The sequence below is a fragment of the Clostridium sp. BSD2780061688st1 H5 genome, from assembly GCF_005845155.1.
GTDB classification, from domain to species: domain Bacteria; phylum Bacillota; class Clostridia; order Lachnospirales; family Lachnospiraceae; genus Claveliimonas; species Claveliimonas intestinigallinarum.
Map to the genome: position 1 here is coordinate 1 of NZ_SPGT01000013.1, position 82276 is coordinate 82276.

The 82276-nt window shown below is 54.8% G+C and carries 72 protein-coding genes, 1 tRNA gene and 1 other RNA gene; 5 read left to right on the forward strand and 69 right to left on the reverse strand.

The features are described from left to right. Window positions 1-353: 353 nt before the first annotated feature. The 6 genes from radA to ald form a co-directional block, all read right to left on the reverse strand. Window positions 354-1712 carry a DNA repair protein RadA gene (gene radA / locus FGQ86_RS09580; protein ID WP_033126876.1) on the reverse strand — a complete coding sequence of 453 codons (1359 nt, stop codon included), beginning with the start codon at window positions 1710-1712 and terminating at the stop codon, window positions 354-356. Between the two features lie 115 nt (window positions 1713-1827). Then, the gene (locus FGQ86_RS09585; protein ID WP_033126875.1) at window positions 1828-2241 is read right to left on the reverse strand and encodes a hypothetical protein; all 414 of its coding nucleotides are present in this window, start codon (window positions 2239-2241) and stop codon (window positions 1828-1830) included. A 57-nt stretch (window positions 2242-2298) separates the two neighbouring features. Next, window positions 2299-4734 carry an ATP-dependent Clp protease ATP-binding subunit gene (locus FGQ86_RS09590; protein ID WP_033126874.1) on the reverse strand — a complete coding sequence of 812 codons (2436 nt, stop codon included), beginning with the start codon at window positions 4732-4734 and terminating at the stop codon, window positions 2299-2301. Window positions 4735-4810: 76 nt separating this feature from the next. Then, window positions 4811-5179 carry a GntR family transcriptional regulator gene (locus tag FGQ86_RS09595; RefSeq protein ID WP_033126873.1) on the reverse strand — a complete coding sequence of 123 codons (369 nt, stop codon included), beginning with the start codon at window positions 5177-5179 and terminating at the stop codon, window positions 4811-4813. Window positions 5180-5262: 83 nt separating this feature from the next. Continuing rightward, entirely contained in the window at window positions 5263-6054 is a 792-nt protein-coding gene (locus FGQ86_RS09600; RefSeq protein ID WP_033126872.1) for a nitroreductase family protein, read from the reverse strand. 194 nt (window positions 6055-6248) lie between these two features. Further along, the gene (gene ald / locus FGQ86_RS09605) at window positions 6249-7370 is read right to left on the reverse strand and encodes an alanine dehydrogenase (RefSeq protein WP_033126871.1); all 1122 of its coding nucleotides are present in this window, start codon (window positions 7368-7370) and stop codon (window positions 6249-6251) included. Between the two features lie 327 nt (window positions 7371-7697). On the opposite strand from ald, the gene FGQ86_RS09615 reads away from it, so the two are divergent. After that, window positions 7698-8555, forward strand: coding sequence for a MurR/RpiR family transcriptional regulator (locus FGQ86_RS09615; protein WP_033126870.1), 858 nt, complete (start codon window positions 7698-7700; stop codon window positions 8553-8555). 89 nt (window positions 8556-8644) lie between these two features. On the opposite strand, the gene FGQ86_RS09620 is transcribed toward FGQ86_RS09615, so the two are convergent. The 28 genes from FGQ86_RS09620 to FGQ86_RS09750 form a co-directional block, all read right to left on the reverse strand. Beyond that, on the reverse strand, window positions 8645-11356 hold the full coding sequence (locus FGQ86_RS09620; protein ID WP_033126869.1) for an ABC transporter permease: 2712 nt from the start codon (window positions 11354-11356) through the stop codon (window positions 8645-8647). Then, entirely contained in the window at window positions 11356-12048 is a 693-nt protein-coding gene (locus FGQ86_RS09625; protein WP_033126868.1) for an ABC transporter ATP-binding protein, read from the reverse strand. The genes FGQ86_RS09620 and FGQ86_RS09625 overlap by 1 nt, the downstream gene beginning before the upstream one ends. Before the next feature lie 118 nt (window positions 12049-12166). After that, window positions 12167-13189, reverse strand: coding sequence for a HAMP domain-containing sensor histidine kinase (locus FGQ86_RS09630; RefSeq protein WP_033126867.1), 1023 nt, complete (start codon window positions 13187-13189; stop codon window positions 12167-12169). A gap of 24 nt (window positions 13190-13213) precedes the next feature. After that, complete coding sequence (locus FGQ86_RS09635; protein ID WP_033126866.1) at window positions 13214-13888, reverse strand: response regulator transcription factor; 675 nt, start codon at window positions 13886-13888, stop codon at window positions 13214-13216. A 95-nt stretch (window positions 13889-13983) separates the two neighbouring features. Then, on the reverse strand, window positions 13984-15258 hold the full coding sequence (gene purD, locus FGQ86_RS09640; protein ID WP_033126865.1) for a phosphoribosylamine--glycine ligase: 1275 nt from the start codon (window positions 15256-15258) through the stop codon (window positions 13984-13986). Between the two features lie 25 nt (window positions 15259-15283). Beyond that, a complete protein-coding gene (gene purN, locus FGQ86_RS09645) occupies window positions 15284-15907 on the reverse strand; it encodes a phosphoribosylglycinamide formyltransferase (protein ID WP_033126864.1) in 624 nt (207 codons plus the stop codon). Then, on the reverse strand, window positions 15901-16926 hold the full coding sequence (gene purM, locus FGQ86_RS09650) for a phosphoribosylformylglycinamidine cyclo-ligase (protein ID WP_033126863.1): 1026 nt from the start codon (window positions 16924-16926) through the stop codon (window positions 15901-15903). The genes purN and purM overlap by 7 nt, the downstream gene beginning before the upstream one ends. 13 nt (window positions 16927-16939) lie before the next feature. Next, complete coding sequence (gene purE / locus FGQ86_RS09655) at window positions 16940-17452, reverse strand: 5-(carboxyamino)imidazole ribonucleotide mutase (protein WP_033126862.1); 513 nt, start codon at window positions 17450-17452, stop codon at window positions 16940-16942. A gap of 64 nt (window positions 17453-17516) precedes the next feature. After that, window positions 17517-19574: an aminopeptidase gene (locus tag FGQ86_RS09660; RefSeq protein WP_033126861.1), complete on the reverse strand. Its 2058-nt coding sequence runs from the start codon at window positions 19572-19574 to the stop codon at window positions 17517-17519. Next, window positions 19575-19973 (reverse strand): DUF6142 family protein, encoded by a 399-nt coding sequence (locus tag FGQ86_RS09665; protein WP_033126860.1) that lies wholly within the window; start codon window positions 19971-19973, stop codon window positions 19575-19577. It abuts the gene before it with no gap. Continuing rightward, window positions 19942-20421, reverse strand: a complete 480-nt coding sequence (locus FGQ86_RS09670) for a VanZ family protein (RefSeq protein ID WP_052084154.1) — start codon at window positions 20419-20421, stop codon at window positions 19942-19944. The genes FGQ86_RS09665 and FGQ86_RS09670 overlap by 32 nt, the downstream gene beginning before the upstream one ends. Before the next feature lie 48 nt (window positions 20422-20469). Next, window positions 20470-20622: a hypothetical protein gene (locus FGQ86_RS16245; RefSeq protein WP_033126858.1), complete on the reverse strand. Its 153-nt coding sequence runs from the start codon at window positions 20620-20622 to the stop codon at window positions 20470-20472. 12 nt (window positions 20623-20634) lie between these two features. Continuing rightward, complete coding sequence (pyrE, locus tag FGQ86_RS09675; protein ID WP_033126857.1) at window positions 20635-21315, reverse strand: orotate phosphoribosyltransferase; 681 nt, start codon at window positions 21313-21315, stop codon at window positions 20635-20637. 339 nt (window positions 21316-21654) lie between these two features. After that, complete coding sequence (locus FGQ86_RS09680; RefSeq protein ID WP_033126856.1) at window positions 21655-22557, reverse strand: dihydroorotate dehydrogenase; 903 nt, start codon at window positions 22555-22557, stop codon at window positions 21655-21657. After that, a complete protein-coding gene (locus FGQ86_RS09685) occupies window positions 22557-23339 on the reverse strand; it encodes a dihydroorotate dehydrogenase electron transfer subunit (RefSeq protein WP_138303721.1) in 783 nt (260 codons plus the stop codon). Before FGQ86_RS09685 ends, FGQ86_RS09680 begins: the two co-directional genes overlap by 1 nt. Window positions 23340-23403: 64 nt before the next feature. Next, complete coding sequence (gene pyrF, locus FGQ86_RS09690; RefSeq protein ID WP_033126854.1) at window positions 23404-24330, reverse strand: orotidine-5'-phosphate decarboxylase; 927 nt, start codon at window positions 24328-24330, stop codon at window positions 23404-23406. Then, window positions 24323-25615, reverse strand: a complete 1293-nt coding sequence (locus FGQ86_RS09695) for a dihydroorotase (protein ID WP_138303723.1) — start codon at window positions 25613-25615, stop codon at window positions 24323-24325. Before FGQ86_RS09695 ends, pyrF begins: the two co-directional genes overlap by 8 nt. Before the next feature lie 115 nt (window positions 25616-25730). Then, on the reverse strand, window positions 25731-26873 hold the full coding sequence (locus tag FGQ86_RS09700; protein WP_081958104.1) for a S41 family peptidase: 1143 nt from the start codon (window positions 26871-26873) through the stop codon (window positions 25731-25733). A 32-nt stretch (window positions 26874-26905) separates the two neighbouring features. Continuing rightward, window positions 26906-28051, reverse strand: a complete 1146-nt coding sequence (locus FGQ86_RS09705) for a M23 family metallopeptidase (protein ID WP_033126851.1) — start codon at window positions 28049-28051, stop codon at window positions 26906-26908. 96 nt (window positions 28052-28147) lie between these two features. Then, window positions 28148-29056 carry a permease-like cell division protein FtsX gene (ftsX, locus tag FGQ86_RS09710; protein WP_033126850.1) on the reverse strand — a complete coding sequence of 303 codons (909 nt, stop codon included), beginning with the start codon at window positions 29054-29056 and terminating at the stop codon, window positions 28148-28150. Beyond that, on the reverse strand, window positions 29046-29732 hold the full coding sequence (gene ftsE / locus FGQ86_RS09715) for a cell division ATP-binding protein FtsE (RefSeq protein ID WP_033126849.1): 687 nt from the start codon (window positions 29730-29732) through the stop codon (window positions 29046-29048). Before ftsE ends, ftsX begins: the two co-directional genes overlap by 11 nt. Before the next feature lie 16 nt (window positions 29733-29748). Then, window positions 29749-30837, reverse strand: a complete 1089-nt coding sequence (locus FGQ86_RS09720) for a helix-turn-helix domain-containing protein (RefSeq protein ID WP_033126848.1) — start codon at window positions 30835-30837, stop codon at window positions 29749-29751. 210 nt (window positions 30838-31047) lie between these two features. Then, a complete protein-coding gene (locus FGQ86_RS09725) occupies window positions 31048-31743 on the reverse strand; it encodes a WecB/TagA/CpsF family glycosyltransferase (RefSeq protein WP_033126847.1) in 696 nt (231 codons plus the stop codon). A gap of 108 nt (window positions 31744-31851) precedes the next feature. Continuing rightward, a complete protein-coding gene (locus FGQ86_RS09730; RefSeq protein WP_033126846.1) occupies window positions 31852-32046 on the reverse strand; it encodes a small, acid-soluble spore protein, alpha/beta type in 195 nt (64 codons plus the stop codon). 70 nt (window positions 32047-32116) lie between these two features. Then, window positions 32117-32311, reverse strand: coding sequence for a PspC domain-containing protein (locus FGQ86_RS09735; protein ID WP_033126845.1), 195 nt, complete (start codon window positions 32309-32311; stop codon window positions 32117-32119). A gap of 16 nt (window positions 32312-32327) precedes the next feature. Beyond that, window positions 32328-33167: a DUF4097 family beta strand repeat-containing protein gene (locus FGQ86_RS09740; RefSeq protein WP_033126844.1), complete on the reverse strand. Its 840-nt coding sequence runs from the start codon at window positions 33165-33167 to the stop codon at window positions 32328-32330. Next, window positions 33168-33929: a DUF1700 domain-containing protein gene (locus FGQ86_RS09745; RefSeq protein ID WP_033126843.1), complete on the reverse strand. Its 762-nt coding sequence runs from the start codon at window positions 33927-33929 to the stop codon at window positions 33168-33170. Further along, the gene (locus FGQ86_RS09750) at window positions 33926-34249 is read right to left on the reverse strand and encodes a PadR family transcriptional regulator (protein ID WP_033126842.1); all 324 of its coding nucleotides are present in this window, start codon (window positions 34247-34249) and stop codon (window positions 33926-33928) included. The genes FGQ86_RS09745 and FGQ86_RS09750 overlap by 4 nt, the downstream gene beginning before the upstream one ends. Before the next feature lie 450 nt (window positions 34250-34699). Here FGQ86_RS09750 and FGQ86_RS09755 point away from each other — a divergent pair, with 450 nt between their 5' ends. After that, window positions 34700-35737, forward strand: coding sequence for an Rpn family recombination-promoting nuclease/putative transposase (locus tag FGQ86_RS09755; protein ID WP_138303724.1), 1038 nt, complete (start codon window positions 34700-34702; stop codon window positions 35735-35737). A gap of 78 nt (window positions 35738-35815) precedes the next feature. On the opposite strand, the gene addA is transcribed toward FGQ86_RS09755, so the two are convergent. The 13 genes from addA to FGQ86_RS09820 form a co-directional block, all read right to left on the reverse strand. Next, the gene (gene addA / locus FGQ86_RS09760; RefSeq protein WP_138303726.1) at window positions 35816-39475 is read right to left on the reverse strand and encodes a helicase-exonuclease AddAB subunit AddA; all 3660 of its coding nucleotides are present in this window, start codon (window positions 39473-39475) and stop codon (window positions 35816-35818) included. Next, window positions 39472-42849 (reverse strand): PD-(D/E)XK nuclease family protein, encoded by a 3378-nt coding sequence (locus FGQ86_RS09765; RefSeq protein ID WP_138303728.1) that lies wholly within the window; start codon window positions 42847-42849, stop codon window positions 39472-39474. Before FGQ86_RS09765 ends, addA begins: the two co-directional genes overlap by 4 nt. Before the next feature lies 1 nt (window position 42850). Continuing rightward, window positions 42851-44110, reverse strand: coding sequence for a GTPase HflX (gene hflX, locus FGQ86_RS09770; protein WP_138303730.1), 1260 nt, complete (start codon window positions 44108-44110; stop codon window positions 42851-42853). Window positions 44111-44124: 14 nt separating this feature from the next. Then, on the reverse strand, window positions 44125-44652 hold the full coding sequence (locus FGQ86_RS09775; RefSeq protein ID WP_138303732.1) for a tetratricopeptide repeat protein: 528 nt from the start codon (window positions 44650-44652) through the stop codon (window positions 44125-44127). A 34-nt stretch (window positions 44653-44686) separates the two neighbouring features. Next, on the reverse strand, window positions 44687-46549 hold the full coding sequence (locus FGQ86_RS09780; RefSeq protein ID WP_138303734.1) for a heavy metal translocating P-type ATPase: 1863 nt from the start codon (window positions 46547-46549) through the stop codon (window positions 44687-44689). A 30-nt stretch (window positions 46550-46579) separates the two neighbouring features. Then, on the reverse strand, window positions 46580-46939 hold the full coding sequence (locus FGQ86_RS09785; protein WP_033126837.1) for a metalloregulator ArsR/SmtB family transcription factor: 360 nt from the start codon (window positions 46937-46939) through the stop codon (window positions 46580-46582). A gap of 122 nt (window positions 46940-47061) precedes the next feature. Continuing rightward, window positions 47062-49353, reverse strand: a complete 2292-nt coding sequence (locus FGQ86_RS09790; protein ID WP_138303737.1) for a heavy metal translocating P-type ATPase — start codon at window positions 49351-49353, stop codon at window positions 47062-47064. 155 nt (window positions 49354-49508) lie between these two features. Beyond that, window positions 49509-50945 carry a dihydrolipoyl dehydrogenase gene (gene lpdA / locus FGQ86_RS09795; protein WP_138303739.1) on the reverse strand — a complete coding sequence of 479 codons (1437 nt, stop codon included), beginning with the start codon at window positions 50943-50945 and terminating at the stop codon, window positions 49509-49511. A gap of 22 nt (window positions 50946-50967) precedes the next feature. Next, window positions 50968-51636 carry a uracil-DNA glycosylase gene (locus FGQ86_RS09800; RefSeq protein WP_138303741.1) on the reverse strand — a complete coding sequence of 223 codons (669 nt, stop codon included), beginning with the start codon at window positions 51634-51636 and terminating at the stop codon, window positions 50968-50970. 35 nt (window positions 51637-51671) lie between these two features. After that, a complete protein-coding gene (hisF, locus tag FGQ86_RS09805; protein ID WP_138303743.1) occupies window positions 51672-52433 on the reverse strand; it encodes an imidazole glycerol phosphate synthase subunit HisF in 762 nt (253 codons plus the stop codon). 16 nt (window positions 52434-52449) lie between these two features. Beyond that, window positions 52450-53055: an imidazole glycerol phosphate synthase subunit HisH gene (gene hisH, locus FGQ86_RS09810; protein WP_138303745.1), complete on the reverse strand. Its 606-nt coding sequence runs from the start codon at window positions 53053-53055 to the stop codon at window positions 52450-52452. Between the two features lie 64 nt (window positions 53056-53119). Then, window positions 53120-54577, reverse strand: coding sequence for a HAMP domain-containing sensor histidine kinase (locus FGQ86_RS09815; RefSeq protein WP_138303747.1), 1458 nt, complete (start codon window positions 54575-54577; stop codon window positions 53120-53122). Continuing rightward, a complete protein-coding gene (locus FGQ86_RS09820; protein ID WP_138303749.1) occupies window positions 54578-55255 on the reverse strand; it encodes a response regulator transcription factor in 678 nt (225 codons plus the stop codon). Window positions 55256-55429: 174 nt separating this feature from the next. Between FGQ86_RS09820 and FGQ86_RS09825 the strand changes: the two genes are divergently transcribed. Beyond that, complete coding sequence (locus FGQ86_RS09825) at window positions 55430-55717, forward strand: hypothetical protein (RefSeq protein WP_138303751.1); 288 nt, start codon at window positions 55430-55432, stop codon at window positions 55715-55717. Window positions 55718-55808: 91 nt separating this feature from the next. Beyond that, window positions 55809-55900, forward strand: a tRNA-Ser gene (locus FGQ86_RS09830). Window positions 55901-56054: 154 nt separating this feature from the next. Here FGQ86_RS09830 and ssrA read toward each other — a convergent pair. The 8 genes from ssrA to FGQ86_RS09870 all read right to left on the reverse strand — a co-directional run bounded on the left by ssrA (window position 56055) and on the right by FGQ86_RS09870 (window position 62589). After that, window positions 56055-56406: a transfer-messenger RNA gene (gene ssrA / locus FGQ86_RS09835) on the reverse strand. 100 nt (window positions 56407-56506) lie between these two features. Beyond that, window positions 56507-57688, reverse strand: a complete 1182-nt coding sequence (locus FGQ86_RS09840) for a pyridoxal phosphate-dependent aminotransferase (protein WP_138303753.1) — start codon at window positions 57686-57688, stop codon at window positions 56507-56509. An 85-nt stretch (window positions 57689-57773) separates the two neighbouring features. After that, the gene (locus tag FGQ86_RS09845) at window positions 57774-58286 is read right to left on the reverse strand and encodes a zinc ribbon domain-containing protein (RefSeq protein ID WP_138303755.1); all 513 of its coding nucleotides are present in this window, start codon (window positions 58284-58286) and stop codon (window positions 57774-57776) included. 1 nt (window position 58287) lies between these two features. Next, on the reverse strand, window positions 58288-58554 hold the full coding sequence (locus FGQ86_RS09850) for a hypothetical protein (protein ID WP_138303757.1): 267 nt from the start codon (window positions 58552-58554) through the stop codon (window positions 58288-58290). A gap of 13 nt (window positions 58555-58567) precedes the next feature. Then, entirely contained in the window at window positions 58568-59041 is a 474-nt protein-coding gene (smpB, locus tag FGQ86_RS09855) for an SsrA-binding protein SmpB (protein WP_138303759.1), read from the reverse strand. Beyond that, the gene (gene rnr, locus FGQ86_RS09860; RefSeq protein WP_138303761.1) at window positions 58998-61211 is read right to left on the reverse strand and encodes a ribonuclease R; all 2214 of its coding nucleotides are present in this window, start codon (window positions 61209-61211) and stop codon (window positions 58998-59000) included. Before rnr ends, smpB begins: the two co-directional genes overlap by 44 nt. 149 nt (window positions 61212-61360) lie before the next feature. Then, complete coding sequence (gene secG / locus FGQ86_RS09865; RefSeq protein WP_087173319.1) at window positions 61361-61603, reverse strand: preprotein translocase subunit SecG; 243 nt, start codon at window positions 61601-61603, stop codon at window positions 61361-61363. Between the two features lie 86 nt (window positions 61604-61689). After that, complete coding sequence (locus FGQ86_RS09870; RefSeq protein ID WP_138303763.1) at window positions 61690-62589, reverse strand: LysR family transcriptional regulator; 900 nt, start codon at window positions 62587-62589, stop codon at window positions 61690-61692. Window positions 62590-62777: 188 nt separating this feature from the next. Here FGQ86_RS09870 and FGQ86_RS09875 point away from each other — a divergent pair, with 188 nt between their 5' ends. Continuing rightward, window positions 62778-63812 carry a YeiH family protein gene (locus tag FGQ86_RS09875; RefSeq protein WP_138303765.1) on the forward strand — a complete coding sequence of 345 codons (1035 nt, stop codon included), beginning with the start codon at window positions 62778-62780 and terminating at the stop codon, window positions 63810-63812. A gap of 42 nt (window positions 63813-63854) precedes the next feature. On the opposite strand, the gene eno is transcribed toward FGQ86_RS09875, so the two are convergent. From eno to hcp, 14 genes are all read right to left on the reverse strand, one after another. After that, the gene (gene eno, locus FGQ86_RS09880) at window positions 63855-65147 is read right to left on the reverse strand and encodes a phosphopyruvate hydratase (RefSeq protein WP_138303767.1); all 1293 of its coding nucleotides are present in this window, start codon (window positions 65145-65147) and stop codon (window positions 63855-63857) included. 127 nt (window positions 65148-65274) lie between these two features. Then, window positions 65275-66624: a phosphoglucosamine mutase gene (gene glmM / locus FGQ86_RS09885; RefSeq protein ID WP_138303769.1), complete on the reverse strand. Its 1350-nt coding sequence runs from the start codon at window positions 66622-66624 to the stop codon at window positions 65275-65277. A gap of 129 nt (window positions 66625-66753) precedes the next feature. Then, the gene (locus FGQ86_RS09890) at window positions 66754-67932 is read right to left on the reverse strand and encodes a phosphoribosylaminoimidazolecarboxamide formyltransferase (protein WP_138303771.1); all 1179 of its coding nucleotides are present in this window, start codon (window positions 67930-67932) and stop codon (window positions 66754-66756) included. Window positions 67933-67957: 25 nt separating this feature from the next. After that, window positions 67958-68671 carry an IMP cyclohydrolase gene (locus tag FGQ86_RS09895; RefSeq protein ID WP_138303773.1) on the reverse strand — a complete coding sequence of 238 codons (714 nt, stop codon included), beginning with the start codon at window positions 68669-68671 and terminating at the stop codon, window positions 67958-67960. A gap of 142 nt (window positions 68672-68813) precedes the next feature. Further along, the gene (locus FGQ86_RS09900) at window positions 68814-69050 is read right to left on the reverse strand and encodes an HPr family phosphocarrier protein (RefSeq protein ID WP_087173325.1); all 237 of its coding nucleotides are present in this window, start codon (window positions 69048-69050) and stop codon (window positions 68814-68816) included. 147 nt (window positions 69051-69197) lie between these two features. Beyond that, entirely contained in the window at window positions 69198-70727 is a 1530-nt protein-coding gene (locus tag FGQ86_RS09905) for a response regulator (protein ID WP_171031537.1), read from the reverse strand. Further along, window positions 70639-72435, reverse strand: a complete 1797-nt coding sequence (locus FGQ86_RS09910) for a sensor histidine kinase (protein WP_138303778.1) — start codon at window positions 72433-72435, stop codon at window positions 70639-70641. The genes FGQ86_RS09905 and FGQ86_RS09910 overlap by 89 nt, the downstream gene beginning before the upstream one ends. Then, a complete protein-coding gene (locus tag FGQ86_RS09915) occupies window positions 72436-73167 on the reverse strand; it encodes an acetylglutamate kinase (RefSeq protein ID WP_138303780.1) in 732 nt (243 codons plus the stop codon). Window positions 73168-73192: 25 nt separating this feature from the next. Then, window positions 73193-73696 (reverse strand): transcription elongation factor GreA, encoded by a 504-nt coding sequence (greA, locus tag FGQ86_RS09920; RefSeq protein WP_138303782.1) that lies wholly within the window; start codon window positions 73694-73696, stop codon window positions 73193-73195. Between the two features lie 73 nt (window positions 73697-73769). Next, the gene (locus FGQ86_RS09925; protein ID WP_138303784.1) at window positions 73770-76469 is read right to left on the reverse strand and encodes a TetM/TetW/TetO/TetS family tetracycline resistance ribosomal protection protein; all 2700 of its coding nucleotides are present in this window, start codon (window positions 76467-76469) and stop codon (window positions 73770-73772) included. A 98-nt stretch (window positions 76470-76567) separates the two neighbouring features. After that, entirely contained in the window at window positions 76568-78049 is a 1482-nt protein-coding gene (locus FGQ86_RS09930) for an RNA-binding domain-containing protein (protein ID WP_138303787.1), read from the reverse strand. A 365-nt stretch (window positions 78050-78414) separates the two neighbouring features. After that, entirely contained in the window at window positions 78415-79167 is a 753-nt protein-coding gene (locus FGQ86_RS09935) for an alpha/beta hydrolase (RefSeq protein WP_138303789.1), read from the reverse strand. A gap of 63 nt (window positions 79168-79230) precedes the next feature. Beyond that, window positions 79231-80418: an MFS transporter gene (locus FGQ86_RS09940; RefSeq protein WP_171031538.1), complete on the reverse strand. Its 1188-nt coding sequence runs from the start codon at window positions 80416-80418 to the stop codon at window positions 79231-79233. A gap of 151 nt (window positions 80419-80569) precedes the next feature. Then, window positions 80570-82174, reverse strand: coding sequence for a hydroxylamine reductase (gene hcp, locus FGQ86_RS09945; RefSeq protein WP_171031539.1), 1605 nt, complete (start codon window positions 82172-82174; stop codon window positions 80570-80572). Between the last annotated feature and the right edge of the window lie 102 nt (window positions 82175-82276).

Consider the following 82276-nt stretch of genomic DNA (forward strand, 5'->3'; position numbering starts at 1 on the left):
GGTCTGATTTCCGTTCTGAATATTTCTCTTAGAAATTTTCAGGGTCGTTGTCTATTGTTCAGTTATCAAGGTTCTTTGTTTTCGCATCTCAGCGACAACTTCTATATCATATCATGTCGCTTCGTGTTTGTCAACAACTTTTTTATTTTTTTCTTTCTGTATCCTCCCGGATTGAAAGAAAATGTCTCGTTGTTGTCGCTGTCTCACGTGACAGCTTTGATATAATAGCACAGGAGAAGTTGAATTGTCAATGTTATTTTTATTTTTTATTTTATTTATACAATTTACACAATTCATCTTCCTCCCATCCTCTCCTACGAGGACATATTGACCATCCACCTTCTTTTATATAGTTATATAAAATCAATCGCCTCGTTGATGGATTTCACACCCAGAAGTTTGATCCCCTGAATGTTTTTCACAGCCCCCAGGGATACCGCCGGTAAAATACAAGTCTGAAATCCCAGCTTCTTCGCCTCAGAGACTCTCTGCTCCGGCATGTTGACCGCACGCACCTCACCGCTTAGTCCCACTTCGCCGAACACAAGCACATCTTCCGGTACAGGTCTGTTTTTATAGCTGGACACAAGAGCCAACACAATTCCCAGATCCACGGCAGGCTCATTGATGCGGATACCGCCCGCGATATTGACATAGGCGTCATAATTCGAGAGGGGAAGGCCCAACCTTTTTTCCAACACCGCCATCAGCAGATTCACACGGTTGTAGTCTGTTCCCGCGGCAGTTCTTCTTGGCATGCCAAAATTACTCCGGCATACAAGAGCCTGGATCTCCAGAAGAATCGGCCGGGTTCCCTCCATAGAACAGGCCACCACTGAACCGGAGGCACTTTCCGGTCTTCCGTTCAGCATAAATTCGGAAGGATTTTCTACCTCCCGGAGTCCATCCTGTCTCATCTCAAATACCCCGATCTCGTTAGTAGAGCCAAAACGGTTCTTTACCCCGCGCAGGATTCTGTAGGACGCATGGCGGTCCCCCTCGAAATACAAAACCGTATCTACCATGTGCTCCAGTACTCTGGGCCCGGCCACCGTCCCCTCCTTTGTTACATGTCCCACTATAAAGATAGAAATCCCCATCCCTTTAGCAATCTGCATGAATATGTTGGTAGCCTCCCTAACCTGCGAGACACTCCCGGGGGCAGAGGCCACTTCCTCGCTGTACATGGTCTGTATGGAGTCAATGACTACAAGGGAAGGGTCCTCCCTCTCAATCACACCGCGGATGGTCTCTATATTTGTCTCACACAGAAGCAGCAGATTATCTGTAAATGTTCCCATGCGGTCTGCCCGCAATTTGATCTGCTTCAGGGACTCCTCTCCCGAAATATACAGGAGCTTCTGTTCGCGCTCCGTCAATCTCTGGCACACCTGCAGAAGAAGGGTAGATTTCCCGATTCCCGGATCGCCGCCCACAAGCACAAGTGAGCCTGGCACAATTCCGCCTCCCAGCACGCGGTCCAACTCGCCGATACCAGTGCGAACCCGCTCCTCTATGTCCGTCCGCACACTGGAAAGAGCAACCACCTCAGCCTCTTTCAGACTTTTCATCTGCCCCCCGGCCTTTGCCGTAGTCACCTTCTCTTCCACAAATGTATTCCACTGTCTGCATACCGGGCACTGCCCCAGCCATTTACTCTCTTCATGCCCGCAATTCTGGCAGAAAAAAATACTTTTCTTTGCTTTCGCCACTGTTCTTCTCCTTTTTCTTCCACTTTCTCCATAGACATTTCTCATTAAAAGGAACGAGACGATCTGTCTGACACCAACAAAAACAAGCTGCAGGGGAAATCCCTGCAGCCCGGAATTATTTCTTTACAATTTTCACTTCTATGCTCTTTCCTTCTTCCAGCTCTGCACTGACGCTCAGCTTGCCGCTTAAGTTTGTCGTCATATCACCGATATTCATATCATCCAGATAGACAGTGTACTCACTGTCCGCCTCCAGCTCAAGTGTAAACTGTGCATCTTTTGGCGCAGATACTTTAAAGGAAACAACGCCGTCCCCAGTCTTAAAATTCTCCACCGCTGTCCCGGGAACGGACTCGTATACAAACATGCCGTTTTTCTCCAGTTTGGTGATCTCGGCAAACGTCTTTACCTTATAGATATCTCCCTGGAACTCAAAGCCCTCCAGCTTCGTCTTAGAGCCGAGTGTGTAATCTCCAAAACTCAGTGTCCCATCGTTTTCTGCCCGCAACAGCTCTTTTACTACTGCCATTTTATATGTCCTCCTAGTGGTTCTTCTTTTGTATCCACATTATATCTCAAAAAATTTTCAATTTGTAGTCTTTGGAATAAATTTTATTTCTTTTTTAGACATGCCGACCTCTACTGTCTGGCCTCTTTTTATGGTACCGTCCAGCACTGCCTCAGCCAGCTTATCTTCCAGCAGGTTCTGCACCGCGCGGCGCAGCGGGCGGGCTCCATATTTCTGATCCGTGCCCGTCTCCACAATATACTTTTTCACAGAATCCCGGACATGGAGCATGATGCCAAGCTGCTCTTTTGCCCGCGTACACACCTCTTTGCACATCATACCCACGATCTTCTTCATATTATCATGATTCAGAGCATGGAACACAATGATCTCATCAATACGATTCAAGAACTCCGGCCGGAAGAGCAACTTCACTTCATTCATCACATTGGACTTCATCCGCTTGTAGTTTCCGGCCTCGTCTTCTTTTGTCACAAATCCCAGCCGCTTCGGATCGATGATCGCCTGGGCGCCCGCATTGGATGTCATAATGATCACGGTGTTGCGGAAATCTACCTTCCTGCCCTGGGAGTCCGTAATATGGCCATCATCCAGCACCTGCAGAAGGATGTTAAACACATCCGGATGCGCCTTCTCGATCTCGTCAAACAGTACAACCGAGTAGGGGTGACGGCGCACCTGTTCACTAAGCTGTCCTCCGTCCTCGTGACCCACATATCCCGGAGGAGAACCGATCATCTTAGAGACGCTGTGCTTCTCCATGTACTCGGACATATCCACCCGGATCATAGAGTCCTCATTTCCAAAGAGCGCCTCTGCCAGTGCCTTTGAGAGCTCTGTCTTTCCCACACCAGTAGGACCGAGAAAGAGAAAAGAGCCGATGGGGCGGCCCGGGTCTTTCAAGCCCACTCTTCCACGACGCACCGCCTTCGCCACCGCAGTCACAGCCTCCTCCTGTCCTACTACTCTCTTGTGAAGAGTCTGCTCCAGCCTTTTCAACCTGGCGCTCTCAGACTCTGCCAGTTTCCGCACAGGAATCTTCGTCCACTCGGACACGACGCCTGCTATGTCATCGGCCGTGACACACACCTGGCGGCGGGCATTGTTTCTCTGGAAACGCTTTTTCTGCTGCTCCAGCTTTTTCTGAGCTTCCTGCTGCTCCTTGTGGAGAAGGGAGGCCTCCTTCATATCTCCGGAACGGATGGCATCCTCCTTGTCACGAGCCAGCTGTTCGATCACCTTCTCCAGCTCTTCCATATTTTCCGGCACTTTAAATCCCTTCAGGCTGACCTTGGCGCAGGCTTCATCCAGCACATCTATGGCTTTATCCGGCAGGAAGCGGTCGCTGATATAGCGCTCCGACAGGGAGACCGCAGCCTCCAGCGCCTCCTCCCGGACAGACACGCGGTGATGTTCCTCATATTTTTCCTGAAGTCCCTTCAGGATCTCCAGGCACTCCTCCCTGGTCGGTTCTTCCACTGTCACCGGCTGGAACCGGCGCTCCAGGGCCGCATCCTTTTCTATATATTTCCTGTACTCCACAATGGTGGTGGCTCCGATGAGCTGCAGCTCCCCTCTTGCCAGGGAAGGCTTCAGTATATTGGATGCGTCCATGGCGCCTTCCGCGCCGCCGGCGCCGATGATGGTGTGGACCTCATCCAGGAAGAGGATCACATTGCCGGCAGCCTTCACCTCCTGGATCAGCCGCTTCATCCTCTCCTCAAATTCGCCTCTGTACTTGGACCCGGCGATCATCCCCGCCAGATCCATAGTAACGATGCGCCGGTTTTTCATTGTCTCCGGCACCACGCCTCTGGCGATCCGCTGGGCAAGCCCCTCCAGCACCGCCGTCTTTCCGACGCCCGGCTCTCCTACAAGGCAGGGGTTGTTCTTCGTACGGCGGCTCAGGATCTGCATCAGCCGCTCGATCTCCTTCTCCCGGCCGATGACAGGGTCCAGTTTCCCCTCTGCGGCCTGAAGTGTCAGGTCTGTACCATACTGTTCCAGGACAGAATTTTTCCTCCGCCCGTCCTCCTGCATCTCCTCCATGTACTCTTTGGGGTCTGCGCCCACACTGACCAGGATATCCTGGCACAGCTTCTGAAGATTCACATTCAGCGTGAGCAGGATCCTGGCTGCCACACAGTCCACATCCCGCAGGATAGCAAGGAGCATATGCTCCGTCCCCGCCTCATCGGAGCGCAGGCGCAGCGCCTCCTCCTTGGACTCCTCCAGGATGTACGTAAGCCGGGGGCTCATCTGAGGACTGCCTGTGACCGTCGCTCCCTCCCCGGGGGATACCAGCTCATCTATGATCTTCCGGATATTCTCCTCACTGACACCGTTCAGGGCCAGCACCTGTCCGGCCACCCCGGTGTAAACTTTTTTCAGCCCGACAAGAAGATGCTCCGTCCCGATGTAGGGGTGCCGGAGCTCTCTTGCCACAGTCTTTGCAATTTTCAATACTTCCTTTGCCTGTTCGGTATAGTTCATGTCCTATCAGGGAAAAAGAATCTGCTCCTCTTCCCGCTCCTTTCTCCATTTTCCCGTCTCTGCCGGATCTTTCTTCCTAAGCGTACTCGTCGAAAATCTCATCCACAAGCTCATGCACTTCTTCCCTGGATATAGCCTTGCACCGGCCCTGAGCCAGCACGATCCGAAGCTGCTGCTTCATCTCCTCCACTGCCTTGATCTTGTCGATATCCAGTGCAACCACAGCGCCTTTGCGCCTGTCAAGCTGAATAAATCCTTCCTGCCTAAGCAGGCTGTAGGCCTTGTTCACTGTGTGCATATTGATCCCCACCGCCTGGGCCATCTGCCGGACCGAGGGGAGCGGGTCTCCCTCCCGGATCTCGGCGGTAGCGATCCCCAGGATGATCTGGTTGCGCACCTGCATGTAAATCGCTTCGTCACTGTTAAAATCAATTTCTATCAACATAGTATCCCCTTCTCACTAAGAGCCTTTTCTCTTGTTATATATACATTAGCACATATTACACAATTCCCGCAAGAAAAACAACTCTACCGGATCACGATATTGCCGGATTTCCGGGGCGCAGTCCTTTTATAGGATACAGCCGGGTACCCCATGAGCATGCAACAGACCACGGTGCGCTTCCCGATGCCCAGCCACTCCCTGAGCACATCGCTGTTCTCCACCACCGCTTTGGTGTAGCCGCTGAACAGCACGCCGGCTCCCTCAGCCACAGCCATGTTTTCAATATTGGCCGCCGCCAATCCTCCGTCCAGAGGATTTTTGGAGGTGATCACCAGGAAGGATGTGGCGTTAAAGAAAAAGGTATCGTCCTTTGGATCTTTTTTATATTTCTCATAGAACCCGCGGAAAACGCGCTCATACAGAGGCGCCTCCTCCTTCAGGACATCCAGGATGCCGGGCAGCTCCTTCCAGAAAAGATCTTTAAACGCTTTCATTTCGTCCCGCACCAGGACAAACCTGCATCCCTGGGTATTTTTCGCCGTGGGCGTGTACCGGCCTGCCGCCAGGATGCGCTCCAGCTTCTCCCGCTCTATGGGCGTGCTCTTGAAGTTCCGGATGCTCCTTCTGAATTTCACCGCGTGGAGAAAATGTTCCGGATCCACACAGAATGTGTCTTTATCGTACTCCTCCACCTCGTCCATGTCGTACTCCGGTATGGACACAGCTCCCGTGGGACAGACCGCCACACAGTGTCCGCACTGAATACATTTGCGCACATACTCCGCCTTTTTATCCTGGATCTGCAGCGCTTCTCCCGGACAGTCCCTGACGCAGGCGCCGCATCCCACACACAAATCTTTATTAATCTCAACCATGATCCGCACTCCTTATCCTTTAAATAATCCTTTAAAACTTTATAAGTTCTTCCGTATTTACATCTGATATATTACCACAGCTTCCGGTTTCTGCAAACTAAAAAGACGGAGGCATCCGCCGCCGGACTGTCTTTCTCTGCCCGTCGGGGATGCCTTCGTTTATAAAAGCTGTGAATTTTTATAGACTTTACAATTTATTTGCAGATTTCTCTTATGTCTGTGTACTCATAGCAGTCAAAGCTGTCTGCCACGTTCTTGCATGTCAGCTTGCCATCGTATGTGTTGATGGCTGAGTAGATCACCTCGTTGTCTGCGCATGCTTTCTCAAGTCCCTTGTTTGCGATCTGGAGACCGTAGGAGAGAGTTGCATTTGTCAGAGCGATGGTGGATGTTCTCGGAACAGCACCCGGCATATTTCCTACACAGTAGTGAACAACGCCATCCTCGATGAAGATCGGATCATCGTGGTATGTCACTTTTGTGGTCTCGCCGCAGCCGCCCTGGTCAACAGCAACGTCTACAAATACAGCGCCTGGTTTCATCTCTTTGAGATATTTCTTTTTGAAGATCTTTGGAGCAGCTTTTCCTGGGATCAGGACAGATCCGATCACAAGGTCTGCTTCTTTTACAGCTTTCTCAATGTTTGCATCATTGGATACAAGTGTCTGGATGCGGGCTCCAAAAATGTCGTCCAGATAAGCAAGTCTCGGAAGGCTGATATCCAGGATAGTTACATTTGCGCCCATTCCAACAGCAATCTTGCAGGCGTTTGTTCCTACATTTCCGCCTCCAAGGATTACGATGTTTGCCTTCGGTGTTCCCGGAACGCCTGCCAGGAGAACGCCCTCGCCGCCGAATGTCTGCTCCAGGTATTTAGCTCCTTCCTGGATACTTAAGCGTCCTGCGATCTGGCTCATAGGAGCAAGAAGGGGAAGTCCGCCCTGCTTCGGATCATACAGTGTCTCGTAGGCAACACCTTTAACTTTTCCATTTAAGAGAGCGTCTGTCTGCGGTTTGTCTGCCGCCAGATGAAGATATGTATAGAGGATCAGTCCTTCGTGGAACAGCGGATACTCTTCCGGAAGAGGCTCTTTTACCTTGATCATCATCTCTACTGTATCCCACACTTCTTTTGCAGTGTCGATCATCTTTGCGCCTGCTGCCTCGTACTCAGCATCCTGGAACCCGGATCCAACACCAGCGCCTTTCTCAATATACACCTCATGGCCTGCTGCCACATAGCTCTTTACGTTATCCGGTGTCATACCTACACGGAACTCATTGTTTTTGATTTCTTTTACGCATCCTACTTTCAACTTTCTTACCTCCTGTGTCAATATTTTTCCGGCTCTTCTGCCTTCTCTTATTTCGGGCTGCAGCCTGCTCCTGCACGGCCTGCAGATACCCGGCGAAAAATATTCTTCAAATTCTTATTTTTTTGAAGAATATTTTTCATTTGTTTCTAAAATCATAATAGCACACCACCCTTCAACATTCAATAAAAGTTATTTTTTTCACAAAACTTTTTATTTATCAACATTTCTTTCATTTGCATGTACAATTGACTTGAATATTTTCTCAATCCATGCTTAAATCTTATTGTAGAATACAAACATACTATTGCCAAACCCGGAGGGAAGAATATGAAAGAATTGAGGGACCTTATCAGTAAGACCCCGCTTACCAAGACACAGAAGATCATTGCAAAATATATACTGGACAACTCTGCCGACGCCTGTTTCATGACATCCACAGAAATCGCCCTGAAACTGGGCGTCAGCGAATCCTCTGTCATCCGCTTCAGCCGGTCACTGGGATTTGAAGGATTTATGGATTTTCAAAAAAACCTGCGAAAGGACTACCAGGACAAAGTGCTGAGCATTTCCAGTTCCATCACCATCCCATCTCAGAGGATCGCCAAACGGGCCCAGCTCACCAGCACATCCGACTACATCAACCGGCATTTCAAAAATGCCGCACAGAATCTGGAAAGCGCACTGACATCCAACAGCCCGGACTCCTTCGAGGAGGCAGCCAGCATTATCCTTGCAAGCAGACACAAGTACATCACCGCCTCCAGAGGCAACTCCTCCCTGGGGGACTATTTTCTCCTCTATCTGAAGCACATGGTCCCCAACGTGGAGACCACCAGCTCCTCGGCCATCAGTCCGGTGGACCACCTGTGCAACATTTCAAAGGATGACTGCCTGATCATGTTCAGCTTCCCTCGGTACTCCTCCGAGGATAAGATCTGCGCCCAGATGGCAAGGGAGTCCGGCGCAAAGATCATCGTTGTGACCGACAAACCAAGCGCCCTCCTGGCCGAGTACGCTACTGTCCTCTTCACAGTCCCAGTAGACAGCAACGCTTTCTTCAACTGCATGGTGGGTCCGCAGTTCATCGCAGAGGGCATTCTGGAGACACTGAGCCATAAGGCCAAAGGGATTGAGAAAAGGCTCAAGAAAATCGACAGATATCTCGGCGAATTGGGTAATTATTGATCGCGAAAAGTTAATTCCGGACGTAATACTTTTAAAAAGTATTACGTCCGGAATTAACATATCTGGTGCGTTATTGTGTATTTTGTATTCTACTCTTTGCGCAATTCATCGATGATGTTCATCCTGCGGATCTTGCCTATGCTGTACGCCATGGTGATGCCTACGATGAGGAGCACGCCTGCCACAGCCGCCGCAAACCAGGGCCAGGGGAAGATGAATTCATTCCCGCCTCCGGCCCGGGAAGTGAAATGCCAGAAGGCAAAGCTGATAAGCAGGGACAAAATGGTGCCGTACACAAGGGAGCGCAGGCCATAGATGACGCACTCGTATCCCAGCATAAGGCGGAAGGATCTGCCTGTCATCCCCACGGAACGGAGCATGGCAAACTCCCGTCGTCTCAGCATCAGGTTTGTGGACATGGTGTTGAACACATTTGTCAGTGCAATAAGGGAGATGAGAGTGATAAATCCATAGCACAGAACCTGGATGGCCGCCACCGCCTGCCTGTTCATCTCTGCATCCGCAGCCGGCGTATAGAAAATGCCGTCCCACTCTTCTTTTTCTTCCAGTTTCTCTTGCAGGTCTGCCCCTACCGTCCGGTAATCCGAAGCCCGGATGTTGAACTCTGCAAAATAGGACTCCCCTTCCGTCCCGTCACTCATCAGGCTCCTGTACTGTTCAAACTGTCTCTCCGACAGGATCATGATAGGATCCACTCTTCCCTGGGCGTCATATTTTTCGGGGAGCTGCATCGTCTCCTGATCAAACTCCACCTGGAGCTTTTCTTCAAACGTCATTTCCTGTCCACCGTCCGGCGTCTCCTCCGCCCGGTATATCCCAGCCGCCAGGGGCCTTTTCTTCACCTCGTCTGACAGAACCGGAACCTGACTGTAGGTCTCATTTTCTTCATCATACACCTGCATCTGGTCATAATAAACCGCCTTGAGAACTGTATCGTCTGTGCCGTCCGCGCCGTCTGCTGCAGCACCCGCATCCGGCTCTTCCAGCCCCCGCTCCTTAAGGAACTCCTGGTACTCATCATCTGACAGCACAATCGCGGGGCAGGTAAAGGGCACTTTCCCGTCCGGATGATCATCCCCGCTCCAGGAATTTACCCGGTTGTACTCCTCATTCAGCATGTTCTCTTCCACAGGAATGGAAAGATAGATGCTTTTATACATCCACACCTCTTCCACACCCGGCTCATTTTCCAGAAGTTTCCGGACATCCCCGGTGGTCTGCTCATCTTCCTGGCCGCCGGACAGGAACAGCGTGTACTTCAGTTCATACTTAGGCGGATCCAGGATCGTGCCGCCTGCACGGGTCAGATAAATGGTAAACAGCGCCGCTGTCATAAGCAGTACCATGCTGACCGTAAGGGAAACCACCGTGCTCTTATATTTCTTCCGGTCCCTCCTGTAATTCTTGGAGGCCAGCATCCCCGGAAGCCCCAGCATTTTCCCTGTCAGTCTCCCGCTTTTTACATCCCGGGGACGGATGCGGATGTCCTTTGTGGAACGGATGGCATCCATGGGAGAAATCTTCCGGATCCGCCGGGAGGGTATCCACACAGACACCAGCACAATAAGAAAGGCAAAAGCCGCCGCCAGAAGAAGCGCGGCCGGATAGATCTGCACCGGTATCTCTCCCTCATACCCGTACATAAATGCCGTCAGCCCGCCTCCGATAAAATGCAGCGTGACCGCGCTCCCGGCCACCCCGGCCAGAAGTCCCAGAGGGATCCCCGCGCCGCTTACAAGAAACGCCTCAAATCGCAGGGATTTTCTAAGCTGCTTCCGGGTGGCTCCCACAGAAGCAAGAAGCCCGAACTGAGCTGTCCGCTCCCGCAGGGAAATGGAAAATGAGTTGTAGATCAAAGAGACTGACCCCACCATGATCACCGCCAGCAGTGTCCCCAGCATTCCCACGATAAACTGGATATAGCGTTCACTGCGGAACACGCCCTGCCATCTGAGGAGACTGTCGTGCCGGGACCAGGACACCCCTTCCAGCCTGTTTCTGCCGTCGGAAGGATCCACCCAGTCCGCGATAAATCCGTCTGCCTGGCCCGGCTTTTTCATCTCCAGAAAAGCGCGGCAGTACAGCCCGTTTTCGTCCTGATCCGGGATATCCCGCCCCCCTGTCAGAAGCATGTACCCGGCGTCAAACCTGGCGCTGCCAAAATCCATCTCCGCCATCTCTTTGTAAACGCCTGTCACCGTAAAGCTCTGGGTCTGCCCTTCCACATACTGCCCAGCCCTGCCTGCCTCCTCGGAGGTTTCCCGGACGAGTTCCCAGGATTTCTGCGTCTCCCCGGTTTCCGAGACATATCTGCCCATGGGAATGGCAAGCACATCCCCCACGTGAGCTTCCCGCCCGGCGATCCAGATCCCGTCGTAGGGGATCAAGATCTCGTCTTCTGTTTCCGGCAGCCGCCCTGCGTCAAGTTCCACCGGCAGCTCCTCCCAGGCCGTCTCATCCCGGCTGGCCACCAGATGACAGATCCCGTCCTCTTCCCGGGCCGGGACATACCCCAGCTCATACAGCACAGAAGCCTTCTCCACCCGATCATCCGCCAGGACCTCGGCCAGCTCCTCCCTGGTCATCCCGCTTATATCCACATGCCACGCTCCTTCCGTGGCAATAGTATGCTGCACAAGAAAATGCTGCATGCTCCCTGCAAATACCGCCAGCGCCGTCACCATGGCCGTGGAGAGAATGACGCCGATGATGGTGACCACTGTGCGGGTCCGGTTCTGTCCCATGGTCCTTCTTGTGATCTCTGAAAAAATATTTCTCATTACCGGATCACCTCGTCTTTCACGATCCGCCCGTCCGCCAGGGCGATGACCCGGTCCGCCTGGAGAGCGATATCCTCGTCGTGGGTAATGACCACCATGGTCTGGTCGTAGGTTCGGTTGGAGTATTTCAGAAGCTCCACGATCTGCCGGCTGTTCTCCGAGTCCAGATTGCCGGTGGGCTCATCCGCCAGCACCACCGCCGGGGCGTTCATAAGCGCCCTGCCTATGGACACCCGCTGCTGCTGTCCGCCGGACAACTGCCCCGGCAGATGGGTACGCCGCTTTTCCATCTTCAGGATCTTCAGCAGATTTTCCATCCGCTCTTTATTCACCTTTCTCCCGTCCATGAGCACCGGCAGGGCAATATTCTCCTCCACCGTCAGCACCGGGATCAGATTGTAAAACTGGTAGATGAGCCCCACCTTTCTTCTGCGGAACACGGCCAGCTCCTCCTCCTTCTGGGCGTACACATCCACGCCGCCCACATAGACTTTCCCTGCCGTGGGCCGGTCCACCCCGCCCAGCAGATGGAGCAGGGTGGATTTGCCGGAGCCGGAGGCCCCCATCACCGCCACAAACTCTCCTTTCTGCACGGAGAAGGACACGCCGTCCAAAGCCCGCACGGCGTTTTCCCCCTCCCCGTATATTTTTGTCAGATTTTCAACACGAAGGATCTCCCCTGTCTTTTTCATGTCACTGTTCCTCCTGCATGGTTTTTCTTTCACTGTCAGTATAGCCCGCCCACATGACAGGACCGTGACAGAAAAATGACGGATCTGTCACTTTCAGACCCGTCATCCGCAAAATCCGTCACCTGTAAAACCGCATGGTAAACTGTCCGCCCCGGCCCTTGCTGTTCCCGGCCAGGATCACCCCGTTTTCTCCGGCCAGGATGGACCTGGCCAGCGCCAGGCCGATGCCAAAGTTCCCGGCAGCCGCGTTCTGCCCTCTGTAAAACCGCTCAAACACATGGGGCAGATCCTTATCCGCTATCCCCTCCCCGGAGTCGGTAATGACAATCTCCGCAAAAAGCGGGGTCTCCCGCAGGCTGATCCAGATGCAGCCCCCTTCCGGCGTGTGCTCCAGAGCATTTTTGATCACATTCTGCACCGCCTCCAGCGTCCAGGTATAGTCTCCCCGTATGGCAGGCTCCCCGGACAGGTCGAAGATGCACTCCTGCCCGTGGATCTCCATGGAAATCTCAAAGGGCTTAAGGGCCTCCCTTGCCAGCTCTCCGGCCGGAAATTCCTCTTTTCTCATCACCACTGTCCCTGCCTCCAGCTTTGACAGCTTAAGGAGCGTCTCCACCAGCCAGCCGATGCGTGACAGCATGCCCGTCATCTCCCGGAGCAGGGCCCGCCTTTCGTCCTCTGTAAGGGCGGAACTGCGGAGCCGCTCCGCCTGCAGATTAAGAGACGTAAGAGGCGTGCGGATCTGGTGGGAGATATCTGCCAGCGCTTCCGAGAGCTGACGCTTGTCCGCCATAAGAAGAGCCGACTGCCGGCTTAAGCGGACCAGCAGTTTCTCAATCTCATCCCGCAGCACTTCCAGATCCCCCTCCCGGAAATGCTGCATCTGCATGTCACCTCTGCCGGAGGAGGAGCCTTTTGTCTCCATGTGGAGAAAACCATCCAGCTCCTCTGCCAGGCACTGCACATCCCTGGTCCTCCTCCATGTAAACAAAAGGGAAATGGCCGCAAAAACTGCTCCTGTCAGAAAGACCGGAAGCGCCGCCTGCCGGGAGACAGAAAACGCCGCCCCGGTGGCCGCCAGAAGAACCACAGCAAAGAGCAGGCACTGCTGCCGGATATCCCTGTTTCTGAAAAACTCCATCTCTTTCCTCCTTCTCTCTTCCGGTTACTCCATGCGATAGCCCAGCCCCCGGACCGTCCGCAGGATGACAGGGTTCCCCGGATCCAGCTCTATCTTCTCCCGGAGCCGCTTGATATAGACCGTCAGCGTATTGTCATTGACAAACTCTCCCGAGATATCCCAGAGCTCCTCCATCAGCACATCCCGGCTTAAAATCTGTCCCCGGTGATTTAAAAACACAAGCAGCAGCCGGTATTCCAGCGCAGACAGGTACAGCTCCCGGCCCTCACGCAGGACCACGCCCCGATCTGTGTCCACCGTAAGATCCCCGATCACCGCCGCCCGCTCCGCCCGGCCGCTCCTTCGCAGCACATTTCTCATGCGGGACACAAGCTCCCGGGGCCGGAAAGGCTTGCTGATATAGTCGTCCGCACCCATGTCCAGGCCGGCCACCACCGAATACTCGTCGTCCATAGCTGTCAGAAAGATCACCGGGATCTGGTACTCCTCCTTGATCCTGGCGCAGACCGAAAACCCGTTTCCCTGGGCCAGGGTAATATCAAGAAGCACAAGATCCACCTTGTTCTCATCCAGTATATCCAGTGCCGCCTCCTGCCCCGACGCACTTTTCACCGCAAAACCTTCTCCTGCCAGAAATTCCGTCAGATGTTCCACGATGGAGGGATCGTCCTCCACAAGAAGCACTGCCGCTGTCTGCATGTTTCCCCATCCCCTTTCCTTAAAAGTCTGTCCCGGAAGTCAAAAAGCCCTCCCTGGAATTTCCCTCCAGAGAGAGCTTCTCTTTCGCTTTTTATTTATGCTTCGTCAATGGCTTTTCCAATGTCGTGGCGCATGTACTTGTTGTCAAACTGCACCCACTCTGTGGCCGCGTAGGCGTTGGCCCTGGCCTCCTTCAGATCTTTTCCCTTGGCCGTGATACCAAGAACGCGGCCGCCGTTTGTGACGATCTGTCCGTCCGCCTCTTTTGTCCCTGCGTGGAAGCAGTAGTAACCCTCGTGTTTCTTAAATTCATCCAGCCCTGTAATGGGAAGTCCCTTCTCGTAGGAGACAGGATACCCTTCCGATGCCAGCACCACGCAGACAGCCGCATTGTCCTCAAACTGCAGATCGATCTGATCCAGGGTGCCGTCGATGCAGGCCTCCGCCACGTCGATGATGTCGTTCTTCATCCGGGGCAGAACCACCTGGGCCTCCGGATCCCCGAAGCGGGCATTGTACTCCAGCACTTTCGGCCCTTCCTCTGTCAGCATCAGGCCGAAGAAGATCACGCCTTTGAAGGGGCGCCCCTCGGCTTTCATGGCGTCAACCGTGGGCTGGAAAATATATTTCTGGCAGAACGCATCCACCTCTTCTGTGTAGAACGGGCTCGGAGAAAATGTACCCATACCGCCTGTGTTAAGGCCAGTGTCTCCGTCCCCGGCCCGCTTGTGGTCCTGGGCGCTTGTCATGGTCTTTACAATATTGCCGTCCACAAAGGAGAGGACAGACACTTCCCTGCCGGTCATGAACTCCTCAATGACCATGGTGTTGCCGGAAGCTCCGAATTTCTTGTCCAGCATGATGGTCTTCACGCCTTCCTCCGCCTCCTCCAGGGTGTTGCAGATGAGAACTCCCTTTCCCAGAGCCAGGCCGTCCGCCTTGAGGACGATGGGGAATTTCGCCTCTGTCTTCAGATACTGGATGGCCTTGTCCGGATCGTCAAAATTCTCATAGGCCGCTGTGGGGATATGGTATTTTTTCATCAGATCTTTGGAAAATGCCTTGGAACCTTCCAGGATGGCTGCATTCTTCCTGGGGCCGAAGGTGCGGATGCCTGCCGCCTCCAGCTCATCCACCAGGCCGCCTACCAGAGGATCGTCCATGCCCACAATGACAAGGTCAATGTCTTTCTCCTTTGCAAAAGCCACGATCTTGTCAAACTCCATGGCGCCGATGGGCTCGCACTGTGCGTACTCAGCGATACCCGCATTGCCCGGTGTGCAGTATATCTTCTCCGCTTTGGGACTTTTCGCCACGCAGTACGCGATGGCGTGCTCCCTTCCGCCGCTTCCTACAATCAATACATTCATTGGTCTTCCTCCTGTCTTCCCGGCTTTACCGGATCCTGACTTTTCCGTCTTCCACTGTCACCCTGCCGCCTGCTATAAGGTTAATGGCCTGTGGCAGGATCTTCCACTCTGCCTGCTCCATCACGCGCCTCTGAAGGATCTCGGGGGTATCCCCCTCCTCCACTTCCACAGCTTTCTGTAAAATGATGGGGCCTGTGTCCGTACCTTCATCCACAAAGTGCACGGTAGCTCCCACCACTTTCACCCCTCTTTTAAGGGCCGCTTCATGAACTTTCAGCCCGTAGAAGCCTGTCCCGCAGAAAGCCGGGATGAGGGATGGATGGATGTTGATGATCCTGTTCCTGTATCTTGCGATCATCTCAGCCGGGATGACCACAAGAAATCCGGCCAGCACGATGAGGTCCGGCCCAATCTCGTCCACTGCCTCCAGGAATTTCTCATTAAATTCCTCTCTCGTGGCAAAATCCTTCGGTGAGATGCACTGAGCCGCTACCCCGTGCTCCCTGGCTCTTGTCAGGGCGTAGGCATTTTTATTGTTGCTGATCACCCCCACGATCTCTGTGTTGGTGATGCTCCCTTCGTCCACCGCATCCAGGATAGCCTGCAGGTTAGTGCCGCCCCCGGACACAAGAACCAGTACTCTTAGCATAATGTGACTCCTTTATCTCCGGCTTTGATATGGCCGATCACATAAGGCGTATCTCCTGCCGCTTTCATGGCTTCCATGGCTGCGTCCACATCCTTCGGATCCACTGCCACAACCATGCCGATACCCATGTTAAATGTGTTGTACATCATCTGCTCTTCCACATGGCCCTGCTTTGCCAGCATGTCAAAAATAGGCGGCACCGGATAGCTGTCTTTCTCGATCACTGCGTGGGTGCCTTCCTTCAGCATACGGGGCACGTTCTCGTAGAAGCCGCCCCCTGTGATGTGGCTGCAGGCCTTTACCTTGACTCCTGCGTTTTTCACGCTCTTGAGGGCTTTTACATAAATCCTCGTAGGGGCCAGGAGAGCCTCCCCCAGGGTCTTCCCAAGCTCATCATAATATGTATCCAGAGACTCCCTTGTCATCTCAAAGACTTTGCGCACCAGGGAAAATCCATTGCTGTGCACACCGGAAGAAGCCATGCCGATGAGCACATCTCCCTCTGCCAGGTTCTCCCCAGTGATCATATCTTTTCTGTCACAGACGCCCACTGCAAATCCGGCCAGATCATAATCATCTTCCGGCATAAGTCCGGGATGCTCCGCCGTCTCGCCGCCGATGAGAGCCGCCTCAGACTGGATGCAGCCTTCCGCCACTCCTTTTACAATGTCAGCGATCTTTTCCGGATAGTTCTTTCCGCAGGCTATGTAGTCCAGGAAGAACAGGGGCTCCCCGCCTGCGCAGGCAATGTCGTTGACACACATGGCCACCGCGTCGATACCGATGGTGTCATGCTTGTCCAGGATCATGGCCAGCTTCACTTTTGTGCCGCAGCCGTCTGTGCCGGACAGGAGGACCGGGTCCTCCATCTCCTTGATCTTGCTAAGTGAGAAGGCGCCGGAAAATCCGCCCAGCCCCCCCAGCACCTCGGGGCGCATGGTCTTCTTCACATGCTCCTTCATCAGTTCCACGGATCTGTAACCCGCCTCAATATCTACACCAGCATTCTTGTAATCCATACTTTTCTCCTCACTACATCTGTTTCATGTATTCTTTATAGCCAAGTTCGTCCAGCTTCGCCGCCTTTGCCTGCACGGTCTCTTTCATCTCCTGTGTGTAGGCCTTCAGTCTCTCAAGAAGAGCCGCGTCTGAGGTAGCCAGGATCTTCGCTGCCAGGATGGCCGCGTTCATGCCTCCGTCAATGGCAACTGTGGCAACCGGAATTCCGGGCGGCATCTGTACGATTGAAAAAAGCGCGTCCTCTCCGGCCAGGTTCTTTCCTGACATGGGCACGCCGATGACCGGCATGGGGAAAATGGCAGCGCACATACCCGGCAGATGGGCAGCCATGCCTGCTCCCGCGATGATCACCTTAAAGTCCTTCTCCTCCGCGCTCTTTGCATACTCAAAGAACACATCTGGCTCCCTGTGAGCGGAGATGATCGTCATCTCATACTCGATCCCCAGTTTTTCCAGCATATCGGCAGCCTTGCTCATGACCTTCATGTCAGAGTCACTGCCCATTACAATTCCTACTTTTGGCATAGTTTCCATCCTTTCCGCTTGTATGATTTCCGCTTATTTATAAGTTTTGCAGATAAATCATAGCTTATTTATTCGTATTTTTCAATGGTTCATTTAAAATCTCTGTGCCGGGAAGCACAAATTCTCCATTTTCGATGAGGGAAATCTCCCGTCCGTCCCCTGTCACCACCGCGATCCGGCCCAGCTCCTCATAGGGTATGGTGATGTCCGTATGACAGTGGAAGTAAGCCTTTGACACGTCCTCCCTGCGCAGCGCAGACACCGAGTTGTCCCTGGCCACGATCTCCTTGCCGTCCGGGTTATACACTTTGATGTCCTCCGCCCAGCTGTAGCAGGTGTCGCCCACCGCAAAGTGGGGGCCTGTCTTCTCAGCGATGAGAATGGGCATCTTGTCCCCGATGCCATATTTTCTGGCCGTCACATAGGCTGTGGTGTTGGTTCCGATGGCAAACTCTCCCAGAGGCAGAGTCTCGTGCCGGAAAAGGATGTTGTCATAGATATACTTCTTCCCCTCCTCCTCGTCCGCAAAGTTCCCGCACCGGTAGCCGGTGATCATGCCATCCTCAAAGGTCAGCTCCAGGTCTTTGAACTGCAGACCATTCAGGTACACATGGCTGACGTGGAGCGTACCCCGGGTGCCCTCCAGCACCGGGGAGGTAAAGACCTCCCCCACAGGGATGTTCACATCCGCCACGCAGTTTTCAAAGATGGTCTCCTTTGCAGGATCCTTAAGCCGGAAGAGCTGCACGGTCATGTCCGTCCTGTTGCCGCCTCTGCCGAGGATGCGCACATACTCTCCCTGGTCCAGGGCATTGATGAGCGTTTGCTGAACCTTTCCGTAGAGCTCTGCGTCCAGGGTATTGATCCGGATCACCTCGTCAAAAATCTCCGGATACTTCTCCCCAATCTCAGGAACCGGCCAGGCGATGATGGTGAAACTCCTCTCATCCCCCGGGATGTACTGGTTGGTCATCTGGGAGGAACGGCTGTCGTAGAGGAGCATCAGCTCCTCCTGCTTGGCCGTCAGCGCCACCGCCTCCTGCTTTGGCTCCGGCGCAAAGGGCTTCTCACCAAAGGTCTCCATGACGGCCGGCCCGGCAAGCCCCAGGGCCAGCTTTTTATTTCTCTCATAGAAGGTATGCATAACCTCCAGCTTTCTCTCCATAAAACGCTTGTTGAAGAAAAGGCCCTGGTCATTCCTGTGGTCGTAGTCGTACTGCATGTTGGGAATGCCGCCGTGGTAGCCCACACGCCCGGCTCCCCTCTTTGTCAGAGCGCTGGCTGCCGCCCTGTAGATCACCGGCGAAAGCCCCATCCGGGCGAAATTCTCCACCGCCATTTTCACCACCCGTTCAAATCCCAGGGTGTAGCGAATGTTGACTGTACTCTTCTTTGACAGATCCTTTCCCGTGTTGACAAAGCCCACCCGGTAGCCCTCTGTGTACACGTCCGCCATCCTGCGGATGGTCTCCTCCGGCAGGGAGGCCAGATACGCGGCCGTCCCCAGCTCATTTTCACTTACATATTCCCCGAAGAAATAGAGGTATCTGGGATCCCCAAGGTCACTGCCCTCTATGATGTCCAGGGCAAATGTCTTCTCCGGGTCGATCTGATCCAAGGTCCGGTCCGCCACGAACACATCGCAGTAGTCGCTGGCATACCAGTAGATGATGTCCCGCAGGGTGTGCACCGACGGCTCCTCTTCCTCCTCAAAGCAGTTGTAAATCTCAATGAAGAGCTCGTACAGAATATCCAGATACTCCGTCTTCTCCTCCGCCGCGTAGGGGATGCCGCCTCGTATCTCAGCGTAGAGAAAGCTTAATATCTGGCCGTACTCCTCCCCCAGCTGGTCCACTGCCCAGGCTGGATTTCCAAAGCTGGTCCCGTAATTTTCCGGCAAAATGTCCTCGTACAGCCGCCTATTCCACTCCTTCAGCTCCTCCAGAGAGGATCTCCGGTATTCCCCGGACCGGACGCATCGGTAAAATCTGTCCAATAAAAGAATAAATTCCGCAGTGCGCCGGAACCAGGGCCGGAACCTCTCTCCTGCCGCCCTCTCATCCGGGATCTGCGAAATTCTTTCTATTGCAAGTTCATATCTTTCTTCTGTCAGCTCTGCCATCTAAAACAGCCCCCTTAAAAATATTGCGATCAGCCCGAGAAGAAGAAGGCCGTTCAACGCCGCGCCCACCTTGCAGGTCACGTAGTTCTTCTCCCGCTCCTTAAAGCCCTGGACAGCGTCCTTCAGACCGACGATGGCCAGGACAAGGGCAAAGAGACCTACGACGCCGATCAGGAGCCCCACATCTCCTCTGGTTATGTATGATGCAGAAAAAGCCAGCACCAGAAGGAACAGGCAGCACACTGCCAGGAAAGTGGCTCTTATTCCCCTTCTGGAGTGCTTCAGCTGCGCCTGTCCGTATTTCCGGCTGCGCCTTTTCATCTTTTCTTTTTCAATTTTTTTCTTTTTTCTTCCCTCCGCCATCTCCTCAATGGCTTCTCTTATTCTTCTTAGAAGCATGGTGTCTCCTTATCGCTGCGCATATGATAAATATGATGTATCCTGCCGCTCCTCCTATGGTGTTCAGGAGCAGGTCGTCCACGTCAAAGCTGCCCACCTTCGTCAAGAGCTGAAAGGTCTCCACCATCAGGCTCAGCGAAAAGCTGTACAGCACGGCTGCGGCAAAGCTCCTGTACCGGCTCGCCATAGGCAGGAAAAACCCAAAAGGCATAAAGATCAGCACATTTCCAAAGAGATTGGAAAACACGGCATAGGTGCCAAGCTGATGCCTGTACGTCCAGAACCTCCTGATCTCCCGGAACAGGACCAGATTGTAGTGGTACTCGCTGGCCGGGCCAGTTCGCCCGTACAGATCAGAAAACAGCAGAAAATACACGATAAATGCCATATACAGGATAAAGAGGATCTTCCCCAGTATACGTATTCCCCTGCCTTTTTTATAACTCAAAATCTGTCTTCTACTCCTCCGTTCAGTCCGCCGCGCAGACTGCTTTCTCTAAAACATCAGGCCATTTTTCTCCTTCAGGAGTCTGGCCCCGCTTATGATGGCCAGGATGCCTGCCACTGTGCCCACCACGATCATCACAATGCCGATAGCTATATTTCCGGTTCCCGCAAACGCCATAGATCTGTATGCTTTCTCATTCATAGCAACTTCCTCCTATTTTGCTCCGTACTGTTCATAGTATGCGTCGATAGCCGCCTTTAATGTATCGTCGATGACAACCTTTCCATCACATTCTTTATTGTAGAGGCACTCCACCACCTCTGCCATGGTGACGATGGCCGCTGTGTCAAACCCGTACAGCTCCTTCACCTCGTCCAGGGCCTTCTTCACGCCACCCTTTCCGACCTCCATCCGGTCCAGGGACACCATGAGGCCCACAATGGTCACATCCGCCGCGCCTCTCACCTTGGGCACAGTCTCCTCCATGGATTTCCCGGAAGTAGTCACATCCTCGATCATGATAACCCGGTCGCCGTCCCTCAGACTGCTGCCGAGGAAGCTTCCCTTGTCCGCGCCGTGGTCCTTCTCCTCCTTGCGGTCTGAGCAGTAGCGGATCTCTTTTCCGTAGAGCTCACTGTAGGCGATGGCTGTCACCACTGCCAGGGGGATTCCCTTGTAGGCAGGCCCGAAGAGAACGTCAAAATCATCCCCGTACCTGTCGTGTATAGCCTTTGCGTAGTACTCTCCCAGCTTCTTTAACTGAGAGCCTGTCACGTAAGCGCCGGCGTTCATGAAAAATGGAGATTTTCTCCCGCTCTTCAAAGTAAAATCTCCAAATTTCAGCACATCGCTGTCCACCATAAAACGGATAAATTCCTGCTTGTATCCTTCCATATCTATAAAGCCTCCTGTGATCTGTGAGTATTTAACATGAATTTTTCTTTTCAATTTTAACATAGGTGGGATGTATTTTCAATCGGTCTGTTGGGGCAATATCTCTATCCTGTTTCTCAAACAAAAACAGCTCCGCAATATGCTCTCCCGATCATACGCATATTACGGAACTGTTTTTATTTTTTACACCGCGCTTGCTCTGCACTGCACATATTCTCAGAGGTCCGAAACAAGCTCCCCGTAATCCTTCTCTATCCTCTCCCGCAGCTCTGCGAATACAGGAATATATTTTTCCAGGATCACCTTTACCATCTGCCGGGCCGCCTCGCCGACTGCCTTCTATCTCACAGCTCCCACCATGTCCTTCACGGTCTCAAAGCCATACTTCTCCATATACTTCCCGATGCCGTCAATGACCTTCAAGGTCACGGCCGGGTCGTGGAAGTTGGCTGTCCCCACCGACACGGCGCTGGCCCCGGCCAGGATCATCTCGATGGCATCCTCCGCCGTGGCAATGCCTCCCATACCGATGATGGGGATGCGGACTGCCTGGGCCGCCTGGTACACCATGCGCACGGCAATGGGGTGGACTGCCGGGCCGGACACGCCGCCGGTCTTATTGGCCAGGGCGAATGTCCTGCGGTTGATGTCGATCTTCATACCGGTCAGTGTGTTGATAAGAGAGATGGCATCCGCGCCGCCCGCCTCCGCCGCCTTCGCAATCTCTGTGATATCCGTCACATTGGGAGTCAGCTTCATGATCACCGGCTGCTTTGCGATCTTTTTGATCTGCGCTGTCAGCTCCTCCACATGTCCCGCATCCTGCCCGAAGGCCAGAAATCCCGCGTTCACATTGGGGCAGGAGATGTTGATCTCCATCATGTCGATGGGCTCGTCCTGAAGCCGCTCCACCACTGCCAGGTACTCCTCCGGCGCGTGGCCGCACACATTCACGATGATCTTTGTATCAAACTGCTTCAGATAGGGGATATCCCTCTGGCAGAACAGCTCAATCCCCGGGTTCTGCAGGCCGATGGCGTTCATCATACCGCCGTACACTTCCGCCACACGGGGCGTCGGGTTGCCGCTCCAGGGCACGTTTGCCACGCCCTTTGTGGTCACAGCTCCCAGACGGTTCAGATCCACGAATTCTGAAAACTCTTCACCGGAACCAAAGGTGCCGGAAGCCACGGTCACCGGGTTCTTCCACTCTACACCCGCTATATTTACTCTCATGTCCATCAGATCTCCACCTCCGTCGCTAAAAAGACCGGTCCGTCCTTGCAGATCCTTTTATTGTTCACATTACTGTGGGCGTCCTTCTCCTTTGTCTGGCACACGCACCCGAGACAGGCGCCGATGCCGCAGGCCATCCTCTCCTCCAGGGAAATGTAACACTCGGTTCCCCTTTCCTGCGCGTACTGCTTGATCGCCCGGAGCATGGGTGTAGGGCCGCAGGCGTAGATGATATCCGCCTCCAGGCCGAGCTCCCGCACCGCGTCCAGCACGTTTCCCTTCACGCCCTCGCTTCCGTCCTCTGTGGAGATGTAGAGCTCTCCGCTCTTTTCAAATTCCTCCCGCAGGAAGGTCTGCGCGTCCCTGTACCCGGCAATGATCTGCTTTTTCCCACAGTCCAGCTCCTTTGCCAGCTCCAGGATGGGAGGCACGCCGATGCCGCCGCCCATGAGGAAGGCCTTTTTCCCTTTTGCCCTTTCCAGCGGGAAGCCGTTTCCAAGGGGGCCAACAATGAAGAGGTTATCCCCTGCCTTCATCCGGGAAAACTGCTCTGTCCCGGTATGTTCTCCTGTCACCCGGTACACCACCCGCAGCGCGCCGCCTTCTCTGTCGATCTCGCAGATGCTGATGGGTCGGGGCAGCAGCTTTGTCCCGTCATTTGTATACATGGATATAAACTGCCCGGGCTTTGCTGCCTTCGCCGCCTCCGTTTGTATCCACATGCTGAAGATCCCCTCCGCAAGCTGCTCCTGGGAGATGATCTGTACCTGTTCTTTCTTCCTTGTCATCTTTTTCCTTCTCCTGTTTTTCTGCTGTATCCGCCCTTCCGGCGGATACCTGCGCCGACTCTGCTTACCGGTTCTCCAGTGCGCCTCTGATGTCAGCGATCATGTCCTCCACCGCTGCCCTGGAGGCGTCGCCGAAGGCCTCCGCTCCAAAGGAAGCGTATTTTTCCTGCTTGTAGGCGGCAATGATGCCTCTGGAGGAGTTGACGATGGCTCCAAGCCCGTCCTCGTTGAAGAAGTGCACCAGGTCTTTTCCCTGGCCGCCCTGGGCGCCGTAGCCTGGCACAAGGATGTAGGCCTTGGGCATGATCTTGCGCAGCACCTTGCCCATCTCCGGATAGGTAGCGCCCACAACTGCGCCCACATAGCTGTAGGAGCAGCCCATGCACTCCTGGCCCCACTCATTAACCTTCTCGCCCACCAGCTCGTAGAGCGGACGCCCGTCGATGAGCTGATCCTGGAACTCCCCGCTGGAGGGGTTGGATGTCTTTACAAGAATGAAGAGGCCCTTCTGCTCTTTCTTGCACACATCGATAAAGGGCTTCACGCCGTCAGAGCCAAGATAGGGATTGACCGTCACAAAATCCTCGTCAAAGGGAGCAAAGGTGTTGCCGCCCACCTGCACCTTCCCGATGTGCCCTGTAGCGTAGGCGGCGGAGGTGGACCCGATGTCCCCTCTCTTGATATCGCCGATCACAACCAGCCCCTTTTCCTTGCAGTAGTCCACCGTCTTCTTGAAGGCTGTAAGTCCCGGGATGCCGAACTGCTCGTACATGGCAATCTGGGGCTTCACAGCCGGGATCAGGTCGTATGTCTTGTCCACGATCTCTTTGTTGAACTGCCAGATAGCCTCTGCGGCTCCCTCCAGCGTCTCTCCGAACTCGGCAAAAGCCTTCTTCTGCACCTGCTCCGGGATATAGCTGAGCATGGGATCCAGTCCCACCACAATGGGAGCCCCTGTCTTTTTGATATTGCTTACTAACTGATTAATCAATTGTCTTTCCTCCTTCGTATACGATCCGTCCGCCCACGATGGTGCAGCGCACTTCGCCTCTCACCTTCCTGCCGTGGAAGGGCGTGTTTTTCCCTTTAGATAAAAATGTGTTCTTGTCAATGACATACTCCTTCTGCGGGTCAAAGATCACCACATCCGCGATCTTGCCTGCGCTCACAGAGCCCTTGTCCGAAAGCCCCAGAATCCGTGCCGGATTATAGCTCATCTTCTCCGCCATCTGCATGGGGGTGAGAACGCCTTTTTCCACCAGCTCTGTGTAAGTCAGGGCCGCGGAGGTCTCCAGGCCCACGATGCCGAAGGCCGCCAGCTTCATGGAGCGGTTCTTCTCCGCCTCTGCGTGGGGCGCATGGTCTGTGGCAATGACGTCCACCACGTCATTTTTCAGGGCCTCTCTTAAGGCCTCCACATCCTCCCTGCTACGAAGGGGCGGGTTCATCTTAAAGTTGCCGTCGTCCTCCCTGATGTCGTCTGTGGAGAGGATGAAATGGTGGGGGCACACTTCCCCGGTCACGGGAAGCCCCTCCTCCTTTGCCAGCGCCAGCATCTTCACGCTGTCCGCTGTGGAGCAGTGGCACAGGTGGAGCTGCACACCGGTCTCCTTGGCCAGCAGGATATCCCTGGCCACGATCACATCCTCCACCGCGTTGGTGATGCCCGGAAGCCCCAGCTCCCTGGCCTTCTCATCTGCGTTCATGACACCGCCCTCCACCATGGTAATGTCCTCGCAGTGGGCGAACACGGCGATGCCTTCCTTTTTGGCCGCCTTCATGCCCTTTCTGTAGAGAGAAGCGTTCATGACGGATTTCCCGTCCTCGCTGATGGCATGGCAGCCGTTCTCCGCCATACCGTTAATGTCAGCCAGCTCCTCGCCCTTCTGTCCTCTCGTCACGGCCCCCAGCTGGATCACGTTGGTGAGGGACTCTCTCTTGGCCCTCTCCATGACCTCCCGCACCTTCACGCCGTTGTCAATGACCGGCTTTGTGTTGGGCATGGCGCACACTGTTGTGACGCCTCCCCGGACAGCCGCGCGGCCGCCTGTTGCCAGTGTCTCCTTGTACTCCAGTCCGGGATCCCGGAAGTGCACGTGGAGATCGGTAAAGCCCGGCATCACCCAGCATCCGCCGGCGTCGATGACCCGGTCGCTCTCTGTCTCAATGTTTTTTCCCACCTCTGTGATCCGGTCCCCGTCGATCAGCACGTCACATATATCATCCAGCCCTGTCCCAGGATCGAGCACATGTCCGTTTTTAATCAAGATCGTCATAGCCTGTATTCCTTTCTAAATCTCTTTTACATCTATCCTGGCAACATTTTATCATACCACTATAAGAAATGGAACGGGAAATTTCCCGTTCCACCTCTTTCGCAGGGACTGCCGCTCACTGCTGCGCCAGGACCTCCATGGCCCTGTCAAGCTGATTGTCAGCCTCCGGATCATTTTCATCATACTGGTATTCCACTTCCACGTCCGGGGTAATGCCCTCACCGTCGATGCTGCGGCCGTTGGGGGTGAAGTACTCTGCAATGGTCAGCTTCACGCTTGTGCCGTCCTGCAGGTCAAAGATGCTCTGCACAACGCCCTTCCCGTAGGACTGGGTCCCCACGATCTGCCCCAGGCCGTAGTCCTGGATAGCGCCTGCAAATATCTCCGAGGCGCTGGCGCTGTAGCCGTTCATCATGACCACTAGTGGTTTGTCAAACTGATGTTCCTCGTCAGATGTGTACTCCTCCCGCTCCCCATTCTTATCCTCGGTGTAGACGATCAGTCCCTCCGGCAGCATCAGATCCAGGATATCGCAGACAGTATCCAGGTTGCCGCCAGGATTGCTCCTGAGATCCACGATCAGCTTCTCCATGCCCTGGCTCTCCAGATCCTCCAGCGCCTCCTTGTACTGGTCATAGGTCACGGCGTCAAACTCCGCGATGCGGATGTAGCCCACATTGTCCTCCTTCATCTCGTGGGAGACCGTCTGGGCCTGGATGGTATCCCTTGTGATGGTCAGCTCTTCCTCCTCGCCTGTGTCCGCCCGGAGGACTGTGAGGGTCACCTGGGTGCCCTTCTCTCCCTTCACCTTGCTCACCACATCGGACAGGTCCTCCCCGATCACCTCTTCCCCCTCCACCTTGTAGAGGGTATCGCCGTCCCGCATGCCGGCCTCCTGTGCCGGGGAGCCGTCATACACCTGGAGCACCGTGATGACGCCAGAGTCCCTGTCCTGGCTCATGAGGGCGCCCACGCCCCCGAACTCGCCGGACAAACTCTCGTTCATCTGCTCTGTCTCCTCCTCGTCGTAGTAGACTGAGTAGGGATCTCCCAACCCCTCGATATAGCCCTTGTAGACTCCCTCAGACAGCTCCGCCTCATCCACATCGCCGATATAGTACTGGTCGATGAGGCTGTTCAGAAGATCCATCTTCCGTCCCTCTTCACTTTTCAAAATCCCGCAGGAGACAACTCCCCCTGCCAATAACACAACGAGGGCGCCAGCAAGCGCCCCCTTTAAAAAACTATGATTTTTCATATATGAAGTCCTGTTCTCCATCTATTCGTCTTCTACAGATATAATCTTGGGTCTACCGGTGTACCGCCCACCCACACTTCAAAGTGGAGATGAGGTCCGGTGGAATTACCCGTAGAACCGACTGCCGCAATATTAGCACCTGCCCCTACCGACTGTCCTACACTCACAAAAATAGCGCTGCAATGCTGATAGAGGGTGGAAATATCTCCATGGTTGATAATCACATAATTTCCCCTGGCGCCACTGTAGGATACGGTTGTAACTGTACCGGATGCCGCAGCATAGATCGGTGTGCCGGATGCCGCAGCATAGTCGCGTCCCTTGTGGTTTGTACTTCCGATGCCTCCCGGAGACTGACGTCCGCCGAACTCACTGCTGATGTAGGCCGCCGGGCAGGGGTTCTGCAGTCTCCCTGTTCCGCCGGAAGGCGTATAGGATGGCCCTGGTGTATAATCGTTATCATTACTATTGTTATTATTATTATTTGAATTCTGAGCTTCCCTCTGCAGTCTCGCCTGCTCTTCCGCAGCCGCCTGCAGCTCGGAGATCTTGGCGTTTGTAGCGCTCAGCTCGGACTGAAGACTGGCAATCTCGCTGCTCTTGCTGTCCACGAGAGACTGAAGCTCTGTCTGCTGACTCTGGAGACTGTTCTGCATCTCCTCCAGCTCTGCGTTCTCCTGCTCCAGCTCCTCCTGCTGCTTTTCCACCTTATCCACAACATTTTGGAACTCCACCAGCATGTTTCTGTCGTACTCAGAGATCTGCGTAATGTACTCCGCATTGCTGAGGAACTCGGCAATACTCTTGGACTCCAGCAGTGTCTCCAGGAACTGTCCGTTCCCGTTCTCATACATATACTGTATGCGGAGCTTCATGCTTTCATACTGATTATTCTCATCAATTTTAGCGGCGTCAAGTTCATCTGCCTTTTTGGCGATCTCCTCCTGCTTTGCCTCAATGTCGGCCTGGGTCTGCTCCATATCCGCCACAATGCCGTCAAGCTGAGCCACCAGCTCCTTCTTCTCCGCCTGTGCAGCGTCGATCTGGCTTTGCTGCTCGCTGGCCTTGTTCTTTGCGTCCTGCAGATCATCCGCCTTCACTGTCACATTCACCTGCAGCCCCATTCCTGCCACAAGCGCTCCCGCCAATAAAACACTGACTAACCTTTTCCTAACCATAGCTTTTTTCTCCCTTACTTTGTACCCCTTTGTTTCCCCTGTGTCTGTTTTCTGGTTCCGTAATCTATCACAGACAGGCGTCTCCGCGCCTGTTTGCTACACTTTCAGATGTTTGCGGATCGTGAAGAAGCTTCCCACAAATCCGATGCCCACACCGAGGGCAAGACCTACCGGAAGCAGAACCTTATAGACTGCTGTCACCGGAAGGAAATCCAGAATATTATTTAAAAGATTAAATCTCTGAAGGATGTATGAAACCGCCTTCCCATACATAAAATATAACAGGGCGAGCGGTATGATCGCTCCGATCAGTCCGATGACCACACCCTCTATGACGAAGGGCGCCCGGACAAACCCATCCTTGGCTCCTATATATTTCATGATGGCGATCTCCTCGCGCCGGACTGTGATACCCATGGTGACCGTGTTGCTGATCAGGAAGATGGACACAGCCAGCAGGATGGCGATGATCGCGATGGACACGTAGGTGATCAGTCTGTTGACGCTGCTGAGCGTATCCGCCACAACGTCCGACTTGTTGACCCTTCTGACGCCATCCAAGCTCTCTGCGAAGCTTACCACGCTCTCCTGCTTGGACACGTCCTCCATATAGACTGCGTAGTTGTCTGAGTTGGCAAGAGGGTTGTCATCCTTAAAGCCCTCCGCCAGACTGGAGTCCTCTCCGAAATACTCACTCTGGAAAGACTCCCACGCGTCGTCCGCCGATACATACTCCACATCCAGCACGCCGTCGCAGGATCTCAGCTCATCGCCGATCTCATCGATCCGGGACTGATCCAGCCCCTCGTCAAAGAAGACGGTGATGGCAACTCCCTCCTCGGCCTTCTGCACAATATAGTTAAAGTTCATGACAATTGCAAAGAACAGACCGAACACAAAAATACACGCCGCCATCGTCGCAATGGACGCAATGGAAAACAGCTTGTTACGGGCAATGTTCTTAAACCCCTGTTTTGTCGAATATCCGACTGTACTAATCTTCATTATTATACCCACCTTTTTGCTCGTCGCTGACAATGACTCCCTTTTTCATTGTCACTACTCGTTTTCTCATCTCGTTCACGATCTCCTGGTTGTGTGTCACGACCAGGACAGTCGTCCCCCTCTCATTGGCCTCCTCCAGGAGCTTCATGATCTCCCAGGAGTTAGTCGGATCCAGGTTACCTGTCGGCTCATCGGCCAGAAGGATGGCAGGCTCATTTACGATAGCCCGCGCGATGGCAACCCTCTGCTGCTCACCTCCGGACAGCTCCTTTGGATAAGACTTATATTTCTGGGCAAGACCAACCAGCGAAAGAGCCGCAGGCACTTTCTTCTTGATGATCCTGGGCGATGTCTCCACGACACGCTGGGCAAAGGCAATATTCTCATATATATTTCTGTCCTTCAGAAGACGGAAATCCTGGAACACGACACCCAGACCCCTGCGATACATAGGGATCTGTCTGTGTTTCAGCCTCTCCAGATTCTGTCCATTCACGACGATCGTACCGGAAGTCGGTTCCAGTTCCTTCATGATCAGACGGATCAGCGTGGATTTACCCGATCCGCTGTCTCCGACGATGAAGACAAACTCACCCTGCTCGATCTTCAGAGTCACACCGTTTAGCGCCGCGACTCCCTTCGAGTATTCCTTCGTTACTTCGTTCAGTTCAATCATATTTTCCTCCTAATTATCAATACTCCAGTGATTCCATGTATTTCATGTACTTCACTACCATCAGCGCGATCTTGAACGTGATGGCATCCTCAAACACACGGAGGTCAAGCCCCGTGCTCTTCTGCAGCTTATCCAGCCTGTAGACAAGCGTGTTGCGATGGATATAGAGCTGCCGCGATGTCTCGGACACGTTCAGACTGTTCTCAAAGAACTTGTTGATCGTCGTCAGTGTCTCCTCATCGAACTCATCCGGCGATTTCCCCTCAAAAATCTCACGGATAAACATCTTGCAGAGCGGAATGGGAAGCTGATAGATCAGACGCCCGATCCCCAGTGTACTGTAGGCAATGACCTTCCGGTCATCAAAAAAGATCTTCCCCACATCCAGGGCAAGCTTTGCCTCCTTGTAGGACTTCGACACTTCCTTGATGTCATTGATCACAGTTCCGTAAGCAATGCGGATATCGTCATCATCCTCCCCTTTCAGGAGTTCCAGTATAGTCTCAGCCGTCTTCTCCAGTTCCGCGTGACCGTCTGAAGGCGCCAGCTCCTTTACGATTATAATATCTTTCTCGTCGACTGCGGTGACAAAATCCTTTGTCTTGTTGCCGAGAAGGCTGCGCACATGATCCAGCATGCTGCTGTCCTTCTCCCGGGCAGTCTCCACTATAAAGATAACACGTCTGACCTCTGTGTCAATATGTAATTTTTTTGCACGGTTATAAATATCTACCAGCAGCAGATTGTCGAGAAGGAGATTTTTTATAAAATTGTCTTTGTCGAAGCGCTCCTTGTAGGCAGTCAGAAGAGTCTGGATCTGAAACGCCGCGACCTTCCCGACCATGTAGACATCGTCGCTCCCGCCGTTGGCGAGAAGGATGTACTCAAGCTGGTGCTCGTCAAAAATCTTAAAAAACTGATAGCCCTGGATCACCTGGCTGTCCGCCGGCGACTCCACAAAAGAAAGTACAGATGCCTCATAATTCTCCTGTTCGGCAAATGTGCTTGCTAGAGATTTCCCGTCTGTATCCATGACACACAGATCGATCCGCGTGATCGCTTTTAAGCCATCGATGGTATTTTGTAGTATTTGATTAGATATCATATTCCATCTCCTCCACTCATTTCAATATGCATTTTCCACAATGTATTTGCGCACATTTACCGCTTTTTGCATATTACTCTTTTCTATACTAATATAAATTCACAAAAAAAGAAAGAGGAAATCACACATTTTTGTTAATTTCCTCAATTTTCTTCCTCTATTTTCTTTAATTTTCCACCCCAAGGGGCTATACAAATTGCCTTGAAAATGTCAGTGCTCCGAGGCTGTCTCCAGCTCTTTTTTCCTGTTTTTTTCCACCTCGTGGCGGAAAAGCCTGTGGTTGATAAACTGGACGATCCGCTCCAGCCTGCCCCGTCTTCTGTAGATAGGGTTTTCGCTCTTCCCCACTCCAAGCCAGACCCGCGCGTTCAGCAGCAGCCTGTTCCGGGCAATGAACTCCTCCTGGCCCGGAGAAGACAGAGAAGCGATAACACAGTCGATCTCAGCCCCGTTGACCGCATTGACCACCAGGTCGTCGGCCTCATCTGCGGGCGACACCTTCGCCATACCGGCGATCTGGATCCCGCTGTAGTCCTCCTCGAGAAAGCGGTAAAAGCCCTCCGCCTCCTCCTCTGTCTCCACCAGGAGAAAGACTCTGGAATGGTTCTTGTGAAGAAAGCGAAGGAACATTTTCAGATAAGTCCTCTGCTCGATCTCCTGGAGCTGTCTCTTCTCGCGCACATCCACACCCTCCAGGATCTCCTTCTCACCTGGGATCACGAGATCGATCTTCTCTATATTTTCACGCAGGGAAGGATCGCCGGAGGCATACATCAAGGTATCCACCGTGACCATCTCGATCACATTGATCGCTTCAGTCCCCATATATGCCACAGTCTGCTTCATGGCCTCCTTGGCGGTACAGTCATCTATGTCAATATTCAGCACATGGATCTTTCCGTTCATTGATAATCACCCGCAATTCCCTCTGGCTGTCGATTATAACAAAATGACCTGTCCTTTTCAACCTTTGACACTAAATCTTCACACTTCGTAATATTTTTAACAGTTTTGTCACTTTTGGGTTTTCTGCCGTCTTTTCTTGGTGATCAGGCCGCCGATGCGGCCCGTCTCCTTGGACGACAGAGACTTCCACCCTGTTTCCATGACTTTGTCAAGCAGCCCCAGCTCCTCCGCGATCTCGTACTTCAGCTTTTCCTCCTCTGTAAGTGTGTTCAGATCCACCGGCTTTTCTTTTTTCTTTCCCATATGCCTGCCCCTTTCCAAATAGATTGCTATCTGGAAGTATTGACAGGATGGGCTGTTTTATACAGTTCTTTTACTGACGGGGATCATCCGGTATGATGATGGCCGCGATCAGATAGGCCAGGAACCCGCTTCCTCCCGCAAAAACAAACAGGACAAAGGCCAGCCTTATAAGGGTCGGGTCGATACCGAAATACTCGGCCACGCCTCCGCACACACCGCAGATCATGCGCTCTCTTCTGGATCGGTAAAGTCTCTTTGTATCCATAATCAATCCTTCCTTTCTACGATTCTTCAAAATAAATTTCTGTGCTTCCCACATCGCAGGAAATATCCATTGTCCTCTGGGCCCTGTTGTCGATTGTCCTCTCTACGCCAAGTCCGGAGTAGCTGCTCTCTCCAATATTCAACTCTCCAACACCGCACTCCAGCCTGTAGTTGAAATCTGTCTCTTTTCCCGCCGCCGTGTAGACAAGGCTGCCAACGCCACACTCCAGATCCGCCTTCTGTCTGGTATCGCCGGACACTTCAACAGTGCCCACGCCCACCTCTATGTCCAGCTCATCCGCTGTGAACCAGTCCAGGGCGGCGGAGCCGGCGCCCACCTCCAGCTTCAGCTCTCCGGCGTCTATATTTTCCACATAGAGCTCACCTATGCCCAGCTGAAGATCCGCTGTCTCAAGCTGCAGCTCCTCCGGAACATAGATCCACACATTGCCGTAATTTCCCTTGTTCATCCGCCAGGGGAAGCGGCGGGCCGTGGTCTCCACCGTCAGCTCTCCGTCCTCCTCTGCCACCTGAAATTTCAGGGCAGAGTAGACGTCCTCCGTCTGTACGGTGATGCCGTCGCCGGTGCCCTTCAGGATCTGGACATGGAGTCCCTCTGTGTCCAGCTTCAGGGAGCGGACATCATAGTAAGTCTCATCCGTGTCCGCCTCCAGGGGAGTGTCGCCGTAATCGTAGGACACATCCACTTCCCCTCTTCCCGGGCCGATCCAGTCCGGAATATAGTTATCCATGACAGTCAGGGTAGCTCCCATCACTTTCCCGCTGACCAGGCATACGCACCCGATACCGGCTACCACGCCGCAGGTGATCCAGAAATTTCTCCATCCCCTCTTCATTTAACCCACCGCCTTTCTCCTGTGAAACGGACGTCTGCAGAGTTCTACAAAAAACCGGAACAGTCCCGGCAGCACGATGATGCAGAGCCTTACGGCCGCCACGGTCAGAATCGCTCCGATCACCGCCAAAATCATGCCGCTTCCAATCAGAGCCAGCCCTGTTGGCAGGTCCGGCACCAGGGCCATCATCCCCGCAAAGAAGAGGACGACCCCTACGACAGCCACCACGACAGCCGCAAGAGCAAAGGCAAAAAAGACGGCAAACGCAGCGATGGCAAGCCCCGCCACAACACAGAGGAGGGCGAACCCTACCGGAACCACGACGGGTGAGCAGACAAGAAGAATCAGCACGATCAGGATGATCTTCCAGGTCCGGCTCCCGCGGGGCTGGCCATAACTGCCGGCGTTTGAGCTATACCCCGCCGATGGGCCGCCATTTTCAGTCCCGTACCCCGTGCCGCCTCTCTGACTGTCCGGGCCCGGGCCGCCCGGTCTTGCGGGGGACTCCCTGCGCTCAAATCGGGGATCTGTGTATCCGGTCTCCCGGAACTCTCCTTCCTCCCCGGCCTTTCCTCCCAGGCCCGCCTTGATCTCGGCCGCTACCTTGGCGGGGCTTCCCAGCTCCCGGATGATCTCCGCCTCGTTCTCCTCTCCCGCCTCGTCAAAATAGTCATTGTAATATTTCATTGCCTCTGTGCGCTCCTCCACGGATATATCCTGCAGGAGCGCCGCCAGCTCAAGCATAAACTGTATACGGTTCATAAGATAGCACCTCCCTCAAATATTTCGCTGATCTTTTCCGAATAGCTCTTCCACTCGGATCGATACAAATTCAGCTGCGCTTCACCTCTCGGCGTAATCTTGTAATATCGTCGGTTCCTCCCGTCATACTGCCTGTCGTAAACTTCCAGGCAGTCGTCCTTCTGCAGTCTCCTCAGCACGGGGTACAGGGTGGACTCCGACACCTCGATGGCCTTCCTTACATCCTGGGTGATCTTATAACCGTACGTCCCCTCTTTTTCTCTTGAGACAACCGCCAGGACGATCGCGTCAAGGAGGGCAGCTCCGGTGTTAAATACCATACAATCACTCCTTTTCTCCCTGCCTTACAGTGCCGCTCCAACACCGGCACTGATATTGTCAAAATCTCAATATTATTTTCATGGCTATATTATATGTTGTATAGTATTATTTGTCAATAAATATTATACAAAAATATAATAATGCCAGAGACCTTTTTCTCCATCGCTGCATGACAATTCACTCTTGCAATTTATGTCAAAATCATGTAAACTGTAGCTACAAAAATCGCGGCAGATTTTTTCACAATATTTCTATCTGCCCGGAGAGCTCTTTTTTCAGAGGCTCTCATCCTTATTTCTTGGCCCTTCGGCCGGAAAATACCCTTTGGGATCACACAGCAAAACAACAAAGAGAATACATGAGAGCGATTGTATTTTACATATTTGCCTGTTACAATAAGCATAGATCCTGTCTTTTATGTATTCTCGCCTTCACGAAAGGAGAACTGCATGACAGACAGCGAAGACAAACGCACACAAACACATACCATACGGAACACAAGGCCAAGGGACAGCGGCGCCAAGCTGATCTTTGACAATCCCGTCCTCTGCGCTCAGTTCATCAGGGACTATCTGAACGTAGACATTTTAAAGGATGTTCAGCCGGAGGACATTGAAGATATCTCCGAGCGCTTTTTGTCCATGTGGCAGGAAAACAGAGACTCAGACTGCGTGAAGAAGATCCATCTGAGCGGGACAGCCGGGCCTGACGCCCTGTTCCTGATCGCCATGATCGAGCATCAGTCATCCGTGGACTACGATATGCCCTTCCGCATTTTGCGGTATATCACCCACATACTGACCGATTATGCCGCGGAAGCTGAAAAGAGGCAGCCCCGCATCACGGCCAGAAAGGATTTCCGCTATCCGCCTGTCCTTCCGGTGATCTTCTATGACGGGCCGGGAAGCTGGACTGCTGCGGCGGATTTCAGAGACAAGGTATATCTCAATGAGATCCTGGGAGAGTATATCCCCTCATTCAAATATATCGTGGTCCCTCTCTCCTGCTACTCCGCCGAAGATCTGATCGGCAAAAACAACGAGCTCTCCCTGCTCCTGCTGATCGACAAGCTGCGCAGCTCCTCGGACTTCAAATTTCTCAGGAATATCCCTGATGAATATTTTGAAAATCTGGGCCGGAATTCACCGGAGTCTGTGCTGAAGCTGATGAGAACAGTCATATCCGTCCTGCTCCTAAAGCTGAATGTTCCAAAAGAAGAGGTGGCCGAGTTCACCGACCGCATCGAGAGGAGGGATTTTTCAGTGCTGTTTGAACATTTTGAGGCGTACGATGTCCAGGAGACCCGCAGGATCAGTAAAGCCGAGGGAAAATCCGAAGATATACTGGATCTTCTGCGGGATCTGGGTCCTGTGCCGGAAGACGTAGAAACACAGATTTCCCAGACAACCGATCTGGAGCTCTTAAAGAAATGGCTGAAGGCTGCCGCCAGAGCAGACAGTATAGAGAGCTTTATTTCCCAAATGTAAAACACAGCCCCGCCCTGACAGGGACCAGATGTCCTACTGCCAGAGCGGGGCTGTTCTTTCACTCTTTTTTGCCGGTCACTATCCCGGCAGAATAATTTCTTCCTGTAAAGTGAAGGAGTAGATGATCTTCTCCCTGACCGGTCTGCCCAGAAGCTGTTCCAGGGCTTTTGCGTAGTAGTCAAGCTGGGCGTGGTACTTCTCCACAAGCTGGTCCGCGGTCTTCACCTGGTCTGTCTTGTAGTCCAGCACCACAATCCCGTCCTCCTCCTGAAACCAGGCGTCGATGATCCCCTGCACAAGGATTTTGTCCTCTTCCTTGCCGGCGCTGTCGGGGTACACCTCCGCCATGTCCACTCCAATGACAAAGGGCTGCTCCCTGAAGAGCTGTCCTCTCCTGGCCGCCTCCCGCATTCGTCCTCCACTCTCACAGCGGGTAAACTCCAGAATATCCCCGGGACGGACGCACCGGGCCATCTCCGGAGCGATGCGGCCGCTCTCCTCCATAGACCGGACCGCCTGGGACAGGCTCTCCTGGGTGTACTCTTCTGTAAAGTCCAGAAGCTCCATCACCCGGTGGTAGGCGCTTCCCCGGGAGGCGCCGGTGAGCTCCTCCTCCCCGGCCCGGAACCTGGGGATCAGAGGCACCACCTCCGGCTCCTCAAAGGGCATCTCTCCTGCGTCTCCTGGCTCTTCCAGGGACAGCTCTCTCAGATACTCCCTCTTTTTCAGCTCAGAGACCGTGAATTTCAGCTTCCGCCCCTCCAGGTCCGGATGAGGGTATCTGTAGGAAAACTGCTCCTCCAAGCTCTCCTTCATCTCCCCGTCGTACACTTTCTCTGTATCCCAGTCCTCCAGGGCCTTCTTTGTAAAGATGCCCTCTGCCTCCTCCTGCACCTGCCTTCTGACAAGCCCCTCCAGATTCAGGATCTCCACCTGCATGTGAGCCTTTCCGTCTGCCGCGGCCACAGCCGGCAGAATCCAGTCCAGATAGCTGGAGGCCCGGGACAGCTCCCCGAAAGAGAGGGGGCGTAGGGCTTCCAGCTCCTCCTCTGCGCTCGTTAAAGCCCGCAGCTCCTCCAGCCTCCCCGCCGGATCCTTCATAGTTCCCACCAGGATCAGCTTCTCCTTGGCCCGGGTCAGGGCCACGTAGAGGACACGCAGCTCCTCCCCTAAGTTCTCCAGCTTTTCCCTCCTCTGTATCACCTGCTTGTAGAAGGAGGGCGCCTTTGTGCGATACTTAAGATCCACCACATCCATGCCTACTCCCAGGGAGGCGTGGATGAGGATGTTCCCCTTTGTGTCCTGGGTGTTGAAGCCTTTTCCCATTCCGGCCGCGATCACCACAGGGAACTCCAGTCCCTTGCTCTTGTGAATACTCATGATGCGCACCGTGTCCGCGTTCTCATCGCTGACAGAAGCCTCTCCGTAGTCCACGTTGTACTTCTGCAGCTGCTCGATATAGCGGATAAAATTAAAAAGCCCCTGGTAGCTGGTACTCTCGAAGGCCATGGCCTTCTGAGCCAGCATATCCACATTGGCCCTCCTCTGCTCACCGCCGGGAAGGGCCGCCACATAGTCTCCGTATCCGGTGTCATCCAGAATCTCCCAGAGAAGCTCATGAATGGCTGTGTAGGAGGCTTTCTCCCGAAAATAATCCATCTTGTCCAGGCAGGCAGCCAGCTTCTCCCGAAGTGCCGGATCCTCCCCCTGGCTTCTGTACTGCTGCACCGCTTCACAGAAACGGCGGTCGGGACAGGCGATGCGGATCCTGGCCAGCTCCTCGTCGGTGAGCTGTCCAAACCAGGAGGAGAGGACGGCTGTCAGGGGGATATCCTGCTTTTCATTCTGCAGTACCCGGAAGTAATCCAGCAGCACGCCGATCTCCCTCGTCTCAAAATACCCTTCCTTCGTCCCCGCGCAGGCGGGGATTCCCTCCTCCAGAAGCACCTCCATGAACACGTCGCTCCACCCTTTGATGCTCCTTGTCAGGATGACAATATCCCCATAGCGCGTCGGCCGAAGCTCCCCTGTCTCCTTGTCCGTCACCAGCTGCTCCTTTAAAATCCTGCGGATGCAGTCTGCCACGGCCCTGGCCTCCAGCTTTCTGGCGGAGAGCTTCTCTCCCGCCGCCTCCTCCAGCTCCTCGTCCAGGCTGCCGTCAACGAGAAGCAGCTCCGTGTCATTGCCCCGGCTCTCCGGGTAGGAGGCGCCGGGCCAGAGGGCGGCCCTGTCGTCGTAGGTGATGCCTCCCAGCTCCGGTATCATGATCCGACGGAAAAGGGCGTTGACGCTTTCCAGGACCTCCGGACGACTGCGAAAATTCTTAAACAGATCGATCCTCTGAGTCCGACTGTCCGTGTCCTCCCCCTCATAGATCCGGTAGGTGTCAAATTTTTCCATAAAGAGCTCCGGCCTGGAGAGGCGGAACCGGTAGATGCTCTGCTTCACATCCCCCACCATGAAAATGTTGTTCCTCCCCTGCCAGGTGCGGGACACACTTGTCAGGATGGCCTCCTGGATCAGGTTGCTGTCCTGGTACTCGTCGATCATCACCTCCCGGAACTGCTCCTGGTACACCCGGGCGCAGGGGGAGGGCCGAAGCCCTTCTTCCGTCTTCTCCGTGAGGATGCGCAGGGCGTACTGCTCCATATCCGAGTAGTCGATCATGCCGCGGCTTCTCTTCTTCTCCTCAAAGCGGGCGGCAAAGGCCTCTGTCAGATCCTTAAGCTCCGCCATCATAGGAGCGCAGACTGCCAAGCCTGCGAGGAGCTCCTCCTCTGTCTGTGAAAAATACTGCCTGGCCAGGAAGTCAAACTCATCTTTCAGCTCTTTCCGAAGCTTTTTCACCCGGTCCGCCTTGTCCTTAGACACAGCCTTGTCCCTGTTAGGGGCCAGCTTTTTCCAGGCAATCTGCTCAGACGCCTGGCGGTACCGGGCGTAGGTGGCGGCCTGCCGGAACCGCTCCACGTTTTTCATGTCGCTCTCCAGCATCTCCTCATACATGTAGGGGCCATCCGGCTCCAGGCAGAGGGCCAGCGCCTGATCCTTCAGGCGGACCGCCGTCTCCATGGCGTGGTCCACCTCCTCCCGGACGAAAGCAAAGAAGGGCGTCTTCTCCAGCTCCTCGCCTGTCTGTACCTGACAGGCCCGGACGCAGTCCGCAAGCCACCCCTCCGGGTCAGGACAGCTTCTGGAAAATTCGTACAGCTTCAGGATGATCTCCTCCAGCCTTCGGTCGCTCTTTCCCGACGCATAGCTCTCCGCAAAAGCCAGAAAGCGTTCCTGTCCCTCCCCGTACTTTTCCTCCAGAAGCTCCTGCAGCACATCTCTTTCCAGCAGCTTCAGCTCCCCCTCCTCGCCGATGCGGAAGGAAGGGTCCAGCTCAATGACATGAAAATTCTCCCGGATCACAGAGAGGCAGAAGCTGTGGATAGTGGTGATGGAGGCGCTGTGGATGAGAGTGGCCTGCTGCCGCAGGTGCTCGTTAAAGGGATCCTCCTGGGCTTTCTTTTCGATGGCCCGGCGGATCCTCTCCTTCATCTCCGCGGCAGCCGCCTCCGTAAAGGTGACGATGAGGAGCTCATCCACGGAGAGCGGATCCTCCTGCCTGGTGAGCATGGTGATGATGCGCTCCACCAGCACGGCCGTCTTGCCGGAGCCCGCCGCCGCGGACACAAGAATGCTGCGGTCTCTTAAGTCAACGACACTCTGCTGTTCTTTTGTCCACTTTACGCTCATGACTGTCCCTCCTGTCTTCCTTCCTCTGTATCAGGCCCGGCGCTGTAGGCCTGGATGCGCAGCAGCGCCTCCTCCTGCCCCATGCTGCTGATGTCCCGGTAGCCGTAGCCTGGCAGGGAGCTGTCAAAGCCGCAGATATGCCGGTATCCGCAGTAATCACAGCCGGTCCGCCCCCCGTACCTGTAGGGCTCCGCTTTCGCCTCCCCGGAGGCGATGCGGTTGTGGAGCTCCCCCGCCTTTGCCCTGGCAAACGCTCCCAGCATGCGGAAGCGCTCCCCTGAAAGCGCCTTCGACCTGGCGGAGAGGGCCCCGTCCTTGTTAAAGGAAACCGGAATGGCCAGAGACTCCCCCTGTGTCCTGTGCTCCAGATGCCGGAGGGAATCCCCCTCCAGGCTCACCAGGCCGTCTGGCCGAAGCTTCTTTAGAAGCCTCTCCTCGATCTGACTCTCCTCTCCCCCAGGATCTGTGAAGGGATCCTCGATGTGGTAGTAGAACACCCCGGCAGGGACAGGCTCCCGGCCCGGATACCTCTTTCCGGTAATCTTCAGCGCCTCCTCCATGTAGACCAGAAGCTGCATCTGCAGTCCCCCGTAGACAAGGGAAAGGTCAAAGGCAGTCTGCCCGGTCTTGTAGTCCAGGATCTTGACATAGACCCGGTCATCCCCCACACAGGTGTCCACCCGGTCGATCTTGCCTGCCCCGAACTTCAGCTCATAGGCCTCCGGCTGAAAATCCCCGGCCTTCAGCTGCTCTGTCAGTGCCCACACCGTCCGCTCCATCATGTGCTCGATGCGGGTGATGAGCCAGGCGTTCCTCGAGGAGCTGTAAAGGACGGAGTTACCGTAGTCTGTCACCGCCTCCTCCACGCTCTCCTGGCAGAGCCGCTTCTGAGCCTCCCGGTCCAGGCCGGTCCACCCTCCCTGGCTGGCAGAGGCCTTCCGGGAGTACCGCTCGATAGCGCCGTGGAACACATTTCCCATGTCCACAGCCTGGAACTCAAAGGTCTCTCTCTCCTTCAGCCGCAGCCCGTAATCGAGAAAATGGGCAAAGGCGCAGGCGGAGAACTTCTCCATCCGGGAGATACTCTCCAAAGGCCGGTTCCCATACAGCCGTTCTGCCGCGGCCCGGGTGATGGCGTCCTGGGGTCTCCGGTAAAATCCCGCCTCCAGAATGGCGCCGATCCGGTCTCCCCACTCCCGGTTCCTCTTATACCAGGTGTAGAGCTCCATCCAGGCACCCCCCGCCTTCTCACTCTTCATCCGCAGGCCCTCAATGAGCTCAGACAGCCCGGTCCTCGGAGAGAGCTCCCGGTCTTTCAAGAGAATGGCATCCTCGTCGATGACTGCCAGCTCCGGGAAAAGCTTCTCCAGCTCCTGCACCAGGTAGGAGGGCCGGATGGTCTTCCCGTCAGCGGACACCCTGCTGTAGAAGACGCAGAGCTTCCGGGAGGGCTTGGTCAGGTTCAGATAGAGATAGTACTTCTGCACATAGGCCTGCTCCCGGCTTCCCGGCGTCAGGGCGATCCGCTCCTTCTCAAAGGCCTTCACATCCCGCTCGGAGAGAAGGCCTGTCCTCACCAGGGAGCCCGGCAGAAAGGTATCGTTGGCCCCCACGAAGATCAGGGCCTTCACCCCCTTCAGGCGGGTTCGCTCCATATCTCCGGCCACCACCTGGTCGATACCAGGCGGGATAACCCCCACCTTTGCCTCCGCAAGGCCTGCGTCCAGCAGATCGCAGTACTCCTGGAGGGAGACCTGCTCCTCCCCCAGAAGCTCCACAAATTTGTCAAAAAGGCCAATGACAATGCCGTAGATCTGGGCGTACTCCCGGGCCAGGGCGTTCTCGCCCCTCTCCTGAAATGCCTCCTCCTGCCTTTTCAGGGCAAGCTGCATCTGTTCCCCTGCCAGGAAATCGTAGAGGGCCTCTGTGATGTCCCGGACCGTCTTCCGTCTCTGGCGGAGCACGAAAAGGAGAGGCTCCATTTTCTCCACAAAAAGAACCCTCATGTGGTTGAGCCGGTCCAGTTTCTCAGTGTCCATGCCCTCCGTCCGGCGGATCCAGCGCTGCTGCCATTTCTTCCATCCCCGGATGCCCAGAGCCAGGCAGTAGTTCTCCAGATCGTCCAGCTCACCTCTGGAAAAGGAGGTGTAGCCAGTCCGCAGAAACCGGAACACACTGTCGCAGGTAAAGCTCTCCCTGGACATGGCAAGAAGGCTGCGGATGTACTCCACAAAGGAGTTGAGAAGAATGCTCCTCTTCTGGTCCATGAAGACCGGTATCTCATAGCGGGCAAATGCCTTTCTGAGATAATTTCCGTACACCTCCATGTCGCTGGCGATGACGCCGATCTCCCGGTACCGGTATCCCTCCTTTCTCACAAGGGACCGCACCTTTCTGGCGGCCGCCTCCGCCTCCTTATCCGGGCTGGACGCCACGTGGATCTCTACCCCCTTCTGTTCCCCCTCGAAGGAGCTGTTCCCGTACCGGAAAAGATGCCGCTCCACAAAGGCCAGGGCGGGGCTCTCCTGAAATCTGGGGGGCACCTGGGGCCGCAAAAATTTCAGTTCCTCCACCGGCACGCGGCGTTCCCGGGCAATCTCCACCAGAGAGGTGACGGTCTTCTTGCTCATGGCAAAGAGCTGATAGGGGTGATCGCAGGCGTAGGGATTTTCCCTCCCGTCGATGGTCACTGTCACCACCACATCCCGGCAGATCGTCATGAGCTCCCCCAGCAGACGGTTCTGGACCGGCGTAAACCCGGTGTAGCCGTCCAGCACCACTGTGCTCTTCCCAAGAAGGGCAGACTCCCCCGCCACCTTTGCCAGCACGTCCAGGAGCTCCTCCTTTGTGGTGTATTTTTCCTTCAAGTAATCCTGGAAGCTTCTGTAGAGAAGCTTCAAGTCCCGCAGTTTAAAAGACAGGTAGGAGTCCTCCTTCTCCCCTGCTATAACCTGAGCGAGCTGCTCCTCCCCCACGTCGTACTGCATGAACTCAGAGAGGACGGACTTCACTTCGCTGACATAACCCAGCCTGCGCATATTGCCCTTCAGCACCGTCAGCTCCCCTTCCAGATCTCCGCCGATCTTTCTCAGCACCAAGTTCTTTCCCTCGTCGTCCAGCACGGGGAATCCCCCCTTCCCCGTCTCCTCAAAGATCCGGTGAGCCAGGCGCACAAAGCTGAGGACATCGATGTTCATGATCCCCTTCGCGGGGCTCATCATCACAAGATCCTTCTGAGTCTGCATGGTAAACTGCTCCGGCACAAGGACCAGATAGGAAAGGCCGGGATTTTCCCCGGCCTCCTTTATGATCCTCTCATATAGATAATGGGACTTCCCGGAACCGGAACCCCCAAAAATAAATTTCAATGCCATATTATTTTCCTCCTGACGGATCATGGGTGAGCTTCCCGTAGACATCCACAGGCACATAGGCCCTGACATAGATTCCATCCTGGGTGTACTCTTCCTTTTCCAGCTCCCCGTATTTTCGGATGAGCTGTATTTTCCCCGCATCGCTGTAGGGGTAAATCTGCTCGATCTCCACCTTCTGCTCCCGCAGCACATCTTCCACACAGGAGAGGAGCGCATCCACGCCCTCTCCCGTTTTTGCCGAGATGAAGGCTGTCCTCTCCGCCTGAAAATCTCTGGGCGCGTACTCCCCCTCAAACCTGTCCCTTTTGTTGAAGGCCGTGATCACCGGCTTATCCGACGCCTCCAGCTCTCTCAATGTCTCATAGACCACATGCATCTGCTGGTCCATCTGGGGATTGGACGCGTCCACCACGTGGAGGAGAAGGTCCGCGTACTTCGTCTCCTCCAGGGTGCTTTTAAAGGCCTCGATGAGGTGGTGGGGCAGCTTGCGGATAAAGCCCACCGTGTCTGTCAGGAGCACCTCCTGGCCCCCCGGCAGCTTCAGATTTCTGGTGGTCGGATCCAGAGTGGCAAAGAGCTTGTCCTCCGCCAGGATGCCAGCGCCGGTGAGATAATTTAAGAGGGTGGACTTCCCTGCGTTGGTGTAGCCCACAATGGCGATCACCGGGATCCGGCTCCTGGCGCGGGATTCCCTTGTGAGCTGCCGGTGCCGCTTTACCTCCTTCAGCTCCTTTGTGAGCTGGGAGATCCGCCCCTTGATGAGGCGTCGGTCCATCTCCAGCTTCTTCTCCCCGGGCCCTCTCGTACCGATGCCCCCTCCCAGCCTGGACAGAGAGGTGCCAAGGCCGGTGAGTCTGGACTGTCTGTACCTGAGCTGAGCCAGCTCCACCTGGATCTTTCCCTCGCTGGTGGAGGCTCTGGCCGCAAAGATGTCCAGGATGAGAAGGGTCCTGTCCATGATCTTCACATCCAGCTCATCCTTCAGATTGCCGATCTGGGCCGGCGACAGCTCGTCGTCACAGATGATGCCATCGGCCTGAGTCTCCCAGATCAGCTCCTTCAGCTCCTCCGTCTTTCCTCTTCCAAGGTAGGTGGCCGGGTGCATCTGCTCCCTCTTCTGCAGGATGCGCCCCACACAGAGGGCTCCCGCGGTACAGGCCAGCTCCTCCAGCTCATCAAGGGACTGCTCCGCGTCGTCGCTGTCCGCCAGGCTTACCCCCACAAGGATAACCCGCTCTTTTTTCTCCGCTGTCTCATACATACGCGCAAGACTCCTTATCTGGTCTCAAGAAATTCTGCCTCTTTTGCCGCTTTTTCGTCATCCGGATAGTCGGCTGTGTAGTCCTCCAGTTTGGATTTGGCGCTCTCCATATCCCCGGACTGCTCGTAGGCCGCGATCTCGTTGAAGCGCATCTCCTGCATCATCTCATCGCTGACATCGTCGGCCTCCATGCCCAGCCGGAAATAGTTCAAGGCCTCCGTGGGATTGTCCAGCTGCATGGCGCAGCACCCCATGAGATTGTAGAGCTCCCCGGTCTTATCTCCCCCGTTGTCCAGCACAGACTGAAAGGCCTCCAGGGCCCCCTCGTAGTCCTTCTGCTCCCACCTTGCAAGGCCAAGGCCTCTCCAGCCCTCCGCATCCTGGCTGTCCTCGTCCACAGCCTCCTGAAATGCAGCAGCCGCCTCCTCATAATTTCCTTCCTCCAGGAGGGAAGTTCCATCCTCCAGAAGGTTGGAGCCACAGCCCGTCAGCATCAGGGCGGCCAGAAGAACCGCCGCATATTTTCCTGCCTGTCTTTTCATATTCAAGCTCCCTTCGTCTATACTCTCCCGCATGTTATACTGAATATTTCACAACTCCCGCCGCATTGATGATGGAGATGATCATAACCCCCACATCCGTAAACACAGACTCCCACATGGTGATATAGCCCGCCGCCGCAAGGAGAAGGACGACAAATTTCATAATCAGCGCAAAGTTGATATTCTGGCTCACCACCCGGACCGTCTCCCTGGCAATCCGAACCGCGTCCACCACCTTGGGCAGCTCGTCCTCCAGAAGGACAATGTCCGCCGCCTCTATGGCTGCGTCCGACCCAAGGGCGCCCATGGCGATACCCACATCCGCTCTGGCAAGCACAGGGGCGTCATTGATTCCGTCTCCCACACAGGCCACTCTCTCTGCCTCGTACTGGTACTGCATGAATTCCTCCATCTGCTCCAGCTTATCCTCCGGCATCAGCTCCGTGTAGGTGTAGTCCAGCTGCAGCTCCTTTGCCACCGCATTTCCGGCGGCACGGCTGTCTCCTGTGAGCATGACAAGAACCGCATTGTACCTCTCCCGCAGCATCTTCATGGTCCATCTGGCATTGTCCCGGATCCGGTCCTCGATGACAATATATCCGGCATACTGGTCCTCCCGGGCCACGTAGATGACCGTCCCGATGGTCTTCACCTGCTCCACCGCAAGGCCCTGCTCCTCCATCATCCGGAGATTTCCGATATGTACCCTGCTGCCGTTGTAGCTGGCGCTGATCCCATAGCCGGGCATCTCCTCCACATCCGTCACCCTCTCCGGATCGTACGTGCCGCCGTAGGCGCTCATGAGGGACTGGGCGATGGGGTGGTTGGAATAGCTCTCCACGTGAGCCGTGATCTCCAGCAGCTCCTCCTTCGTGAGCCCCTCCGGGCGCACCCGGGTCACAGTAAAGGTTCCCTCTGTCAGTGTACCCGTTTTATCAAAAACAAATGTATCTACCTTCGCCAGCATCTCCAGATAGTTGCCGCCCTTTACCACGATGCCCTGGCGGGCCGCCGAGGCGATCCCCCCCAGGAAGGCGATGGGCACGGACAGGATCAGTCCCGTTGGGCAGGCGGCGATGAGCACGATCATCCCCCGGTAGATCCAGGTCTCCCAGCCGCTCCCTGTGATAAAAAGAGGCGGACAGACCATGATAAGGAGAGCCGCCAGCACCGCCACAGGCGTGTAGATCCGGGTAAATTTTCTCACAAAGCCTTCGCTGTCCGCCTTCTGCTGCTGGGCTCCCTCCACCAGCTCCATGATCCGGGACACGGTGGAATCCTTGTAGAGCTTCTTCACCTGGGCCTCCACCACGCCGGTCATATTGATGCTGCCGCTGTAGATCCGGCTGCCGGGGCCCACACTGTCGGGCATGGCCTCGCCGGTCAGGGCCTTTGTGTCAAGGCTGGTATTTCCGTTTAGGATTACAGCGTCCACCGGCACCCGCTCGCCTGGCTTGATGATGATCACATCCCCCAGCTCCAGCTGGGAGGGCTCCACCTGCGCCTCGCCGTCCTCCTCTTTCCTTGTGGCATAGGCAGGGCGTATATCGATGAATTTCTCAATGGTTCTCTTTGTCCTGTCCACAGACACGGCCTCAAGGATACAGCCGATCTGAAACAGAAGCATGGCGGCCACAGCCTCCGCGTAGTGTCCCACTGCCAGGGCTCCCACTGTGGCGATCACCATGAGCAGATGTTCTTTCTCCAGCTTTTTCCGGGCAAGGCTGCTGCTGATACTGTAAAAGGAGTGAAACGCGACGACAAGATACACAGCAAGAAACAGGGCAAAGCGCACCTCGTTTTCCAGCATCGCCCGCCCCGACCAAATGACAGCGGCAATAAACAAAGCCGCGCCCGCCGCCAGTGTACCTGCCTGTATCTTGATTTCCTTCGCCATCGCTTCTGCCCCTCTTGTTTTCCTTAGACTTTATTCGCTGATATGCTCCATGCCCTGGCTGATAATGGTCTGGATATGGCCGTCGGCCAGCGAATAGAAGACAGTCTTTCCCTCTCTTCTGTTCTTCACCAGCTTCATCTGCTTCAGGATCCGAAGCTGATGGGAGATGGCCGACTGGCTCATACCCAGCAGCTCCGCCAGATCGCAGACGCACACTTCAGCCTGCAGAAGGGCGCAGAGGATACGGATGCGGGTGGCGTCTCCGAACACCTTGTAGAAATCCGCGAGCTCCCGGATCGTCTCCTCCCCGGGCATCCTGCCGCGCACTTCCCGGATGATATCTGTATGAGCCGCCACCACGTCGCAGCATTCTGCCTCTGTCTTTTTCATCGTCAGTCACCCTTTCTGAAGTCAGCGTTCTGCCGGACTTGTTCATATGAATATCAGTTCATCTGTTAATTATGCCAAAACAAGCCCGGCATTTCAACCTTTTCCCGGAAAATCAGGGAAACTTAATACTTTTGTAACACGGTTTTCCCGTACAGGGCCCGGATGGAGTTCAGCACGCAGAGCATGGCCACTCCCGTGTCCGCGAACACAGCCATCCACATGTTTGCCATGCCCGCGAAGCCAAGGATCATGACAAGCGCCTTCACGGCCAGTGCAAAGACCACGTTCTGCATGGCGATCCGCCCGGTTCTCCTGGCGATGGCAATGGACTCAGGAACCGCGGTCACCTGGGAGGTCATAAAGACCACATCCGCCGCCTCTATGGCCGCGTCGGCGCCGCTTCCCATGGCGGCTCCCACGTCCGCTCCGGCCAGCACAGGGGCGTCGTTGATGCCGTCTCCCACAAACATGACCGCCCCGTTCTCCCTGCGCATCTCCTGCAGATGGGTCAGCTTATCCTGTGGAAGGAGCTGGGCAAATACCCTGTCGATGCCCGCCTCACCTGCCACCGCCCGGGCGCTCTCCTGTCCGTCCCCTGTGAACATGGCGGTCACAAGGCCCTGCTTTTTCATAATGGCAATGGCTTCCTTTGCCTCCTTTTTCAGAGAGTCCGCGATAACGATACAGCCCGCCAGCTTCCCGTCAAGAGCAAGGAGCACCTCCGTGCCATACTGGCCGCTCTCGTACCGGTCCATCTTGACGTGGAACATGTCCATGAGAGCCCTGTTCCCGCAGAGGACTTCTCCCCTCTGTGTGACGGCGTGGATCCCCTTTCCGGAGATCTCCTCCACCTTTTCCAGCCGCGCCAGGGTCATGCCCTTCTCCCTGGCAGCCTCCACAATGCTGGTCCCGATGGGATGTGTGGATCCCAGCTCGCACTGGGCTGCCATCTCAAGGAGTGCGTCCATGCTCTCTCTTCCAAAGGGAATCACGCTCTGCACCTGGAATTCCCCCTTGGTGATGGTGCCGGTCTTATCCATCACAACGGCCTTTATATTTTTCAGCGCTTCGATGGCAATGCCGCCCTTAAAGAGGATGCCCTCCCTGGAGCCCGCGCCGATGCCGGAGAAAAAGGCCAGTGGCACACTCAGCACAAGGGCACAGGGGCAGCTGATGACAAGGAAGGTGATGGCCGTGTAGATCCACTCCCGCCAGTTCCCGGTTATGAGGGACGGTATGATAGCTGTGGCCACAGCCACCAGCACCACAATGGGAGTGTAGATCCTGGCGAATTTCGTGATAAACCGGTCCAGCCTGGGCTTGCTGGCGGCGGCGTTTTCCACGGAGTCCAGTATCTTGGTCACCATGGACTCGGAGAGGGGCTTCTCCACCTCCATCTGCAGCACCCCCTGCTCGTTGACACAGCCGGACATGAGCCTGGAGCCTCTGCGCACGGTCACAGGGACCGGCTCTCCCGTCACCGGGGAGGTGTCGATCCGGCTCTCCCCCTCGGTCACAATGCCGTCCAGAGGGATGCGGTCTCCCGGGCGCACAAGGAGAATGTCTCCCACCGCCGCGTCCTTTGCCGGGATCTCATGCACTTCCCCGCCTTCCAGGCGTCCCACCACCTCGGGCCGCATATCCACGGCCTCCATAATCTGGGAGCGGCTCCTCGCCACAGCCACGTCCTCAAAGAGCTCTCCCACTCTGTAGAACAGCATAACGCCTACTGCCTCCGCAAAGTCTCCGATGGCAAAGGCGGCCAGGGTAGCTACGCTCATGAGGAAGTTCTCGTCAAACACATGGCCCTTCCCCAGATTCCTGAGAGCAGTCCAGACGATCTCCCAGCCCAGCAGCACGTAGGCGATGACATAGCCCACGGAGGGCCACAGAGGCGCCGCCCCCATATGCTCTGCAATCTCCCCTGCGGCAAAAAGGGCTGCTCCCACCGCAATGATAAAGATTTCCTTTCTGTTTTCCTGGAAAATACTCTTCTTCTGCGCCTTCCCGGATGGCTGTATCTCCTCCCTGGGAGTGACTGTCACCTGCTCCTCTATGGAGGCGCAGATCTCCCGGAATTTGGGCAGAAGCTCCTCCTGGTGACTCGCCGCCACCCGGAGCTGCTTTGTGGCAAAGGTGATGGTGGCCATCTCCACGCCCGGCAGCTCCCGGATCTGTCTCTCCATCTTGGCCGCGCAGTTGGCGCATTCAAGTCCTTCCAGAATGTAGACTCTCTGTTCTACACCGGCGGATATATTGTCAAATTCCCGGCCTGTGTGGTGTATCTCCTCATGATGATGTTCATGGCCATGGCCGTGGTCATGATGGTGCTCGTGGTCGTGATGATGCTCGTGGCCGCAGTCGCAGGCCTCATGCTCGTGGTCATGCTCCAGTTCTCTTTTTTCAGCAAGCATAGCAATTCCTCCCTGCATAGGTTTGTATATGAATGATTGTTCATATGTTCATGCTTTAATATAATCACAGAACCGTACGCATGTCAATAGGTTAGCCGATAAAATTTTTCAATATAGAAAAAAGAGAGCCGAAGCTCTCTTTTTCACGCGGATCTTTATGCCCGAAAATCCTTTCTACTGTCCTCCACCGCACAGGAGATGGCCTCGTTGAAGGTGGGATGGGCCCTCATGGCATAGAGGAGCTGGGTGGAGGTCAGTCCATTGGCCAGAGCTGTGGCCATCTCCCCGATCATGTCCGTAGCCCTGGGGCACATGAGCTGGGCCCCCAGCAGTTCATCGCTGTCCGGGGCGAACAGCACCTTGATAAAGCCCTCCTCCTCACCAGAGATGATGGACTGTCCGTTCTCCCGCATCACATACCTGCCGCACCGCACCGGCACACCTTTTTTCCGGGCCTCTTCCTCCGTAAGCCCCACGGAGGCGATCTCCGGATCTGTGTAAATGCAGCTTGGGATGATAGAGACAGGAGTAAAAAGTCCTCCTGGCACCATGGAGATGATGACAGAGGGCTTTCTTCCGTTCATCCGCTCCACCACGTAAGCAGCCTGGGCAGAAGCCACATGGGCCAGCTGTATGCCGCCTGTCACATCGCCCACCGCGTAGACTCCCGGAATATTCGTCCGGAAGAAATCGTCCACGATGATGCGCCCTCTCTCCAGCTTCACAGGCACATCCCTCTCAAACAGCCCCTCTGTGGCGGGGCTGCGTCCCACGGAGACAAGCACTGCGTCCACTGTCTCTTTATTGTTCTTTCCATCACAGACAAACCGGCACACAAGACGGCCGCTGTCCCCCTCTTTTCCCTGTTCGATCCGCTCCAGGATGCTCTCCTTGCAAATGCGGATCCCTCTGCCTGTCAGAATGCGCTCCAGGGCGTCGGAAAACTCCTGATCCATATTGGGTAGAAGGCGATCTGATATTTCCACCACCGTCACCTCCGTGCCAAGGGACTGAAAGACAGTGGCCAGCTCCAGACCTATGACGCCGCCTCCCAGAATCAGCATCCGGCCGTACCTGTGGGCGTCCGCGGTAAGAAGCTCCTCGCTTGTCATGACGCCGGGCAGCTCCACGCCCGGGATGTCCGCCAGATTGGCCTTCGCCCCCGCGGCCACCAGAATATTTTTCCCCTGGCACACGGACACGCTCCCGTCTTCATCTGTCACGCGCACCATCCGGTCCCGGCAGATCACCGCACTGCCCCGGATCAGATCCACTCCAAGCCGGCAAAACTCCTCCTCCAGCTCCCCGCGCATCCGATCCGCAGCCTCATCCTTATAGCGGTAGATCTCCTGAAGATCAAAGGAAACCTCCTCGGCGTGAAGCCCAAACCTCTCGCAGCTCTTCATCTCCCTGTACAGAGTAGACGCGTGGAGAAGGGCCTTGGCCGGGATACAGCCCCGATTGACGCAGGTGCCGCCCACAGGCCCCCTGTCGATGAGAGCCACCGACATTCCCATCCCTGCCGCCTTCCTGGCCGCCACGTAGCCGCCTGGGCCCGCGCCCACGATCACAAGATCATATGTATCTCTCATAAGCTTTCCCCCTGATCAATTCCTACTCAATCTGCCAGTCAATCGGCTCCACGCCGTGCGCCTCGAGGAACGCGTTTGTCTTGCTGAAGGGCCTGCTGCCAAAGAACCCTCTGAACGCGGACAGGGGGCTGGGATGAGGCGCCTCCAGTATGAGATGCTTCGGATTGTGGAGCATGGCCTTCTTCCTCTGGGCCGGCGCTCCCCACAGGATAAACACAATAGGCCGATCCTGCTCGTCCAGGGCCTTAATAGCCGCGTCTGTAAACTCCTCCCAACCGATCCCCCTGTGGGAGTTGGCCTGGTGGGCCCGGACTGTCAGGACTGTATTGAGCATCAGCACGCCCTGCCGGGCCCATTTTTCCAGACAGCCGTGGTTCGGTATGGTGCAGCCCAGGTCATCGTGGAGCTCCTGGTAGATATTCACAAGGGAGGGCGGAATGGCCACTCCCCTCCTGACCGAGAAGCACAGACCGTGAGCCTGGCCTACATTGTGGTAGGGATCCTGCCCCAGTATGACCACCTTCACGTCCTTTAGGGGCGTCAGGTGAAAGGCGTTGAAAATATCGTCCGAGGGCGGGAAGACCTGATGGGTCGCGTACTCCTTTTTCACCGTCTCGAACAGTTGTCTGTAATAGGGCTTTTTAAACTCTCCCTGGAGAGCCTCCAGCCAGTCATTGGAAATCGCTGCCATGGTTCATTCTATCTCCTTTTTCTTTTGTGGTCACATCACAGGCGCACAGGAATCCCCTCGCCTCTGAGGTACTCCTTCACCTCCCGTATCTCCAGCTCCTTATAGTGGAATAGAGAAGCAGCCAGGGCCGCGTCCGCGCCGCCCACGGTCAGGGCTTCTTTAAAGTGCTCCAGCTTCCCGGCACCCCCGGAGGCGATAACGGGAATAGACACTGCGTCCGCCACAGCCCTTGTCAGCTCCAGGTCGTAGCCCGCCTTAGTGCCGTCGCAGTCCATGCTGGTGAGAAGGATCTCCCCGGCTCCCAGCTTCTCCACCTTTGCCGCCCACTCCAGGGCGTCGATTCCCACGTCGATCCGACCGCCGTTTTTATAGATGTTCCACCCTGTCCCGTCAGGACGCCTCTTGGCGTCAATCGCCACCACCACGCACTGGCTCCCGAACTTGTCCGCCGCCGCGCTGATGAGCTCCGGAGTCTGGATGGCGGAGGAGTTGATAGAGATCTTGTCCGCTCCCTCCCGGAGGAGCGCACGGAAATCCTCCACCGTGCGGATGCCTCCCCCCACCGTAAAGGGGATAAACACAGTCTCCGCCACCCTGCGGACCATGTCCACCACAGTGGCTCTGGCATCAGAGGATGCCGTAATATCCAGGAACACCAGCTCGTCCGCGCCTGCCTCGTCGTATGCCTTTCCAATCTCCACCGGATCTCCCGCATCTCTGAGATCCACAAAATTCACACCCTTCACTACCCTTCCGCCGTTCACGTCCAGACAGGGAATGATCCGTTTCGTATGCATCTTTATGTACCTCCGTCTATAGTTCTACAAAATTCTTCAGCATGAGAAGCCCTGTGGAGCTGCTCTTTTCGGGGTGGAACTGACAGGCAAACACGTTTTCCTTCTCCACCGAGGCGTGAATTTTGGCGCCGTACCAGGTGACTGCCTTCACGATCTCCTCCTCCTGCGCCTCCAGGTAATAGGAGTGCACGAAATACACAAAGGGCTCTTCCGGCACGCCCCTAAACAGCCGGCCGTCCCCTGAGAGCTCCAGGGTGTTCCATCCCATATGGGGTATCTTAAGGCCCTCTCCTCCGGGGATCCTGCGGATCTTTCCCTTCAGTATGCCGAGCCCCTTCGCGCCGGGGCTCTCCTCGCTCTCCTCAAAAAGGAGCTGCAGCCCCAGGCAGATGCCAAGGAAGGGCGTCCCCCTGTCCACCACCTGGCGGATCACCTCCTCCAGGCCGTACTGCCGTATCTTCTCCATGGCGTCGCCAAAGGCGCCCACCCCAGGCAGGATCACCTTGTCCGCTGCCAGGATCCGCTCCCGGTCCCTGGTGATCTCCACATCCTGCCCCAGGTAGCGCATGGCTTTCTCCACACTTTTTATATTTCCCGCATCGTAATCAATAATCGCTATCATCTGTCCTCCCGGTTCCTTTCTGTCTGTGTCACAATGTACATGCAATTTTAGTCTACCATATTTTCTATTTCACATCCAGCTCAAACCAGAATTCCACGCCGTTATCATAGTTTTTGACGCCGTATTCCTGGTGGAAGGAGTCCATGATGGCCTTCACAATGGATAGGCCGATGCCGTTGCCCCCGTACTCTCTCGTGTGGGCCTTGTCCACTTTGTAAAATTTCTCCCAGATATGGGGCACATCCTCCTCCGGTATGGGGATGCCTGTGTTGAATACAGTGACTCGTACCTTATCGCCGGAGGGAATGATCTTCACATCCACCACCCGGTCTCCGTCCAGATGGTTGAAGGCGTTGCTCACATAGTTTCTCACCACCTGCTCCGCCTTGAACTCATCTGCCCACACATAGACCGGCTCCCTCTGCCGGAACTGGACCCTTGCCTCCTTCTGCTGGACCATGATCTCCATGCTCTGTAGAACGCCCCGGATCAGCTCCGTCAGGTCAAACCTCTGGAACTCCACATCTTCATCTCCGAATTCAAGCTGATTGAGAGTCATGAGATTTTTCACCATCTGGTTCATCTTGGACGCCTCGTCCATAATAACGTCACAGTAGAACTCCCTGCTCTGCGCATCGTCGCTGACCCCCTCCTTCAGTCCTTCCGCATAGCCCTGGATGAGGGCGATGGGGGTCTTCAGCTCATGGGACACATTTCCCATGAAATCTGTGCGCATCTTCTCGATCTTTTCCTTCTGCTCGATGTCCTGCTGCAGGCGAAAATTCGCGTTCTTCAGCTCGGAGATAGTCGCCTCCAGCTTCTCGGACATGGTGTTGAAATTCTCCCCGAGGGCGCCGATCTCACCCCCGCCGCCGCTTGTGTACTTGGCGTCAAAGTCCAGGTCCGCCATCCTGGCCGACAGAACCGCCAGCTCCCGCAGAGGCTCTGTGAGCCGCCTGGAAAAATACCAGACAAACAGGATGCCTCCCGCAATGACCCCAAGTCCCACAATAATGAGGAAGCGGTAAAAAAGTACCATGGTCTCCTGGATGCTCTCCAGAGGGCTGCGGATGAAAATGTTGTAGGAGTCCCCCACTGTCCCCCACAGGGCCAGGTAGTCTACCTGCTGGGCGCTGTCCCGGAACTCCACCACCTGGTAATTGTCATTTTTCTCCATGACCTGACTGTCGATCTTGTTGAAGAGGACGCCGGCCAGCTGCATCAGCAGCATCTGGCTGTCGTGAAGATTGGAAAAGCCGGACTCATTGGAAAAATTCCACACAATATAGTAAAAATTGTACCGCTCTGCCGTGCGATTGATCTGACTGATCTCATCCTCCGTCATCTCGCCGTTCTGAGTAATCTGGTCAATCTCATTGTACAGCTCGGTAAAATTATCCTTCTTTTCCCGTATATAATAGGGCTCCAGACCGGAGCCCACCAGGAGCAGAAGGATGACCAGCATACAGACGATCAGCCCCACAAACACAGCGATCATCTGCCTGCGTATTGAATGTTTCATCTACGCCACCTCAAATTTATATCCCATGCCCCAGACAGTCTTGATGTAGTTTCCCTTGTCTCCCAGCTTACTGCGCAGCTTCTTCACATGGGTATCGATGGTCCGGGCATCGCCAAAATAATCGTAGTTCCACACATTGTTCAGGATCTTCTCCCGGGAGAGAGCCACCCCTTGGTTTTCCATAAAATATGTGAGCAACTCAAATTCCTTGTAGCTGAGCTCCACCGGCTCACCGTCCAGCTTCACGATGTGGGCCGTCTTGTCCAGCTCAATGCCGCCGGCCTCCAGCGTCTCCTGGGCCTGGGCGTCCCGGGTCCTCCTCAGGATGGCCTCCACCCTGGCCACAAGGATCTTGGGGCTGAAGGGCTTCGATATATATTCGTCCACTCCCAGGCTGAAGCCCTGGAGCTCATCTCTCTCCTCTCCCCTGGCCGTCAGCATGATGATGGGTACCTTGGAGGACTGGCGGACCTCCCGGCACACCTGCCATCCGTCCATCTTGGGCATCATGACGTCCAGGATCATGAGCGCGATGTCTCTGTTCTCATAAAATATATCCATGGCCTCCATGCCATCTCCGGCCTCAAGTACCTGAAAGCCCTCCCGCTCCAGGAAATCTCGCACCAGCTTGCGCATGCGGCTCTCGTCGTCGACCACCAGTATTTTCATCTTTTCCATCAAAGCATACCTCCTGCCGCTTACATTTTACACTATTATAGCAGTATTCTATGTTTCTTTTGTGAAATTTTTTCAGAAATATGGTATAATGAGCTACTGGCAGGAATTTTCAGTCCTGCCGCACAGCGCGGCAGCGTGCGCCGTGCCCAAGATCGGATGAGGAGGAGGACAACCATGAACTGTCCCAGATGTGGAAACGAACTGAGAATAAGCAGAAAGGATCCCAGATTTGGTCTCTGCGATACCTGCCGTAAGAAGTACCGCCTTCCGGAGCAGAAGGCACCACAGGTTCGCGAGGAAGAGGAGGAGCACTATCCAAAATACGCCAATATTCCCCCAAAGTCTGTCCGCGAGAAGCGGGAGACAGAGATGCGCCGGGCCTACGACGAGCTTCTGGCTATCGGCAGGGAAGAGCGCGAGGGAAAAAGAGGACTCTTTGGCCGCCGGAAGAAATCAAAATAAAATCTTTTCAAATTTTTCCTTTCCGAATTTTCCGGAACATGCTATAATAATTTGTGCTGTTTATCGCCTTTCAGAGAGACAGCATTTTTCTGGAGACGTACCGAAGTGGCCGTAACGGGGCTGACTCGAAATCAGTTTATCGGTTTTATCGCCGGTACGAGGGTTCGAATCCCTCCGTCTCCGCTGAAATGAGAGAGGGTGTCACAAAAGTCATGCGTTGACTTGAGGGGCACCCTCTTTTTGAAATATCTATCAAACAGTCTCCACTTCCGGGAACATTGTATCAATAAAACAAAAAGGGAAACACCTGCATACCAAGCATTTCCCTTTGCTTCCAAAATGGACCTGGCGGGAATCGAACCCGCGTCCGAAAGCCTTTCCATCAGAGCATCTCCCATCACAGTCATTAGTTTGACATTCCCTCTGCCGGCCGCCTAATGACAGGCTTCCGATTTCAGTAGCTTCATAAAGTCTTCCATCCCCTCAAAGCTTTGAGGACGAAGTGCTCCGCCTTGTTGAAGCCGGGATCTTAAGCAGCGGATGACCTAAGGCCGACTGCCGCCAAAATTAGGCAGCGTACGCTAATTCTCTATTGTCTGCGTTTATATTTAATTGGAACTTTTATCGTAGTGTCCCGCTACGGATGGCTTCTCCAACTTCCAAACCCCCGTCGAAACCAGTACAAGCCCGCGCTGTCTGGCCGCAGACGTTTTTTGTTGTCTCATTTATTATAGTAACTGGCTCCGGCCCTGTCAAGGCTTTCCCGCAAACGTCTTTTCCTGTCTTTTCCTAAAGCAGCCGCAGGGCCTTCTCCATGGCGTCCGCCGCCTTCTCCAGCGTCTCCATGGAAGCCGCATAGGTGATCCGAAGGTGCCCCGGCGCCAGGAACGAGCTGCCCGGCACCACCGCCACCCGGGCTTTGTCCAGGAGGAATTCCGCAAGGGCCAGATCGTCCTCTATCCTCTTTCCATTATATTCCCGGCCCAAATAATCTGTCACATCCGGCAGGAGGTAGAAGGCCCCCTTCCCCTTCCGGCATCGGATGCCCTCTATGCCGCACAGTCGCTCATGGAGAAAGCAGCGGCGCCTGTCGTACTCCGCCGCCATGGCTCTGACGCAGTCCTGGCTGCCCTGCAACGCCGCGATCCCGGCCTTCTGGGAAATGGAATTGACAGAGGAGATCATCTGGCTCTGAACCACATTGACCGCCTTTACGACCTCCCGGTCCGCCGCCAGGTAGCCAAGCCTCCACCCTGTCATGGCGTAGGTTTTTGAAAAGCTGTTGATGAGCACAGTCCTCCGTCTGGCGTCTCCGGAGAGGGAACTTACGCTCACATGCTCCCGCCCATCGTACACCATAGACTCGTAGACCTCGTCCGATATGATATAAAAATCATGTCTCTGCGCAAGAAGCGCCAGCTCCTCCAGGCTCTCCCGGCTGTACACAGCGCCGGTTGGATTGTTGGGCGTGTTGATGATCACCGCCTTTGTCCGATCCGTCACCGCCTGCGCAATACTGGTAAGGTCAAGGCTGAAATCCTCCGCCGTCCGCACAGTCACCGGCACTCCCCCGGCCATGCGCACCATCTCAGTGTAGCTGACCCAGCAGGGACAGGGGATGATCACCTCGTCCCCCGGATCGCAGAGGGCCAGGAGCGCCGCATAGATGCACTGTTTGGCCCCCGGGCCCAGGGTAATCTCATCCGGCGCATAATCTGCCCTATTTTCCTCCACAAGCTTGGACGCTATGGCCTCTCTTAGCTCCGGCACACCCATAACCGGCGTATACCTCGTAAATCCTTCTTCGATGGCCTTCTCTGCCGCCCGGCAGATATGGGCCGGAGTATCAAAATCGGGCTCACCTACATTGAGCCCGATTACAGGGATTCCCTCCCTCTTCATTGCAGCTATACGGTTTGTCAGCTCTACCGTCCTGGACGGCTCCACTTCCTGTATCCTTTTAGAAATCATATATCTTCCCTCTCATTTACCATATGATTTATTATACAACCGCTTTAGCACTTTATCAAGTTAAATTTGTGAATTCACGTCTCTTTTAAAGTATTTTGAAAGCTCCCACAACAGGCAGCTCTCTTCTCACACCCCGGCAGGCGTCCACAATTCCCACAATCATCAGAATAAGGAACACAAGACTCAGAATATCACCCACCAGATCAAGGGGCCAGAAGGAGGAGAAGAGCGCAAAGCCCAGGAAGCCCTCTCCGGACAGTATGTCCGCCAGGATGCTCCCGATCCAGATTGCAAGTCCCTGATTGATGTGGTGTCTCAGATATTCTGAGCTTTTGTTTCCCGCAAGGAGAGGGATGAGTACCAGAATGCCTATGTAGGACAGGACTGCCATCACCTTGTTCGCTCTCACGTCCTCCGGATGAAAATACCCCTCCCCTGACTGGTCATACGGCCCCTGCTGACTGTACTGTCCCTGCCAGCCCTGGTCCTGACTCTGCTGGTCGTACTGGCCCTGGCCAAGAGGGATCTCAGCCCCGCAGTAGGGACAGAAACGGATCCCGTCGTCCACCTTTGCTCCGCACTTCACACAATATGCCATCTTACTTTCCTCCCATGTGCACTGGATTTTTCTCGTCCTCCAGGCCCAGTATCTCTGCAAGGACCTCTATGATGATCTCATTTGTGCAGGACTTAATGTACCCCATCATGTGAAGGGATATCTCGTCCTGCCTCTGACTTTCCGTCAGCTCTGTCTTCGCGTTTGTCTCCTGGATGAGCGAAATGAGCTGAGGCGTCAGCTCCTCATAGGTCTCGATAGTCGTCTGGGAGACCATTTTTCTAAGCTCCTCCTTACTCACAGGTACCATACTATTTCCTCCTCTATCCGAAGTTTCTTACCTTAAATTCCCGTTCCGCCTCTCTCTTCTGATCCTTTTTGGCGATGTCCTGCCGCTTGTCGTAGAGCTTCTTGCCCCTTGCGAGGCCGATCTCCACCTTTACAAGGCTGCCTTTAAAATAAACCTTCAGTGGCACGATTGCAATACCCTTCTCCTTCATTTTTCCTGTCATCTTGTTAATCTCCGACTTGTGGAGAAGGAGCTTGCGCACCCGCAGAGGATCCTTATTAAAAATGTTCCCCTTCTCATAGGGGCTGATGTGCATGCCGTAGATCCAGACCTCCCCGTTCTCAATGCGGATAAACGACTCCTTGATGCTGCATTTTCCCATGCGCAGGGACTTGACCTCCGTCCCTGCCAGGGAGATGCCGGCCTCGTAGGTGTCCAGTATAAAATAGTCGTGATATGCCTTCTTATTGTTGGCAATCAGCTTCCCGTCTGTCTTCTTCTTCGCCATCCCGCGGCTCTCCTTCCTTCACGATCTCAAAATCTATGGTTCTCTGCAGCCGGTCTGCCCCGGTCACCCGCACCCGGAGCCTCTGCCCCAGCTTGTAGGCCCGTCCTGTATGGCTGCCGATCATCTCGTATCTGTCCTCGTAGTACTCATAGTGGTCATCGCTCATAGATGCCACATGCACCAGGCCCTCCACTGTGTTGGGGAGCTCCACGTACATCCCCCATTTGGTGATACTGGAGACCACTCCCTCAAACTCCTGGCCGATGTGCTGCGACATATATTCCGCCTTTTTCAGCTTCACCGTCTCCCGTTCCGCTCCTTCTGCCCGGCGCTCGGTCTGGCTGGCCTGCCTTGCCACCTCGGGCAGGATCTTCTCGTAGTGCTCCGCCTTCTTCTCATTCAGGCGCCGGCGCAGGTCGTCCTTGATGATCCGATGGATCTGCAGATCCGGATACCGCCGGATGGGGGAGGTAAAATGGGTGTAGTACTTGGCCGCCAGGCCGAAGTGCCCTGTGTTCTCCGGGGTGTATTTGGCCTGCTTCATAGACCGCAGGGCCAGCCGGCTTATCAGGGCCTCCTGGGGCGTGCCCTCAATTTTTCCCATGAGCTTCTGTATCTCCATGGGCCGCACCTTCTCCCCAACGTGCATTGTGTAGCCGAAATTGTTGATAAAGGTGGCCAGCGTCTTTATCTTGTCTTCATCCGGCGCCTCGTGGGTTCTGTAGAGGAAAGGCACCTCCCGCCAGAAATACTCCTCCGCCACAGTCTCGTTTGCCAGCAGCATGAAATCCTCAATGAGCCGCGTGGCCACATTTCTCTCGTAGGGCCTGATCTCCACCGGCTTCCCCCTCTCATCCAGGATCAGCTTGGCTTCGGGGAAATCGAAGTCAATGGATCCTCTCCTGTGGCGTCTCTCCCTCAGTATACCGGAGAGCTGCGCCATCCGGGTGAGCATGGGAACCACGTCCTCATATTTTTTCATCTCCTCCGGATCTTCCCCTCCCAGTATCCTGCTGACACCTGTGTAGCTCATGCGGTGATCTACCCGGATCACAGTCTCAGCAATCTCGTGGTCTGTCACCTCCCCGCGCTCATCTATGGTCATGATACAGCTCAAGGCCAACCGGTCCTCCCCCGCGTTCAGAGAGCAGATCCCGTTGGACAGCCGGTGGGGCAGCATGGGGATCACCCGGTCTGCCAGGTACACGCTTGTTCCTCTCTTTAAGGCCTCCCGGTCCAGGGCGCTGCCCTCCTGCACGTAGTTGGCCACATCCGCGATATGGACCCCCAGCACATACCTGTCTCCCTCCTTTGTGAGAGAAACAGCGTCGTCCAGATCCTTGGCGTCCTCCCCGTCTATGGTCACCATCTGCCAGTCTCTTATATCCTTTCGGCCCGCCATGTCCGCCTCGCTGATGTGATCCGGCACACGGCCCGCCTGGTTCAGCACCTTCTCCGGAAACTCGCAGGGCAGGTCACTCCCCTTCACGATGGACATGATATCCACTCCAGGGTCATTCACATGCCCCAGTATCTCCACAATCCGGCCCTCCGGCTTTCTTCCGGAGCCGCCATAGGAGGTCAGCTCCACCACTACCTTGTGGCCGTCTACGGCTCCCCCGTCTTTTCCCTCCGGGATGAACACGTCCTCCAGAAAACGCCGGTTGTCCGGAACGACAAATCCGTAGCTCTTCTTTTTCGACTTCTCATAGAGCCCCACCAGGGTGGTCGTCCCCCTCTCCAGGATCCTGACCACGCGCCCCTCCGGCCGGTGTCTGTGGCTGTCACCTCTGCGGCCGTCCCGCCTGTGGCTGCCGTCCCGGGTGAGGGCCACCTCCACCGTGTCTCCGTGAAACGCGCCGCCGGTGTCGTCCTCATCGATAAAAATATCCTCCTCCCGGCCTTCCACAGCCACAAATCCAAATCCCCTCGGATTGGCCTGGTACACGCCGGTGAGAGTCTGGGACTCACCCTTACAGTATTTTCCCTTTTTGCTGACATAGATCTTTCCCTCGTCCACAAGGCTGTCCAGCACTTCCTTCAGCTCGCCTCTCTGCTCCTTTGATACCTGGAGAAGAGAAGCCATCTCCTTCAGCTTCATGGGTATATAGAAATCATCACAGATAAATTCATAGATGATCTTTTTTCTCTTCTCAAATGTCCCGTCCATCCTATCACTTCCCTTCTTCCGTAAGTGTGCCCTCACAGAGGGCTTTTATCCCACCGGGAAGTCCAAAAGGGACTTTCCCGCAGAATAAAAAAGAACACTCCCGTCTATACAAACAAGAGTGTTCCGCTTTTGTATCTGTTCTCTTTGTTTTACGCAAATACCTGCAAATTCAGGACTGCTGCCAGAACAATAAAAAGAATGGCAAGGAACTTGGTAGATTTCACAAGCGCTCCCTCCATGGAACGTCCTTTATTCTGACCCCAGTATGTGTCGGCCATGCCTCCGATCGTTCCCAGTCCTGCCTGCTTGCCCTCCTGCATCAGAATGATGATGGTGAGCGCAATACAGTCTATAGCAAATATGATCATTAAAACCACTTTCAATATTTCCACCGTTAACACCTCCTGCGGATAAACCACATTTATTCTAGCACAAGGCGGTCCGTATGGCAAGGAATTTTTTACAACTACACCCTCTCCTACTCCCTCTGAAGCTGCACCCTCTCCATCTCGTCCAGCAGCTCCATGTACTGGCCGGCAAAAAGACTGTTCTTCCTCCATATAAATGTAAAATCGTGATACTTAGGGAAATCCTCCAGGCAGACCGGGACAAGGACGCCCTCCTCCAACTCCCGCAGCACCGCCGCCTCATAGAGGAAGGCGATGCCGCCTCCGCCCTGGGCCATCATCTTGATAGCTCCCATGTTGCTGATCTCCACCACATTGGAAAAATCGCCGATCCCCCACCCCTTCTCTGAGAGGGCCCTCTCCAGCACCTCCCGGGTCCCGGATCCCGGCTCTCTGGTGATAAGAGTGGCGGGAAAAAGCTCCTGGAATCTGAGAGGTGTCTCCCGGGGCGGGATAAAGCCAGGCGCGCACACTCCCAGGTACTTTTCCCGCCTGAAGAGGCGGAAATCATAGTCCCTCTTCTCAAAAAAGCCTTCCACAAGGGCAAAGTCGATCTCCCCTCTGTCCAGCTTGCCAAGAAGCTCCTCCGTATTGGCGATGGACAGGCGTATCCTCGTCTCCGGATGCCTGCGGATGTAGGAGGCCAGGTACTTCCCGATCACATACTCCCCGATGGTCATGGTGACGCCGAAGATCAGCTGTCTCCTCCCCGTCTTCCCCTCGTCAAACGTCCTCCGCAGGGCCATGTCGTCGTGCTTCATGGTGGTGACAGCCCCCAGAAGGCGGCGGCCCTCCGGGGTGAGGCTGATCCGCTTCCCCTGAAAGGAGAAGAGCTGTACCCCGTATTCTTTTTCTATAAAGTGGATATGCTGAGTGACAGCGGGCTGGGTGATGTGCAGCTCCCTGGCCGCCTTGGTAAAATTCATATGTCTGCACACCGCCAGAAAGGTATCCATCCTGAAATCAAGCATGAAACTTCCTCCTTCTCCGCCTCGGGCCTCCCTCGCTGTCCGGTCTTGTCAGCGGCATTAATAATAAATTTATATTATTATATCATAATTTATTATAATTTTACATTATCATTTTATCATGCTACATTTATTGGCAGATAAAGGAAAAAATCTATTCTTAAAAATCAAAAAGAGAAAAGAGGTTTATCATGGAATTTTTCAGCAAAAACATAAAGGGGCTTCTGCTCTGTCTTATCATCGCGGTTCCCGCCTGGTTCGCGGGGCTTGCCTTCCCCGTCATCGGCGGGCCGGTCATCGCCATCATCCTTGGCATGATCGTCACTCTCTTCATTAAGGACAAGTCCGCCTTCCAGGACGGCATTAACTACTGCTCAAAAAAAATCCTCCAGTACGCGGTCATCCTTCTCGGCTTCGGCCTGAACCTGTCCGTGATCCTGGATACCGGGCGTCAGTCCCTCCCCATCATCCTGTGCACCATCGCCACCTCCCTTGTCATCGCCTTTGTCCTCAGCAGGGTCATGCACATTCCGGGAAAGATCTCCACGCTCGTGGGGGTTGGCTCCTCTATCTGCGGGGGCTCCGCCATTGCGGCCACTGCCCCGGTCATTGACGCGGACGATGAGGAGGTGGCCCAGGCCATCTCGGTAATCTTCTTCTTCAACGTGCTGGCGGCCGTCCTCTTCCCCCACTTTGGGAACCTTCTCGGCTTTTCCCAGACAAGCGGGGAGGCCTTCGGCATCTTTGCCGGCACGGCCATCAACGACACCTCCTCGGTGACGGCGGCAGCCTCCACCTGGGACACCATGTTCGGCCTCGGCTCCGCCACCCTGGACAAGGCTGTCACGGTCAAGCTGACCCGGACACTGGCCATCATCCCCATTACCCTGGTGCTGGCATACTGCCGCGCAAAAAAGGAAAAATCTTCCGCAGGCAGCTCTGTCAGCCTGAAGAAGATCTTCCCCTTCTTTATCATTTATTTTGTCATCGCCTCTGTCATCACCACGGTGGCCACAGGCCTTCTCGGCGTGCCGGCGGACTTCTTCTCACCTCTCAAGGAGCTGAGCAAGTTCTTCATCGTCCTGGCCATGTCGGCCATCGGTCTTGGCACCAATATTGTCAAACTGGTGAAGACCGGCGGAAAGCCTATCCTTCTGGGGCTTTGCTGCTGGATCGGCATCACCGCCGTCAGCCTCGCCCTGCAGCACGTGCTGGGCATCTGGTAGGCCCCCAGGCGGCGTTGCCCGCTCCGGGCCCCGGGCTCCCGGTCAGCTGCCGTACCTGGCGGCTTCCCCCAGCTTCTCCTCAATGCGCAGGAGCTGGTTGTATTTAGCCGTGCGCTCCGCCCTGCAGGGCGCGCCTGTCTTGATCTGCCCCGCGTTGAAGGCGACCGCAATATCCGCGATGACAGAATCCTCCGTCTCCCCGGATCGGTGGGAAATAATAGTCCTGTAGCCCGCATTGCGGGCTGTCTCTATGGCGTCAAAGGCTTCTGTGAGGGTGCCGATCTGATTGACCTTGATGAGGATGGCATTTGCCACATCGCGGTCGATCCCCTTGCGGAGCCTTTTTGTATTTGTCACAAAAAGGTCGTCCCCCACAAGCTGCATGTCTCTCTCCAGGCGGGCGGTGAGCAGCTCCCAGCCATCCCAGTCCTCCTCGTCCAGGGGATCCTCGATGGACACCACCGGATAGTCTCCGGCCAGCTCCTCATAATAGTCGATCAGCTCCTCCACCGACCGGGTCACCTTGTAGCCGTGCATCCGGCTCTCCCCCTCGAACACATACTTTTTCAGCTTTCTGTCATACAGCTCAGAGGCAGCCACATCCAGGGCAATGCGCACATCCTCTCCGGGCATATACCCGGCCGACTGGATAGCCTCCTGGATAAAGCCGAGGGCCTCCCCCGCATCCTTCATGTTGGGGGCAAAACCGCCCTCGTCTCCCACCGCGGTGCTGTAGCCGTGCTTCTTCAGAAGTCCTCTAAGGTGCTGGTATACCTCCGCGCACATCCGCAGCCCATCCCTAAAGCAGCAGGCGCCGCAGGGCATGATCATGAACTCCTGTATATCAATCGTGTTGTCCGCATGCCGCCCTCCGTTCATAATGTTCATCATGGGAACAGGAAGGGTCCTGGCGTGCACTCCTCCCAGATAGGCATAAAGAGGCAGCCGCAGCGCCTCCGCGGCTGCTCTGGCGACAGCCATGGAAACGCCCAGGATGGCGTTGGCCCCCAGGTTTCTCTTGTTTTCCGTGCCGTCCAGCCTGGTGAGCAGCTGGTCGATCTGAATCTGCTCCAGCACGTTTTTTCCCACAAGCTCCGGCGCGATCCGGGCGTTCACATTGTCCACTGCCCGCTCCACGCCCTTTCCCCCGTAGCGCTCTTCCCCGTCCCGCAACTCCACCGCCTCGTATTTTCCGGTAGACGCCCCCGAGGGGACGCTGGCTCTGCCCACGTACTTCCCGTCGGCCAGAACCTCCACCTCTATCGTAGGATTCCCTCTGGAGTCGATGATTTCTCTCGCGTACACATCTGTGATCGGTAAATACTGATAAAACATCCTGCTCCTCCTTTTTATCTTCATCTTAAAATTCTTTCAGCCGGAGTTTAGTATGTCCCTTTTCACAAATGAAAATGCGCCGCATCACTCATGCGGCGCATCTTTTCTCACCTTGTTTTTTGTGCTTTTACGCTTCCACAGCCAGGTTCTCCGCGTGCATCACGTCCACGACCTGATCCACATATTTCTCGCAGAGCTCATCTGTCTCCGCCTCTACCATAACGCGGATCACCGGCTCTGTACCGCTCTCCCGCACGAGGATGCGGCCGTTGTCTCCAAGAGCCTCTGTCACTTCCTCCACAGCCTTCACGACTGCCGGGTTCTCACGGGCTGTCTTCTTGTCCGTCACCTTTACGTTCTTCAGGAGCTGGGGATAGATCCGGACTTCCTCTGTCAGCTTGGCAAGGCTCATCTTCTTCTCCAGCATGACCTCCATGACCATCAGAGAGGTCAGGATGCCGTCTCCTGTGGTGGCGTGCTTGCTGAAGATAATGTGTCCGGACTGCTCGCCGCCCAGGGAGAAGTTGTTCTTCACCATGTTTTCATACACATACTTATCTCCCACAGCCGTCTTTTCATATTTCAGCCCGGCCTTGTCGCAGGCCTTGTAAAGACCCAGGTTGGACATGATGGTGGTGACGATGGTGTCCCCGTTGAGACGGCCGTTCTCCTTCATGTATTTTCCACAGATGTAGAGGATCAAGTCTCCGTTGACCTCGTTTCCATTCTCATCCACAGCGATGCACCGGTCCGCGTCTCCGTCAAAGGCAAAGGCCACATCCAGGCCGTTGTCCTTCACATACTGCTTCAGCACGTCGATATGGGTGGAGCCACAGTTCAGATTGATGTTGAGACCGTTTGGCTCATTGTTGATGACATAGGTCTTCGCGCCCAGGGCGTCATACACGCTCTTGGCGATCATGAACGCGCTTCCGTTGGAACAGTCAAGCCCCACCTTCATCCCCTCAAAGGACCTGGTAGCAAGTGAAATCAGATAGCCTACGTAGCGGTTCCTTCCGGCCACGTAGTCTGTCGTGCGGCCGATCTGGTCCCGTTTGGCCAGGGGCAGTTCTCCTGTCTCCCCGTCAATATACGCTTCGATCTTCTCTTCCACCTCGGCCTCCAGCTTGTGGCCCTTGCCGTTGATCACCTTGATCCCGTTATCGTAGAAGGGATTGTGGCTGGCGGAGATCATGATACCGCAGTCAAAGTTCTCGGTCCTTGTCACGTAGGACACGCTGGGAGTGGTGGTCACGTGGAGGAGGAACGCATCCGCACCTGACGCGGTCAGTCCTGCCGCCAGAGCGTACTCAAACATGTAGCTGCTTCGCCTTGTGTCTTTTCCGATGACCACTCTGGCCTTGTGCTCCTGCCCGTAGTACCATCCGAGAAAACGTCCCACCTTAAAGGCGTGCTCCACTGTCAGGACTTCATTCGCTTCTCCCCGGAAACCATCTGTTCCAAAATATTTGCCCATTTGAATTATCTCCTTATCACAGATATAATTTTGGCCGATTGTCCGTTTTTTTTGCACAATCGGCCATTTCCTGTATATTATACTGCGTTTTATCTAAATATACAACTGGTTTTCTGTGGATTTCGCTTCCTAATGATGGAACAGGCGGATTCCCGTGAAGGCCATCACCATATCGTGGCTGTTGCATGCCTCGATAACATTGTCATCCCGGACTGAGCCGCCCGGCTGAGCCACGTACTTCACGCCGCTCTTGTAAGCTCTCTCAATGTTGTCGCCAAAGGGGAAGAAGGCATCGGAGCCGAGGGCTACATCTGTCAGCTTGTCCAGCCATTCTCTCTTCTCCTCCTTTGTGAACACCTCCGGCTTCACCTTGAAGGTCTGCTCCCATTTTCCATCAGCCAGCACATCCATGTACTCATCCCCAATGTACAGGTCAATGGCATTGTCCCTGTCGGCCCGTCCGATCTTGTCCAGGAACTGCAGGCCCATCACCTTCGGTGACTGGCGCAGCCACCAGTTGTCCGCCTTCTGTCCGGCCAGTCTGGTGCAGTGGATACGGGACTGCTGGCCTGCCCCGATGCCGATGGCCTGTCCGCCTTTTACGTAGCAGACGGAGTTGGACTGGGTGTATTTCAGGGTGATCATGGAAATGGCCAGGTCTATCTTCGCCTCTTTTGGCATCTCTTTATTTTCCGTCACAATGTTGTCAAAGAAATCGTCCCCGATATGGAGCTCATTTCTGCCCTGCTCAAAGGTGACGCCGTACACTTCCTTGTGCTCCAGAGCTGCCGGCACATAGTCGGGATCGATCTGGATGATGTTGTAGTTTCCTTTTTTCTTCTGCTTCAAAAGCTCCAGCGCCTCCGGCTCGTATCCGGGAGCGATGACGCCGTCGGACACCTCCCTCTTGATGAGGCGGGCTGTGTCCACGTCACAGACATCGGACAGGGAAATAAAATCTCCGAAGGAGGACATTCTGTCAGCGCCTCTGGCCCTCGCGTAGGCGCAGGCCAGGGGAGAGAGCTCTCCCAAGTCGTCCACCCAGTAGATCTTTGCCAGCGTGTCCGTAAGGGGCAGGCCAACAGCCGCTCCCGCGGGAGACACGTGCTTGAAGGAGGTGGCTGCCGGAAGTCCGGTGGCCTCCTTCAGCTCCTTCACAAGCTGCCATCCGTTAAAGGCGTCAAGAAAATTGATATACCCCGGCTTTCCGTTCAGCACGGTGATGGGGAGCTCGCTCCCATCCGCCATATAGATCCTGGACGGCTTCTGGTTGGGGTTGCATCCGTATTTCAGTTCCAGTTCCTTCATTTCTTATCCCTCCGCAAATCGTATTCTATTTATTCTTGTTGATGATCTTTGACTCGTATGTGCCTGTGGCAATGTCAATGTACCGCACAAACAGGGAGACCTTGTTGTCCTCGTTGAGGCTGCTCCACAGCGTGTCCGCAAAGGCGTCCATGTCGTCCGGGATGGCGATGCGCTTCGGCTCTCCCTCAAAGCTGGGAAGAGGATTGCCGTCGTGCATGTAGGTGTGGATGAAATGTCCCTCTCCCGGCACGGCGTTCTCGTAGGCAAATGTGTAACGGCAGCAGCTTCCCGGATCACCGTTCCTGCTCTTTAAGATAGACATGGCGTAATTGAATTTTCCGCCCTCCACATGCATGATACCGGAAATACGCGGCGTGTAGTTTGGCGCGTCGGGCTCAAACTCACGGCTGCGCAGAGACTGCTCAAAGGTCATCTGCCTGTCCATTCCCTCGTAGATGGTATCGGTCTGGTCTCCGTTGGTGACAATGGTCTTATTTCCAAGAACCCGCACAGGGGCGTAGATGATCAGACTCGGATCGGTCAGCTTGGACTCGTCAAAGGCCTGGGTGCGAATACCCTCGCCGTCCTCCACGAAGACGCGGTTCCGGCTGTTCTCGCTCCTGCCCATGATAAAATAGGCTGTGACAGCTTTTTTGCCGTCGGCGCTCCTCCCGATGATGATCCCTCTTCCGGGGTAGGAGTTTTCCTGTAATTCTTTTTCAATTGACAACATTTCCATGAGTGACTCTCCTCTTTATCTTGTATTTGCTGGTTTCCCACTCTCTCCATTATATAAGATATACGAATATTTTTCCACCATTAATCAGTATTCGTTATAAAAGAAAAGCAGGGAACAGTCTGTCACTGCTCCCTGGCACCTTTTACGCTATCACATATCGGCTGATGGCTTTCACGACTTCCTCACAGCTCTCATCAGAATAAATACACAGCTCCAGAACATTTTCCAGTCCGAGAGCCAGTATTCCGAGCAGTGATTTGGCGTCAACAACCTTTTTGCTGCTCTTCTTCAGATCCATGTCGCACTCATACCTGGATACAACATTGGTAAAATCCATCACCTCTTCCGGCGTCCTGAATTGTACTTTCACCTGATCCATACAACTTCTCCTTTTCCAAAAATTTTCTTAAAACTATATATTCGTTTCTGTCTGTCTTAGTTCTGTCAGTCATTATCATATAAGATTATTGCCAGGATGACAGGCGTATATTTTTAAAAAAGGAGTAATTTTTTAATCTGTTTTTGTCTAAAGATGTATTTTTCTGTATTCCAGCGGCAGCATTCCCACCTCCTCGCGGAAAATGCGGCTCATGTACTTGGGATCCGAATACCCGGCAGCGTCAGCAATCTGGGACAGCTTCATATTTGTGCTCACGAGCAGCTCCTTGATTTTGTCCATGCGGACTGTCCTCATAATCTCGGTAAAGGTGCTCCCCGTCTCCTTTTTGAGCCGGGTGCTCAGATACTCATCGGACACGCCCAGCCTGGAAGCGATCTCCTCCAGGGTGATCCCCTGGCTGTAGTATTCCAGAATCATCTTCCTGGCCTTCCTCACAAGAAGACTCTCCTCATCCGCGCCGCTGTCCCCCTCCTGCTCCAGGCTGCCGGTCAGCCTGGAAAAGATTTCCCGGATCTGTTCCCAGGTCACTGCCTCCAGGATCTCCTCCATCCAACGGGACATCTCCGATGCCCCCGGCACAGCGCGCCCGTACTCGCCGGCCGCGTGACAGATCATATTGAAATACCGGAAACACCCCTCTTTTACCTCTCGGGGCGGAAAATGTCCCTCCTCGCAGTAGTCGAGAAACCTCCGAACGCACCGGTCCAGTTCCCCGGCGTTCTGGAGAAGCGCCTGCTTTGTCTTCGCCTCGAGCTCCAGGGGATACTTGAAGGTATGTACCTCTCTGTCCCTCTCCCCGTAAACGATAAGCCTTCCCGTTCCCTCTGTCAGGCTGTAATCCAGGACATCGCATAGACGGACAGCCGCCTCATGGAAACCGGCAAGACCGCCGCACCAGATCAATCCCATGACGGCCTTCCCCCCGGTGAGCCCGGAGAGCATAGGCGCCGCCTTCTTTCTAAGATACTCCTGTGCCTTTTCCTGATCCTCCACCTGATAGAGAGCAGCCAGCACAAGCTGCCGCTTTTTCCGCTCCAGGGCACAGATGGAAAACAGACCGCTCCTGGAGCCCAGGGGCTCCAGGGCGTCCCGCACTCTGTCGCTGTACACCCCGTAATCCTTTCCCAGCCAGATGATGAAAATTCCGGTCAGCCCGTCCGGCACAAGGCCGTACTCCTCCTTCAGCCTCTTTCTCACATAGGGATCCGCCTCCACCTCCCCCGCCAGAGCGGAGAGAAAGGCCTTACCGGGGGTGTAACGGATCTTCTCTTCCTCCTCCTGACGGATACGGGCCTGCGTCAGCCGCAGAACATCCTCCAGCTCTCTGACCTTCACAGGCTTCAGGATATAGCTCTCCACGCCCAGGTCAATGGCCGTCTTCGCATAGTCAAAATCCGAGTAGGCAGAAAGCACGATAGCCCGGCAGGCATTTCCCTCACTGCGCAGCTCTCTTAACATGGCCAGCCCGTCCATACCCGGCATGCGGATGTCCAGTATCACCAGATCCGGCTTTTCCCGCCGGATCAGCTCCAGTCCCTCTCCGCCGTCGGAGGCTGTGCCGGCCACCTCATAGGCCGGACTGAGTCTGGGTATCAGCCCCGCCATCCCCTTGCGTATGGCCGCCTCGTCCTCCACGATCACGATCTTCATGTACATCCACCTCTCCTTCCGGTACAGGAATATAAATATGAACCCTTGTAAATACTCCCTCCTGGCTCTCAAACCGCAGATAGGCTTTGTCTGAATAGTACAGCCGCAGGCGCTTCCGCACATTCTCCACGCCCACATGTCCGGTCCAGGTCCGGGTCCTGTCCTCGTCCTCCAGCCTGTCAAGGTCCGTCCCGGCCATGCCCCGGCCATTGTCCTCCAGCTGGATATGGAGCATCCCGCCCTCCAGGGTCATACGGATCTTCAGGCAGCACTCCCCCTCTTTGCCCCGGAAGCCGTGCCGGATGCTGTTCTCCACAAAGGGCTGCAGGAGGAGCTTATGTATCTTCATGTTCAGGATCCCCTCAGGCACCTCCTCTGTCACCTGGATCTCCTTTCCCAGCTTTTCCTGCTGCAGAAGCACATACTGTCTGAGCCAGTACAGCTCGCTCCGGATGGGAGACTCCTCCCCCGCGTTGATGACCGAGTAGCGCAGGATATCCGCCAGGGCGCCCACCATCTCGCTGATCTCCATCTCATCCTTCTCTATGGCCTTCCAGTTGATAGTGTCCAGCGTATTGTAGAGAAAATGAGGGTCAATCTGGGCCTCCAGCGCCTGCAGCTCCGCATTCTTCTGCTCCTCCGCTGTCTGCTTGAGCTGACGGATGAGCCGCTCCGTCTGCTCCGCCAGGCTGTTAAAGCCTGTGGCAATGGTGTTCAGCTCATAGGGACTCTTCGGGTTTTCCTCCACCCGGACAGAGTAATCGCCCTCCCTGGCGGCTGCCATCGCCGCCGCGATCCCTCGCACCGCCCGGACCATGGGCACACTCATGAGATAGGCTGCCGCACCCAGGACAGCCATGACCGCAACGCCGATGAGAACCTCAAAGGCAAGCTGGCTGAACAGGGTATAGTGATACCGCTCCAGGGAGTACAGCTCTGTGATCTTCCACCCTGTATCCTGCTGGATCACACTCTGTATATAGTAGTCTCCCCGTGAGGCCCGGGCGGGTGATTCTCCCATGTCCTCAGACTCTGTGGCGGCGATGATGACCTCACCATCGCTGACAAAGCTCTTGATCCCCCGCTCCCCGGCCAGGGTGTCCCGCAGAACCTCCGCATCCAGCCAGAGTGCCAGCGCCCCCGTCTGCCTGCCCTCCGGAGATGCCGGGAGACGGCGGAAAACTCCAAAGACATGCTTGTCATCCTCCTCCGAGAAGGCCTCTCCGGACAGAGAGCTGTAGAAAAAATCTCCCGCCTTATCTGCCTGCTCTCTCCAGTCCCCGGCAGCCGCCTCCATCCATTCACTCCCCTTTGGAGTCTGATCCGGCTGGTCGAAAAAGAAGGCGCCGCCGTTCTCCAGCAGAAGGGCGGCCCCCGCTGCCCCAGAGCTCTGCCGGGCAAGCCGCTCCAGCTGTCTGTACAGCGCCTCCTGATCCTCCCCGGCGAGCTCCTGCCCCTGCGCCGCCTTTTTTGCGGTATCCAGGAACTCCTCATCAGAGGCCGCGGCATCCAGGACCGCCTCGTATCGATCCAGGGTAATGTTCATCAGTTTCTCCGACTGCCCAAGGTCGCTCTCCACCTGCTCCTCGTACCGGTCTACCAGAATACTGCGCAGACTGACCAGAGCCACTATGGAGAAAAGAAAAAGAGGAACTGCCGCCAGGAGCAGTATAATAGGCAGCAGCTTCCTCTGAAAGCTTCTCTCTCTTTTCATTTATTCATCCTTCTCGTGTGCATACAGACGGCTCTCATCCTGGATCATCACCGTGCCCACGCCGGCCACGCTGAAAAATTCCAGCAGAAGGGCATGGTCCATCCTTCCGTCCAGGAGGTTGACACGGTTCACGCCCCTCTCAATGGCCTTCAGCCCTCTCTCCACTCTGGAGATGACTCCCTCTGTCACTTTTCCCTGGCTGAGCATCTCCCGCACCTGCGCAACGGTCAGGCAGCTGTAAACTTCTGTCCTCTCCTCGTCCTTCCATATCCCTCTGTGGGAGGAGAGATAGACCAGCTTGTCAGCCCCCAGCCCCACGGCCACATCAAGCGCCGCATCGATGGGATCGATCTCCACATTCTCCGTGTCAATGTCATTGGGCATGATGACAGGGATATAGCCGTTTTCCAGCATGATGGAGGGGGTCTCCATGTCCATACCGCAGATGCCGATGGCCTTGGTGCCGCACAGCTCCAGAAGCTTGGCTACCCTTTTGTTCTCCCTGAATTTATCCACGCCAATGGGGGCGCCGTGCACCACTACCGGCTTCATGCCCACGGTCTTTAAGAGGGCAATATCCCTCATCAGCTCCTGCTCGCCCACCGGGCTCATGTATTTCCTGCAGCCGTACTCAATGACCGCCACCTGCCGGTTAAAATCCCTGATATAGGGAAGGGCGTCTGTCAGCACCTCCGCTTTTTTCTCCACCTGTTCCAGTATCATCCGCTCCATCTTTCTCCTCCTTAGGATCTGATTTCTAATATTTCCGTATGGCGTCCTCTTCCTCCCCGTCGGTCTTCTCCACGGAGCGGATCACCACATAGTAGCCCGCGTTGTCATTGACTTTCACATACACTCTGTCCCCTGCCCGGTGCTTCATGATCGCCTTGCCGATGGGGGACTCTATGCTGATCTTTCCGTTCAGGGAGCTTCCCCTGACGGATGTGACCAGCTTAAAGACTTCCGTCTCATCGTCATCCTCAAAATAAACCTCCACCTTTTTGTCGAGGCCCACCTCGTCGTCCGCCGCGTCGTCCTTCACAATGCGGGCTGTCTTCAGCATCCTCTCCAGATAGCGGATGCGGCTCTCATTCTGGTTCTTGTCCTTCTTTGCCGCATGGTACTCAAAATTCTCGCTCAGATCCCCGTGGGACCTGGCCTCCTTCACTGCCTCTATAGCATTTTTTCTCACAACCAGCTTTCTGTACTCGATCTCTTTTTCAATCTTCTCCACGTCCTGTCTGGTCAGCTGTTCTCTCACTTTGAAAAACATCCTTTCCGGACCTGTCAGTCCATGTCCATTATAGCATAAATTCTTTATCTGAAAAGGAGGATTACTCCTTCTTTTTCAGATCCTCCAGCACCTCCGGGGGCACATCCTCCAGAAGGTACCTCTTCATCTTCGGGGCCGGGTCAAGATGCAGGGCGCGCAGCTCCCTTCTGGACTCCCGGATCTCCGCCAGAAGGTCCCTGGCCGAGATGCGCCGGGCTCCCTGCCCCATGATGATGATCTGCTCCATCCCATCGGATGTGGCAACCGTCACCTGGTGCTCCCTTGCCATGTCGTGAACCGTCTTCTCAATATACTGATCCGCCGTCTCCGCCTCCCGGGTGTAAACCACATGGATGTTGTGGTATTTCTGCACCTCGCCGGGATTTCCCGGCACCTTGTAGGCGTCAAAGACGAGGATCACCGTCATGCGCCTGTAGCCCTGGTAGTCGCAGAGCACGTCCATCAGCTTGTTTCTGGCCGCCTCAATATTCTCCTCCGCCAGTTCCTTCAGGTCGTCCCAGGCAAAAATAATGTTGTACCCGTCCACAAGGAGGTACTCTCTTCCCCTCTTTTTGGGGGTACCCTTTGCCCTGTATGTATCCGGGGAAGTGCGGACAGTCCGCTTCCACCCGGTCCGTTTCTGGCCCGCGTTTCCATAGGTCCGGGCAAAGATGGACTTCAACTCCTCCTCATCGATGACCTCTGAGTGGATGCGCCTCTTTCGCTCCTCCAGAACGGTGAGCAGCTCCTCCTTTGGCTTCTCCTCCCCTGTGTCCATCCCCTCCACGTGCATGTACTCCTCCACCTGCTGCCAGGGCACCACAAACCCGGCCCCGTGGGAGCAGAATACGGAGGAAGAGGGATTTTCCAGATCCCCCTCCGGATCATACCGGGCCGCGCTGATGACCTCCTCCGGGTTATGGCAGGGCTCGTACCCCTTCAGCCGGCAGGAAAAGCGCCCTCTGCCGCCAGTGTAGGACAGCACCTCCCGCATGTACCCCTGCATGGAGGCCACCGGAGCACTGCCTGTCAGCACCGCCGTCTCCTCCCCCACCACAGGGGATTCAAACCGGCCATTCATCCTCTGCACATCGGTCATGGCCCGCCCGATCATCTCCTGGGGCACCTCGATCCGGAACTCGTACCAGGGCTCCAGAAGGACAGACCGGGCTTTCATCAGCCCCTGACGGACAGCCCGGTAAGTGGCCTGCCGGAAATCTCCGCCCTCCGTGTGCTTCTGGTGGGCTCGGCCGGCAATGAGAGTGATCTTCATGTCCGTGATCGGGGCCCCCGTCAGCACTCCTCTGTGCTGCTTCTCCTCCAGATGGGTCAGAATCAGCCGCTGCCAGTTGATGTCCAGCATATCCCGGCTGCAGGCCGTGTCAAATTCCAGGCCGCTTCCCCTCTCCCCAGGTTCCAGCAGAAGGTGCACCTCCGCGTAGTGGCGCAGGGGCTCAAAATGGCCCACGCCCTCCACAGCGTCCTCTATGGTCTCCTTGTACACGATGCTCCCCTCGTCAAAGGAGACCGCCGCACTAAACCGCTCCCGGATCAGGGATTTCAGGACATCGATCTGCACCTCCCCCATGATCTGGGTGTGGATCTCTTTCGTCTCCTCCCTCCACACGATGTGAAGCTCCGGTATCTCCTCCTCCAGCGTCTTCAGCTTCAGATAGAGGCCGTGCACATCGCAGGCAGCCGGAGGCAGTACCCGGTAGGTGAGAACCGGCTCCAGCACCGGAAGAACTGAGGCTGTCTCATATCCCAGCCCCTGGCCGGAATGAGTCCCCAAAAGCCCGGTGACAGCGCATACCACGCCGGGGCCCGCCTCTTGCACGGTCTGAAAGCTGTTTCCCGCGTAGATTCGGATCTGATCCACCTTCTGTCCGGCCCCTTTCCCAGTGTCTGAGTCCGACATATAGGCGTCCATGCTCATCTTCACCCGCAGGCATCCCCCGGTCACCTTCAGGTGGGTCAGCCTCTGCCCGGAGGTATCCCTTGTGATCTTGTACACTCTGGCGCCAAATTCCTCCGGATACCGGGGGTATTCCATGTAGGTTCCCAGTCCCTGAAGGAACTCCTCCACTCCCTCCATCTTCAGCGCTGAGCCGAAGAAGCAGGGGAAAATCCGCCTCTCCCGGATCAGTCCCCGGACACTCTCCTCACCCGGGGCCTCTCCCTCCAGAAAACGCTCCAGCAGCGCCTCGTCGTGGAGGGCCATCCGCTCTTCGAAATCCTCCGGATCGGAAAAGTCCTCGCACTCGTCGGAAAGCCGTTTTTTCAGCTCCTCCATAAGCGTCCTCTCATCGGTCCCCTCCTGATCCATCTTGTTGACAAAGAGAAAGACCGGGATATGGTATCTCTCCAGAAGATGCCACAGGGTCTCCACATGCCCCTGGACGCCGTCCGCGCCGCTGATGGCAAGAACCGCATAGTCCAGCACCTGTAAAGTCCGCTCCATCTCCGCCGAGAAGTCCACATGCCCCGGCGTGTCCAGGAGGGTCACCTTCTTATCCCCGATGACTGTCTCCGCCTGCTTGGAAAAGATGGTGATCCCCCGGTCCTTCTCCATCTGGTCTGTGTCCAGGAAGGCGTCCCTGTGATCCACCCGTCCCAGCTTCCGGATCTGTCCCGTAGTGTATAAAATTCCCTCCGCCAGCGTGGTCTTGCCCGCGTCCACATGGGCCACAAGGCCGACGCATAGGTGGTCCGCGGGCCGCATATCCGCACGGTTTGTTCTATTTTCAGACGTATTTTCCATGAAAATACCCCTTTCTGTACTGTAATAATGACTGTATTATCATAGCACAAAAAGGGGTGTAAGTCGATAAAGCATTGTTTTCGAGGCAGAAAACCATTTTATAAAATTCTGTATCTGCGGCCTTTATTTTTCCCTATTGCTTCTATTCTGCCTGATTTCACAAGTTCATTTACCAGTTCTCTGGCTCTCGACTTCTTTAAACCAATCTCTGCTGCTATTTCACTCGTCTTATATTCCCGATCAGGGGTCATATATTCCAGAATATATTCCAACTGTATCTCTGTGTTTTTTGTTATTTGTTTTTTATCGCCGTTTTTTATCGCCACTTTTTTATCGCCGTTTTTTATCGCCGCCTTTTTTACAAACGATAATTTCAAAATGGTTCTGTCGGGTCCATATTCTTCTATGACTTCCGGTTGTTTCCACCCCTGCTGTTCCCACACGCTGTATATATCCGGCACGCCGCTTCCGGCTCTCTCACCAATGCCAATCAGATTAAACATCTTCATCAAAGCTTTGTTTCTCGGGTCCGAAATACCTCCCTTAAGCATCTGGGCCTTTCCAGTCCGGATACTTCCCGGATTCTCCATTACGATAGAATCTGCATCTTTCCGGATCACAATCCCTCTCGGGAAATAAAAGTCTGTATTTACGATACAGTTTGCCAAAGCTTCTCTCAATGCCTTGTGTACAGGTGTATCATCTACCCGAGTTATACCATCCAGCTTAAAGGGGATTTTCAAATCTCTGACAATCTTCCCGTAAACCCTAAAGAAAAAATCAAATAAATTCCCCGTCCAGTCGCCCGAACTGGACTGCAGCCTATCCGTCCAGCGTATTGTCGGATCAAGTACTTCCCTGTAGTCCAGAAAATACTCAGGGAATTCATATAAAATCTTATACTCTTCTCCAAACATAAGAAGTCCGGCAGCCGTGGGGTGCAAACTATGATCTCTGACAGACAGCTTTGCAGCTCCTATCCTCTCCAAATATTCTTCATCGCTCAGCCTTTCCCATACATGTTCTGTTCGATACGCCGTATGCCGGTTGCGGTAGGCACGCACAGTCTCTGGATTAAGCACTTCAAGAGACATATCCTGCAAAATTTTCATATCTGCAGTTTCTTCCGGCTGATCCCGGAGCATCGCAAGCACTTCGCTGCTGTCACAGTGATAATCGCCCTCCCAGTTTCTACGGAAGCTTCCACTAAACATATCTCCATTTATATATACCGGCTTCTGTTCACGCTTTGCCCTTGGGACACGGATAACCATTATGATGCCGTTGTTTTCTTCAAATATATCCACATCATCGTCCGTCAGCAGATTTACCGAAACCTTATTTTTATTATTAATCGTATCCCAGAAGTCTTTTCGCAGTTTTGCCGCATTGTCCAGCCCGGTCATATACCAGCTGCCGTCTTTATTTTCTTTTACGCCAAGGATAATGACGCCGCCATAGCAGTTAGCGAAGGCCGAGTATGTCTCCCACAATGAATTTGGAAGTCCGCCTTTTGCTTTTTTTACCTCGCGACGGTTATCTTCACAGTAGTAATCAAATTGGGACATATCAAAATTCACAGATTTCACCTCTCTTCACATGCAATTATCAAATCACATCTCTGTCAGTTTTTCCGTCAGATCACGAGTAATGCCGATCCTGTTTTCAAACATCAGATCCACAATAGCAAAATCGTTATTATCTATATTTGTAAAATCAATATTCTCCTTAACTGCTTAATTACTTATCATTTTATCATAATTGATATCTTTGATACATATAAAATTGAGGATGTTAGAGACTAATCGAATATCCGCCACATACCTACGCATTTTTCTCTATTCTCAGTCGTATTTATCTCAAAAACCCCCTTTTGCGCCACGATCATGTGAATAAATCATAGCGCCAAAAGGGGGTAAGTCGATAAAACAGTATTATTTAAAAACTAGCTGCCGAGATATTCGATAACAACTCCGGCAAACGGCTCTGCGTTTGTCAGGACGGCCGGATGTCCGCCTGTCTTGAACATGTGTACCGTGCCATCTTGTACGAGCCTGCTCATCTGCGCGTATTCCTCCTCCATATCCCCGCGGCACATCTCGTCCTCTGCGCTTCCCACAAATAGGATCGGGGTGCGCAAATCCTCCAGCGGCCTGCAGAACAGAGGTATCCTGTCCTCGGCACATTTTGTGAGCGCCTGGGTATTCAGATCCACGACAGCTTCCCAGGCTTCGCCCTGACACCATTCGTAGAATTGTCTGGCATGAAGGTCCTGCTTGGCAAAGGCTCTTTCTTTCAACAGATTTTCCGCAAAGTCCTCATGCAAGGTTCTGCCGTCAAAGCTGTCAGCGACAACCCTGTCTATAAGGTCAGGCCGCTTTAATGCTGTATTGACAGCAACCCAGGCCCCGCCGCTTGTTCCCAGAAGATTTACCTTCTCAAGCTTCAGGTGTTCAATAAGCCCAATGACCTGTTCAGCCTCTGTGATCCAGAGATTTTCCGGAAACCCTTCTACTCTGTCTGACTTGCCGTTTCCCAGGAAATCCATCAGGATCACCCGAAAGCTTTCCTGATACAAGGGCAGCAGAAATTCAAACATGACAGACGAAGCCGTATCACCGTGAAGCATGACAAGCGGCTTTCCAAAGCCTGTTTCCCTGTAATAAATCTTTTTTGACTGATAATGAAAATATGGCATCCCTTTAGCCTCCTGCTTTTATGGCCTTATTATACATCATCAGCCCTGGGAAAGACAGGCTTTTTACTCCGATTTTCCACTCGGTATCAGCGCGGACCAGAGCACAAAGAGGACGGACAGCACAATAGCAAAGAAATAGGGCAGATGGGCGACTGTCCCTCCGAAGATGGCTGTCACAACGGACATCAGCATCGGCGACACAAACTGTGCCAGGTACAGGGCCGCAGAGATCAGCGGCATCACTGTAGTGGCCGCCGCCTTGCCCGCCTTCATGGACGCCTCCGACATGATGAAGGGGATGCCCGCACCGTTGGCAAAGCCCACAAAGATGGAGCCCAAAAGGGTACCTGCCCAGCCGCCCAGCAGAGCCAGCAGCAGATACCCGATCAGGAAGCAAAGGGGCGCCAAGAACTTCGTCTTTCCGCCCAGCAGCATCTTAGCTCGCACGAACAGAAGACCTCCGCAGAACGCGATAAAGTCCATGCCCGCCATGATGACCGCGATATAATTCTGGGGGATGATCCCCTCGGAGACGGTCTCCAGGGCAAAGTTGGCCGGGTAGATGAAGAAGGCGGACATCAAAAGGAACATGGCCAGAATGTACACGATATTGGACCGGAACACGCCGGCTCCTCCGGAAGCCTCCTTTTTCCCTCTGCCCTCTTTCGCCGGGGCCTCCTGCGTGATCCTGTCATTGGGCAGGAAAAACAGGCAGAGCACAATGCTGATGAGGCCCATCAGGTACACCAGGAAGCTGACACGCCAGCTGACGTTTGCCAGAAGGCCGGACAGCAGCGTGGCGATGACGCCGCCCATCTGGTTCATGGCAGAGGAATAGCCCATCAGGCCCACCTGCTGCTCCGGGCGGTAGTAGTAGGACAAAAGCCCGGTGGACAGAGGCATGATGATGCCCACGCCGATCCCCACCAGGGCGCGCGTCACGAGCACTGCGAAAATGTTATCAAAAAGTCCGGCCGCACAGCCGCCCACCGTGTAGAGCAGAAGGCCCATGAGCACCAGTGTCCTGGCTCCGAACACCTTGCAGAGCTTTGGAAAAATAAAGTTGGTAATCACAATGAACAGCGCCGGCACACTGATGACCATCTGCACAAAAAGCTGATCCGTATCGGCAAAGTGAGCCTGAATGACCCCCAGCGCAGGTGCTACGGCGGCGCCTGCCATGACTGTCAGCAAAGACAGGGACAGGATGCTCACTGTCAGTGTTTTCCCATGGTTTGTTTGATCAGACAAAAAAATCACTCCTTTATCAAATTTCAAAAAGAAAAAAAAAATGCGCAGGTCCTGTTTGGACTTACGCATTTTTGCTACTCAACGTAAATATGTTAGCACCTTATTTGAGAAAAAGTCAAATGGATTTTCAAAATTTTCCCTTCTGCTTTTTCTACTCTCCCTCGTGCAGCAGCGCCTTCAGATCCTCCTCCGGCGTGCTGACAGGGGCGATATGATAGTGCTCCACCAGATAGCTGAGCACGTTGGGGGAGATGAACGCCGGGAGAGTCGGCCCCAGTCGGATGTCTGTGATGCCCAGATAGAGCAGCGTCAGAAGGATGCAGACCGCCTTCTGCTCATACCAGGAGAGAACCATGGACAAGGGGAGCTCGTTTACACCGCAGCCAAAGGCGTCCGCAAGCGCCGTTGCAATTTTGATGGCGCTAAAGGCATCGTTGCATTGCCCTATGTCCATGAGACGGGGCAGGCCGCCGATGGTTCCCAGGTCCAGGTCGTTAAAGCGGTATTTGCCGCAGGCCAGCGTGAGCACCACCGCATCCTCCGGCGTCTGCTTCACAAACTCCGTGTAATAGTTCCTGCCGGGACGGGCGCCGTCGCATCCTCCAACAAGGAAGAAATGCCTGATATCTCCGGCCTTCACCGCTTCAACAATCCGGTCAGCCAGGCCAAGGACCGCATCGTGGCCAAATCCTGTTGTCACTGTCCTTCCCCCGTTGATGCCGGCAAAGGGCTGATCCTCTGTGTATCCGCCCAGGGCTAGGGCCTTCTCGATGACAGGCGTAAAGTCTTTATCAGAGCCGATATGGACAATCTCCGGGTAGGAGACCACCTCCGTGGTAAACACCCTGTCCGCATAGCTGCCGGCGGGCGGCATCAGGCAGTTGGTCGTAAAGAGAACCGGGGCCGGGATGCCCGCAAATTCCTTTTTCTGGTTCTGCCAGGCAGTGCCGAAATTCCCCTTCAGATGGGGATATTTCTTCAGCTCCGGATACCCGTGAGCCGGGAGCATCTCGCCGTGTGTATACACATTGATCCCTTTTCCCTCCGTCTGCTCAAGCAGCAGCTTCAGATCTAGCAGGTCATGCCCGGAGATGACGATAAAAGGGCCTTTCTCCACTGTAAGCGGCACCTCCGTTGGAACCGGCGCGCCGAAGGTCTCCGTGTTTGCCTGATCCAGCAGCTCCATGCAGGCAAGGTTGTATTTTCCCACCTCCATGACGATCGGCAGCAGCTCTTCCATGCTCCAGTCCTCCCCCACGGCAAACAGCGCCTTGCAGAAAAACCGGTTCAGCTCCTCGTCCGTGTAGCCCAGAGCCATGGCATGGTACGCATAGGCCGCCATGCCCCGTATCCCGAAAAGGATCAGGGATTTCAGGCTGCGAATGTCCTCGTCGGCATGCCAGAGACGCGAGAGATCGTAGTCCCCGGTTTTACCGCAGGGGGCTCCGCAGCCGGAGCACATAGGCGCCAGCTTATCCTTATCCTCATGGACCCGTCCCATGAGCTCACGGATCGTATCGTCATGAAAATTGACGTTGGTGACCGTGGTAAACAGCCCTTCTATAAATATCTTCCATGTATCATCCGTGTAAAGAGTACCTCCATTTGTGGCCCGGGCCAGCCCGATCAGCGCCCCCGTCAGCTCATCCTGCAGCCTTGCGGTCTTTTCACTCTTTCCGCACACGCCCTTTTTCCCTGTACACCCGGCACATCCGGCTGTCTGTTCACACTGAAAGCAAAACATTTGTTGATCCATTGTCATTCTCCTACTATTAGTATTGTCATAGTCATTCTTTACCTTTTCTACAGGTTAGACTATGCTATTTTAAGATACTGTGGATTGGTTTCTTTCTCCTAC

Bases quoted from the DNA above. Each gene is read 5' to 3' on its own strand.
- FGQ86_RS09750 (WP_033126842.1), bottom strand. From the start codon at position 34,249: ATGGTATTTAACACCGGAGCTGCCCTCCTTGACGCGATCGTCCTGGCG.
- FGQ86_RS09725 (WP_033126847.1), bottom strand. From the start codon at position 31,743: ATGAACGGAAAGATCCATGTGCTGAATATTGACATAGATGACTGTACC.
- FGQ86_RS09890 (WP_138303771.1), bottom strand. From the start codon at position 67,932: ATGAAGGAACTGGAACTGAAATACGGATGCAACCCCAACCAGAAGCCG.
- FGQ86_RS09600 (WP_033126872.1), bottom strand. From the start codon at position 6,054: ATGGTTGAGATTAATAAAGATTTGTGTGTGGGATGCGGCGCCTGCGTC.
- hisF (WP_138303743.1), bottom strand. From the start codon at position 52,433: ATGCATACGAAACGGATCATTCCCTGTCTGGACGTGAACGGCGGAAGG.
- FGQ86_RS16245 (WP_033126858.1), bottom strand. From the start codon at position 20,622: ATGAATGAGAAAGCATACAGATCTATGGCGTTTGCGGGAACCGGAAAT.
- addA (WP_138303726.1), bottom strand. From the start codon at position 39,475: ATGAGCGTAAAGTGGACAAAAGAACAGCAGAGTGTCGTTGACTTAAGA.
- FGQ86_RS09585 (WP_033126875.1), bottom strand. From the start codon at position 2,241: ATGGCAGTAGTAAAAGAGCTGTTGCGGGCAGAAAACGATGGGACACTG.
- ftsX (WP_033126850.1), bottom strand. From the start codon at position 29,056: ATGAAGATTAGTACAGTCGGATATTCGACAAAACAGGGGTTTAAGAAC.
- purE (WP_033126862.1), bottom strand. From the start codon at position 17,452: ATGCCAAAAGTAGGAATTGTAATGGGCAGTGACTCTGACATGAAGGTC.
- FGQ86_RS09630 (WP_033126867.1), bottom strand. From the start codon at position 13,189: ATGGAGTTTTTCAGAAACAGGGATATCCGGCAGCAGTGCCTGCTCTTT.
- FGQ86_RS09935 (WP_138303789.1), bottom strand. From the start codon at position 79,167: ATGCCATATTTTCATTATCAGTCAAAAAAGATTTATTACAGGGAAACA.
- FGQ86_RS09740 (WP_033126844.1), bottom strand. From the start codon at position 33,167: ATGAAGAGGGGATGGAGAAATTTCTGGATCACCTGCGGCGTGGTAGCC.
- glmM (WP_138303769.1), bottom strand. From the start codon at position 66,624: ATGGGCAAATATTTTGGAACAGATGGTTTCCGGGGAGAAGCGAATGAA.
- FGQ86_RS09680 (WP_033126856.1), bottom strand. From the start codon at position 22,557: ATGGACATGAGAGTAAATATAGCGGGTGTAGAGTGGAAGAACCCGGTG.
- pyrE (WP_033126857.1), bottom strand. From the start codon at position 21,315: ATGGAAGGATACAAGCAGGAATTTATCCGTTTTATGGTGGACAGCGAT.
- FGQ86_RS09705 (WP_033126851.1), bottom strand. From the start codon at position 28,051: ATGGTTAGGAAAAGGTTAGTCAGTGTTTTATTGGCGGGAGCGCTTGTG.
- FGQ86_RS09685 (WP_138303721.1), bottom strand. From the start codon at position 23,339: ATGACAAGGAAGAAAGAACAGGTACAGATCATCTCCCAGGAGCAGCTT.
- purD (WP_033126865.1), bottom strand. From the start codon at position 15,258: ATGAATGTATTGATTGTAGGAAGCGGCGGAAGGGAGCACGCCATCGCG.
- eno (WP_138303767.1), bottom strand. From the start codon at position 65,147: ATGTTTTATCAGTATTTACCGATCACAGATGTGTACGCGAGAGAAATC.
- FGQ86_RS09825 (WP_138303751.1), top strand. From the start codon at position 55,430: ATGAACTGTCCCAGATGTGGAAACGAACTGAGAATAAGCAGAAAGGAT.
- FGQ86_RS09850 (WP_138303757.1), bottom strand. From the start codon at position 58,554: ATGGTACCTGTGAGTAAGGAGGAGCTTAGAAAAATGGTCTCCCAGACG.
- FGQ86_RS09840 (WP_138303753.1), bottom strand. From the start codon at position 57,688: ATGATTTCTAAAAGGATACAGGAAGTGGAGCCGTCCAGGACGGTAGAG.
- FGQ86_RS09665 (WP_033126860.1), bottom strand. From the start codon at position 19,973: ATGCTTCTAAGAAGAATAAGAGAAGCCATTGAGGAGATGGCGGAGGGA.
- FGQ86_RS09815 (WP_138303747.1), bottom strand. From the start codon at position 54,577: ATGAAACATTCAATACGCAGGCAGATGATCGCTGTGTTTGTGGGGCTG.
- FGQ86_RS09720 (WP_033126848.1), bottom strand. From the start codon at position 30,837: ATGATATCTAATCAAATACTACAAAATACCATCGATGGCTTAAAAGCG.
- FGQ86_RS09765 (WP_138303728.1), bottom strand. From the start codon at position 42,849: ATGGCATTGAAATTTATTTTTGGGGGTTCCGGTTCCGGGAAGTCCCAT.
- smpB (WP_138303759.1), bottom strand. From the start codon at position 59,041: ATGGCGAAGAAGAAGACAGACGGGAAGCTGATTGCCAACAATAAGAAG.
- FGQ86_RS09590 (WP_033126874.1), bottom strand. From the start codon at position 4,734: ATGAACTATACCGAACAGGCAAAGGAAGTATTGAAAATTGCAAAGACT.
- FGQ86_RS09785 (WP_033126837.1), bottom strand. From the start codon at position 46,939: ATGAAAAAGACAGAGGCAGAATGCTGCGACGTGGTGGCGGCTCATACA.
- FGQ86_RS09905 (WP_171031537.1), bottom strand. From the start codon at position 70,727: ATGTACATGAAGATCGTGATCGTGGAGGACGAGGCGGCCATACGCAAG.
- hflX (WP_138303730.1), bottom strand. From the start codon at position 44,110: ATGTATGAGACAGCGGAGAAAAAAGAGCGGGTTATCCTTGTGGGGGTA.
- FGQ86_RS09615 (WP_033126870.1), top strand. From the start codon at position 7,698: ATGAAAGAATTGAGGGACCTTATCAGTAAGACCCCGCTTACCAAGACA.
- FGQ86_RS09735 (WP_033126845.1), bottom strand. From the start codon at position 32,311: ATGGATACAAAGAGACTTTACCGATCCAGAAGAGAGCGCATGATCTGC.
- FGQ86_RS09745 (WP_033126843.1), bottom strand. From the start codon at position 33,929: ATGAACCGTATACAGTTTATGCTTGAGCTGGCGGCGCTCCTGCAGGAT.
- FGQ86_RS09790 (WP_138303737.1), bottom strand. From the start codon at position 49,353: ATGCTTGCTGAAAAAAGAGAACTGGAGCATGACCACGAGCATGAGGCC.
- FGQ86_RS09800 (WP_138303741.1), bottom strand. From the start codon at position 51,636: ATGGCAGCGATTTCCAATGACTGGCTGGAGGCTCTCCAGGGAGAGTTT.
- rnr (WP_138303761.1), bottom strand. From the start codon at position 61,211: ATGGACGGGACATTTGAGAAGAGAAAAAAGATCATCTATGAATTTATC.
- FGQ86_RS09695 (WP_138303723.1), bottom strand. From the start codon at position 25,615: ATGACGATCTTGATTAAAAACGGACATGTGCTCGATCCTGGGACAGGG.
- FGQ86_RS09925 (WP_138303784.1), bottom strand. From the start codon at position 76,469: ATGGAAAATACGTCTGAAAATAGAACAAACCGTGCGGATATGCGGCCC.
- FGQ86_RS09755 (WP_138303724.1), top strand. From the start codon at position 34,700: ATGACAGACAGCGAAGACAAACGCACACAAACACATACCATACGGAAC.
- FGQ86_RS09915 (WP_138303780.1), bottom strand. From the start codon at position 73,167: ATGGAGCGGATGATACTGGAACAGGTGGAGAAAAAAGCGGAGGTGCTG.
- lpdA (WP_138303739.1), bottom strand. From the start codon at position 50,945: ATGAGAGATACATATGATCTTGTGATCGTGGGCGCGGGCCCAGGCGGC.
- ftsE (WP_033126849.1), bottom strand. From the start codon at position 29,732: ATGATTGAACTGAACGAAGTAACGAAGGAATACTCGAAGGGAGTCGCG.
- FGQ86_RS09910 (WP_138303778.1), bottom strand. From the start codon at position 72,435: ATGAAAAGAGAGAGAAGCTTTCAGAGGAAGCTGCTGCCTATTATACTG.
- FGQ86_RS09780 (WP_138303734.1), bottom strand. From the start codon at position 46,549: ATGGCGAAGGAAATCAAGATACAGGCAGGTACACTGGCGGCGGGCGCG.
- purN (WP_033126864.1), bottom strand. From the start codon at position 15,907: ATGCTAAGAGTACTGGTTCTTGTGTCCGGGGGCGGCACTAACCTGCAG.
- FGQ86_RS09625 (WP_033126868.1), bottom strand. From the start codon at position 12,048: ATGAAAAAGACAGGGGAGATCCTTCGTGTTGAAAATCTGACAAAAATA.
- purM (WP_033126863.1), bottom strand. From the start codon at position 16,926: ATGGATTACAAGAATGCTGGTGTAGATATTGAGGCGGGTTACAGATCC.
- hcp (WP_171031539.1), bottom strand. From the start codon at position 82,174: ATGGATCAACAAATGTTTTGCTTTCAGTGTGAACAGACAGCCGGATGT.
- FGQ86_RS09895 (WP_138303773.1), bottom strand. From the start codon at position 68,671: ATGGAAATGTTGTCAATTGAAAAAGAATTACAGGAAAACTCCTACCCC.
- FGQ86_RS09870 (WP_138303763.1), bottom strand. From the start codon at position 62,589: ATGCTTGATTTCAGGATGGATACCTTTCTGGCGGTGTGCAGACATATG.
- FGQ86_RS09900 (WP_087173325.1), bottom strand. From the start codon at position 69,050: ATGGATCAGGTGAAAGTACAATTCAGGACGCCGGAAGAGGTGATGGAT.
- FGQ86_RS09660 (WP_033126861.1), bottom strand. From the start codon at position 19,574: ATGGCAGAGCTGACAGAAGAAAGATATGAACTTGCAATAGAAAGAATT.
- FGQ86_RS09700 (WP_081958104.1), bottom strand. From the start codon at position 26,873: ATGAAAAATCATAGTTTTTTAAAGGGGGCGCTTGCTGGCGCCCTCGTT.
- FGQ86_RS09730 (WP_033126846.1), bottom strand. From the start codon at position 32,046: ATGGGAAAGAAAAAAGAAAAGCCGGTGGATCTGAACACACTTACAGAG.
- FGQ86_RS09595 (WP_033126873.1), bottom strand. From the start codon at position 5,179: ATGTTGATAGAAATTGATTTTAACAGTGACGAAGCGATTTACATGCAG.
- FGQ86_RS09875 (WP_138303765.1), top strand. From the start codon at position 62,778: ATGGAATTTTTCAGCAAAAACATAAAGGGGCTTCTGCTCTGTCTTATC.
- FGQ86_RS09820 (WP_138303749.1), bottom strand. From the start codon at position 55,255: ATGGAAAAGATGAAAATACTGGTGGTCGACGACGAGAGCCGCATGCGC.
- FGQ86_RS09845 (WP_138303755.1), bottom strand. From the start codon at position 58,286: ATGGCATATTGTGTGAAGTGCGGAGCAAAGGTGGACGACGGGATCCGT.
- hisH (WP_138303745.1), bottom strand. From the start codon at position 53,055: ATGATAGCGATTATTGATTACGATGCGGGAAATATAAAAAGTGTGGAG.
- FGQ86_RS09620 (WP_033126869.1), bottom strand. From the start codon at position 11,356: ATGAGAAATATTTTTTCAGAGATCACAAGAAGGACCATGGGACAGAAC.
- FGQ86_RS09775 (WP_138303732.1), bottom strand. From the start codon at position 44,652: ATGAAAAGACAGGCAGGAAAATATGCGGCGGTTCTTCTGGCCGCCCTG.
- FGQ86_RS09635 (WP_033126866.1), bottom strand. From the start codon at position 13,888: ATGCAGACAGCGGCAGTGCTTCTTGTGGAGGACGATCCCTCCATCGTG.